Genomic DNA, 115,343 nt, shown 5'->3' with positions numbered 1-115,343 from the left:
GCCTTGATTGCAGACTTGGCCGATATCTTGGCGAAACCTGGACGTGTTATTGCCATTATCAAAGAAGAATTGGATGAGAGCAAGCGAAAATTCGGAGATGCTCGTCGTACCGAACTTATGGTCGGTGAAGTTGTCTCACTTGAAGATGAAGACCTCATCGAAGAAGAAGATGTGGTTATTACGCTTTCAAACAAAGGCTATATTAAACGTTTGGCTCAAGATGAGTTCCGCTCACAAAAACGTGGTGGACGTGGGGTCCAAGGTACTGGTGTTAATGACGATGACTTTGTTCGTGATATTGTTTCAACTAGCACTCATGATCACCTTTACTTTATGACTAACAAAGGGCGTGTATACCGTCTTAAGGGCTATGAAATTCCTGAATATGGTCGTACAGCCAAGGGATTACCAATTGTCAACCTCTTGAAGTTAGACGAGGGTGAGACCATTCAAACGGTGATTAATGCTAAGAGTGATGAAGCTTCTGAAAATAATCACCTAGTCTTTGTGACTCGTCAAGGTTTGGTTAAGCGCACTAAAGAAGCCGAGTTCAAAAACATTCGCCAAAATGGTTTGATTGCCTTAAAACTTAGAGAAGGTGATGAACTCATCAATGTCTTCTTGACTACAGGAAATGAAGAAATTATCATTGGTACTAAGTTTGGATACAGTGTACGCTTCAAGGAAAATACGATTCGAAGCATGGGTCGTATGGCTGCTGGTGTTAAAGGAGTGACTCTTCGTGATGGCGACCAAGTCGTTGGTGCTGCCGCCATTATGGACGACCAAGAAGTATTGATTATCTCTGAAAAAGGTTATGGTAAGCGTACTTCAGCCACTGAATACCCAACTAAGGGGCGTGGCGGTAAAGGTATCAAGACGGCTAATATCACTGATAAGAACGGTCATTTAGCTGGTATTGCTACCGTTTCTGGTAACGAGGACATCATGGTCATGACTGATACAGGTGTTATCATTCGTACAGCAGTTGCCAATATTTCCCAAACTGGACGTGCCACTCAAGGGGTTAAGGTCATGCGTTTGGATAATTCTGCTCGAATTGTAACTTTTGCTTTGGTTGAACCAGAAGAAGTTGTGAAAGCTCCCGAGGCCGTCCAAGAAAGTGGTGATAACTGATGAGCAGAGATAAGAAAAATAAGACAACTAAAAAGCGTCATAAATGTCTTGAAATCCTTCGTTGGGTCTTGATTGTTGTTCTTTTGGTTGTTGGTCTAGCGCTATTTTTCAATAAGTCCATCCGCAACACTGTGATTGCCTGGAACACCAATAAATATCAAGTTAGTAATGTTTCTAAAAAGACAATTGAGAAAAACAAAGAAGCTAAGACTAGCTTTGACTTTGAAAATGTTCAATCAATCAGTACTGGATCCGTTTTGCAAGCGCAAATGGATGCTCAAAAGCTTCCGGTTATTGGTGGTATTGCCATTCCTGAGGTCGGTATCAACCTCCCTATTTTCAAAGGCCTTGGAAATACAGAGTTGACTTACGGTGCAGGAACCATGAAGGAAACTCAAGTCATGGGTGGGGAAAACAATTATGCTCTGGCTAGTCACCATGTTTTTGGTATTGCAGGAGCTTCTGACATGCTTTTTTCACCTCTTGATAGGGCTAAGAAAGGCATGAAGATTTATCTTACGGATAAAAATAAAGTCTACACTTATGTCATTAGTGAGGTTACAGTTGTTCAACCAACTGAAGTAGCGGTGGTTGATGATTCACCTGGTAAGTCAGAAGTTACTCTTGTGACTTGTACAGATGCTGAAGCAACTCAGCGTACAATTGTCAAAGGAGTTTTGAAAACTCAAGTAGAATATGATAAGGCTAATTCAGATATTATTGATGCCTTTAACAAATCATATAACCAATTTCAAAGTTGAGAAAAGGCCGTAAGGCCTTTTTCTAAGGAGGAAAAAATGTTTTTAAATACGGTACATCATGTTGCCATCATAGTTTCTGATTATGAGCGCTCTCGAGATTTTTATGTTAATAAACTTGGTTTTGAAATCATTAGGGAAAATCATCGTTCCGAGCGTCATGATTATAAGTTAGACTTACGTTGTGGAGCCATAGAGCTTGAAATCTTTGGTAATAAAACGAATGATCCGGCCTATGTGGAGCCACCTCAACGTCCATCCTATCCTGAAGCTTGTGGCTTACGTCATTTAGCATTCAAGGTTTCTCATATAGAGGAAGTTGTAAAAGACTTAGAAGAAAAAGGTATCTCTTGCCAACCTATTCGAAAGGATACATTTACTGGCGAAAAGATGACTTTTTTTGATGATCCTGATGGTCTTCCTTTGGAGTTGCATGAGTAGTTTTTTTGACCTTATTTTTTCAAGTCATGGTATAATTAATTCACGTCTGGCCCTTTTGTCAGTCGTCCTTTAGGAGATTATGGATACTAATCTATTTTCGAAAGGAAAAACACATGAAATTGAAAAAACTTTTTATTACTGGGGCTGCTCTGTTAGCTTCAGTGACCACCTTTGCTTCAGCTGCTCAAGCAGCCACATCGTCAGACGTTCAAAAGGTTATTGATGAATCTTATGTTCAGCCTGACTATGTCATGGGGTATTCTTTGTCAGAAGACCAACGCAACCAGACCTTGAATTTGTTGGGTTATGATAGCAATAAAGATACCAATGTTAAGACGCTAACGACATCAGCATATGCAAAAATCATGAATGTTGCAGACGATTCTAGTTTACAGTTATATTCTTCGGTTAAAATAGCAAAGCTAGGTGCTAAAGAAACCTTGACTGTTGATATTGTAACGCCACAAAATATCACGAAAATCACTCCAGATATGTACCGTAATGCTGCCACGACACTTGGTATTGAACATGCTAAGATTACAGTAGCAGCACCGATTGCCGTTACTGGTGAAAGTGCCTTGGCTGGTATTTATTATTCCCTTGAGCAAAATGGAGCCAAAGTTTCAGATGAAAGCAAGGAGCTTGCCCAAGAGGAACTTAAAACCCTTTCTCAAATCAATGAGGAAAATTCAGGTAAGAGTAACTATGATGCTGATAAGCTTAATGTAGCCATGACTGATATCAAATCTGCAGTTGCAGATAAAGGCGACAAGTTGACTGAAGATCAAGCTAAAACAATTGTTCAGCAAACCATCAATAACTACAACTTGAATCTTTCTGATAATCAAATCAATCTTTTGGTTAATTTTGCTTTGAATTTATCTAAGTCCTCAATCATCGATAGTGCTAGTTTTAAGTCAAGCTTGAGTTCACTGAAAGATTCTATCGTTTCTAAAGCTGGAAATACCTTCTCTGGCATCAACTTAAAATTTGATGCTAACAAGACACTTGAAAATAGTAAAAATATTTTTGCGCAAATCTGGCAAGCTATCGTAGATTTCTTTACTGGACTTTTTAAATAGTGAAAGAGCTATCCGTTTGGATGGCTTTTTTCGATTTTTCAGAAAATATTTGAAATGCTATTGAAATTTTTTACACAATTGTGTAAAATAGTAACCATCAATTCAGATTATTCTGAAAATTGTTTTAGGAGGCTTTTTATGTCACAATCGAGTGTTACGAGTCAGTCAACCTGGCGTAGTAAAATAAAAGCAATGGGACCTGGTATCCTAATGGCTTCAGCAGCTGTAGGTGGTTCTCATATCGTTTCTTCAACACAAGCCGGAGGTAAGTATGGCTGGGCCTTGTTAGGTTTGGTTATTCTAGCTAATCTCTTTAAATATCCATTTTTCCGTTTTGGTGCGGAATACACAGCAGATACTGGGAAAACTCTAGTTGAAGGGTATGCTGAAAAAGGGAAGTTCTACCTTTGGGTATTCTTCATCCTCAATGTTTTCTCAGCTTTGGTTAATACAGCAGGTGTTGCAATCCTCTGTGCAGCTATCATTGCAAGTGCCTTTCCGATGCTAGGTTTGACAATTACTGTTTGGTCGTTTATCTTGGTTGCTATTATTTGGGGAATGTTGCTCTTTGGAGGGTACAAACTTCTTGATGGTATGGCCAAATGGATCATGTCAGCCTTGACTATCGCAACAGTAGCAGCAGTTATTATTGCGGCAATCAAACACCCAGAGTACAGTGCTGACTTCGTTGAAAAAACACCATGGCAGTTAGCAGCCCTTCCATTTATCGTGTCGCTTCTTGGTTGGATGCCAGCTCCAATCGAAATTTCAGCCATCAACTCACTTTGGTCAGCTGAGAAAAAGAAAACTGTTGATTTTAACACTGATGATGCCCTCTTTGACTTTAACGTTGGTTACATCGGAACAGCTATTCTTGCAGTATTCTTTGTAGCACTCGGTGCTCTTATCCAGTATCCAACTGGTAAACCTGTAGTAGCAGCCTCAGCGGCCTATATCGCACAATTCGTCGGTATGTATGAATCAGTGCTTGGTACTTGGTCTCGCTACTTGATTACTTTCATTGCTTTCTTGTGTATCTTTGGTACCGTTATCACAGTTATTGATGGTTATTCACGTGTAAATGAGATATCTCTACGACTTTTGTTTAACAAGAAAGAATCCAGTGCAACACCTTTGAACGTATGGATGACTTTGACTTCAATTATTGGTCTTATCATCATTATCTTCTTCCAAGGTCAAGTTGGTACCATGCTTCGTTTCGCCATGATTGGTTCATTCTTGACGACACCTTTCTTTGCGCTATTGAACTATGTGCTTGTCACTAAGGCTAAGAAAGATTTTCCAATGTGGTTGAAAGTGCTTGCCATTGCAGGTTTGATTTTCTTGTTCGGATTTGCACTCTTCTTTATCTGGGCTTTGGCTATTGGTAAAGCAGGTTAATAGGATTAAACGGTTTCCATACGGAAGCTGTTTTTTATTTTAAAGGAGGGGGTTAGGAGAGATTATAGCCAAGAGAATACAAAAAAACCATTCCAATTGGAATGGCTTAACAACAAGATGTTGCTTATTTGAGACCGTATTTTTTGTTGAAACGATCCACGCGTCCGTCTGCTTGTGTGAATTTTTGACGGCCTGTGTAGAATGGGTGAGAATCTGATGAAATTTCTACACGGATAAGTGGGTAAGTTTCACCTTCGAATTCAACTGTTTCGTTTGAGTACTTAGTTGAACCGCTAAGGAATTGGTAACCAGTAGTTGTGTCCATGAATACTACTGGACGGTAATCTGGATGGATATCTTTTTTCATGTTAAAATGTTTCCTTTCTGCCATGGTACTTTTCGTACCATAGTTTTTTTTAACTATTCTAGTTTATCAAAACCTTAACTTCTTGACAAGTCTTTTTCCCTATTTTTTAGGAAAGTCGTATCTTGTATACACCGCTTGTTTGAAAGCAGTGGTTGTCTTTATCAATAATAATGGCTTCAAGGTCTTCATGGGCACTAACTTCTTGGAAAATATGCTCAAGACTTGACCCAAATAAACGAGTCGTCCAAATTTCACCATCAACTGAAAGTGGAGAAATGATAGTAAGGCTTGCAAGATTGCTAGTAACAGGATAGCCAGTTTGACTATCAAAAATATGATGATAGGTCTTACCGTCTATTTCAAAAGTCCGTTCATAGATTCCAGAAGTGACGACAGATTGGTCTCTGATAGCAAGCACCATGAGATTGGTGTTCCTCGTTTCCTTAGGATTTTGAATACCGATTCGCCATTTATGGTCAGGATTATGGAGAGCTGGTCCGAAGGTTAGAACATTGCCTCCTAGATTTATCAAGGCACTGGTTACTTTTTCAGCTTTGAGAAAGTCTGCAATCCGATCTGCGATATAACCCTTAGCTAAGGCACCCAGATCAATTTTCATTCCCTTCTCTTTGAGGAAGACACTTTGATTTACCTCGGATAGGACGATGGCATTGGGATTAATAATATCTAGGAGTGGAGCGATTTCTTCAGAAAGTGGAAGTCTGGCATCAGAAAAGCCAATCCGCCAGGTCTGAATGAGAGGACCAATGGCAATATTAAGGTGGCTTCCAACTTGGCAACTATGCCATTTTCCAAGAGAAATCAGTTCGAACAGTTCTGGGTGAATCTTTACAGGGTGTATACCGGCAGCCTTATTAATTTGCATGAGTTCAGAACTGTCGTCATTAGCAGAGAATCGCTTATTATAAAGATGAAGCAGTGTCTCAACCTGGTCTAGTACGGGTTCTGGTTGATTATGATAGATGGAAACATCAATAACAGTTCCCATAAGATGTACACGACGATTAGTGAGTTGCATGGGCAACAGTATCCTTGATTTCTTGATAGATTTGGTCATTTTCCTCTAAGCTGTAGGAATTGGCACCACTGGCAAGTGGGTGTCCACCACCGTCATGACGCTTAGCAATCTCGTTGATGACAATAGACTTACTACGAAGTCGCACACGGTAATGCCCTTCAGGCTGCTCTACGAAAATAGCCCATGATTGAACGGTGTCAATACGGCCAGGAGTGCCAACAATGGCTGAACTTTCAGCATCAGAGACATTAAAGTCATCAAGTACTTTTCGTGTTAGGACGACTCGAGCTGCTCCATTTTCATCAACATCAAGATTATCGAAAATATAGCCTTGCAATTTAGCGATTTTGAAGGGAAAACTGTCCATACGACGTGCCATAGCAGAAAAATCGAAGTCGTATTCACGTAGTTTTGCTGCAATGTGAAGTGTTTTTGCAGTTGTCGATGGGAAGAGGAAGCGTCCCGTATCGCCAACTATGCCATTATAGAGAACACGTGCAGCCGCATCTGAAAGTGCTAAACCGACAGTGAGAGCCCAGTCTGTCACAATTTCGCTGGCACTTGAAGCAGTAGTATCAACTAAAAGCAGGTCTCCGTAAGCATCATCGTTAGGATGGTGGTCAATTTTGATAAGAAAGTCGCCCTTACTATATCGGTCATCATCAATACGAGGAGTATTGGCGGTATCAGTAACGATAACAAGAGCTCCTTCATAATCCTGATCAGCTACTTCATCCATCTCAGCAATCCAAGATAGAGTTGGTTCATTGATACCCGTTGCAAGGACCTTTTTATCTGGAAAGTTTGTTTTCAAAATTTCCTTCAAACCTACCTGACTACCGATGGCATCAGGGTCTGGTCGTTGGTGGCGATGAATAATAATAGTGTCATAAGCTTTGATTTTTTCTAAAATAGCTTGAAATACAGTCATAAAAATCTCCTTGTGATTTTTTTCTATTATATCATGAATAGAAGCAAAAACGATTAGCCTAAACTAACCGTTGCAAAGATTAAATCTCTTTATAATCAACATCAAGGCCACGCTGAACAGCTGGACGGTTGCTGATCTTATCAGCCCAAGCTTGAAGATGCTTGTATTCTTTAACGTTAAGGAAGATACCAGCCTTGTCCCAAATCTTATCCTGAGCAAGTCGGCCATACCAAGACCAGATTGCGATATCAGCGATAGTATACTCATCCCCAGCGATATAAGGTTTGGTTGCAAGTTCTTTATCAAGCAAGTCAAGTTGGCGTTTGGCTTCCATAGCAAAACGGTTGATGGCGTATTCGATTTTTTCAGGAGCGTAATGGAAGAAGTGACCAAAACCACCGCCTAGGAAAGGTGCAGCGCCTGTTTGCCAAAAGAGCCAGTTGAGAACTTCAGTACGTTTAGCATGATCAGTTGGAATAAGTTTTCCAAACTTTTCAGCCAAGTAAAGGAGGATGTTAGCTGATTCAAAGACACGAACAGGTTGGTCTTCGGAATAGTCCATCATGGCAGGAATCTTTGAATTTGGATTGATAGTAACAAAGTCTGATCCAAACTGGTCACCATCACCAATCTTAATACGATAAGCATCATAACCTGCTTGAGTCACGCCGAGTTCTTTAAGTTCTTCTAACATGATAGTTGCCTTGATACCGTTTGGCGTCGGAAGAGTATAGAGTTGGAAAGGTTGATCGCCTTTTGGTAAGGTTTGTTCAAAACGGGCGCCAGCAGTCGGTTGGTTAATACCACCCCAGGCTCCTCCCATAGCAGCTGGATTTTCCCAAACTTCGGGTAAAATATAGTCAGACATGATAATTCTCCTTGTATTCTTGATAGTTACATCCTAACAAAATGCTAGTGGCATTTCAAGAATCTGCTACGTCTCATTAGCTCTAGCATCTTGACTTTTTTCTATGGAATGATAATATAGTAAAAATTAATTTTATTTGATTAACAAAAACAAAGATTGGGAGAGTAAAAAATTTGACAGCTATCGATTTTCATCACTTGGCTAAAACAGAATTGCACTGCCATTTGGATGGTTCTTTGTCAATAGAGACCATTCGTCATCTTGCTAAATTAGCACAGATTGAACTGCCAGAAGATGACGAAGAGCTCAAACACCATGTGACAGCTCCACATACCTGTGAGAGTCTTCTGGATTATTTGGAGGCTTTCGATTACATTCGCCCACTGTTACAGACTAAGGAAGCTTTAACCCTTGCTGCCTATGATGTGGCTAAGCAGGCTGCTCTTGAGAATGTCATCTATATTGAAGTGCGTTTTGCACCTGAATTGTCTATGGATAAGGGTCTTACTGTCGTTGAAACTATCCAAGCTGTATGTCAAGGGTTACGTCAAGCTCAGGATGAATTCGGTATTGTTGCTAAGGCCTTGGTTTGTGGAATGCGTCAATCGGACCAAGATTTGACTTCTCGTATCCTTGATGAAGCCAATAAGGTTGAAGAGACTGATTTTGTTGGCTTTGATTTTGCTGGTGATGAACATCATTATGGACCAAAGGCTATTGAATCTTTGATTGAACAAGTTCAGACTTACGATCGTCCTATGACTTTCCACGCAGGTGAGTGTGGCTGCCCAGCCTTTCTAGCTCAGTCTATTGCAATGGGAATCAAGCGTAATGGACATGCGACTATCCTTGCTCAAGAGCCTGAACTTTTGGAAGAATTTGTAAAAAATGGTGTCACAGGTGAATTGTGTCTGACAAGTAATCTCCAGACCAAGGCTGCTGTGACTGTTGCTGATTTCCCTTACCTAAAAATGAACGCAGCGGGGGCAAACATTACGATTAATACGGACAATCGTACCGTTTCTGATACAAACCTAACCAAAGAATACGAACTCTATCACAAGCATTTTAACACTTCTGTTCAAGATTTCTTTGTTCACAATAAGACAGCTATAGAGGCTTCCTTTGCTAGTGATGAAGAGAAAAAAGAACTTCTTGAAAAATTGACTCAGGCTTATTCATAAGAAATAAGGTTAAGATAAAGTAGATGTAAGAGCTAAACGAGTGTAGCTCAAACAGAATGACTAAGTGCTCTGTTAAAAAGGTTGGTACTGATTTTCTTATTTGAGTCAAGAATAAGAAGACAATGTGAATTTTTTCAAAAATTGTTCAGTATCAGGCCCTTTTGCGTCTCGAATTATGATAAAATAAGTACAAAATATATTTTAGAGGAGTCTGGTTTGGCACAGCTTTATTTTCGCTACGGCACCATGAATTCAGGAAAATCTATTGAAATTCTCAAGGTGGCCCATAATTATGAAGAACAGGGAAAACCAGTTGTGCTTATGACCAGTCGTCTGGATAATCGAGATGGTGTAGGTTATATTTCTAGCCGAATAGGTATGAAACGTAAGGCTTATCCAATTGGTAATGACACGGATATTTTTGGATACATTGCTGCTATGAATCCTAGTCCTTATTGTGTTTTGATTGATGAGGCTCAATTTCTGACTCGGGCAAATGTCTACGATTTGGCACGTATTGTTGACGAATTGGATATTCCCGTAATGGCATTTGGCTTAAAAAATGATTTTCAAAACAACCTGTTTGAGGGATCAAAGTATCTCTTGCTTTTATCTGACAAGATTGATGAAATAAAAACCATCTGTCATTACTGCTCTAGGAAGGCAACTATGGTTCTACGCATGGAAAATGGAGAGCCAGTTTATGAAGGGGCACAGGTTCAAATTGGAGGTCATGAGAGTTATATTTCCGTTTGTCGAAAGCACTGGTTTAACCCACCTCGCAAGAAAATAGTTCCTTTGAAAGAGAATTAAAAACGATTATCAGTTATACAAGGAGTAACAGTAACAAATGAACATTTATGATCAGTTGCAGGCGGTTGAAGACCGTTACGAGGAATTAGGAGAGCTACTTAGTGACCCTGAGGTTGTTTCGGATACTAAGCGTTTTATGGAATTGTCTCGTGAGGAGGCTAATACCCGTGAAACTGTAACAGTTTACCGTGAATACAAGCAAGTTATCCAAAACATCACAGATGCTGAGGAGATGATTAAGGAAGCAAGCGGTGATCCTGACTTGGAAGAAATGGCTAAGGAAGAACTCAAAGAATCCAAAGCCGCTAAAGAGGAGTACGAAGAACGTTTGAAAATTCTTCTCTTGCCAAAAGACCCTAATGATGACAAGAATATCATCCTTGAAATCCGTGGGGCTGCAGGTGGTGATGAAGCAGCTTTGTTTGCGGGAGACCTCTTAAATATGTACCAAAAATACGCTGAAACACAAGGTTGGCGCTTTGAGGTCATGGAAGCATCATATAATGGTGTCGGAGGTATCAAAGAAGTGGTTGCCATGGTTTCAGGACAATCAGTCTACTCTAAACTCAAATATGAATCGGGAGCGCACCGTGTACAACGTGTCCCTGTGACTGAGAGCCAAGGACGTGTCCATACTTCAACGGCAACTGTCTTGGTCATGCCAGAAGTTGAAGAAGTGGATTATGAAATTGATCCTAAAGACCTTCGTGTTGATATCTATCACGCTTCTGGTGCTGGTGGTCAGAACGTCAATAAGGTTGCGACTGCCGTTCGTATGGTCCATATTCCAACTGGTATTAAGGTTGAAATGCAAGAAGAACGTACGCAACAGAAAAACCGTGATAAAGCCATGAAGATTATTCGTGCCCGTGTGGCTGACCACTTCGCACAGATTGCTCAAGATGAACAAGATGCTGAACGTAAATCGACTGTTGGTACAGGGGACCGTTCAGAGCGTATCCGTACGTACAACTTCCCACAAAATCGTGTGACGGATCACCGTATTGGTTTGACCCTTCAAAAACTAGATACGATTTTAGCTGGTAAACTAGATGAAGTTGTTGATGCTTTGGTTCTTTACGATCAAACACAAAAATTGGAAGAACTTAACAAATGATTCTGGCAGATGCCTTAGCAGGCTATGAGAAGGAACTTGGGGCTGTTGGAGAAGAGCCAGAGGCTCTGTCCTTTGTCTATCGTGGTTTGAAACATTGGGATTTGACGCAATTTGTTCTTCATCTACGACAAGAAGTTTCAGAGGAAGACGAAAAGCTTCTTTCTAGTATCTTTAATCAACTAAAAGCGCATAAACCTGCTCAGTATATCCTAGGTTTTGAAGATTTTCATGGCTTACGTTTTCAAGTTGATGAGCGTGTTTTGATTCCTCGTCCTGAAACTGAGGAATTAGTGGAGCTAATTTTGGCGGAAAACCCAAAGACAGAGCTTAAGGTTCTTGATATTGGAACTGGGAGTGGTGCTATTGCAGTGTCTCTGAAAGAGAGTTGTCCTCTTTGGCAAGTGACGGCCAGTGACTTGTCTGTGGATGCTTTAGAACTTGCTAGAGAAAATGCCAAGCTCAACCAAGTAGACATCAGTTTTATTCAATCGGATGTTTTTGAAAATATTTCTGGTAGTTTTGATATCATTGTGTCAAATCCTCCCTATATTTCTGAAAATGATAAGAACGAAGTTGGTTTAAATGTCTTGGCTAGTGAGCCCAAGATGGCTTTGTTTGCTGATGAAGATGGCCTTGCCATTTATAGACAGATTATTGAGAGGGCTGCTAAGCATCTAAGTCCTCAAGGAAAACTCTATTTTGAGATTGGCTATAAGCAGGGCAGTGATTTGAAGAAACTCTTGTCTCTACATTTTCCAGATAAGTGTGTGCGTGTCCTTAAGGACCAATTTGGGCAGGATAGAATGGTTGTGATGGATGATGGAAACTAACACGGATTTAAAAGCAATCTTGGCAAATGGAGGGGCGGTCGTCCTTCCCACAGAGACGGTTTATGGTCTTTTTGCTAGAGCTTTGGACGAGAATGCGGTCAATCATGTCTATGAGCTAAAGAATCGTCCTAGGGATAAGGCTATGAATTTGAATGTCGCTTCTTATGAAGATATCTTGACCTATTCAAAAGAGCAACCTGACTATCTCAAAAAACTTTACGATGCTTTTTTGCCTGGACCTTTGACCATCATTTTAAAAGCTAATGGCCAAGTACCTAAGTGGATTAATTCGGGTTTGGCGACGGTTGGCTTTCGCTTGCCAAACCATCCTGTGACTAGAGAATTGATTCAAGCTGAAGGACCTCTGATTGGTCCATCAGCTAACAAGTCGGGAATGGCAAGTGGCCGTTATTTTGACCATATCAGAGCGCAGTTTGATTTTCAGGTGACAGGCTATCAAGATGATGATGCCCTGTTGGGCCTAGATTCGACGATTTTGGACCTGTCTGATACTCCAGCTAGAATACTTAGACAGGGAAAGATTACAAAAGATGACCTATTGGCAGCTCTACCAGAGTTGACCATAGAATAAATGACTAACAGTGACCCGGGAAAGTGTGAGAAAACTTTCAGTTGTGTATGGGTGAGTTAAGAAAAACCCATTAGACCAATAAATAGGAGATCTCAATGATTTTTGACAAAGAAGATTACAAAGCATTTGACCCTGAACTTTGGGAAGCCGTTGCCAAAGAAGAAGAACGCCAGCAGAACAATATTGAATTGATTGCTTCTGAAAATGTCGTTTCTAAGGCTGTTATGGCGGCTCAAGGAACACTTTTGACTAACAAATACGCTGAAGGCTATCCTGGTAAGCGTTACTACGGTGGTACAGACGTTATTGATGTGGTTGAAACCCTTGCTATTGAACGTGCTAAGAAACTTTTTGGAGCAAAATTTGCCAATGTACAACCTCACTCAGGTAGTCAGGCCAATGCTGCTGTTTACATGTCTTTGATTCAACCAGGTGACACTGTGATGGGGATGGATTTGTCAGCAGGTGGTCACCTGACACATGGTGCGCCAGTTAGCTTCTCTGGTAAGACTTATCACTTCGTTGCTTACAATGTTGATAAGGAAACTGAACTTCTTGATTATGATGCTATCCTTGCTCAAGCAAAAGAAGTAAAACCAAAACTCATCGTTGCGGGGGCTTCAGCTTACTCACGTATCATTGATTTTGCTAAATTCCGTGAAATCGCTGATGCAGTAGGTGCTTATCTCATGGTAGATATGGCTCATATTGCTGGTCTTGTGGCATCAGGCCATCATCCAAGTCCAGTACCTTACGCACATGTGACAACCACAACAACTCACAAGACTCTCCGTGGTCCTCGTGGTGGATTGATCTTGACTAATGATGAAGACATTGCTAAGAAAATCAATTCTGCCGTCTTTCCTGGTTTGCAAGGTGGTCCTTTGGAACACGTTATTGCAGCTAAGGCTGTTGCCCTTAAAGAAGCACTTGATCCTGCCTTTAAGGAATACGGTGAAAATGTCATCAAGAACGCCGCAGCTATGGCAGATGTTTTCAATCAACATCCAGACTTCCGTGTCATTTCAGGCGGAACAAATAATCATCTCTTCTTGGTCGATGTGACTAAGGTTGTTGAAAATGGTAAGGTTGCTCAAAATGTTCTTGAAGAAGTGAATATTACCTTGAACAAAAATGGTATTCCTTATGAACAATTGTCACCATTCAAAACATCTGGTATTCGTGTAGGTAGCCCAGCTATTACAAGTCGTGGTATGGGTGAAGCTGAGAGCCGTAAGATTGCTGAGTTGATGATCCAAGCTTTGGAAAATCACGACAAACCAGAAGTTTTGGAACGCATTCGTGGTGAAGTCAAAACACTTACAGATGCCTTTCCACTTTATTAAGGGATTATGTTAGATTTATATATTAAACGCATTATCATTCATCAGTTTTCGCCAAATGATACGGAGCTGGTATTGGCAGAAGCGCCTCTTGAAATAACACCACGTTTGGATGAGTATTTCCGGAAGAAACTGTCAAAAGTTTTCTCGGATGAGGCTAAACGTGGGTATTTCGAAGCAGAAAATGTTTTCATCAGTCATCTAGGGGATGATTTGATGGAAAGTTCTGTCAAAATTGCCCAACTTTGGAAGGAAGAATTTGTCATTTCTGAAGATCAAAAGACCAATGATTTGGTCTTTATTCAGTTTGACAAAGAAGGACAAGAGTATTTTGCATTCTTGCGCATTGCCCTAAAGGACAGTTTGATTCATTCTTTGGGAGATAGCCAGCATCCAATTCAATTGTCACAAAATAATCTGCCTTCTGCGGCTCAGACACCAGATGAAGCTTTGATAATTAACCGTAGCAGTAAGCAGTATTATCTGATTGAAAAGCGTATCAAACACAACGGTAGTTTTGCCAATTATTTCTCTGAAAATCTCTTGCAGGTCCAACCTGAACAGTCTGTCAAGAAGTCAATTAAGATGGTTGAAGACACGGCTCAAAAAATTGCTGAGAATTTTAATCAAGATGACTTTAACTTCCAAGGAAAAATGAAATCGGCTATTTTCAATAATTTGGAAGTAGACCAGGAATTGTCTCCTGAAAAATTGGCAGACCAGCTTTTTGATAATAATTTGACAGCTCGTTTGACCTTCGTTGATGAGCTTAAAGAGGCTATTCCTGAGCCTATTTCGGTCTCAGATATTGACCATTCTCGTCAAATTAAGAAATTAGAGAATCAAAAGCTATCGTTATCAAACGGAATTGAGTTAATTGTGCCTAATAACGTCTATCAGGATGCTAATAGTGTTGAGTTTATTCAAAATCCTGATGGCACCTATTCAATTCTCATCAAAAATATCGAGGATATCATCAATAAATAATATGTTTAAATGGATAAGACGTCTGGTGGTTCTTGTGCTAGTCTTCTTTCTAGGAATTCAAGCCTATCGTCTGCATGCCAATATACAACATGTCTTAGCTTATGAATCTATGGTTAAGGAAGTGTTGGCAGAGGATGATGTTGATAATACAACCAATGTAGATTTGGTCCTAGCAATGATTTACACAGAAACCAAGGGGAAGACAGATGACGTGATGCAGTCCAGTGAAAGTTCTTCAGGGGTTACTAACTCCATCAAAAATCGAAAAGAAAGTATTCGTCAGGGGGTGACAGTACTTTCAGAGAACCTGGAAGAGGCTGCCCACCATAAGGTGGATCCTTGGACAGCAGTGCAAGCCTATAATTTTGGTAAAGCCTATATTGATTATGTAGCTGATAATGGTGGAGTAAACACTGTTGAACTAGCAAAGGCCTATTCTAAAAATGTCGTTGCTCCAAGTCTTGGAAATACCAGTGGAAAGACCTACACCTATTACCAACCAGTTGCCATGTACTATGGTGGTGGAAAGCTTTATACAAATGGCGGAAATATTTATTACGCTAAGGAAGTACAGTTTAATCTCTTTTTGATGCGTATGTTCTCACGTCTCTAAGAGTGGCTACTTCATTTTTAAGGAAAGACCAATGAAAGCATTATTAGTTTATTTTAGGGGATATGTCAAAGACAGTATCCTGGGACCCGTGTTTAAATTAATCGAAGCCTGTTTTGAACTCCTCGTTCCTCTAGTGATTGCTGGAATTGTCGACACAACTATTCCGAATAAAGACCAAAATCATCTGTTTATGATGATTTTTCTCTTGTTTGGACTTGCCTTTGTTGGCGTTGTTGTTGCTGTTTCAGCTCAGTATTTTTCATCTCGAGCAGCAGTTGGCTATGCGCAAGGTTTGACTAATAATCTTTATGCCAAAATCATGCGATTATCAAAGGAAAAGCGTGATGAGATAGGAACTTCGAGTTTGGTGACACGCCTAACTGGTGACACTTTTCAGATTCAAACGGGGATTAATCAATTTTTACGACTCTTTTTGAGAGCTCCCATTATTGTGACAGGTGCTATTATTATGGCATTTCGGATTAGCCCACGCTTGACCCTCTGGTTCCTTGGTATGGTTCTAGTGTTGACGCTTATTATTGTGGTGGCAAGCCGTATCGTCAATCCCCTATATGCTAAAATTCGGGTGATTAATGAGTCAATTGTTACTAGTACTCGTCAGCAACTTGAAGGAATGAGGGTTATCCGAGCCTTCGGACAGAGTGAGTGTGAGTTAGATAACTTTACAACTGTAAATAAAGACTTGAAGACCTGGCAACTCAAAACTGGGGTTATAGCAAGTCTCATTAGTCCTTTGACTTTTTTGGTTGTTAATATGACCTTAATTGCCATTCTTTGGCAAGGAAATCTCCAGATTCAAGGTGGACTCTTGACGCAAGGAATGCTGATTGCCTTGGTTAATTACCTCTTGCAAATTTTGACGGAGCTCCTTAAATTAGCCATGATGTTAACTAATCTCAATCAAAGTTTTATATCAGCTAAACGTGTAGAAACTATTTTCAATCTTGAGGATGAGGACATTAAGGCACCTTTAACAATTAAGAAGGCTGATCAAGAAGCGTTGGTGCTTGCTATAGACCAGATTTCCTTTACCTATCCGACAGCTAGTCAGCCATCTCTTCAGGGGATTAACCTTAGACTGACCGAAGGAGAGTCTCTAGGCATTATTGGAGGTACAGGTTCGGGTAAATCGACCTTGGTCAACTTAATCATGAACTTATATCAACCTCAGCTTGGCAGCTTAACCATCTTTAATAATCAAGCATCACCAAAAAATCTAAAGGAATGGCGTTCTTGGGTGGCCTATGTCCCTCAAAAAGCTGAGTTATTTAGAGGAACCATTCGTTCTAATCTGACCCTGGGACTTAAGCATGAACCTAGCGACCAGGAACTATGGCATGCGCTTGACATGGCTCAAGCTGCTGACTTTGTTCGAGATAAGGAACTTGGTTTAGATGAGCCAGTCGAGTCATTTGGCCGTAATTTTTCTGGTGGTCAACGTCAGCGTCTGACTATTGCGCGTGCTTTGATGAGACCAGCACCTTTTTTGATTTTGGATGATTCAACCTCAGCATTGGATTATTTGACTGAAAGTCGACTATTAGCAGCCATAAGAGAAAATCTTACATCAACCAGCTTGATCATTATTTCGCAAAGAACCAATAGTTTAAAAGCTGTAGATCAGATTTTGGTTCTTGATAAGGGCCATCAACTTGGTCTGGGTAATCATGAAGAATTGCTTGCCACTAACAAACTTTATCAAGATATTCATTATTCTCAGCATCAAAAGGAGGCTGCTGATGAAAGCTAGAAATAATAAGTCAACGCTTAGACGTCTCAGTCGAGACATCTTAAGTCAGCGCTCTCTCTTAGTCATAGCGACTGTTGGTACTATTATTCAGGTTGCTTTAACGGTTTATTTACCTATTTTGATTGGTGATGCAGTGGATGCTGTTCTTAAAAAGAATGCTGTCCTTCTAATATCAAGTTTAATATGGCAAATGCTTGCGGTTATCGTAGCTAATAGTGCTATCCAGTGGCTAAATCCTTTGATTTATAACCGTTTGATATATTCTTACAGCGAGAGTTTGCGTGAGAGGGTTATGATGAAAATTCATGCCCTGCCTCTCAGTTACCTTGATCGTCAAGGAACTGGAGATATGGTTAGTCGTGTGACGACTGATAGTGACCAACTGAACAATGGACTTCTCATGGTTTTTAACCAATTTTTCGTTGGTCTCTTAACCATTTTTGTCATTATCATTACCATGGCTCGCTTAGACTGGTTCATGATGCTTCTGGTTCTGGTGATGACCCCTTTGTCTGTCCTTGTCGCTCGCTTCATTGCCAGAAAAAGTTATCAACTTTATCGACATCAGACCAAGTGGCGAGGGATGCAGACCCAGCTGATTGAGGAAAGTCTTACCCAAGAAGCTCTGGTCCAAAGTCTAAATGCCCAAAGTCAGATGGTCCGAAACTTTAGAGAAGTCAATGGTAAGTATGCTGCTTATTCAAGGGGGGCAATCTTTTATTCATCAGCGGTCAATCCGGCCACTCGCTTTGTCAATAGCCTTATTTATGCGCTGATTGCAGGTGTCGGAGCTTACCGTATCATGTCAGGTGGTGCTTTTACAGTCGGCCAATTAACAACCTTTCTCAACTATGTCACGCAATACACAAAACCTTTCAATGATATTTCATCAGTTCTTTCAGAGCTTCAAAGTGCTCTTGCCTGTGCTGATCGTCTCTATATGATTTTGGATGAAAATGAAATCCCAGAAACGGGTCATTTGGTTTTGAAAGAGGAAGACGTGCAGGGACAATTTCAATTTGACCATATTCAATTTGGTTACTTATCAAACAAACCTCTTATCAAGGATTTGAGCATTGATATTCCTGCTGCAAGTACTGTTGCAATCGTTGGTCCGACAGGAGCAGGTAAATCAACCCTTATCAATCTTTTGATGCGCTTTTATGATTTAGACAAGGGCCAATTGCGACTGGATGGCAGATCGATTACAGATTACACTCGAGAAAGTCTTCGTAAACAGATTGGTATGGTGTTACAAGAGACCTGGCTTGAAGTTGGGACTATCCATGATAATATCGCCTACGGCAACCCCAAAGCTAGCCGAGAGGAAGTTATAGCTGCAGCTAAAGCCGCAAATGCTGACTTCTTTATTAATCAGTTACCTCAAGGCTATGACACTTATCTAAGTGATGCGGGTCAATCTCTTTCTCAAGGGCAACGTCAGCTACTGACTATCGCTCGTATATTTGTTAATTTGCCTAAGATTCTTATCTTAGATGAAGCAACCTCAAGTATTGATACCCGTACGGAGCTTCTCATTCAGGAGGCGTTCGCTAAACTAATGAAGGGCCGAACGAGTTTCATCATTGCCCATAGACTCTCAACCATTGAAAATGCCGATCTTATTTTAGTCATGAATAATGGGGATATTGTTGAGTACGGAACTCATCATCAACTAATGAAAGCTAAGGGTATGTATTATCAAATGCAGACAGCCCAAAAGACACAAAATAGTTAAAACTAACAGAGCTTTTTTAGCTCTGTTTTTAAGATATTTAGGGTATTAGTTTGTGCAAAAATAACTAGTGATGAAATTGAATAATTTTTGCTTTTTTATTGGAAATAATAAGAATAAGATGGTAAACTAGAGTGGATATTATATAAAAAGAAGGTATCGAAAATTAGAATGTTAAAAAACAAAAATGTCCTTGTTTTTTGGGGACAAACCTTGCTTTATTTCATCATTTTTATGGCCCTAATATATCTCTACAATTACCTGGGACAAGGTCAAGGTAATTTTATCTATAACGAATTCTAGGAAGAATAATGACGAACACAAAAATTAAAGATATGCTTGAAACGATTGAGCAATTTGCTCAATCTCAACCAGACTTTCCTGTTTACAATATTCTTGGGGAAGTCCATACTTACGGTGACCTAAAGGCTGATTCAGATAGCCTAGCTGCTAAGATTGATAGTCTTGATATTCCAGAAAAATCACCAGTTGTGGTTTATGGTGGTCAAGAGTATGAGATGTTGGCAACCTTCGTTGCTCTAACTAAATCTGGTCATGCCTATATTCCAATTGATAGTCACTCAGCTCTTGAGCGTGTGACAGCTATTGTTGAAGTGGCCGAGCCGAGTCTGATTATTGCTATTAACGATTTTCCACTAGAGGATGTTAAAGCGCCAATTGTGACTCTAGATCAAGTGAAGGCAAGCTTCGCTAACAAGTCTAGTTATGAAGTGACCCATCCTGTTAAGGGTGATGATACTTATTACATCATCTTTACATCTGGAACGACGGGTAAACCTAAAGGCGTACAGATTTCGCACGATAATCTCCTTAGTTTCACCAACTGGATGATTACGGACAAGGAGTTTGCGACTCCAAAACGCCCACAAATGCTGGCCCAACCACCTTACTCATTTGACTTATCAGTGATGTATTGGGCGCCGACTTTGGCACTTGGAGGTACACTCTATGCGCTTCCTTCAGCTATTACTCAGGACTTCAAAAAGCTCTTTGAAACGATTTTCTCACTTCCAATTGCTATTTGGACCTCAACACCATCCTTTGCTGATATGGCCATGTTGTCTGAAGATTTCAATGCAGAGAAGATGCCAGAGATTACGCATTTCTATTTCGATGGAGAAGAGTTAACCGTTAAAACAGCTCAAAAACTTCGCCAACGTTTCCCAGAAGCACGTATTATCAATGCTTATGGTCCAACAGAAGCAACCGTAGCCTTGTCGGCTGTAGCAGTAACTGATGAAATGTTAGCTAATCTTAAACGCCTGCCAATTGGTTATACCAAGGAAGATTCACCGACTTATATTATCGATGAGGATGGAAATATCCTTCCAAATGGTCAACAGGGTGAAATCATCGTATCAGGTCCAGCAGTTTCAAAAGGTTACATGAACAATCCTGAAAAGACTGCGGAAGCTTTCTTTGAGTTTAATGGACTTCCTGCCTACCATACTGGTGATGTGGGTACTATGACTGATGAGGGTCTCCTTCTTTACGGAGGACGTATGGACTTCCAGATTAAGTTCAATGGTTTCCGTATTGAGTTAGAGGATGTTTCACAAAACCTTAACAAGTCTAAGTACATCGATTCAGCAGTAGCTGTACCACGTTACAATAAGGACCATAAGGTTCAGAATCTCTTGGCTTATGTCATTCTTAAGGATGGCGTTCGTGAGCAGTTTGAGCGTGATATTGATATTACCAAGGCGATCAAGGCTGACTTGGAAAACATCATGATGTCTTACATGATGCCAACTAAGTTCCTCTATCGTGAGAGCCTGCCTTTGACACCAAATGGGAAGATTGATATCAAGGGGCTTATCAGTGAGGTCAACAACCGATGATAGACTTCTTGAAACAGCTTCCTCATTTAGAGGCCTATGGTAATCCTTTCTATTTCATCTATCTTGGACTAGCTTTATTACCGATTTTTGTAGGACTCTTCTTTAAAAAGCGTTTTGCGATTTACGAATGTTTGGTTAGTTTAGCTTTCATTGTTTTAGCCTTGACGGGTACCCATGCGAGTCAACTATTAGCCTTGCTTTTCTATATCGTATGGCAAATTATTTGGGTATACTCCTACAAACGTTACCGTAGTCAAAAGGATAATAAATGGGTCTTTTACCTGCACTCCTTTCTTGTGGTTCTACCTTTAGTTTTTGTTAAGGTTGAGCCAGCTATTAATGGTAACCAGTCGCTTTTTAACTTCCTTGGTATTTCTTACCTCACTTTCCGTGCAGTAGGTATGATTATCGAGATGCGTGATGGGGTGCTTAAAGAGTTCACACTAGGAGAATTTCTCCGATTCATGCTCTTTATGCCGACCTTCACAAGTGGTCCCATTGATCGCTTCAAACGCTTTAATGATGACTATCAAGCTATTCCTGAGCGTGATGAGCTGTTGAATATGTTAGAGCAAGCTGTAAAGTATATTATGCTTGGTTTTCTCTATAAGTTTGTTTTGGCTCAGATTTTTGGAAGTATGCTTTTACCACCATTAAAAGCACAAGCCTTGAGCCAGGGCGGTATCTTTAATCTACCAACGCTTGGTGTCATGTATGTTTATGGGTTTGATCTCTTCTTTGATTTTGCTGGCTACTCTATGTTTGCCCTCGCAGCATCTAATCTCATGGGGATTAAGAGCCCAATCAACTTTGACAAGCCTTTTATTTCACGTGATTTGAAAGAATTTTGGAACCGTTGGCATATGAGTTTGTCTTTCTGGTTCCGTGACTTTGTCTTTATGCGTATGGTTATGGTTTTGATGAGGAATAAGGTTTTTAAAAATCGTAATACCACATCAAACGTGGCCTATGTTCTCAATATGTTGGTAATGGGATTCTGGCATGGGGTTACCTGGTACTATATTGCCTACGGTATTTTCCATGGTATCGGTCTAGGTATTAACGATGCTTGGTTCCGTAAAAAGAAAACTATTAATAAAGAACGTAAAAAAGCAGGCCTTGAGCCTCTTCCTGATAACAAATGGACAAAGGCTTTAGGAATCTTTATCACATTTAACACTGTTATGTTGTCATTCTTGATTTTCTCAGGATTCTTGAATGAACTTTGGTTCACTAAAAAATAAGTAAAGGAAATATAAAAATGGATGTAAAATCTCAAGTTATTGAAATTATTGATGAGCTTTTCATGGAAGATGTTTCTGACATGATGGATGAAGATCTCTTCGACGCTGGTGTCCTTGATTCAATGGGGACTGTTGAACTTATTGTTGAATTGGAATCACGTTTCGATATTCGTGTGCCAGTTTCAGAATTTGGTCGTGATGATTGGAACACTGCCAATAAGATTGTTGAAGGGGTAACGGAGCTTCGCAATGCTTAAGCGTTTATGGCGGATTTTTGGTCCAGTAATTTGTGCTCTTGTCTTAGTAGTAGTGGTTATTTATTGCTATCCACAAGGCAGAAAACATAATTATCAGACTGATAAACGTAATGCAGTGACACTGACGACAGCTAACTTTAAGAGTCGTATTAATAAGACTAATGCCCTTTCCAATAAAGAACATCGTTTTGTACCTTTCTTTGGTTCTAGTGAGTGGTTACGTTTTGATGCCCTTCATCCAGCAGTTTTAGCTGAAAAATACAATCGTAACTATCGTCCATATTTTATTGGACAACGTGGCGCTGCCTCTTTAAACCAGTATCTTGGGATGCAACAAATGCTTCCTGAACTCAAAAATGGTACAGCTGTTTACGTCTTGTCTCCTCAATGGTTCACTAAGAAGGGTTACAATTCAGCAGCCTTTCAACAGTTCTTCAGTAATGATCAGCTCAGTAGTTTCTTGAATCAAAATGAAACTGATGAGAATTCAGAGTATGCTGCAAAGCGTATCTTAGAGATGAAGCCTGAGATTGCGATGAAGTCTCAACTTACTAAGGTCGCAAAAGGTCAAGAACTAAACGCTTTTGATAAGACTTATGTACAATTCTTGGCTGAGCTTAATAAACGTGAAGACGCCTTATTTAGTCCATTTGCAGCACCAAATAATGCCAATTACGATAAAAAAGTTCTTCCCTATTTAAAAGAATTGCCTGATGAATTTTCTTATGAAGCCCTTGATCAAGTTGCAGTAAGAGATGCGGAAGAACATACGAAATCAAATAGCTTTGGTATTGATGATCGTTTCTATAAGAAACGCTTGTCTAAAAAAATTGGCAAGCTTAAAGGCTTCCAAGAACACCTTTCTTATGAAGTTTCACAAGAATACGGTGACCTACAATTGGTTCTCAATCAATTTGCTAAATTAAAAACTAATGTTATCTTTGTCATTCCACCAGTCAATAGTAAGTGGATGGCCTATACAGGACTTAACCAGGAAATGTATGATGCAACAGTTTTGAAGATTCGTTATCAATTGGAAAGTCAAGGTTTTACCAATATTGCTGACTTCTCAAAAGATGGAGATCAAGCTTACTTTATGCAAGATACCATTCATATGGGCTGGAAAGGTTGGGTAGCCTTTGATAAGGCTGTTGATCCTTTTGTAAGTAATCCAACACCTGCCCCAAGCTATAACTTGAATGATCGTTTTTATAGCAAGGATTGGGCAAACTACACAGCCAACCCAAATGAATTCAAGTAATATTGTTTAACAAAAAAAGGCCTAGATAAGGCCTTTTTGTTATGGGTAAAAATCATTATGACTTCAATTTACAGTCTGTTAACTCATTGTACGATCATATAAGTAATAAAAAGTGACAGATTTAAAATGATTTTACTGGTGCAATACATTCATATTTGGATTTCATACGAAGGCTTCAAAACATCCTATTTTTAAGCTATAGCAAGTTTGTAAGGATATATTGATTTTATTCTAGATTGATACTAAGCTATTATCTAATGAATCAATTGATACTATGCGATGGACAGAACAGTGAACAAATAAAAAGGATTGGAGGTAATTAGAAACGTCCAATCCTTTTTGAGTTTTAGCTAAATAGTTTATGTTAATTCTTTTTTGTAAGGGCCTTTCGAATGAAATCTGCTGGTATAATCAATACAGCAATAAGAAGAGCAACGATATAGTGATGAATATCCATTGGAACAGTACTAAATACTTTTCCACCGAATTGGATAATCAAGGTTTGAACAACAGCGATAGAAATCATTACAATTGAGAATTTCTTGTTTTCACTGATATGTTCAAACACATTGAATCCATTACTACGTGTATTAAGCGAGTTGAAAATGACAGCATAGATAAATACAGTAAATGTAAATGTTGTTACCATTTCAAAGTTTCCAGTTCCATTTGTGATAAAGTCTTGAATACCACCAACATTTTTGAGAATTGCCAAACATACGACAGTAATGAAGACACTAGCTACACCGATAGCAGACTTCATATAGCCAGTAAGAATATTTGCTTTCTTAGCGACTGGTTTTTCGTTCATGTAACGATCTAGCGTAGGCTCTTCACCAAAGGCGAGGGCAGCGAGTGTATCCATGATAAGGTTAATCCAGAGAATTTGGATAATTGTAAATGGCTCTTTGAGACCTAAAAGTGGTGAGAGAAGTGACATGGCAATAGTCGTCACGTTAACGGTTAACTGGAAGATAATAAATTTACTTACTGACTTACTCATGGTGCGTCCATAGAGGACAGCTTTTTCAATCGAAGTCAATGAATTATTCAAGATAACGATATCTGAGGCTTCTCGTGCGACTTCAGTACCGTCACCCATTGAGAAGCCGACATCAGCTGATTTGAGGGCAGGTGAGTCGTTAACTCCATCTCCTGTCATACCAGCGACCATATCAAGGTCCTGAGCAGCTTCAATAAGGCGTTTTTTATCCATTGGAAGGGCACGGCTAACAACCTTCAAGAAAGGTAATTTTTGCTTAAGTTCTTGATTTGAAAGGGCAGTGAGTTCATCATGAGTTAGAACAAGGTCGTTTTCTCCAGTAACAATACCAGCCTCCTTAGCAATGGCAACGGCAGTTTCCTTACGGTCACCAGTTACCATAACGACTTGTACACCTGCACGGTTCATGGTTTCAACGGTTTGTTTAATTGACGAACGAACATTATCACGGATACATACGATACCAATCAAGACTTTATCATTACCATTTGTATTAAGGATAGCAAGCAAACGCATTGAACGGTTTGCTTGTTCCAAAGATAATTCTTGGAAATGAGTTTTGATATCATCTGTAAAGTTTTGCTTATGTCCATATTTATCAAGATAGTAGTAGCAGTCATTTAGGATAAATTCTGGAGCGCCCTTGATGTAGGTTTTTCCGTCATTAGTCGTCACACTTGCAAATTTTGTTGCTGAGTTGAATTGTTGCTTCTCAGTAATAGAGTTGGTATCAAAATTAAGGCTATCACGTCCAATAAGGAAGTCAAGAAGTGCACGGTCTGTAGCATTACTACCAACAGCATTGCCATCTGCTATCATAGCATCGTTATTAAGACCGATACCATTAATCATTTCTGCTTTAAGGCTATCTGATATTGTGTCAAAATCTGGAGCATCAGTTTCACCAGTTGCTGCATAGAGTGTTCCATCAGCAAGGAAAAAGTCAACTACAGATAGTTTACCTTCAGTGATAGTACCAGTCTTATCACTGAAGAGGATATTCATGTATCCAGCTGTTTCAATGGTATCAGGATGGCGAACCAGAATATTTTGAGCCAAAAGTCGACCTGAGTTCATAGAAGAAACAAGGGCCAACATCATTGGAAGTCCTTCTGGAACAGCCATGATGATGATAGTAACCGCAAAGAGAATTGTTTCAATGATAAGAAGGAAAATTGAACCACCATTGAGGTTATTAGCCTTATTGAGGGCAATAAAGCCTAATACAAGGTTGATAACGGAATAGGCACCACCGGCACTATAACCAAGGACACCGATGTTTCCAGCAAGTTGATTAAGCTTTTCTTTAGAAGGAGAATCTTTACTGTCTTCTTGAAGAGAGGTATTAATACTTCCTAAGACTGTATTGTCACCAATTTGTATAGCCTCCATAACAGCTTCACCAGAAGTCACAACAGTTCCACGGAAGACTTTGAGCTCTGTAAAGAGGTCTGAAGAATCTGGTTCTTCTTGATCACCAAGAGGAAGTTTTTTAGCATCCTCGCTCTCACCATTAAGGACAGCTTGGTTTACTTTTAACTCACCTTCCAGGATGATACCGTCCACTGGAACCTTGTCACCTGATTGAAGGAGGATTTGATCTCCTTTTACAATATTATCCACGAGAACCTCTTTAAGTTTACCATCACGATAAACCTTAGCATTAGTTTTTGAAGCCTCTTCCTGAAGGGTATTGAATTTTTGCTCGTTACGGTATTGTGAAATGGCTGAAAATCCTGTAGACATCAAAATGGCGAAAATTAGTGAGATAGCCTCATACCAATTAGCTTCACCAATAGCAGGGAAAATCATTCCAACAAAGTTGAAGATAATTTTTAATCCTAAGGCAGCCAAGAGGATAAGAATCCATTGATCTTGGAAGGCTTCGATAAAGATTGAGAGAAGCGAGTTAGCTTCTTTGCTAGAGAGTCTATTATCGCCATGGGTGTTTTTACTAGCTTGAACTTCAGCAGAAGTCAAGCCTTTAAAATTTTTCATTTAAGGTTTTTGTCCTTTCTAAAACTGTTCCTGAGCTTTAAGTTTCAGGATTGCATTATTTGTCATTAAAGGAATCATAGCTTTAATGACTGCTATCTAGTATTATACTGCATTTAAACTGAAATGGTTAATTATTCAATAGAAGAAATAGTAATAAAACTTAATCGCTAGCAGTGACGGAATGGTAGAAAACACAAAGTGATCCTTTAAAGCTCAGGTTAACCTCTAATACTTAATTCATACAATCCTCTCACAGCATTACAAGCATAGATAGCTTGAGCTTGTTTTAGGTCAACTAAAGTTAATACCTTTTCTTTAACTTCTTTTTGAGCTATCAGGTGCTGTCTGTAAATCCCATTTAGGATACCAAGTTGCACAGGAGGTGTGTACAGTTGGTTATTAATTTTGACAACGAGGTTACCGATAGAGGTTTCTAGGAGTTGCCCCTCATGGTTATAGTAGATTTGCTCATGAGGTCCGATACTAAGGTGAGGTCGGTAACTTGTTTTAAAGAAGGTATAGGGGCTATCCAAAGGATGCAATTGCTCCACTAATCTTGCTTGGAAAAAACTATCGGACAAGTCTATTAGTGGAGAATGGTCAAACTTTAGTTCACCGTCTTTTGAAAGAGAGAATTTAAGACGATAGTCTGTGTCAACATCAAAAGACTGACACAGGGATTCTACTTGATAGTGAGCTTCTTCCTTCTTAAAAGGAAAATCAAAGTAGCGGCTGGCCTCTTGTAAGCGATTAAGGTGCTCCTCTATAAAGAGTAATCTTCCTTGATGGACCAGACCAGTTGAAATGAGATCAAATTTAGGATTCTGACGATATAAAACAGCTGCTTTTTGCTTGGTTTCTTCATATTCATCTGCCCAATTGCTATCCCAGGTAATGCCTCCCCCGACACCATAGATAGCTTTTGTTCCCTGCATTTGAAGGGTTCGGATTGCAACATTGAAAATTGTCGGTCCCTGAGGTGGTAAAATACCGATAGTCCCACAATAAACACCACGCGCCTGTTTTTCTACCGCTGAGATAATAGACATAGTAGCTATTTTGGGTGCTCCAGTGATTGATCCACAAGGGAAAAGTGCTTGAAAGACATCACTTAGATTCTTATTTTCTAAGAGCTGTGTTTCAATAGTAGAAGTCATTTGCCAAACTGTAGAGTATTGTTCAACGTGACAAAGGCTTTTGACCTTTTCACTACCTATTTTTGAGATACGGTTCATATCATTGCGTAGGAGATCAACAATCATCATATTTTCTGAACGATTTTTTTGATCATGCGCAAGCCACTGAGCCTGTTTGAGGTCAGTAGCAGTTGTTAAACCGCGATTGGTCGTGCCTTTCATAGGACGTGTGGTTAGTGTATCGCCCTCTTTCTTAAAGAAAAGCTCTGGACTTATAGAAATAATAGAAAGGTCATCATGTTGAATAAAGGCGTTGTAGTGAGCATTCTGCTCGACAACAAGCCGGTTATAGATGGCAAAAGGGTCTGCAGTTAGGTCTTGTTGCAATTGAACAGTATAGTTGACCTGGTAGGTATCTCCTTGTCGGATATGATGATGTATTTTCTGGATAGCCTCCTTATATTCAGAAGCTGAAGTTAGCTCCTTCCATGAATCCGGTAGAGAAACTGGCTCATACGATAATGGAAGGGGTTCCGTTTGAACGGTTTCATGAATGGTGAAATAGAGGAGATATTCAGACATTAAGGGGCCATTCAAAACCTCAAACTTAGGTTCAAAGGCCGCAGACGCTTCGTAGGAAAGGTAGCCCACTGCATAATAGCCTTCTTTTTGATAGGCCTCTACTTGGGCTAGAAGTGGTTTAACTTCATTAATATCTTTGGTTTTTAATTCTTTGAGAGGATTTTTAAAGACTTGTCTCAGCCCAAAATCTTTAAAATCAATAACAGTTTTCTTATGCATAGTTAGAGTATAACATAAGAAGTTTGTCTCTGGTTATTTTTCATGTTTTAAATCTTATTCTCAAAATTTTAACCAAAGATGAACTTTTCAGATAGTTTTACATATGTTATAATGAAAGGAGTAAAAGAAGATTTTAGAGGGAATTATGACTGAAAAAAATAAATTTGAGAAAGGTAGCAGCAACCTTTCAAATAAAAAAACAAAAAAAGGCAATTCTTGGAAACACCAGATGTATGAACTTGAAATTGCCATTGCCAAAGAGTCTAATAACAAAAAGAGAGATGAACTGATTAAAATTCATAATGGCTATATGAATGAATATGACAGTTTAAAGAAACAAATCATTTGGTTAGCCGTTTTGGGAATTTGTTTCCTACTTGTACTAGCAGTTTTTGGTTATTTTATTTGGAATAGTTATAATAGTGAAAATATGTCTTATACATCATCTTGGATTCAAGAGAGAGTGATAGAATCTATTAGGAGTTAGTCATTATAGGTCTGGCTTTCTCTATTAATACAGCAATAATGATAAAGGTAAGGCTTAAGCTATCAGGTACAGCAACAAGAATCTCTAGACAAATGTCTAGGGATTTTTTGCTACCATACCTATAGTTATTAGCTATAATAATATCTAAGCAAAAGGAGATAACAGACAGGACAAATCCCTTAGTTTATGGGTTATAGCTAAAAACTATATATAGAGAAAACTAATACCAATTATACAGAAAGCTATTTCTTTGGTAAGATTAATGCAACAACAAAGAGGAGGACACAAGATGTCAACTACTATCATTGGTTTCCCACGTTTGGGTGAATTCCGCGAATTAAAATTTACAACAGAAAAATACTTTAGAAAAGAAATCACAGCAGATGAGCTTTTGGCAGCAGCTAAAGACTTGCGTGCTAAGCATTGGAATATTGTCAAAGAAAAAGGTATTACTGAGATTCCTTCAAATGACTTTTCTCACTATGATAATTTCCTTGATGCGGCTTTCTTATTCAACGTTGTGCCTGCATCTGTTCAAAACTTGGATTTGACAGAATTGGAACAATATTTTGCTTTGGCGCGTGGTTACCAAGGTGAAAAAGGGGATGTACGTGCCCTTCCGATGAAAAAATGGTTCAATACTAACTACCATTACATCGTTCCAAAATTTGAAAAAACAACAGAAGTTAAACTTGCTGGTCACAAGATTTTTGATGAGTACCAAGAAGCAAAAGAATTGGGTATCAACACTCGTCCAGTTGTTGTTGGACCATTCACTTTCCTTCAATTATCTGACTTTGAAGATGGTGTAAAAGCCGAAGACTTCGTTGATAGTTTTGTAGCTGCCTACCAAGAAGTTTTTGCTAAATTGACTGAACTTGGTGCGACTCGTATCCAACTTGATGAACCAGCACTTGTTAAAGATTTGACAGCTGATGAAAAAGCACTCTTCTTGAATCTTTACAATAAACTCTTGGCTGACAAGAAAGGCCTTGAAGTCTTGATTCAAACATACTTTGGTGATGTTCGTGATGTCTATAATGATCTCGTGAACTTGCCAGTTGACGGTATTGGTCTTGACTTTGTCGAAGGTAAGAAGACACTTGAACTTGTTAAAGGTGGTTTCCCAGCTGACAAGACTCTCTATGCTGGTATTGTTAATGGTAAAAATATCTGGCGTAATAACTATGAAAAGAGCTTGGAAATCTTGGATCAAGTTCCAGCTGAAAATGTTGTCTTGACGACTTCATGTTCTCTTCTTCATGTACCATTTACAACTGCTAATGAAGACTTTGAACCAGCCATTTTGAATCACTTTGCTTTTGCCGTTGAAAAATTGGAAGAACTTCGTGATTTGGATGCTATCCGCAATGGTCAAGGTGCTGAAGCACTTGCTGCTAACAAAGATCTCTTTGCTACTGAACGTGTTGGTGAAAACGCTGAACTTCGTGCTCGTATTGCAGGCTTGACAGAAGCAGATTACACACGTTTGCCAGCTTTTGCAGAACGTGAAGCTATTCAAAAAGATGCTTTCAAACTTCCATTGCTTCCAACAACAACTATTGGTTCATTCCCTCAAACTAAGGAAGTGCGTTCTAAACGTTTGGCCTTCCGTAAGCATGAATTGTCACAAGAAGATTACGATGCTTTCCTTGCACAAGAAATCGATGAATGGATTAAGTGGCAAGAAGAAGTTGGATTTGATGTTCTTGTCCATGGTGAATTTGAACGTAACGACATGGTTGAGTACTTCGGTCAAAACTTGTCTGGTTACCTCTTCTCTAAAAATGGTTGGGTGCAATCATATGGTATGCGTGGGGTTAAACCACCAATCATCTGGGGTGATGTCACTCGTCTTAACCCAATCACTGTGAAATGGTCTAGCTATGCACAAAGCCGTACAGACAAGCCTGTTAAGGGTATGTTGACTGGACCTGTTACTATCCTTAACTGGTCATTCCCACGTGAAGACATCTCTATCAAGGATTCTACTCTTCAAATCGCCCTTGCTATTAAGGATGAAGTTCTAGACCTTGAAGCAGCAGGCGTTAAAATCATCCAAATTGACGAAGCTGCACTTCGTGAAAAATTGCCACTCCGTCGCAGTGACTGGTACGAAGACTACCTTGACTGGGCGATTCCAGCCTTCCGTTTGGTACACTCAACAGTAGCACCAGACACACAAATCCACACTCACATGTGTTATTCAGAATTTACAGATATCATCCCAGCTATCGATAACTTAGATGCAGATGTTATCTCATTTGAAGCTAGCCGTTCAAACCTTGAAATCTTGGACGAGCTTAAAGCGAAAAACTTCCAAACAGAAGTTGGACCTGGGGTTTACGATATCCACTCACCACGTGTCCCTAAAGACGGTGAAATTGATCACACAATTGAAGCAATCTTGGCTAAAGTTCCAAGTAGCAAAGTATGGATCAATCCAGACTGTGGTTTGAAAACTCGTGGTATCAAAGAAACTAAAGAAAGTTTGATTAAGCTCGTAGCAGCCGCAAAAGCAGCTCGTGAAAACTTGTAATTAACATTATAATACTTTGAAGACCTTCTTACTGAGTGTAGAGGGTCTTCAATAGGTAATGATTCCTAAAGATTTTTGCAAGTAGGCTAGCTAAAATTGTTTCTATGTGGTTCTGAGATGACTAAACACTAAAATTTGCTTTTGTCTCAACAAAAATCTAAAAAGAAGAAGGTAAAATATATGACAAGCCAAACACCATCACTCTCTTTTGAAGTCTTTCCGCCTAATCCAGCTGTAGGTAATGAAAAAATTTTGCTTGCCCTTGAGGATATGAAAGGACTGTCACCCCATTTTATTAGTGTCACAGCTAGTAATAACAAATATAATATCAAAGAGACAACGGTTCCTTTGGCAAACCATATTCAAAATGATCTAGCTATCCCGACAATTGCCCATCTTCCAGCTATTTATTTGACAAAAGAAAAGGTTGCGGACACACTTCGTGAATTAGATGCTGTCGGTGTGCATCGTATTTTGGCCCTTCGTGGTGATATTATCCCAGGGGTTGAACCTCTTAAAGATTTCACATATGCTACTGATTTGATTGAGTTTATCAAGGAAAAGGCTCCTCAATTTGATATTGTCGGTGCTTGTTATCCTGAAGGTCACCCTGATTCACCAAATCAAATCTCCGATATTCAAAATCTTAAGAAAAAAGTTGATTCTGGTTGCTCTAGTCTTGTGACTCAACTCTTCTTTGATAATGAACGCTTCTACGATTTCCAAGATAAATGTACTCTTGCTGGTATTGATGTGCCTATCCATGCTGGTATTATGCCTATTTTGAATCGTAATCAAGCCTTACGCCTACTTAAGACCTGTGAAAATATCCACTTGCCACGTAAATTCCGTGCTATTTTGGATAAGTATGAGCATGATCCTGAATCTCTTAGAGCTGCCGGTTTAGCATATGCTGTTGACCAAATCGTGGATTTGGTTACACAAGACGTTGCAGGAGTTCACCTGTATACGATGAATAATGCAGCGACAGCTAGACATATTTACAATGCAACACATGCTTTATTTAAGAGTCATTCAAATTCTGAGAAGTAATAAAACGATTTTAAAACCACTTATAGATCATCTATAAGTGGTCTTTTTGTCTCTTAAAAGGTAGTGGCTTAAAGATGTTCTGATTTCCCTCAAACTTAAAGAACTTAAAACAGACATAAAGGAAATCAGAAAAAGGTTAGACAGAATTAATGTTCCATCTAACCCCTGTAAGCTTGTATAGTCTGAGAGACTATTCAATAAAATCTTGTGTTATTTGATGTCTAAACAGTTAAATCTTATTACCCTACGAAAGCGTTAATTTCTGCTTCAATATTGGCAATCTTTTGTTTAGCATCTGCTTCAGATTCTCCAACTGTTGCAATGTAGAATTTGATTTTTGGTTCTGTACCTGAAGGACGAACGGCAAACCATGAATCATCAGCCAAGAAGTATTTCAATACATTACTTGGAGGAGTTGTCAATTTTTCTACGCCGGCAGCAGTAGTAGCTGTTTGTTCCAAGAAGTCTTCTGTCTTAGCAATGTCTGTGTTGTTGAATTGTTTAGGAGCATTGCCACGGAATTTATCCATGATTTTCTTGATTTCAGCAGCTCCGTCAACACCTGAAAGGGTAACAGAGATAGTTTTTTCTGCGAAGTAGCCGTATTGTTTGTAGATTTCTTCGATACCATCTGCCAAAGTCATACCACGTGAGCGGTAGTAAGCTGCGATTTCAGCAACGATAAGAACGGCTTGGATAGCATCTTTGTCACGTACGAATGGTTTGATGAGGTAACCGAAGCTTTCTTCGAAACCAAGCATGTAAGTGTGGTTGTGTTGTGTTTCAAATTCATGAATTTTTTCACCGATAAATTTGAAACCAGTCAAGACGTTAAACATAGTTGCGCCGTAGCTTTCAGCAATCTTAGTTACCAACTCAGTTGATACGATTGATTTACAAAGAGCTGCATTAGCTGGAAGGGTACCAGCTGTTTTGTGAGCTTCGAGGATATATTTGGCGATGATAGCACCAATTTGGTTACCTGAAAGGTTGAGGTAAGAACCATCTGGTTGGCGAATTTCAACACCAAGACGGTCTGCATCAGGGTCAGTTGCAACCAATACGTCGGCATCTACTTTACGACCGAGTTCTTCAGCAAGAGCAAAGGCTTCTTGGTTTTCTGGGTTTGGTGATTTGACAGTAGAGAAGTCAGCATCTGGAACAGCTTGAGCTTCAACGACTTGAACAGCATCAAATCCAGCTTGAGCAAGTGCACGACGTGCCAACATTTCACCTGTACCGTGAAGTGGTGTGTAGACAATCTTCATGTCACGACCGTATTCATTGATTAAGTCTTGGTTGATGTTAACGCCTTTAACTTCTTTCAAATATTCAGCGTCGACGTTTTCACCGATAACTTCAATCAAGCCGCTAGCTTTGCTTTCTTCAAGGTCAGCCAATTGCACAGTGAAAGGATTTTCGATAGCGCGGATGTAATCTGTCAAAGCATCGGCATCTGCAGGTGGCATTTGTCCACCGTCTTCACCATAAACCTTGTATCCATTAAATGGTGCAGGGTTGTGGCTAGCTGTTACCATGATACCAGCAAATGTGTGAAGATGACGTACTGCAAATGACAACTCAGGTGTTGGACGAAGGCTTTCAAATACATAAGATTTGATACCGTGCGCTGCCAAAACTTGTGCAGATTCAAATGCAAATTCTGGAGAGAAGTGACGGCTATCATAGGCAATAGCAACCCCACGTTTTTTAGCTTCCTCACCTTTTGAGTCGATTAATTGCGCCAAACCTTCAGTCGCTTGACGGACCACATAAATGTTGATACGGTTTGTACCAGCACCAATCAAACCACGCATACCAGCTGTACCGAATTCAAGGTTGGTATAGAAGGCATCTTCTTTGGTTTTTTCATCCATTGAGACCAACTCGTCACGAAGGTAAGTTGGTAATTCAGCAAAATCGAGCCATTTTTTATAATTTTCAGTGTAAGACATAGCATTCTCCTTTATATTCTTAATCGCTTACATTATAACAAATTTTTTCAGAAAATTCTAGCGATAATTGTAAATCTTTTTAAAAAGAAAATGGTATCTGAAATGTAAATGAAAATAAAAGAGCCAAGACATATCAGTCTCGACCTAACTAATTATTTTAATCTTTCAAGCGTTGGAACGGCTGCAGTTGTGACAAGAACTGTAGCAATGACTTCAATAAGAGAGTTTGTTGTCAAAATCAAAGCAAGAAAATGTTGAAAGCTGCCACCATAGATGTTGCCGAAGAAGATGTAAATTCCTAATAGAACAAAAATGGTATTGGTCATAGATCCGACAATAGCAGCTGTTACCAAACCAGTACGATTGTGTAGCCAGCAATAGACGAAGTAAGGAGTCACTCCAATTAAAATACGTGGAACCAGTGCAATAATGAGGGAATAGAGGTTTCCATGTGAGACAAAGGGACTAAAGAGGAAACTTGCTGGTGTCAAGACCAATGTATTCATGGTCACACTAAAGAGTCCCATTAGGAGTCCCAAAATGGCTCCAATCCTAGGTCCATAAATGACGGAAGCGATAACAACAGGAATATGAACCAAGGTCGGTTGAATCCCAGACGGAACAAATTCGAGAATGAAAGACGTCACAAAATGAATGGTGAGCATCACTGCAAAAAAGATGGCAATTCGTGCAATAGCGGTTGATTTTTTCATAAAAATTTTCCTTACGAGTTTGTAGAATAGTATCTGATTTTCAGCACTATCCATAGATTAAATAATTTACTTTTTCAATCGTAGAAGCATAGGAGTGATACTTACTGTCAAAAGTCCAGCAATAACCATTTCGGCAATCGAGTTGGTTGTAAAAATGGTTGCCATTAAGGTTTTGCCACCCTGTGAGTAGAAATTAGGAATTAAAAAGTAGATACCCAAGAGTACGAAAAAGGTATTTGTAAAGGCTCCAATGACTCCAGAAAGTGTCAAGCCTAAGCGGTTTTGAAGTATCTTGTAAACAAAATACGGTAAGATACCGATTAATACACGAGGAACAATAGCAATAACAGCAGATGCCCAAGTTCCACCTTCAACAAAGGGACTAAAAAGGTAGCTGCTCACTGTGTAGATCACTGTGTTACGGACGATACTCATAAGTCCCATGAAACCACCTAAATAGGCTCCAATTTTGGGGCCATAGACGATACTAGCAATAATCACTGGAATATGTGTTAGGGTTGGTTTGATGGGGAGTACAAAAGCAGCGAAAATAGTTTGACTGAGCACTTCAATGACCACCATTGTAGCTATCAAGAGTGCCAACTGCGCCGTTTGGTTTGCCTTACTTTTCTTATTCATCTTCATCTCCTATTGTTTGTAGAAAGTTAATTTATTAGCTTAGAGTCAATTGCTTCAAGAATGACATCAATATCAGCCAAAGCACCACGTCCCGTATCTCCACAGGCGAGTACACCAGACTTAGGAAGAATTTCTTGGTAGCCAAGGTCATGCAAAGTATCTAAATTTTTCCTAGTCAATGGATTGTCATACATTTTAGTATTCATTGCTGGTGAAATTAGTTTTGGGGTGGTGCTGGGTAGTGCTAAAGCAGTAGCAGTCAGCATGTTATCAGCCATCCCGTTAGCTAACTTAGCAATAGTATTGGCTGAAGCTGGAGCAACAATAAAGAGGTCAGCTTCCTTACCTAGGTCAATATGATTGATACGGTCAGCTAATTTTTCCTCCATGACATCAGTGTGAACAGGGTTCTTCGAGAGAACTTGAAGTGTCAGAGGGGTGATAAAGGCTTGAGCAGCTTCAGTCATAATGACGTTAACGTCATAGCTTTTTTTCTTTAATCTGCTTGTTAAATCAGCTGCTTTATAGGCAGAAATTGATCCTGACACAGCCAGAATGATACGTTTAGTCATGACATATCCTTTCATATAAGGCTTGAGCAATCTCAGATTTTGTTGACACTTTCTCTTGACTTTGTTCATCAACCAGATAAGCGATATGTTGATTAGCTGAAATGTCACTTAAATCATTTGCTACAATCAGGTCAGCCTGATTACGTTTAAGACTGGTACGAGCAACCTCAAAAAGTTCCTCCTTGCTGACATTTACGAGAAGTTTGAAACCAACTAATAGAATATTGGGATTCCATTGTTTGATAAGACTAATAATCTTTGGTGTCTTCTTGAGAAAAAGAACCTGATAATCTGAAGCGGATGAAATTTTACTTTCAGAGTTAGACTTGTTTAGAAACTCTGTAAAGTCCTCACTATTTTCCAACTCATTAAAATTAGTCATATAAACAGGGGTGTAGTCTGAGACTGCCATGCTATGGATGAGAACGTCGTGTTCTTTAACGAGAGGTTCCATGGTTTCAAGAAGACTCTCTACGTTGGTAATTTCAGTAATCTTTAGATTTTCTTTTGGTTCTGGTTTAACCGCAGCTTTGGTTGTTACTAAGGTTACTTGGTGACCTTTAGCTAAAAATAATTCAGCGATTTTTTTACCAAGGTGTCCTGTTGAATGGTTTGTGATTCCTCGTACGGAATCAATTTTTTCAGTAGTACCACCCGATGTAATCAATATTTTCATAGTAGTATTGTACTAAAAATCGGTGTTTTTGTAAATAAAAGTAAGTATTCTTGGATGTTTACCATATAAAATAAAGTTATAACAATCCATAATTTTTTAAAAACCGAACAATAAAAACTATTCACTTAAAAATAATGCGTTTTTTCTATCTATTTGTTATAATAGAAGCTAAGAAAAATATAGAGGAGTGTCTCATGAAATCAGATATCGAAATTGCTCAAAGTGTAGAATTAAAACCAATCACAGAAGTAGTTGAAAAAGTTGGAATCGGCTTTGACGATTTGGAACTCTACGGAAAATACAAGGCAAAATTGTCTTTTGATAAAATCAATGCAGTCAAAGATAATAAACCAGGAAAATTGATTTTGGTTACAGCTATTAACCCAACACCAGCAGGTGAGGGTAAATCAACCATGTCAATCGGTCTTGCAGATGCTCTTAATAAAATCGGTAAGAAAACCATGATTGCCCTTCGTGAACCATCTCTTGGTCCAGTTATGGGTATCAAAGGTGGTGCTGCTGGTGGTGGTTACGCTCAAGTGCTTCCTATGGAAGATATTAACCTCCACTTCACAGGTGATATGCATGCTATCACTACAGCCAATAACGCCTTATCAGCACTTCTTGACAATCATATTCACCAAGGAAATGCACTTGGCATTGACCAACGCCGTATTATTTGGAAACGTGTCGTTGATCTTAATGACCGTGCTCTTCGTCATGTAACAGTTGGTCTTGGTGGACCGCTTAATGGTATTCCACGTGAAGATGGTTTTGATATTACTGTTGCTTCTGAAATCATGGCGATTCTTTGCTTGGCTACGGATATTAAAGATCTTAAAGAACGCTTGGCAAACATTGTAGTTGCTTACCGTTATGACCGTACGCCTGTTTATGTACGTGACCTTGAAATTGAAGGGGCATTGACTCTTATTCTTAAAGATGCCATCAAACCTAACTTAGTTCAAACGATTTATGGTACACCTGCCTTTGTTCACGGTGGTCCATTTGCCAATATTGCTCATGGATGTAACTCAGTTCTTGCAACATCTACAGCGCTTCGCTTGGCCGACTATACAATTACTGAAGCTGGTTTTGGTGCGGATCTTGGTGCTGAAAAATTCCTTGATATTAAAACGCCAAACCTTCCAACGACACCTGATGCCGTTGTTATCGTTGCTACCCTTCGTGCCCTTAAGATGCATGGTGGTGTCGCTAAAACTGACCTTTCTGAAGAAAACGTTCAAGCCGTTCGTGATGGTTTTGCTAACTTGAAACGCCACGTTGAAAATGTTCGTAAATTCGGAATTCCAGCTGTTGTTGCTATTAACGAGTTTGTTGCTGACACAGAAGCTGAGATTGCAGCCCTCAAAGAACTTTGTGCAGAAATCAATGTTCCTGTTGAATTGGCTAGTATTTGGGCTAATGGAGCTGATGGTGGTATTGACCTTGCTAATGCAGTAGTAGATGCTGTTGAAAATGGCAATGCTGATTACAAACGTCTCTATTCGGATGATGACAGCTTGGAAGAAAAGATTACTAAGATTGTTACTGAAATCTATGGTGGTAAATCAGTTGTATTTGAGAAAAAAGCTAAAACCCAACTCAAACAATTTGCAGAATTTGGTTGGGACAAATTGCCAGTATGTATGGCTAAAACACAATACAGCTTCTCTGATAATCAATTCTTACTTGGGGCTCCAGAAGGCTTCGATATCACGATTCGTGAGTTCATTCCTAAGACTGGTGCCGGCTTTATCGTAGCTCTTACAGGTAATGTCATGACCATGCCTGGTTTGCCAAAAGCCCCAGCAGCCCTCAAGATGGATGTTGCTGAAGACGGAACAGCGATTGGTTTGTTCTAATAACAAATATTTCTTGGAAACAGTGCCAGTTGGTGCTGTTTTTTTGCTCTATTTATGAAAAACTTAAGGAAGATAAGATAAACTGAGTCTTAACGAAAGAAAATAAAGCACTAGAAGATTAAGTGTATTTTCGATATAATGGGAAGACTTAGAGAGATATATGACTAGGTTTTGCACCTAGTAAGGGAGATAACTATGATTAAAATATTACTAGTTGAAGATGATTTGAGTTTGTCAAACTCAGTTTTTGATTTTTTAGATGACTTCGCTGATGTTATGCAAGTTTTTGATGGCGATGAAGGCCTTTATGAGGCTGAAAGTGGGGTTTATGATTTAATTCTTTTAGACCTTATGTTACCTGAAAAAGACGGTTTTACGGTCTTGAAAGAGTTACGTGAAAAAGGAGTCACAACACCTGTTCTCATTATGACTGCTAAGGAAAGTCTTGATGATAAGGGGCACGGTTTTGAGCTTGGCGCTGATGATTACCTTACCAAACCTTTCTATTTGGAAGAGCTAAAAATGCGTATTCAAGCACTTTTGAAACGCTCTGGTAAATTTGACCAAAACACCCTCTCTTTTGGGGATGTCCGTGTTAATCTTTCTACGAATTCAACTTTCGTGGGAGACAAAGAAGTGGAACTTCTAGGTAAAGAGTTTGATTTGCTGGTTTACTTCCTACAAAATCAAAATGTCATCCTACCTAAGTCACAAATTTTTGACCGTCTCTGGGGATTTGATAGTGATACTACCGTCTCTGTTGTTGAGGTTTATGTTTCAAAAATTCGTAAGAAATTGAAGGGGACTGACTTTGCGACTAACCTTCAAACTTTGAGAAGCGTGGGGTATATTTTGAAGAATGCTGACTAAGTTTTTCAATTATCTCTTAAGGAGAATCAAGTCAGACGGTTTTAAGACTTTTATCCATTTCTTTGCGACTTTTTCTGGTATTTTCCTCATCATGACTGTCATGATATTGCAAATTTTGAGTTATGGTGTTTACTCTAATGTCGATTCTAGTTTAAAAATTGCAGCAACCAAATCAAATTCTTATTTGGAAATGGAAATGTTGAAACGAGAACTCTTTGTGGCTTCTGAGGTAGATCAAAACAATACGACGACTATATATCAGGCATATGATACCAAAGGGTCGTCAGAGCCACCTAAATCTAGTGATAGCAACCAAGAATCTAAACCAAAAAAATCCAAGATGGAAGATGCTCCTCATGATTTATCTGTTGCAGCTAATACAAGCGTTCTTGTTCTTGATAAGAATGGCAAGGTCTTAAACGCTTTTGATAAATTTTCTAGCTTAACCAACCTCTCAATAGATAGAAGTAACCTTGATATTATTAGTCAAGGCAGTGCTCAGAACTACTTTAATCAAACGGAAAAGTATCGTTTGATTACTGAAAAGGTAGATAATAGACTATATCCTAATGCTAAGTATGTTGTTATTGCAATTAACACGACTCAGTTGGAGGAAGCGACTGAACGTTACGTTAAGCTAATCATCATTATGATGAGTTTCTTCTGGCTGTTGTCTGTAGCAGCAAGTATGTATCTGGCCAAATGGTCAAGACGTCCTATCCAAGAAAGTTTGGAAAAGCAGAAGGCCTTTGTTGAAAATGCTAGTCACGAGTTAAGAACGCCTCTTGCAGTCATTCAAAACCGTCTTGAAGTTCTTTTCCGTAAGCCAGAGAGTACAATTTTAGACAATTCGGAGAATATTGCATCAAGTCTAGATGAAGTACGTAATATGCGTCTTTTGACAACAAATCTTTTGAATTTGGCCCGTCGTGATGATGGAATTAAGCCAGAGATTGAAACGATAGATCCAGCTTTCTTTGATACTGTTTTTGCTAATTATGCGATGATTGCTGAAGAAAGTGAGAAGGGCTTTACTGCTCGAAATCAAGTTATTCGTCCTATTCAGACTGATAAAACCTTGTTGAAACAGTTGATGACGATTTTATTTGACAATGCTGTTAAATATACGGAAGATGATGGACAGGTGACCTTTACCGTTCGCACAAATGATCGTCATCTTTATATCTCTGTTGCGGATAATGGTCCTGGTATCTCAGATGCAGATAAGAAAAAAATCTTCGATCGATTTTATCGGGTGGACAAGGCCAGAACCAGACAAAAAGGTGGCTTTGGACTAGGCTTATCCTTAGCACAACAAATTGTAGTTGCACTTAAGGGAACGATTACTGTGAAGGATAATCAACCTAAAGGGACTATTTTTGAAGTTAAAATTACTGGAGTATAATTGCATGAAGAAAACCCCTGCTAGCATAAAAGCTAGCAGGGGTTGTTGTTTTTTATGATTTCTAGGCACTAAAAAAACTCCTTATGGAGCTTTAGATTAGTTAGCCAATTTAGCTGCAAGACGTGATTTATCGCGGCTTGCTTTGTTTTTATGAATCAAACCTTTTGAAGCGGCTTTATCGATGCTTGCTGATGCAGCGCGGAAAGCTTCTTCAGTTGGGTTAGCGTTGAATGCTTTAATAGCAGTACGCAAAGCTGATTTTTGAGCTGAGTTTTTTTCGTTTTGTTTAACGTTAAGTTCAGCGCGTTTGATAGCTGATTTAATATTTGCCAATGTTTTCACCTCCAAATTTATCTAACTATCTTATTATACGTTATTTTAGGTCCCTTGGCAAGCTTTTTCTATTTTTTTAAATGAATGAGGTCAATTTTGTGATTGTCACCTTTATGAAGAATGAGTTCAGCACGGTTACGTGTAGGTTCGATATAATTTTCCAAATTAACCAAGTTTATATCTCGCCAGGTCTTTTGTGCTAGAGCTAAAGCGTCTTCTTTTCTGATTTTGGTGAAACGATGGTAATAGTTTTTTTCATCATTCTTTGCGAGATCCAAAAGGGTTTGGAAGCGCTCAAGGTACCAAGTTTCAATATTATCGACACCAGCATCAATATAAAGGGAAAAGTCAAAGTAGTCTGTCATATAGAGACGTTGGTTGAGAGGGTTTTGGAAAACATTGATTCCTTCGACGATTAAAAAATTAGGTTGCTTAATCTCTTGTGTTAGCCCTGGTACAATATCGTAGATCTCATGAGAATAGACAGGAATTTCGACATCCCCACCATTTTTTATAATGTCTAAAAAATTGAGCAGTAATGGCATATCATAAGATTCGGGGAAACCTTTACGATCAAGGATTCCCTTGTCAATTAAAACTTGGTTAGGATAGAGAAAGCCATCAGTTGTGACGAGTTCGACCTTAGATTGCGGAAAAGTCCTTTGCAACAAGAGTTGGAGCAAACGACTGGTGGTTGATTTGCCGACAGCAACCGAACCCGAAACACCAATAATAAATGGACGGTTAGTCTGAGTTTTTTGCAAAAAAATACTTTTCGAGAAGGTTAAATCGTTGGCAGTTTTTTGGTAAATGCGAATGAGATTGATAAGGGGGAGATAAATATCACTGACTTCCTGAACATCGATCTTATCGTTTAGGCTTCGAATGGAATCAAGTTCTTCAGCAGTCAAGGGAGCGTTAGCCTCTTGGTGGAGACGTTGCCATTCTTTGCGAGAAATCGTCTCAAAATTGATAAATTCATTTAGCATAAGTCTCATTATAGCAGAAAAAGCAAGAAAATGTAAGCCCTATCATATAACTAGCGTTAGGATTCTATTTCTGATAAAATAGAAAAAAACTACAATTAGAAGGACACATTATGTCAAAAATGTACTATGCTGAGACGCCAGATGCGGCTCACGATATTCATGATTTAAAGGTAAATTTGCTAGGGGAAAGTTTCCAGTTTTATACGGATGCTGGGGTTTTTTCAAAAAAGATGATTGATTTCGGAAGTCAAGTGCTCTTAAATTCACTGGATTTAGAGGATGGAAAAACACTTCTGGATGTGGGATGTGGTTATGGACCACTTGGGATTAGTCTAGCCAAAGTTCAAGGTGTCAAAGTCACTATGATTGACATCAATAGTAGGGCGATTGATTTGGCTAAACAAAACGCCGAACGAAACAAGGTTGACGCAGATATTTTCCAATCTAATATCTATGAAAGTGTTACTGGAAAATTCGATTATGTTATTTCGAATCCACCTATTCGTGCCGGTAAGAAGGTTGTTCATCAAGTGATTGAAGAAGCTTATAATCATCTTAATCAAGGTGGTACTTTGACTATTGTCATTCAGAAAAAACAAGGAGCTCCTTCAGCAAAGGCTAAGATGGAAGATGTTTTTGGTAATGCTGAAGTGGTAAAAAAAGATAAGGGATATTATATCCTGAGAAGTGAGAAAATATGAGAACAGTTGATTTAATCGAGAAGAAAAGAGATGGTGGAGAATTAAGCACTGAGGAGATTACCTATCTCATCAATGGCTACGTCTCTGGTGCTATTCCAGACTATCAAATAGCCGCCTTAGCGATGGCTATTTACTATCAGGGTATGTCTATTCGTGAAATCCATGATTTAACCACGGAAATGGTGGTTTCTGGTGAGCAGTATGATTTGTCAGAGATTCCAGGAATTAAGGTTGATAAGCATTCGACCGGTGGTGTTGGTGACAAGGTCACTATTATTCTCATGCCACTTGTAGCGAGTTTTGGTGTACCGGTTGCTAAGATGAGTGGTCGTGGTCTGGGTCATACGGGAGGTACCATTGATAAGTTAGAGTCTATCAAGGGTTATCAGGTTGAGCGTACCAAGGAAGAATTTATTGAGCAGGTTAAAGCAATTGGTATTTCACTGATTGGTCAGTCAGAACACCTCGTTAAGGCTGATAAGTTGCTTTATGCTCTTCGTGATGTGACTGCTACGGTTGATTCCATTCCTCTTATCGCAAGTTCTGTCATGTCTAAAAAAATTGCAGCAGGTGCGGATAAGATTTTACTGGATGTTACCGTTGGTCAAGGTGCTTTCATGAAAAATATGTCCGATGCCGAAAAGTTGTCTGAGACCATGGTGGCATTAGGTCGTGAAGTCAATCGTGAAACAATTGCTGTTATTACTGATATGAGTCAGCCTCTAGGCAAGGCCATAGGTAACCGTTTGGAAATAACCGAAGCCCTTGAAATTATGCAAGGTAAGGGGCGTGAAGATATTACTGATTTTATCTGTGAATTGGCTGAGATATTATTGACATTAGCCCAAGTTGACGTTAGCCAAGAAGATATTCGTCACCATTTAGTCGGAGGACAAGCCCTTGCTAAGTTTGAAGAGCTTATCCAAGCTCAAGGGGGAGATTTGCAAGATCTTTATCGCCAAAGTAGTGCCCCAGTTGTGACTGAGATTTTTGCAGATGAAGCTGGCTATATTGAAGAACTACCAGCGATGGCTTTCGGGAAATTTGCTATGCAATTAGGTGCCGGTCGTGCTACAAAAACGGATAGTCTTAATTACGAAACTGGAATTGTTTTTGAAAAGAAAGTCGGTGATTCTGTGGTTCAAGGAGACCTTGTTGCTAAGGTTTATAGTCAAGAAAATTTAAATAAAAAATTGCTGACTGAATTCAAAAAAAATGTTATTATTGATAAAGTGTGTAAAAAACCGACAGAAATATTAAAAATCATTTCCTAGGTCTTCATCTAAACTTAATTAAGGAGCTTATTTATGCCTGTTAATAGCTATATTGACCATACTTTATTAAAAGCAGATGCTAATGAAGAACAGATTCATGCCTTAATTGATGAGGCTAAGGGATATCAATTTGCAAGTGTTTGCGTCAATCCAACATGGGTGAAGACTGCTGCCAACTTTCTTAAAGATAGTTCAGTTAAGGTTTGTACGGTAATAGGATTTCCGCTTGGAGCATCAACATCTACGGTCAAGGCCTTTGAGGCTAAAGATGCTATTGCTAACGGGGCTGATGAGATTGATATGGTTATCAATATCGGTGCTCTTAAGTCTGGCAATTTTAAATTAGTTGAAGATGACATTAAAGCTGTGGTAGAGTCTAGCGGTACAAAGCTTGTTAAGGTTATTATTGAAACTTGTCTTTTAACAGATGACGAAAAGGTTAAGGCATGTCAATTAGCTAAGAGTGCTGGTGCTGACTTTGTTAAGACCTCTACAGGGTTTTCTACCGGTGGTGCTACTATTGAAGACATTGCGCTCATGCGTAAGACTGTTGGTCCTGACATGGGTGTTAAGGCATCAGGTGGGGCTCGTACACTTGAAGCAGCACAAGCCTTTATCAAAGCTGGTGCTACCCGTATTGGAACGTCATCAGGTGTTGCTATTATGAAAGGGCAAGAAAGTCATGAATGCTACTAAAATAGCTCAGGTGATAGAAGCAGCTCTTTTAGCAGCAGAAAACGCCTATGTTCCCTACTCTCAGTTTAGAGTTGGAGCAGCATTGCTAACCAAAGAGGGAAAAGTTTTTCAAGGGTGTAATATTGAAAATGCATCATTTGGTTTAACCAACTGTGCAGAAAGAACAGCTATTTTTAAGGCCGTTTCTGAAGGACATCGGGATTTTACGTGTCTAGCGGTATATGGAGATACAAAAGATCCTATCTCACCCTGTGGAGCTTGTCGTCAAGTGATGGTGGAATTTTTTAAATCAGATTCTAAAGTGATTCTTATCGCTGAAGATAAATCGACAGTCGAGATGACAGTCGGAGAGTTGTTACCATACTCTTTTACAGACTTACAATAGTCTGAATTATTTTATTCTTTATTAAGCAAGTTATCTTGCAAGTTATAGGAGGAGTGTTCAAGATGAAATTGAACAAGAAAATTATCGGACTTGGCCTTGTTGCTGTAGCGGCACTTGGTCTTGCAGCTTGTGCTCGTGGTGGACGAGGTGGCTCAGCAGCTGATTCGAAAGTTAAAGCTGCAATTGTTACAGATACTGGTGGTGTTGATGATAAATCATTTAACCAATCAGCATGGGAAGGTCTTCAAGCTTGGGGGAAAGCTAACAAACTTGAAAAAGATTCAGGTTTCACTTATTTCCAATCAAACTCAGAGTCTGATTTTGCAACAAACATGTCATCAGCTGTAGACCAAAACTACAATCTTATCTTTGGTGTTGGTTTTGCACTTCACGATGCTGTTTCAGAATCAGCTAAAGATAACAAGAAAATTAATTACGTTATCATCGATGACGTGGTTAAAGACCAAAAGAACGTTGAAAGCGTATTGTTTGCCGATAACGAAGGAGCTTACCTTGCAGGTATTGCCGCAGCAATGCAATCAAAAACAAACAAAGTTGGTTTTATCGGTGGTCAAACATCTGACACAATTACACGTTTCGAAGCTGGTTTCACTGCAGGAGCTAAATCTGTAAAACCTGATATTGACGTTCAAGTTCAATACGCTGAGTCATTTTCTGATGCGGCTAAAGGTTCAACTATTGCTTCAACAATGTACGCTTCTGGCGTAGACGTTATCTATCAAGCAGCTGGTGGAACTGGTACAGGTGTCTTCACAGCAGCTAAGGATGTTAACGAAAAACTTAGCGCTGATAGCGATAAGAAAGTTTGGGTAATCGGTGTTGACCGTGACCAATCAGCAGAAGGTAACTATACATCTTCAGACAAGAAGAAATCTAACTTCGTCTTGACTTCAACAATCAAACAAGTTGGTACAGTCGTTAAAGACATTGCCAACGCTCAAGTTAAAGGCAAAAAATTTGAAGGTGGTACTACTAAGACTTATGGTATCAAAGATGGTGGTGTCGACATCGTAACATCTAATCTCCCTTCAGATATCAAAGATGCAGTCGTAAAAGCTAAAGATCAAATCAAGAATGGTGAATTGAAACCAACTGATGGTCTTAGCAAATAATAAGTTAAGTACACTTACTTAGACTTTAAACTGGGACAATTTTTGTCTCAGCAAAGGGAAGCAGTCTATGATTTCCTTTGCTGATATAATAATTATTCTTGAGAGGAGATTGTATGACAAAGCCAAATGTCATTGAGATGCACGATATTACCAAAAAATTTGGTGAATTTGTCGCAAATGATCACATCAATCTTGATGTGAGACCAGGAGAAATCCATGCCCTCCTCGGTGAAAATGGTGCGGGTAAGTCAACCTTGATGAATATGCTTGCAGGCCTTCTACAACCTACAAGTGGAACAATCAAAGTAAATGGACAAGCCGTGACGATTGATTCACCGTCTAAAGCAACGAAATTGGGGATTGGGATGGTTCACCAGCACTTTATGTTGGTTGAAGCTTTTACAGTTGCTGAAAACATCATTTTAGGTAGTGAAGTGACCAAAGCCGGTGGTGTTCTTGATATGAAGAAGGCTGTAAAGGAAATTACGGAATTGTCTCAACGATATGGTTTGGCGGTTGATCCTTCCGCTAAGATTGCAGACATCTCTGTTGGTGCCCAACAACGTGTTGAAATCCTCAAAACCTTGTACCGTGGAGCTGATATTTTGATTTTCGATGAGCCCACAGCTGTTTTGACACCTTCTGAAATAACGGAACTTCTAAACATCATGAAAACCCTGGTTAAGGAAGGTAAGTCTATTATCCTTATCACCCATAAGTTGGATGAGATTCGTGCTGTTTCTGATCGTGTTACGGTTATTAGACGTGGTAAGTCAATTGATACAGTAACTATCGAAGGTTCTACAAACGCTGATTTGGCTGAAATGATGGTTGGTCGTCATGTTTCCTTCAAGACAGAAAAAATTCCTTCAAATCCTAAAGAAGTGGTTCTTTCTATTAAGAATTTGGTGGTTAATGAAAATCGAGGCATTCCAGCTGTAAAAAACTTATCTTTAGATGTGCGTGCTGGTGAGATAATTGGTATCGCTGGTATTGATGGCAATGGTCAGACAGAACTTGTCCAAGCGATTACGGGACTTCGTAAAGTTAAATCTGGTGACATCACTATTAAGGGTGAATCTATCATTCATAAGACCACACGTCAGATTACAGAGCTAAGTGTCGGTCATATTCCTGAAGATCGTCATCGTGATGGTATGATTCTTGAGATGACAGTTGCTGAAAATATTGCTCTCCAAACTTATTACAAGGAGCCTAATTCTAAGAACGGTATTTTGAATTATAATGTCATAAACGCAAAAGCTCGTGAATTGATGAAAGAATTTGATGTTCGTGGTGCTGGAGAATTAATTGCTGGTGGTGATTTGTCAGGTGGTAACCAACAAAAAGCAGTTATCGCTCGTGAAATTGACCGTAATCCGGATCTCCTTATTGTCAGTCAACCAACTCGTGGTCTTGATGTTGGTGCCATTGAGTACATCCGTAAACGTATTATTGCAGAACGTGATAAAGGGAAGGCTGTCATTGTTGTCAGCTTTGAATTGGATGAAATTCTTGATATGTCAGACCAAATTGCCGTTATCTATGATGGTGCAATTCAAGGTATCTTAGACCCTGCTGAAACCAATAAGCAAGATCTTGGTATTCTTATGGCTGGTGGACAATTGAATAAGGAGGAAGCAAATGTCTAAAAAAACACAAAATTGGGCAGTTCCACTAATTGCTGTCCTCTTGGGAATGTTAGTTGGTGCCATTTTGATGTTAATCTTTGGTTACGATCCATTCTGGGCTTACTACGATCTTTTCTCAACGGCCTTTGGCTCTTTAAAAAATATTGGTGAAATTCTGCGTGCCATGAGTCCATTGATTCTGATTGCACTTGGTTTCTCTGTGGCATCTAAGGCGGGATTTTTCAACGTTGGTTTGCCAGGACAGGCTTTAGCTGGTTGGACTTCTGCCGTATGGTTTGCACTATCCTTCCCTGAGTTACCTAAGGTTGTTTCTATTGTTTGTACTGTTATCATTGGTCTAGTTGCCGGTGGTATTGCTGGTGCCATTCCAGGTATTCTACGTGCCTACCTAGGAACTAGTGAAGTTATCGTCACCATCATGATGAACTACATCATTTTGTATGTTGCTAACAACATTGTTCGTTTTGGTTTTACAGCTGATATGTTGCGTTCATCTGAAGCTTCTAACAAGGTGGTAGCTTCCGCAAGTTACCAAACAGATTTCCTATCTTCACTAACGGATGGGTCACGTTTCAATATTGGCTTCTTTCTTGCTATCGCAGCTGTATTCCTAGTTTGGTTCATGCTCAAAAAAACAACGACAGGGTTTGAAATTACAGCAGTTGGTCTTAACCCACATGCGTCTGAGTATGCCGGAATGTCATCAAAACGTGTTATTATCATGTCTATGATTATTTCAGGTGCACTCTGTGGCCTTGGAGGAACAGTTGAAGGACTTGGAACTTTCCAAAATGCCTTTGTCCAAAATTCTTCATTGGCTATCGGTTGGAATGGTATGGCCGTTGCCCTCTTAGCAACAAATTCACCTATTGGTATTCCATTTGCGGCTCTTCTTTATGGTGTCTTGTCTGTTGGAAAGACTGGTATGATTGGTGTACCATCAGAAATTATTGATGTTGTGTCAGCCTTGATTATCTTCTTCGTTGGTGCCAACTATATTATTAAATATTGGATTCGCCCTCGTCATAAAACAGTGAAAGCTAAAGGAGGACAAAACTAATATGGACTTTATTACAATCTTAGCCTTAATCGTTGCCTCTATGCTGAAGTATTCAGCGCCACTGATTTTCACAAGTATCGGTGGTACTTTCTCTGAACGAGGTGGTATCGTAAACGTCGGCCTTGAAGGAATCATGGTAATCGGTGCCTTTGCAGGTGTTCTCTTTAACTTAAATTTTGCGGATAGTTTTGGCAATGCAACACCTTGGATTGCGGCCTTGGTAGCAGGACTTATTGGGCTTCTTTATTCCTTGCTTCACGCTGTTGCGACAATTAACTTCCGTGCGGACCATGTTGTCTCTGGTACAGTGTTGAACCTTATTGCACCTTCTTTGGCAGTCTTTTTAACACGTGTTCTCTTTGGTGCAGGTCAAACACCAGCTATCAGTCATAACTTTAAAACTGTATCTTTCCCAATCTTGAGTCACATTCCTCTTTTGGGTAAGATTTTCTTCACGAATGTTTCCTTGATTGCTTATGCAGCCATCTTGGTTTCGGTAGCATCATGGTGGCTTATCTTTAAGACTCGCTTTGGTTTGCGTCTTCGTTCAGTCGGAGAACACCCACAGGCAGCAGATACACTTGGGATTAACGTCTACCGTATGCGTTACTATGGCGTTATGATTTCAGGTTTCCTTGGTGGTGTTGGTGGTGCGGTTTATGCACAATCAATCTCTAACAACTTTGCCATTACAACGATTGCAGGTCCTGGTTTCATCGCCTTGGCTGCCATGATTTTCGGTCGTTGGAGCCCAATTGGTGCTATGCTCTCAAGTTTGTTCTTTGGATTGTCACAATCATTGGCAATCATTGGAAAACAGTTGCCTTTTATTTCACATGTACCAAACGTCTATTTGCAAATTGCACCATATATCTTGACAATTATTGTTTTGGCTGCATTCTTCGGTAAAGCCGTTGCACCTAAAGCAGATGGTGTTAACTATATTAAATCTAAATAAGCTCGCTAAAGAGTCTCAGATGAGAAGGCCTAAGGGTCTTCTTTTTCTATACTCAAAAAGCCCAACATTGCCAAAGTGAGAACGGCAGTGATGAGCCTATCTTTTTATGAAAAATGTGGGTTAAAGACTTTTTCGTGACCGATAGTGGTGTCCCATCCATGACCTGGGAAAACGCGATAGTGATTAGGAAGAGTGAAGAGTTGCTTTTGAATGCTAGAGAGTAACTGGTCGTGGTTACCTGTTGGAAGGTCCCATCGCCCAACTGTTTCTTTAAAGAGGGCGTCACCAGAAAAAATAGTCTCTTCCTTGTCAAAGATAAAGGAAACACCGCCAATAGAATGTCCAGGAGTTGGAACAACTTTAAAATAAAAGTCGCTAATGTTATAGTCCTTGGTGAAATCAAAGTAGTAGTCAGCAGGATTGACAATCACATCCTCCATATCATCATGACGTGGAAGACCAGATAAATTATCAACAGGATTCATCAACCAGTCTTTTTCAGCCTCAGCGACATAAACAGGAGGATGCTTATGCGCTTGACGGATAGCTTCAACACTCATAATGTGATCGTAATGCGTGTGGGTCAAAAGGATAGCTGCGATGGGTTTGGAAATAACTTCAAGCTCTGTCAAGATTTTAGAAGTATCACTTCCTGGATCAATGACTAAACAAGCTGTATCGTTTTCTAAAATATAGGTATTCTCCTGAGCAACAGGGTTTAAAATTCGTTTTATTTTCATAGGACTAGTGTAACACGATTTTTAGGCTTTTTCCATTGTTGGAATAAAGACTTTGTCTTTTTTTGGTGTTTTGGATATGCTATAATAAGGTCACTATGAGTGAAAAAAACACCAATAAATATGCCATTGTTGATTTGGAAGCAACATCTGCCTCGTCAATGGCTAGTATTATACAGGTGGGAATTGTCATCATGCAAAATGGTCAGGTGATTGACGAATTTGCAAGTGATGTGAACCCGCACCAAAAACTCGATGATCATATTATTCATTTGACGGGTATTACAGATCAGCAGTTAGCTCAGGCACCAGATTTCTCAGAAATCGCTCGCACGATTTTTGACTTAATTGAAGATTGTATTTTTGTTGCCCATAATGTCAAATTTGATGCCAACCTACTCTCAGAAGCTCTTTTCATGGAGGGCTATGAATTAAGGACACCCCGTGTTGATACAGTTGAGTTGGCTCAGGTTTTTTATCCGACATTGGAACACTATAAACTCTCTCATTTATCTAAGGTCTTAAATCTTGACTTAGCTCAAGCCCATACTGCTATTGAGGATGCAAGGGCTACAGGTCAACTTCTTTTTCATTTAATGGATAAAATAGCTAGTTTACCTAGACAAACCATTGATTTACTCTTGACCTTTTCTGATAATTTGCTTTTTGAGTCTGAGTTAGTCATTCGTGATGCCATAAGAGGACAAAAGCATGAACTTGCGAAAGAGTATATCATGCTTGAGGAGTCTGGTATTGTCCTTCGAAAGCCATTGACTTATAAGAACGAACGCAAATTATCTCAAGATTTTGAAACCAATATTGCACTCCTAGGTTTGGAAACAAGACATAAGCAAGAAAAATTTGCTGAGGCGGTCAGAAAAGAACTGGATAATACTGACATTTCCATGATTCAAGCTCAGACAGGAATTGGGAAAACATATGGCTATCTTCTTCCCATTTTGGCACAAGCAAATGTAGATAAAGTCGTTGTAGCTGTTCCGACCAAGCTTCTTCAGAATCAAATTATGAGTCAAGAAGCTAAAAGTTTAGCTGAAATCTTTAATATTAATTTTCACAGCCTTAAGGGACCGCAGAATTATATTAAGTTGGATGCCTTTTATCAAACCTTACTACGTCAGGATAGTAATCGTTTGGTCAATCGCTATAAGATGCAACTTTTGGTTTGGTTGACAGAGACGGAGACTGGTGATCTTGACGAGATAAGACAGAAGCAACGCTACATGGCTTATTTTGATGAGATTAAACATGATGGTAAGTTAAAGGCAGATAGTCTTTTTAGGGATTACGATTTTTGGCAACAGTCCTATCAAAAGGCTCAAGAGGCTAAAGTTGTTGTCACTAATCATGCCTATCTCTTAACCCGTATGGAGGATGACCATGATTTTGTCAGAGGGAAAACGCTTGTCATTGATGAGGGGCAAAAGATGGTTCTGGCTTTAGAACAATTTTCTCGTTACCAAGTGAATTTAACAAGTCTTTTGCAACAGATCCATCGTATTCTTGATCATGGTAACCCATCCTTACTGCAACAGCGTTTACTTGAAAATTTGCAGTTTGAAATTAGTCATTTGATTCAGGAACACCAACAATTCCCACAAAAACAGTATAATCGTCAGCAATTAGATTGTTTGCTTCAGACCATAACTGAACTTGAAGGGGAAAGCGGTTTGGTGGAAATGTTATCTCCATTGCAAACACCCCTTTACAGCCATTTTTGGCTTGAAACTGACTACTATCAGGAACATCGGGTGTCTTATCTAAAGGCTTCACGTCAGGAACTTTTGAAACTGTCTGCCTATCTTCCGAGTGCTCAGAAGGTGTTGATTGTCTCAGCAACCATTGATATTGGTCCTGAAGTTGATGTGGCAGATTTATTAGGGCTAAATCAGGTGCATAAGGTTAGTCTTCCAATGGACAACCTTCTCAGTCAGGCAATTTGGATTGATCAAAGCATGCCTATGATTGGTGTTGTATCTGAAGAAGACTATGATAAAGCTGTCGCAAAACGTCTTCAGAAGTTGACTAAAACGGAATATCCTATATTAGTCTTATTCACATCTCGAAAAAGCATGTTAGCTGTCTCAGATTTGCTGGATTTACAGGAAGTACATCACCTCACTCAAGAAAAGAACGGTACGGCTTTTAACGTCAAAAAACGTTTTGATAGAGGTGAGACTAATATGCTTCTTGGAATGGGTTCTTTCTGGGAAGGTGTTGATTTTGCTCAACAAGATAGGGTTATTGAGGTCATCGCACGTCTTCCATTTGACAATCCTAAAGATCCATTCTATCAAAAATTGGAGTCGTGGTTTTCTAAACAAGGAAAGCATACTTTTAATAGCTACAGTCTTCCTATGACAATTTTGCGTTTTAAACAGGCTATTGGGCGTTCGCAAAGACGTCCGGATCAGCGTTCAGCTATACTTCTTTTAGACAACCGCCCCCTAGTCAAGAGCTATGGGAAGCTATTTTTGAAAGAAGTATCTCAAGAGATTTCGCTTGAACGAACTAAATTTAAGATATTCAATGAAGATATCCAGACATTTCTGCAAAAGGAAAGTTAGCTATATAATATCAATCAAATTTTAAGATGAAAGAGTTTCTCAGACCTAAAAAGATGACGTTAAATATCCATTACTAGCGACATAGCTATGTAAAGATTTATCATTTTCTGATATAATAATTTCAGAAACTTTTTTAGGAGAAATTATGCGTAAACAACGATCAGCTTTGGCGAAAAAGCAACAGATTATTTTGGGAATAATTACAATCGTTGCGACCTTAATTGCCTCTATGACAGCTTTACTGATTGTAGCGACAAAGCCCTATATTGATGCTGAAAAGCAAGTGATTGCCATAGCTGAGAGTAAGGCGGATATTAGGACTGTTTCTGAATTTGATATCTACCATGGTCTGGAGACTTATTATGGTCTTCTTGGTAAAACGAGTAAAGGTGAAAAGCTTGCCCTCATTGTCAGTAAAGATTCAGGTGTGGTTGATATTTACAAGCAGTCTGATGGTATTAGTAAGTCGGTAGCAGAGAAAGCTGCCAAGGCGTATGGTGCTAAGAAGATATCTTATGTGCATTTAGGAAAGTATAAGAAAACTCCTATTTGGGAAGTGAAGTCAGGAACCAAGTATTTTCTGGTCGATTTTATCTCGGGTCAGGTTATTAAAGTGGAAGGACTATAAAAATGACAAAATTATCAAATCGTGTATTAGAAATGGGTGAAAGTGTTACTTTAGCAGCCAGTGCGCGTGCTAAAGCCCTAAAAGCTCAAGGACGTGATATCTTGAGTTTGACACTTGGAGAGCCAGATTTCGTTACTCCAAAGAATATTCAGAAAGCTGCTATTGCCTCTATCGAAAGTGGTAAAGCAAGTTTTTATACCGTAGCCTCTGGTCTCCCAGAACTCAAAGAAGCTATCGGTAGCTATATGGACAAATTCTATGGTTATTCTGTAAAACCAAATGAAGTTGTAGTCGGAACGGGTGCTAAGTTTATTTTGTACGCTTTCTTTGCTACTGTTATCAATCCTGGTGACGAAGTAATCATTCCAACGCCTTGTTGGGTTTCTTATGTAGATCAAGTGAAAATGGTTGAAGGTGTTCCGGTCACTTTCCAAACGACTGAAGCAAATCACTTTAAAGCTACAGTAGAACAGCTTGAGGCAGCTCGCACTGAAAAAACGAAAGTGGTCTTGCTTAATTCGCCATCAAATCCAACCGGAATGATTTATAGCAAGGAAGAATTACAAGCAATTGGCGATTGGGCAGTTGAGCATGATATTTTGATTTTAGCTGATGATATCTATGGTCGCTTGGTATACAATGGCAATAGTTTCACACCGATTTCAAGTCTTTCTGATGCCATTCGTAATCAAACTATTGTCATCAATGGTGTTTCAAAGACTTATGCCATGACAGGTTGGCGTGTTGGTTTTGCTGTTGGTGATCCAGAGATTATTGCAGGTATGGCTAAGGTCATCAGTCAAACAACCTCTAATCTTACAGCCGTTTCTCAATACGCTGCTATTGAGGCTTTGACAGGAGATCAAACTTCTATCGAAGAAATGCGTCAAGCTTTTGAAGAACGTTTGAATACCATCTACCCACTCTTAGCTGAAGTGCCTGGATTTGAAGTTATCAAACCTCAAGGTGCCTTCTACCTCTTCCCTAATGTTAAAAAGGCTATGGAAATCAAAGGATATACAGATGTCAATGATTTTACCAATGCTATCCTTGAAGAGGCTGAAGTCGCATTGGTAACTGGAGCAGGATTTGGTGCTCCTGAAAATATTCGTCTCAGCTATGCTACAGACCTAGATACTTTGAAAGAGGCTGTTGGCCGAATCAAAGCATTTATGGAAAAATAAATTTTAATATAGATCAACAGAAAAGAGAAGTAATTTACATGTCTAAACAATTAGTTTCAATTATTGATGTGCCTAAACATGTTGGTGAAGAAATCACTATTGGTGCCTGGGTAGCTAACAAATCTGGAAAAGGGAAATTGGCCTTTCTTCAGTTGCGTGATGGGACTGCTTTCTTCCAAGCTGTCGTTTTCAAACCTAACTTTATCGAAAAATACGGTGAAGAAGAAGGTACTGAAAAATTTAATGTTGTCAAACACCTTAGTCAAGAAACATCTGTCTATGTGACAGGTGTGGTCAAAGAAGATGAGCGCTCTAAATTTGGTTATGAGCTTGATGTAACAGCAGTGGAAGTTATTGGTAAATCTGAAGATTATCCAATCACACCCAAAGAACACGGTACAGACTTCTTGATGGATAATCGTCACCTTTGGTTGCGTTCACGTAAGCAAATGGCTATCCAACAAATTCGTAATGCCATTATCTATGCAACTTATGATTTCTTTGATAAAAATGGCTTCATCAAATTTGATAGTCCAATCTTGTCTGGTAACGCTGCCGAAGATTCAACAGAATTGTTTGAGACAGACTACTTTGGAACACCTGCTTTCTTGAGCCAATCTGGTCAGCTTTATCTTGAAGCTGGTGCTATGGCTCTTGGTCGTGTCTTTGACTTTGGTCCTGTTTTCCGTGCTGAAAAATCAAAAACACGTCGTCATTTGACTGAGTTTTGGATGATGGATGCTGAGTATTCATTCTTATCACATGATGAGTCGCTTGATTTGCAAGAAGCATATGTCAAAGCTCTTATTCAAGGCGTTATTGACCGTGCACCACAAGCTCTTGAAATTCTTGAACGTGATGTCGATCTTCTTAAGAAATACATTGCTGAGCCTTTCAAGCGTGTGTCTTATGATGAAGCAATCGACCTTCTTCAAGCACATGAAAATGACGAAGATACAGACTACGAGCATCTTGAACATGGGGATGACTTTGGTTCACCACATGAAACTTGGATTTCTAACTATTTTGGTGTTCCAACATTCGTTGTTAACTATCCAGCAAGTTTCAAGGCATTCTACATGAAACCAGTTCCTGGTAATCCTGAGCGTGTTCTTTGTGCCGATCTTTTGGCACCTGAAGGTTACGGAGAAATCATCGGTGGTTCAATGCGTGAGGATGACTACGATGCGCTTGTTGCTAAGATGGATGAACTCGGTATGGATCGCACAGAATACGAATTCTACCTTGACCTTCGTAAATACGGTTCAGTACCTCACGGTGGTTTTGGTATTGGTATTGAACGTATGGTTACCTTTGTAGCTGGTACGAAACACATTCGTGAAGCTATTCCATTCCCACGTATGTTGCACCGTATCAAACCATAAGTCAATTTTCTAGGAGTGCAGGTGTATGAAAAGATGGTTACTTGGCTTGTCAGCCTTACTTTGTTTGGTTTTAATGGTTGCTTGTAGCAAATCTGCTCCCTCTTTACAAGGTGAGTGGAAAGCTCAGGACGCTCTGAAAAAAGATTATAAGATCATTTTTAAGAAAGATAAAGTAACGATTGGTAAGCAGGACTATGACTATACTTTGAATGGTCCTAAAGCTAAAGATGGTTTTACTTATTATTCTCTTAAGTTGAAAGACCAGGGAAATGAAACCAGTTATACTGTATTTTTCCCCACAAAATCAAAAGAGACAGCCCTCTTTTTGCAACCCAATGATGACAAAGAGCCCGTGAAAGGCCAAATGCTCTTTGCGCTCAATAAAAAAGAAAAGCCAGATTACTATGACTATGTCAAAAAGTATCTGAAATAATAAGAGAAGGATTAGTCTTGAGCTAATTCTTTTCTTTTTGAAAATATCTGTTTCAATTTTCAGAATATTTTGCTATAATAACAGCATATTAGACAAAGGAGAAAAATTATCATGGCAAAAACTATTCATACTGATAAAGCACCCGCAGCAATCGGTCCTTATGTTCAAGGTAAAATCGTAGGAAATCTTTTGTTTGCTTCTGGTCAAGTACCATTGTCACCAGAAACAGGTGAAATCATTGGTGAAACCATTCAAGAACAAACAGAACAAGTGCTAAAAAATGTTGGTGCCATTTTGGTGGAAGCTGGAACAGATTTTGATCATGTTGTCAAAACAACATGCTTCCTAAGTGACATTAACGATTTCGTTCCATTTAACGAAGTTTATGCAACTGCATTTAAAGCTGACTTCCCTGCTCGTTCAGCAGTTGAAGTGGCACGCTTGCCAAAAGACGTTAAAATTGAAATCGAAGTTATTGCTGAGATTGATTAATGAAGAGAGCCTTGGCTCTTTTCTTTTTGGCTCAACTGTGATAAACTATAGCTGAAATAAATATTCGATGTTTGGGAGACACCATCGCTAAAAAAAACCAGTAATGGCGTTTTTTGGCTCCCTCTAGGGAGCTTTTTATGTGTCTCAAACATCAGAGATAAAGAGGAATATTATGAATCGTCAATCTGCTTTGGTCGTCTTTAGTGGCGGTCAAGACTCTACAACCTGCCTATTTTGGGCTTTAAAACATTATGAAACTGTTGAACTAGTTACTTTTGCTTACGGGCAACGTCATAGCTTGGAAATTGAAGTAGCTAAAGAGATTGCAAAAGAACAAGGTCTTAAACACCATGTTTTGGATATGTCCTTGCTTGGACAAATTACTGAAAATGCCTTAACATCTGATATCGAGATTGAGTCTGAAGAAGGTGAAGTGCCTAATACCTTTGTGGACGGGCGTAATCATCTTTTCCTTTCTTTCGCTGCTGTGTTGGCTAAGCAACGTGGGATTACTGATATTGTGACAGGTGTTTGTGAGACTGACTTTTCTGGTTATCCGGACTGTCGTGATGTCTTTGTCAAATCACTTAATGTCACACTTAACCTTGCAATGGCCTATGATTTTGTCATCCAAACGCCACTCATGTGGTTGGATAAGGCTGAGACTTGGGCGTTGGCTGACCAACTGGGAGCTTTTGACTATGTTCGTGAAAAAACGCTGACTTGCTATAACGGTATCATAGGTACAGGATGTGGGGAATGTCCTGCCTGTCATTTGCGTCAAAGAGGTCTTGAAAAATATCTTGCAGAAAGAGGAGAGGCTTAATGTTTTTTGCACCTAAAGAAATCAAGACTGAAACAGGTGAGTCTTTGGTTTATAATCCTCACCGTACATTGGTTTCTAAAGAGTTTACTTTTGATGCTGCCCATCATCTCTTTCATTATGAAGGAAAATGCAAGTCCCTTCATGGTCATACTTATCATCTCCAGATTGCAGTCAGTGGGTATTTGGATGAGTGTGGCATGACCTATGATTTTGGTGACCTTAAGAGCATTTACAAGGATCATTTGGAACCTCATCTGGATCACCGTTATCTCAATGAGACTTTGCCTTATATGAACACGACTGCGGAAAATATGGTTTTCTGGATTTTTCAGACGACGAGTCAACATCTGTCTGGTAAAAGAGGACTTCGTTTGGAATATGTCCGCCTTTATGAGACGCCAACAGCTTTTGCAGAGTTTAGACGGGAGTGGTTGGATGACTAGGGAACGCATACTTAAACTACCAGTACTTGAAATTTTTGGACCGACCTTTCAAGGGGAAGGTCGAGCCATCGGGCAAAAGACCATGTTTGTGAGAACAGCAGGGTGTGATTACCACTGTGATTGGTGTGATTCAGCCTTCACTTGGGATGGCTCAGAGAAGCCAACTCGTATGACAGCTGATGAAGTGATTGCAGCTTTGGATGCGCTCGGTACCTATGACTATGTTACTCTATCTGGAGGAAATCCAGCGCTTTTAGCAGCCAATATGGCGGAACTCGTTTCAAAACTCAAGGCGAGAGGCGTAACTTTGGCTGTTGAAACCCAAGGATCTCGTTGGCAGGAGTGGCTAAGAGATATTGATCAGGTCACTCTAAGCCCTAAACCACCATCATCAAAGATGGAAGTCAATTTGGAAACACTTGATTTTATTGTCTCTCAGCTTGATCCTGATAAAGTGACCTTCAAGGTTCCCGTTTTTGACGATGCTGACTTGGATTTTGCTAAAATGATTCAGGAACGGTATCAGCCAGATGTGATGTTTCTCTCAGCTGGTAATCCTGAACCCAAAGCAGAAGGAAATATTGTCCAGCACCAACTAGAACGCCTCAAAGAACTCTGGGAGACAGTAGCTGCAGATGATTCGTGGGGGAACGTCCGTGTCCTCCCTCAACTGCATACCCTACTTTACGACAATGAGCGTGGTGTCTAGGAAGGATGAAAGGACATCCTATAACCATCAAAATTATACAAGAAAAGGAAGAAAAATGTCACAACAAGAAGAAATGAAAAACCTCACTCTCCTAGGTAATAAGGAGACACCTTATATTTTTGAATATTCTCCACAAGTCTTGGAGTCTTTTGATAATCGTCATACTGATAATGATTACTTTATCAAATTCAACTGTCCAGAATTTACCTCACTTTGTCCGATTACTGGGCAACCTGACTTTGCCAGCATCTATATTTCTTATATTCCAGACCAGCTCTGTGTTGAGTCTAAATCATTGAAGCTTTACCTCTTTAGTTACCGTAATCACGGAGATTTCCACGAAAATTGTATCAATACCATTGGTAAGGATTTGGTGGAGCTTTTGAATCCTCGCTACCTTGAGGTGTGGGGTAAATTTACACCTCGTGGTGGTATTTCAATTGATCCTTATTATAATTACGGTCGTCCAGAAACTAAGTATGAAAAAATGGCAGAGCAACGCCTTTTTAATCACGACCTCTACCCAGAAAATATTGATAATCGTTAATATTGTCCGAAGCCTTCTATAACTGTGAAGGCTTTTTCTGTTAGCGATTTTTGCATTTCGAAAGAGTATGAAATTTTTACAAAACTTACACACAATTTCCATTAAGATATTAGGGGGTGTAATCCTTTTATTAAAAACTTCTATTCATAAAATAATTTGACATTCAAATAAATATTACTTAACATAATATTGTAAACGATTATAAATGTATTGGTATTGTCTACCGTCGAGAATCAGATAGTTCAGTTGTCGCTAATAAATGGTTGAATAGTGGTGTTCGTGAATTGCTTATGAATCCTAATACGACTCAAGCTGCAGTAGTTTACGTCATTGCTGGAGATGGTACTTATTACTGGACTTTGAATTACCAATAATATGATTTTCAATCAAATATCCTAAAAGAGGAAAGAGTCTGAGACTAATCTTGGACTCTTTTTCCCTTATCCATTGAACGATTAAGGATTCATTGTGGTATAATAGAGCCTAGAAAGAAGGCGACAATATGCAGGTAAAGAGAGTTCAGGATTATATCTCTAAAGAGTGGTTTGATGAAACAGATGGCTCTTACTTTGAACGACTTAACAGTCGGATACAGGTGCTTGTAAAAAAAGATTATCCTCTTGTACAAGGACATGATTTTATTAGCAATATCAGTCTTTTGGATTATAGATTGGTTTTTCTTGATGAAATCATTGCTAGTGCCAATGAAAAGAACGAGCATGTACGTGAGACGGTACATGATGTGACCAAAAATTTGTTGTATGAGTATCAGGACGTCCAGGAACAATTGGATAGTCGGATTACTTTTGGTCAAAAAGTTGCGGATGAAGTGGCACGATTTGGTGGATCTTGGACTTTTATCTTGTCGTTTATAGCTTTTATGGGGATTTGGATGGCACTAAATGTCATTCAACCATTTGGAATTTCTTTTGACAAGTATCCATTTATCTTGCTTAACTTGGCCTTATCAACCTTGGCGGCGGTTCAAGCACCATTGATTATGATGAGCCAGAATCGTGCTTCGGATTATGACCGTTTGCAAGCCCGAAATGACTATCATGTGAATAAACAGTCTAAGGAAGAGATTCGTTTTTTGCATGAAAAGATTGATCACTTGGTGCAACAAGACCAGTCTGATTTGCTTACCATTCAAAAATTGCAGACAGAAATGATAATGGCGGTTAGTCAACAAGTGGAGAAGATGTCAGATGATATTCGAATGATGAAGGAAAAAGGATTAGAAAGGGAGATTCATGGAGACGAATCAAATTGATTTAGTTATCGTAACAGGAATGAGTGGTGCAGGTAAGACTGTGGCGATTCAATCCTTTGAGGATTTAGGTTACTTTACCATCGATAATATGCCACCTTCATTGGTGCCTAAGGTTATTGAGTTGGTAAAACATAGTGAACAGACCTCTAAGATTGCCTTAGTTGTTGACATGCGTAGTCGATTGTTTTTCGACGAGGTAAATGTCATTTTAGACAATTTGGAAAGTAATCAGGAACTTAATTTCAAGATTCTTTTCTTGGATGCCACAGATGGTGAATTAGTTTCTCGTTATAAAGAGACACGTCGTAGCCACCCCTTGGCTGCAGATGGTCGTGTGTTGGATGGGATTAAGCTTGAACGTGAGCTCTTATCACCACTTAAGAGCTTGAGCCAAAACGTTGTAGATACAACTGAAATGACCCCACGTCAGCTTCGTAAGACCATTTCTGAACAGTTTTCATCTACAGAGGATCAGACTTCTTTCCGTATTGAGGTCTTGAGTTTTGGTTTCAAATATGGCTTGCCTTTAGACGCAGATTTGGTATTTGATGTGCGTTTCTTGCCAAACCCTTATTATGATCCTGCTCTTCGTAACCAGACTGGTCTGGATCAAGAAGTTTATGATTATGTTATGGAACACAAGGAATCAGAGGTGTTTTACAGTCATTTGACTCAACTTATTAAACCAATCTTACCGGGTTACCAAAAAGAAGGTAAATCTGTTCTCACTATTGCTGTTGGTTGCACAGGTGGCCAACACCGCAGTGTAGCTTTTGCACATCGATTGGCTCAAGAGTTGAAAAATGATTGGACGGTCAACGAAACACATCGTGATAAAGATCGACGTAAGGAGACGGTGAATCGTTCATGAACAAACCAAAAATTACAGTAATAGGTGGAGGAACTGGTATTCCAGTCATTCTTCGTAGTTTGCGCCATAAAGATGTTGATATTACTGCTGTTGTAACCGTGGCTGATGATGGCGGTTCTTCAGGAAATTTACGTGATATCATGCAACTGACACCTCCAGGGGATTTGCGTAATGTTTTGGTAGCTATGAGTGATATGCCTAAACTTTATGAACGTGTTTTCCAATATCGTTTTGACAAAACTGATGGTGCATTGGCTGGTCATCCTCTTGGGAATCTTGTTATCGCAGGAATTTCAGAAATGCAGGGATCTACATACAACGCTATGCAGCTTTTAACCAAGTTCTTTCATGTGACAGGCAAGATTTACCCTGCCAGTGAAACAGCCTTGACACTGCATGCGGTATTTCGTGATGGACATGAGGTCGCTGGTGAGAGTAGTATTGCCAAGTATGATGGCATGATTGAACGTGTTTATGTAACCAATGCTTATAATGAGGATGAACCAAAAGCAAGTCGTAAGGTTGTTGATGCTATTTTAAATAGTGACATGATAGTCCTTGGCCCTGGTTCTCTCTATACATCTATTTTACCTAACTTAGTTATCCCTGAGATTCGTCAAGCGCTTATTGAGACTAAGGCTGATGTTACTTATATTTGTAATATCATGACTCAATATGGTGAAACAGAACAATTTTCGGATGCGGACCATGTGGCTGTGCTTAATCGACATCTTGGCTCTGATGTGATTGATAATGTTCTGGTAAATATCGAAAAAGTTCCATTGGAATATATGACGAATAACAAGTTTGACGAATACCTTGTTCAAGTTGACCATGATTTCAACAGTTTACGTCGTGAAGCAAAAACAGTTGTCTCATCTAATTTTCTTCGCCTAGAAAATGGGGGTGCCTTCCACGATGGTGATTTAGTCGTTGAAGAACTCATGCATTTAGTGAGGAAGAAGTCATGAGTTTCACAATCAAGGTTAAAGAAGAGATCATTGCTGAATCAACCAAAGATAAGGCTGAATTGTCAGCTTTGATTAAGATGTCTGGTTCTGTAGGTTTGACCAATCAAGGGCTGACACTTTCTATCTCGACAGAGAATGCAAAGATTGCTCGTCACATTTATCAATTAATGGAGAGTCGCTATCATATTGCCCCTGAATTAAGACACCATAATAAGACTAATCTCAAGAAAAATCGTGTCTATACGGTTTTTGTAGCGGACCAAGCCAATGATATTTTGTCTGATTTACAATTGGCGGATTCTTTCTTTGGCTTTGAGACAGGGATTGAGACGTCAATAATGGAAGACGATGAGACCGGAAGGTCTTATTTACGAGGGGCTTTTCTGGCAACAGGAACGGTACGTGACCCTGAAAAAGGACGTTATCAATTAGAAATATTCTCTGTTTATCAGGACCACGCAGAGGATTTAGCCTCTCTCATGAAAAAATTTATGCTTGATGCCAAGGTTTTGCAACATAAAAATGGCTTTGTGACCTATCTTCAAAAAGCAGAAGATATTATGGATTTTCTTCTTGTCATTGGAGCCATGACTTCAAAGGAAATTTTCGAAGAAGTTAAGATTATGCGAGAGACGAGAAATGACCTCAATCGAGCTAATAACGCTGAAACGGCTAATATCGCTAGGACTATCAGTGCTAGCATGAAAACAATCAATAACATTATCAAGATTATGGATACGGTTGGCTTGGAAATTTTGCCGGCTGAACTGCGTCAAATTGCCCAACTCCGTATTGCCAATCCAGATTACTCAATCCAGCAAATCGCTGATAGTATTGAACCGCCTTTGACCAAAAGTGGTGTCAACCATCGTCTCAGAAAAATCAATAAAATTGCGGACGATTTGTAAGTAGAAAGGAAGCTTTTATGGCTTGTACAACGATTTTAGTAGGTAAGAAAGCCTCATATGATGGCTCTACCATGATTGCCCGTACTGAAGACTCTCAATCAGGTGTTTTCACACCTAAAGAGTTTCTTGTAGTAACACCCGAGGACCAACCACGTCATTACCAATCTGTGCTTAGCGATTTTTCGATTGATTTGCCAGATAATCCATTAGGTTATACTTCCGTACCAGATGCCCTTGGTAAAGATGGTATATGGGGAGAAGCCGGTATTAACTCAGCGAATGTTGCTATGAGTGCAACGGAAACAATCACAACCAATGCGCGTGTTCTTGGTGCGGATCCTCTTGTTAAAGATGGATTTGGCGAAGAAGATATGCTGACTCTGGTTTTACCTTATATTAAGACTGCTCGTGAAGGTGTTCTTCGCTTGGGACAACTCCTTGAAACTTATGGAACTTATGAGTCAAATGGTATTGCTTTTTCTGACACTGAAGAAATTTGGTGGCTAGAAACAATTGGTGGTCACCATTGGATTGCTAGACGTGTTCCGGATGATGCTTATGTTACCAATCCAAATCAACTAGGTATTGATCATTATGAATTTGAAAATCCAGATGACTATCTCGCTTCACCAGATATTCGTGACTTTATTAATAAGCATCATTTGGATTTGACTTATTCTAACGAACACTTCAATCCACGATATGCCTTTGGTAGCCAGCGAGATAAGGACCGTCATTACAATACACCACGTGCTTGGGCTATGCAAAAGTTTTTGAATCCAGAAAAGGAGTATGATCCAAAATCATTCTTCATTCCATGGGGTCAAAAACCTTACCGCAAAATTACAGTTGAAGACGTTAAATATGTTTTGAGCCTTCATTATCAAGACACCCCTTATGATCCTTATGGCCCTCAAGGTGATGCTGTTAGTCAACGTCAATTCCGTCCAATTGGTATTAATCGTACGAGTCATACAGCTCTCTTGCAAATGCGTCCTCATAAACCTTCTGAAACGACTGGTATCCAATGGTTAGCCTATGGATCAATGCCTTTTGGAACCATGGTACCATTTTGGACTCAAGTTGGTACAACGCCTGCTTACTTCCGTCAAACAACTGATAAGGTTGACACAGGCAATTTCTACTGGAGTAATCGCTTGATTGCTGCCATCTGTGATTCTCATTTTCAACATCACGAAGCTGATTTGGATGACTATGTCGAAACAACTATGGCTCTTGGCCATGCCATGATTAATCGTGTCGATACGGCTTTGGCAAATGGTGAGAGTATTGATTTTGAAGCTGAAAATCAAAAAATTAGTGACCAGATTCAGTCAGAAACAGATAAACTATTGGCAAAAGTCTTAGATGATGCTAGCAATTTAATGACCAACCGATTCTCAATGAGTGATTAGACTTATCAAAAAAACCTTTCCATAAAAAATGGAAAGGTTTTTTAGTGCTTTAACTATGGCTATTTTCTTCATCAAGCCTAGATAGCAGTTGATAAAGCATAATGAAGAAGAAAAGATTAATTGAAATAAGAAGGCCTGAAGCCCAGGGAAAATCACTTTCTAAATTTCGAAGAGGTGAGTTCCAAGCAAAATGAGCGGCAAAAGCACCACAGGCATAAAGGAAGCCAGTAAGGCAGTATTTTTGATCAATAATCTTTCGACATGAACGCCATATTAAGATTAAGCCCATAGCAAAGAAGGACGTATAAAGCCAGTGAGATGATACGACACCAATACTGCGGCCAAGGATTCCCGAAATCGTATAAGAAAAACCATCAGGTAAATCTGAAAGGATATAGGAGAAATCTTCACTAATCTGAAAACCTAGACCAGCTGTTATAGCAACAAGTAAGAGCCCTTTGTAACTTTTTGTTGGTACCATATAGATAGCAAAGAGAAAAGCTGCTAGTTTGAGAGGTTCCTCAACAAGAGGAGCCATAATAGCATCTTCAAAACGATAGAAAAAATGTTTCGAAGATAGGTGGGCCGTTACCCATTCATGAGAGAAGGTATTGGCATAACCTGCTATCCATCCCGTGATAAAGAGACCACCAATTAGGGCAAAAGCTAGCACAAGTGGTCTAACCTGCCATTTTTCACCTAAATGATAAATAAGAAATAAAGCTGGAACGATATAACATAGTGCAATGAGTGTTGATAGCCCAATGATACCGTAAGCTGAACCAGACAGAGCACCTGAAGTGTATGATTGGGTATCATAAGTCAGGCCAATGGCTGAAAGTAACAAAAAAATATACAGGGTTAATTTTCGAAACATGTATAACCTACTTTCCAAATGATACTTCCAGTATAACAAATAATTCATTTACACCGAAATATTTCAATTTTTTTATTTTAGGACTTGCAAAATAAAAATAGTGTGATATACTTAACCAGTAAACTATTAACTGGTTAAGTATTTTTTGAAAGGATTATTATGAAAAAGAAACGTATTTTTGGCCTAGCAGGCCTAGCAGCGATTGTTCTAGCAGCAGGTGCAGGTATTTATTATACGACTAGCCAACATAGTTCAAAAGACAATGGTGATATGAAAGTCGTTACAAGTTTTTATCCCGTTTATGAATTCACCAAGCAGGTTGTTGGTGATGAGGGAGAGGTGTCTTATCTTATTCCTGCAGGAAGTGAAGCCCATGATTTTCAGCCTTCTACGAAGAATGTCGCTGATATTGAAAAGGCTGACACTTTTGTCTATCTAAATGAAAATATGGAAACATGGGTTCCAAAGGTTGAAAAAACCATTAACACCAAACATACTAAAGTCATTAAGGCAAGTAAGGGTATGGTTCTTCTTCCTGGTATTGAGGAAGAAGAGCATGAGCACGGGGAAGAAGGTCATCACCATGAGTATGATCCCCATCTCTGGCTGTCACCAAAACGTGCTCAAAAGTTGGTAGAAACCATTAGAGATGGTTTGATTGCGCAACACCCTGACAAGAAAGCGGTGTTTACAACAAATGCAGAGAAATACCTTAAAAAATTACAAACCTTAGATAAAGAGTATACCGAAGCACTCAGTCAAGCCAAACAGAAGAGTTTCGTAACACAACACTCAGCTTTTGCTTATCTAGCCTTAGATTACGGTTTGACACAAGTGCCAATTTCAGGTGTTTCTGCTGAGTCTGACCCATCGGCTAAACGTATTGCTAGTCTTTCTAAGTATGTCTCAGAATATAACATTAATTATATCTACTTTGAAGAGAATGCTTCAAGTAGTGTTGCTAAGACCTTAGCCAATGAAGTAGGTGTTAAGACAGCAGTTTTAAATCCGATTGAATCTTTAACCAAGGATCAGTTGAAAAAAGGTGAAAATTATGTCAGCATCATGAACGAAAATTTAAAAAATCTTCGTTTGACTACTGATGTTGAAGGTAAAGCCATTCAACCAGAATCTGGAAGTGATGATAAGAAAACAGTCCAAAATGGCTATTTTGATGACAAAGATGTTAAAGATAGAAAACTAACTGATTGGTCAGGTGATTGGCAATCTGTTTATCCTTACCTTCAAGATGGTACTTTAGACCAAGTATTTGAATACAAATCTCTAATGAACAAGGATAAAACAGCACAAGAGTATAAGGATTACTATACTAAAGGGTATCAAACAGACGTTTCTAAAATTTCGATTGATGGTAAGAAAATGACTATGACTTTCACTAAGACTGATGGAAGTAGTGTGACACATACTTATCGTTATGACGGCTATAAGGTTTTGACCTATGCTTCTGGTAAGAAAGGTGTTCGCTATCTTTTCACAGCTACTGACAGTCAAGCGGCGGATAATCCTTACCAATATGTCCAATTCTCAGACCATCAAATAGATTCAACAACTTCAGCACATTTCCATATTTTCTTTGGAAATAGCAGTCAAGATGAGATTCTAAAAGAGATGGATAATTGGCCAACTTACTATCCAGCAAAACTCAGTGGCTTTGATATCGCACAAGAAATGATCAGTCACTGATACTATTAAATCACTCATATTTTGAGTGATTTTTCTTCTTTAAAAAATCTTTCATTTTTAAACTCTTAGAAAAATAGCTTGTGCAATAATTTTAAAATAGAAGATTTAAACAAAAAAATTTTTCTAAAAAATCATGAAAAAATTAAATTATTACTACTTTTTTTCATTCTTTAGTGGTACAATAATATTACGATTTTCAGATGACCAGGAGAGACCCATGAACCAGTATTTAGTAGCGATACACTATATTCAACTGCTGCAAGCAGAACTCGATATTCTTAATCATGATGCACGATTACTTTTTGATTTAAAGATTGACCCTAATCTTGCCAAAAGAGAGCTTGCTGACCTAAAAGTATCCCTGTCTAAATTATCTGATAAAAATCTTTATATTGAAGGAACTATCTGGTACCAGCCAAGTTTATTCACGATTATCGATCAAAATTTAGGAGTTATTGATGATTGGCTAAAGGACATAGATGACTTCTTTGCATTTACCTATGCAACAACAGTTTATACAGTTTTGAAAGAAAATGAAAATCGTAGTTATGACCTATTGCTTGGTCTCTATAGACGCCTAGAATATATTGTTTCAGAAATAAAAAGTTGCCGCTAGCTTGCTAACGGCTTTTAGTTTACCCTGATAGAATCATATTAATCTATTAAGTAGATATAACATACATTTAAAATACCAAATAATTTGACAAAATCTTCAAATATGTGTAAAATAAAATTTGAAAATACTCTAATAAAAAGAACTAAAGATTAAAGGAAGATAATAACGAAGTGAGTAATCAGGGGTTGAAATGGGGTTCTTTTTGTAAATATTATTTGGTGAGTCTTGCTTCACTAAGCCTTTTATGTTTTGCGTTCTATGGTCTTTATTCTCTAAATGAACTCTTCCCATTGTCTTTAGACAAGACTTCAGGCTTGGAAATTAAGCATTATTCTGGTCAGTCATCTTCTACAGATAAAAAAGATGGCATTTATAAAGTCCAAGACTTTAGTGGCCAAACTAAGAGTTATGATGTTGATTTGCATGTATCAAATGAAGGGGATAAGGTTGTTCAAACCTACATCTTCGAGTATAAGAAATGACATCTCGTGAAAAAAACTCACAAACGAATAGTTTGTGAGTTTTTTTGTATTATATTTTACCAGAGTCCTAATACTTTTTGCATGAGCAGGGATGCAAGACTAATCAATACCCAACAGAGCCCCCCAACTAGTAGAGCGGATCCGCCTTTGGTAATGAGTTTCTTAAGATTTGTTTGGTAACCGATAGCTGTCATTGCCATGATAATCATAAACTTTGAAAGGTTCTTTAAAGGAGCAAAAACAGTAGCGGATGCGCCAAGAGACGTTGTAACAGTTGTAATGAGAGAAGCCACTAGGAACCAGATAATAAAATTAGGAACAGCTTTGATTAGAGAAAATGACTCTTTTCTATCTTCCTTTTTTGATTGCCAAATAGATAGGCCAAGTGTAATAGGAATGATTGCAAGAGTACGAGTTAACTTAACAATTGTTGCTTGCTCTAAAATCGATGTTCCGTGCAAGCTATCCCAAGAACTGGCAGTGGCAGTTACAGACGAAGTATCGTTAACGGCTGTTCCAGCAAATATGGCGAATCCTTCATTACTAAGGCCTAGCCAAGATCCCAAGTGAGGGAAGAACAGAGCCGCTAAGATATTAAAAAAGAATATTACCGAGATTGCTGTGGCTATGGATTCATCTTTCGCTTTGATGACAGGTGCTGTTGCAGCAATAGCAGAACCTCCACAGATTGAAGAACCAACTCCTACTAAAGTAGTAATTTCGCTATCTAACTTAAATAACCGGTGAATGATATAAGCTGTACTGAGTGCCGTAGCAATGGTGACTAAAATGATAGGAAGTGAGGTTAAGCCAACTTGGAAAACTTGAGAAAGGTTTAGCCCAAACCCTAGAAGAATAACAGCGTATTGTAATACTTTTTTGGATGTGAACTGTATCCCAGTTTTAAGTTTTTCAGAGTCTGTAATTAAACTGCCAAACAAGAGTCCAATGAAAAGGCCAATGACAGGCCCTCCGATAATAGGAAATAATATTCCAAGATACCAGGCTACAAGCGAAATAAGTATTGCAATACTTATACCAGGTAAGAATGATTTGATTTTCATTTTTTCATCTCCTTAAAAATTGCCTTCATTATATCTTATTATTTAGGCTATGTAAAGGTGTTATTAGGGCTTGTTTTTGGGGGAAAACCATCTCTATAACTTGCTAAGGGTCTTTTTTTCTGATAGAATAGTATTAAAATATTATAATGGGAAATCTTAAGAAGGAAGGCTATATGTATCGTCATTTAAAGAAGTATTTGATTTTTATTGTGGGAGCTTTTATTTGTTCATTATTTTTAGTCTTAGCTTTTACAACCGATAGAAAAAATGATAACAGTGTCAACGCTAAAGCTGAAGCTGCTTATAACCAAACGACTACTGCTTTTATTGGTAATATCGGTGAAACTGCGAGACAAATTGGTCAAGACTATAATATCTATGCTTCTGTTCTAATTGCTCAAGCTATTCTTGAATCGAATTCTGGGCAGTCAGGTCTTAGTCAAGCACCTTATTACAACTTTTTTGGAATTAAAGGAACTTACAATGGAAACTCGGTAACAATGCGTACTTGGGAAGATGATGGTACAGGGAAGACTTATGAGGTTGATCAGCCGTTCCGTTCTTATGGTAGCTTGAGCGACTCTTTGGCGGATTATGCTGCTTTGATGACGTCATCTACTTATGCAGGTACTTGGAAATCAAATACAAGTAGTTATGCAGATGCCACTCAGGCACTGACAGGGACTTATGCTACAGATAGTCTTTACGCTTCTAAATTAAATAGCATTATTGCATACTATGGTTTGACTGCCTATGATCAAGCTCCAGTTACCCAAGCAACTGGTTCAACAAGTGGCCTTGTTTGGAACAGCTATAGAGGCTCATACACAGATGCTGATACCTTATCTATAGATGAAGCTTGGGCAAGCTATAAAAATTATAAATAATGATGAGAGTCGAAAGGCTCTTTTTTGTGCTTTCAATTGGATAGTTTTGGCGATAAAAAGTCCCCAACATTATGTGCTGGGGACTAACATCTATTAGTTGTCAAAAGTGACTTCTTTAACGAGGTTATCAAGGAATTTTTCTCCCATTTTAGAGAGGGTTGCCTTTTCATGCTTCAAGTAAACAATATCAATTTCATCATCAATATCAAGCGGGATAGAGACAATGTTATCACCATTCAGATTACTATTTAAAATACCTGTAGCAATGGTGTAACCATCCAAACCAATTAATAGGTTGAAGAGTGTCGCGCGGTCTGAAACCACGATAGACTTTTTATGGGGAATCTGCGAGAGAATCTCTTCGGAATAGTAGAAGGAATTATGAATCCCTTGATCGTAACTAAGGTATGGGAAGTCTTCTAAATCTTCTAAAGAGACAATTTCATGCTTGGCTAATGGATTTGATTTGCTGACAAAGATATGAGGCCTAGCTTTAAAGAGACTGGTATATGTGAGACGGTTGTCATCAAACATCTTAGTCAAGACGTCACGATTATAGCTATTAAGAAAGAGGACGCCGATTTCTGATCGAAAGTTCTTAACGTCTTCAATGATTTCATAAGTGCGAGTTTCACGTAAGAAGAGCTCATAACGTGTCATATCAGCTCTCTTGAGAAGTGAGACGAAGGCATTAACCACAAAGGCATAGTGTTGTGAAGAAACACTGAACAATTCACGTGTTTCGGTATGACTTTTGTAACGTTCTTCCAAAAGGTTAGTTTGTTCCACTACCTGACGGGCATAGGAAAGGAACTCGACCCCATCCTTGGTTAAGGTGATTCCCTTAGGGTTACGGATGAAAATATCAATCCCCATTTCTCTTTCCAAGTCACGAACAGCATTTGAAAGACTTGGTTGTGTGATGAAAAGTTGTTTTGCAGCTTCATTCATTGAGCCGGTTTCGACGATTTTGATAATATAATGTAATTGTTGAATTCGCATAGCCTTATTATAGCATATTTTAAGGATTATTCCTTAGGATAAGAGGCGAGTAAAAAGTCTTTTTAGGACTATACCAATTTTTATGCTTGACAATGTCAAATATATGGAATATACTGTCCTCGTTAAGCTTTTTAAAGAGCTTATTGACTATACCAATTTTAAATGAAGGAGACATGACCTCTTTGATCTGAGGTTATTATTAAAAATATGTGTGGAATTGTTGGTGTTGTAGGTAACACAAATGCAACTGATATCTTGATTCAAGGACTTGAAAAGCTAGAATACCGTGGTTATGATTCAGCTGGTATCTTTGTAGCGGGCGATGCATCTAGTCAATTGGTTAAGGCTGTTGGCCGTATTGCGGAACTTGCTGCTAAAACTGAAGGAGTAGAAGGCACATCTGGTATTGGACATACTCGTTGGGCAACTCACGGTAAACCAACAGAGGACAATGCTCACCCACACCGCTCAGAAACAGAACGTTTCGTTTTGGTTCACAATGGTGTTATTGAAAACTATCTTGAAATTAAGGAAGAATACCTTGCTGGTCACCATTTCAAAGGTCAAACCGATACTGAAATTGCAGTTCACTTGATTGGAAAATTTGTTGAAGAAGATGGTTTGTCAACTCTCGAAGCATTCAAGAAAGCTCTTCACATTATCCGTGGATCATATGCCTTTGCCCTCATGGATTCTGAAGATGCCTCAACAATTTACGTGGCAAAAAACAAATCACCACTTTTGATTGGTCTTGGTGATGGCTATAATATGGTCTGCTCAGATGCCATGGCTATGATTCGTGAAACAAATCAATATATGGAAATTCACGATCAAGAGTTGGTTATCGTGAAGGCGGATAGTGTTGAAGTTCAAGACTATGATGGAAATGTCAAAGAACGTGATAGTTATACAGCTGAGCTTGACCTTTCTGATATTGGTAAAGGAACATACCCATACTATATGCTCAAAGAAATTGATGAGCAACCAACAGTGATGCGTAAGCTTATTCAAGCCTATACAGATGATAAGGGTCAAGTGATTGTGGATGCTGATATTATTAAGGCTGTTCAAGACGCTGACCGTATCTATATTCTTGCAGCAGGAACTTCTTATCATGCTGGTTTTGCTTCTAAGAAGATGCTTGAAGAATTGACTGATACACCAGTTGAGCTTGGTATTTCTTCTGAGTGGGGTTATGGTATGCCACTCCTTAGCAAGAAACCTCTCTTTGTCTTTATTAGTCAATCAGGTGAAACAGCAGATAGTCGTCAGGTTCTTGTTAAAGCTAACGAAATGGGTATTCCAAGTTTGACAGTAACAAATGTTCCAGGTTCAACGCTTTCTCGTGAAGCTGACCATACAATGCTTCTTCACGCTGGACCAGAAATTGCTGTCGCTTCTACTAAAGCTTATACTGCTCAAATTGCAACTTTGGCTTTCTTGGCAAAAGCAGTGGGCGAAGTTAATGGTAATGAAAAAGCTAAGGCCTTTGACTTGGTTCACGAATTGTCTCTCGTGGCTCAATCTATCGAATCAACACTTTCTGAAAAAGAAGTTATTGATGGGAAAGTTGCCAACCTTCTTGCAGAAACACGTAATGCATTCTATATCGGACGTGGACAAGATTATTATGTGGCTATGGAAGCTAGTCTTAAATTGAAAGAAATCTCATATATCCAATGTGAAGGTTTTGCAGCAGGTGAGTTGAAACATGGTACAATTGCTCTTATCGAAGATGGTACGCCTGTTATCGCTCTCTTGTCTGATCCAGTCCTTGCTAGCCATACTCGTGGTAACATTCAAGAAGTAGCAGCACGTGGTGCTAAAGTCTTGACTATTGCGGAAGAAAATGTCGCTAAAGAAGATGATGACATCGTTCTTAACAACGTTCATCCATATTTGTCACCAATTTCAATGGTTGTACCAACTCAATTAATTGCTTATTTTGCAACGCTTCATCGTGGACTTGACGTTGATAAGCCACGTAACTTGGCTAAGTCAGTTACTGTTGAATAAAAATGCCAACACCTCTGATTTTTCTAGGAGGTGTTGTTTGTTTTTACTCTTGCGTAATTACTCATTCTAAAGTAGAATAATAGCTATATCAGAATTTTTAGGAGAGAAATATGTCACTACCAAATTGTCCCAAATGTAACTCAGAGTATGTTTATGAAGATGGTATCTTGTTAGTCTGTCCAGAATGTGCCTATGAGTGGGATCCAAACGAGGTTGCAGAAGAAGGGCTTGTGGTTCTTGATAGCAACGGAACACGTCTTACTGATGGTGATACTGTCACAGTTATTAAAGACCTTAAGGTTAAGGGTGCTCCCAAAGACATCAAGCAAGGAACACGTGTTAAAAATATTCGCTTAGTTGAAGGTGACCACAACATTGACTGTAAGATTGATGGTTTTGGTGCTATGAAACTTAAATCTGAATTTGTCAAGAAAGTCTAAAATTAGTGCATAGGTAGGTAAGCCTAAATATTTACAATTGCTAATATTAGCTAAGTCTTTGAGGAGTGAGGCTGGGGACTCAAGTTCATTACAATGAGTTCGGCCTCTCTCCTTTTAGTATTTTCAAAATTTTATACCCTTTTTTCGTTTTTTTTGGTATAATATTCAAAAATACTAAATAATTATAGGAGTTTATATGTCATACGTTTTGGAAGTATTACCAGCCCTTTTGAATGGTGCGGTAGTTACACTTCAAGTATTTTTCATTGTTATCGTACTGTCGATTCCATTAGGGATTGTGCTTGCTTTCTTAATGCAGATTAAGTTCAAACCTTTAAATTGGTTGTTGACCCTCTATGTTTGGATTATGCGTGGGACACCGCTCCTTTTGCAACTGATATTTGTGTATTATGTTCTTCCGAGTGTTGGGATTGTCTTTGACCGTCTACCAGCTGCCATTATTGCTTTTACCCTTAACTATGCAGCTTATTTTGCAGAGATTTTTCGTGGAGGAATCTTGGCTATTCCGAAAGGTCAATATGAAGCTGCCAAGATGCTTAAATTGAGTCCTTTCCAAACGATTCGCTACGTTATCCTTCCTCAAGTGGTCAAGATTGTTTTGCCAAGTATCTTCAACGAAATTATTAACTTGGTTAAAGATTCATCATTGGTTTATGTTCTTGGAGTCGGAGACCTCCTTTTGGAAAGTCGTACCGCTGCCAATCGTGATGCGACCTTAGCACCTATGTTTGTGGCTGGAGCTATCTATCTTATCCTTGTTGGTGTGGTAACTGTAGCTTCTAAACGTATCGAAAAGAAATTCAACTACTACAAATAGGAGACCTTATGTTAGAATTAAAAAATATTTCCAAGCAATTTGGTCAACACAAAATTTTTGATAAATACAACTTAACTGTTGAAGAGGGGAAAATCCTAGCTATCGTTGGACCATCTGGTGGTGGTAAGACCACTCTTTTGCGTATGTTAGCGGGACTTGAAACCATTGATTCTGGGCAAATTATCTATGAAAATGAAGAGATTTCTTTGGATCAGATGGAAAGTCGTAATTTGCTGGGCTTTGTTTTCCAAGATTTTCAACTGTTTCCGCACTTGACTGTCTTAGATAACCTGATGCTTTCGCCAATTAAGACGATGGGAATGTCTAAAGAAGATGCCCAGAAAAAAGCCCAAGGTTTGCTTGACCGTTTAGGACTTGGAGCTCACGGAAATGCTTATCCTTACTCTCTTTCTGGGGGACAAAAACAACGGGTTGCTTTTGCGCGTGCCATGATGATTGATCCCAAAATCGTCGGCTATGATGAACCAACCTCAGCGCTGGACCCTGAATTGCGTCAAGAAGTGGAGAAATTGATTTTGCAGAATCGTGATACAGGGATTACGCAAATTGTTATCACTCACGATATGCAGTTCGCACAGAACATCGCTGATGAGATTGTCACTATCAATCCAAAATAGTGAGGATTTTGCATGAAAAAAATAGTAAAAACAGTTTTGCTAGGCTGTCTTGTTCTCTTGCCTTTGTTTGCGCTATCAGCTTGTAGCTCGCGCTCACATTTTGCAACTCAGAAAGACCAGTGGCAAACCTACACCAAAGAAAAGAAAATCAAAATTGGTTTTGATGCAACCTTTGTTCCTATGGGATATGAGGAGAAAAATGGTAGCTATGTCGGTTTTGATATTGATCTTGCTACCGCAGTTTTTAAATTGTACGGTATTGATGTTGAATGGCAAGCCATTGACTGGGATATGAAGGAAACAGAATTAAAAAATGGGACAATTGATCTCATTTGGAATGGCTACTCAGTTACTGATGAACGTAAGCAGTCAGCAGACTTTACGGAACCTTATATGATCAATGAACAAGTACTGGTAACCAAAAAATCTTCAGGAATTGATTCTGTTGCAGGAATGTCCGGTAAGACCTTAGGTGCTCAGGCAGGTTCCTCTGGTTATGATGCTTTCAATGCTTCTCCGAAAATTTTGAAGAATATTGTTGCTAACCAAAAAGCAGTTCAATATTCAACCTTTACACAAGCCTTGATTGACCTGGAGAGTGGACGTATTGATGGCTTGTTGATTGACCGTGTGTACGCTAATTACTACCTAGAGAAATCAGGGGTTCTGGATCAGTATAACGTTATGCCTGCTGGGTATGAGGGTGAAAGCTTTGCCGTAGGTGCCCGTAAATCAGATAAGACTCTAATCACAAAAATTAATCAAGGATTTGAAACCCTTTATAAAAATGGAGAATTCCAAAAGATTTCTAACAAATGGTTTGGCGAAGATGTTGCCACAGACCAAGTTAAAGGGGAAAAATAAGATGATAACAACATTCTAGAAGGGATGTTGTTATTTTTTACGAAAAATACTTGAAATAAAACAAGTTATATTTTATACTATTGTTAGTTTATAAACTAACGAAGGAGCAAGCATGGGATATTTTGATTATTCAAGAGAGCCACAAAGTGATATTGCTTTTGTAGATATGAAATCTTTCTATGCGAGTGTGGAGTGTGTTGAACGTGGTCTGCATCCTCTTAAAACTTCTCTATGTGTGATGAGTAGGGCTGAAAATGCGAATGGTTTGATACTAGCTTCTTCACCCATATTTAAAAAAGTTTTTGGCAAGTCAAATGTTAGTCGTTCTTATGACTTACCTTTTGACATTCATTCTCGTAAGTTTCATTATTATAATGCCAAAAAACAAGGACTGCCAACGGATAGGGATTTTGTAGATTATATCGAATCTTGGGCCAAGGTTACCTTTATCGTCCCTCCTAGAATGGACCTTTATATCAAGAAGAATATTCAGATTCAACATATTTTCCAGAATTATGCTAGTGTTGAAGATATTCTTCCCTACTCGATTGATGAGGGTTTCATTGATCTCACATCGTCACTGAATTACTTTATTCCCGATAGGACTGTTACTAGAAAAGATAAGTTAGATATGATTTCAGGGCGTATTCAAAGAGATATTTGGAGGGAGACAGGTATTTACTCAACAGTTGGGATGTCTAACAGCAACCCCTTATTGGCCAAGTTAGCTCTTGATAATGAAGCCAAACATACGGCTACTATGAGAGCCAACTGGTCCTATGAAGATGTCGAGACTAAGGTTTGGAATATTCCCCATATGACCGATTTCTGGGGGATTGGTAAGCGGATGGAGAAGCGGCTAAACAAGTTGGGAATTTTCTCTATTCGAGAACTTGCGAATAGCAATCCTGATATCCTTAAAAAGGAATTAGGTGTTGCTGGACTGGACCTCTTTTTTCATGCTAACGGTATTGATGAGAGTAATGTTCATAAACCTTATAAACCAAAGTCACATGGCTTAGGAAATTCTCAAATCTTACCACGAGACTATGAGCGTCAAGCTGATATAGAATTGATTCTAAGAGAGATGGCAGAACAGGTAGCCATTAGATTAAGACGAGCCCATAAGAAAGCTTGTCAAGTTTCCATTAGCATTGGATTTTCAAAGCTAGAGGGCAAGCGTTCGCTACAAGCACAGATGAAGATTGAACCTGCTAATAACACAAGGATATTAATAGGACATGTCATTTCACTCTTTAGGAAGAAATATCAAGGAGGGGCTGTTCGAAGTGTGAGTGTCTCTTATGCAAATTTTGTAGATGAAGGGCTTCAAATTCTTTCTTTATTTGATAATCCAGATGACATTGATAAAGAAGAAAGGCTTCAAGCAGCTATAGATAGTATTCGCCAGGAATTTGGCTTTACTACTCTTCAAAAGGCTAATGCTTTACAAGAGGCCTCTAGGAGCCTTGCTCGTAGTAAGCTTATTGGTGGACACTCTGCTGGAGGATTGGATGGCTTAAAATGATAGACCGTAGTTATCTCCCCTTTCAATCAGCTAGGGAGCACCAGGATAGGGGAATGATGAAGTGGATGGGCTTTTTCTTGTCGGAACACACAAGTTCCCTACATGAAGATAAGACTAAAGAAGATTTTACGAGTCATTTGGAGGATTTGGAGAAATTTACCCTATTAAACCAGCTTTATACGGGACAATTATTGGGAAGTTTTCAGATGAAGGATAAAAATAGATGCTGTAGACATAGTGGCTATGTGGTTGAATTGAATCTTAATCAAGTTACGGTAAAATCTGACAAGCAGCATATACGGATTTACATTAAGGATATACTAGAAATTAGCTTGGGAGTTGAAGCCATAAATGAAGAAGAGAAAAATTTATGACGATAAGCTTCAGATTGACTATTTTTCTGATAGCTATTTAAAATTTGAAGAAGATTTTTATCGCTATTCTGCTATGGATATACCTCTGACCTTCTTGACGGATGACATTTTAAGAGAAATGGCAATCAGTCAGAAGAACTATTTTTTATTGAATAAAGAGAATGCTAGGGATGGACGCAACCATTATTTCCATTTTGAGGTCAGCCTTCTGGATTCTAGAACACTTGTAAGAAAATACAAGTATCTTGGAAATGATTGATTGGTACAAAGGGCTTTCACGAAAATTTCTAGATGGTAGAGAAAAAATATTATAAGCGTTGACATTTGTTGTGCAAGTGCTACAATGAAAGTGTTAAAGTTCTTATATGGAGGTAACTAAAATGAGAGCAGTTGTTGTTAATAATGAAGGTACAGGAGTAGAAGTTGTTAATCATGACAAACCAGCGGTAGTAGGACATGGTCAAGCTTTGGTTAAAGTGGAATATTGTGGTGTCTGTCATACGGACCTTCACGTAGCTCATGGAGATTTTGGTAAGGTTCCAGGTCGTATCTTGGGACATGAAGGAATTGGTATTGTCGAAGAAGTGGGTGAAGGCGTTGAAACACTTAAAAAAGGCGACCGTGTGTCAATTGCTTGGTTCTTTGAGGGATGTGGCCATTGTGAATATTGTACAACTGGTCGTGAAACTCTCTGTCGTTCTGTAAAAAATGCAGGTTATAATGTGGATGGTGGTATGAGTGACTATGCCTTGGTTACAGCTGACTATGCTGTGAAAGTTCCGGAAGGACTTAACCCAGCTCAAGCTTCATCTATTACTTGTGCAGGAGTCACAACCTATAAAGCGATTAAAGAGGCTAAAGTTGAACCTGGTCAATGGGTTGCAATCTACGGTGCTGGAGGACTAGGTAACTTGGCTATTCAATACGCTAAGAAAGTGTTTAATGCACGAGTAGTAGCTGTTGATATCAACCAAGATAAACTTGATTTGGCTAAAGAATCTGGTGCTGATTTAGTTGTAAATGGTAAGGAAGTTAAAGATGTGGCAGGCTATATCCAAGAAAAAACTGGTGGTACTCACAGTGCAGTTGTAACAGCTGTTTCTAAAGTTGCTTTCAACCAGGCTGTTGATAGTGTACGTGCCGGTGGGACAGTCGTTGCGGTTGGTCTACCATCTGAATATATGGAGCTCTCAATTGTCAAAACAGTTCTAGATGGTATCCGTGTTGTTGGATCTCTTGTAGGTACACGTAAAGACTTGGAAGAAGCCTTTGACTTCGGTGCACAAGGTTTGGTAGTACCGGTTGTTGAAACCGTTCCTGTTGATACAGCGGTAGAAGTCTTTGATCAAATGGAAAAAGGTGAAATTCAAGGACGTAAAGTATTGGATTTCACTAAGTAAGCAAACATCTTTATATGCTATCCTGACTATGTGAAGAGTCGAGTGGTGTAAACTTGAACTGATACTAGAAAGTTAGACAAATAATTTAAGTGAAGGATTTAGTTCTCTACTATATAGGACTAGGTCCTTTTAGTTTTACCTTAATTCGTTTGTTGTTGTAATATGTACTGTTCTCAAAAAGATAGACAAAATTTTATTCATTTGAAAAGTAGTAAAAAAGTTATATAATGATTTCGTAAATAAAGAGTTAAAGAATATTATCATTTATAACAAGGAGTATGAAATGGATTCTACCAACTTGGACTCGGAACTATTCATAGAGTTTAAATCACGTGGGAAACGATGCCAACTTTTATATATATCCGATAGCCATAGTGAAGGGTTATATGAGATTGTTTCTACTGAACGAGAACGTCTTGCTATGTGGCTTCCTTGGGTGGATGAAATGAAAAGTATTGAAAATGAAGAAGCGTTTATAAAGTATGCACGAGAAAAAATGGAGCGCAATGAGTTATTTATGTTAACAATTTGCGTCAATCAGAAACCAGTAGGGATGATAGATATACATAATATTGATTCACAAAAATATCAAGCCGAAATTGGATATTGGATATCAGAAAAATATGAAAATCAAGGTTTTGTAAAGCAGGGATTAAAAGAATTAATAAAAATCATTCCATCCAAATTTAAAATTGATAAGCTTTTGATTTATATAGATGTAGATAATGTTAAAAGTAAGTTTATACCGATCAGTTTAGGTTTTAAAAAGGAAAGCGAAATTTCCCAATTCGAGTTCTATAATGGATCCTATCATGATTTTGAAATTTATGGGCTAAATGTCAATGAAAGAAATATAGCAAATGGTTAAAGTGAAATTTTTACAAAGAAAGAACTATCTGAGTGTTTTGATTTTCCCCATTGTCTAAGTATGTTGTAAGAGTTAGTACTGAACATCAGAAAAGGAAAAAATTTTTCTGACTCCATAACATTGCTTATTGGTTTATTTTTGTAATTAAGATATAAAAAATCCCCACCAGAAAGAAATTCTGGTGGGGTATTTGGTGGGGAACCAAATATAATTAATTAGATTTTAGCGTTTTAAAACAATTCAAAATGCTGTTAAATCAATCAAGTCACTTTAAATTAGGTTTATATTTTACTCCCACTCTACGGTTGCAGGTGGTTTACTTGTAATATCGTAGACGATACGGTTAACGTGGTCAACTTCGTTAACGATTCGAACAGAAATCTTTTGAAGAACTTCCCATGGAAGTTTCGCAAAGTCAGCTGTCATACCGTCGATTGAAGTGATAGCACGGATAGCGATAGTGTAGTCGTAAGTACGGCCATCACCCATAACACCGACAGATCGAACGCCTGTGTTAACAGTGAAGTATTGCCATACATCACGCTCAAGACCAGCTTTGGCAATTTCTTCGCGAAGAATAGCATCAGACTCACGAACAGTTTCAAGTTTCTCTTCAGTGATCTCACCCATAACACGGATGGCAAGTCCTGGTCCTGGGAAAGGTTGACGCCAAACAACTTCGTCAGGCATTCCCATTTCAGTACCAAGGGCACGTACTTCATCTTTAAAGAGGGTATTAAGTGGTTCAATCAATTCAAACTGCATGTCTTCTGGAAGACCACCAACATTGTGGTGAGATTTGATTGTTTGAGCTGTCTCAGTACCTGATTCAATAATATCAGTGTAGAGTGTTCCTTGAGCTAGGAAGTCTACACCTTTAAGTTTGCTTGCTTCGTCATCAAAGACGTAAACAAACTCGTTACCGATGATTTTACGTTTTTTCTCAGGATCATCAACACCAGCCAAGAGGTCCAGGAAGCGTTTAGAAGCATCAACACGGATAATGTTAAGTCCAAATTTACCTCCAAGCATCTCCATAACTTGGTCACCTTCACCTTTACGGAGAAGACCGTGGTCAACGAAGATACATGTCAATTGATCTCCAATAGCTTTTTGCAAAAGGACACCAACAACAGATGAATCAACTCCACCTGAGAGTCCAAGAAGGACTTTACGGTCACCAACTGTTTCACGGATTTGTGCAATTTGCATATCTACGAAGTTAGCCATTGACCAGTCACCTTTGGCACCACAGATACCGAAAGCAAAGTTTTTCAAGATATCGTTACCATATACAGAGTGACGAACTTCTGGGTGGAATTGGATACCGTAGAAGTTTTTCTCAGTATTTTCCATTGCGGCGAATGGGCAATCTACTGAGTCACCAACAAGATGGAAACCTTCTGGAATTTCTGTAACAGCATCACCGTGGCTCATAAGAACGACTTGTTCTTCAGGAGTTCCTGCAAAGAGTTCAGATTGGGCACGAAGGCGAAGTGTTGATTGGCCATACTCACGGTTACCAGCTTCACCAGCAGGAACAACTTTACCACCGAGTTTGTGGGTCAACAGTTGCATTCCGTAACAGATTCCAAGAATTGGAATACCAAGTTCAAAAATTTCTTCGTCAATACCAAAGGCATCTTCGGCATAAACAGAGTTAGGACCACCTGAAAGTACGATACCGATAGGATCGATGGCACGGACTTCATCAGCGGTAATTTTATGGCTTTTCAACTCAGAGAAAACGCCGAATTCACGAATACGACGTGCAATAAGCTGATTGTATTGGCTACCATAGTCTAGAACAATGATTTTCTGCACATCATTCAATGTAGAAATGTCAGTCATTATTACCCTTTCTTTTTACGTCACATAAGGACTCTTATGCTTTCATTGTATCACAAATTTAAGGACTTAGCACCTAGATTTATACGAGAAGCTACAAGTCATTTAATCACCTTTACAATTCTGACTCTTTTTTTGTAAAATAGGGATAACAAGGGGGGTATTAGATGTTACCAGCGTATATTCGCATACATGATAAAATAAAAAAAGATATTGATGAAGGTACTTGGAAAATTGGGCAACGTCTTCCTAGTGAGCGAGATCTTTGCGAAACTTTTGATGTCAGTCGCATGACTGTACGGCAGGCCATAACACTGTTAGTTGACGAGGGAATTTTGGAGCGTAAACCAGGTAGTGGGACCTTCGTTGCCAGTAGTCGTGTTAAGGAGAAGATGCGTGGAACCACGAGTTTTACGGAAATCGTCAAAGCGCAAGGCAAGAAGCCGTCTAGTCAGCTTATTTCTTATAAACGTCTACATCCCAATGAGTTTGAAATCAAGAATTTAGGTGTCTTACCACAGTCTTATGTGATTAGGATGGAGCGTGTTCGCTTTGCCGATGACATCCCAGTTGCATATGAGATTGCTAGTATCCCTGAAAAGATTATCCGTGGCTTTGAAGAATCTGAAATTACAGAACATTTCTTCAAGACCTTAACCGATAATGGTTATGAAATAGGGAAGAGCCAACAAACCATTTCGGCTAGTTTGGCCAATAGTAGTCTAGCCAAGCACCTCAAGGTTAAGACTGGTGATGCCCTCTTAAGTCTGACGCAAATTTCCTTTCTTCAAGATGGACAGGCTTTCGAATATGTACGTAGCTACTATGTCGGTGATCGTTTTGAGTTTTATTTGGAGAACAATTAGAAGTCACTGCTTTTTTCTGCACAAGAATCGTGCTAACACCATGATTTTATGGTAAAATGGAGCTTATGGAAATTGAAAAAACCAATCGCATGAATGCTCTTTTTGAGTTCTATGCTGCCTTGTTAACAGATAAGCAGATGAACTATATTGAGCTTTATTATGCGGATGATTATAGTTTGGCAGAAATTGCTGAAGAATTTGGCGTCAGTCGTCAGGCGGTGTATGATAACATCAAACGTACTGAGAAGATTTTGGAAGCTTACGAGATGAAATTACATATGTATTCAGATTACATCGTCCGTAGCCAAATTTTTGATGATATCATCGAAAAATACCCAGATGATAGCTATCTTCAGGAACAAATTGAAATTCTAAGTAGCATTGATAATAGAGATTAGATTCAAGCAGAAAGTAAGAGAGGAAATAATATATGGCTTTTGAAAGCTTAACGGAACGCTTGCAAGGCGTTTTCAAAAATCTAAGACGTAAAGGAAAACTTTCAGAGAAAGAAGTTCAAGAAGTCACTAAAGAGATTCGTTTGGCACTCCTTGAAGCAGACGTTGCCCTACCGGTTGTTAAGACATTTATCAAACGTGTTCGTGAACGTGCCGTAGGTCACGAAATCATTGATACTCTTGATGCTTCACAACAAATCATCAAGATTGTTAATGAAGAATTAACAGAGATTCTTGGGTCTGAAACATCTGAAATTGAGAAATCTCCAAAGATTCCAACTATCATAATGATGGTTGGTCTCCAAGGGGCTGGTAAAACAACCTTTGCTGGTAAATTAGCTAATAAGCTGATTAAAGAACAAGAAGCTCGCCCAATGATGATTGCGGCGGATATCTATCGTCCAGCAGCCATTGACCAGTTGAAGACCTTGGGCCAACAAATTAATGTTCCTGTTTTTGATATGGGAACAGAGACACCAGCGGTTGAGATTGTCAAAAATGGTTTGGAACAAGCGCGTGCCAATAAAAATGACTATGTCTTGATTGATACGGCGGGTCGTTTGCAGATTGACGAAACCCTCATGCAAGAGTTGCGTGATATCAAGGATTTCGCCCATCCAAACGAAATTCTCTTGGTTGTTGATAGCATGATTGGTCAGGAAGCTGCTAATGTTGCCAAGGAGTTCAATGAACAACTGGATATCACAGGTGTCGTTCTTACTAAAATTGACGGTGACACACGTGGTGGTGCGGCTCTTTCTATTCGTGAGATTACTGGTAAGCCAATTAAATTCACAGGTACTGGTGAGAAAATTACGGATATTGAGACTTTCCACCCAGACCGCATGTCAAGCCGTATCTTGGGAATGGGAGACCTTCTTACCCTTATTGAAAAAGCTTCTCAAGAGTACGACGAGAAAAAATCTCTTGAGTTGGCTGAGAAGATGCGTGAAAACACCTTTGACTTCAATGACTTCATCGACCAATTAGACCAAGTGCAAAATATGGGTCCTATGGAGGATTTGCTTAAGATGTTGCCAGGTATGGCTAACAATCCAGCCTTGGCTAATGTTAAAGTAGACGAGAAACAGATTGCACGCAAGCGTGCCATTGTATCATCAATGACACCAGAAGAGCGTGAAAATCCTGATCTCTTGACACCGAGTCGTCGTCGCCGTATTGCCAATGGTTCGGGAAATACCTTCATCGAAGTAAACAAGTTTATTAAAGACTTCAACCAAGCCAAACAAATGATGCAAGGTGTTATGTCTGGTGATATGGAGCAAATGATGCGTCAAATGGGTCTTAACCCAAATAATATGCCAAAAAACATGCCAAATATGCCTGATATGGGTAATATGGATATGTCTGCCCTTGAAGGCATGATGGGTGGCGCAGGTATGCCGGATCTTGGGAACATGGACCTTAGCCAAATGCTTGGTGGTGGTCTTAAAGGTAAGGTCGGTTCATTTGCTATGAAACATGCTATGAAACGTCAAGCTAACAAGATGAAGAAGGCTAAGAAAAAACGTAAATAAGAAAGGACTAGGGCTTATGGCTCTAGTTTTTTTATGGCATATTGACTTCTAGGGATATACATTGTAATATACTAGTGTATATACAATAAAAAGGAGTAGATTATGAAACCGAAAAAGAGAATTCAAGAAATGACCTTTGCAGCTTTGTTAACTGCGATTGCTATCCTTATCCCGAGTATTATGCCAATTAAATTAATCATTCCACCGGCTTCTTATACCTTGGGGAGTCACGTTCCAATATTTCTAGCTATGTTTATATCGCCCTGGGTAGCAGCTTTTGTTATCTTAGCGTCTAGTTTAGGATTCCTTATGGCCGGCTATCCGATTGTCATTGTTTTTAGGGCATTCTCGCATATCGTCTTTGGTTTGTTAGGAGCTTTTTATTTGAAAAAATTCCCTCAAACAATAGAAAACCATAAATCATCACTAATTTTTAACTTTGTTTTAGGTGTTATTCATGCTGTAGCTGAAGTAATTGCTTGTGTGATTTTTTATTCAGTAACGGGAGAGGACTTCCAAAAACTATTTTATGTTCTGTTTGTTTTAGTTGGATTTGGTACTATTGTCCATAGTATGATAGACTATGTTATAGCATTAACGATTTTCAAAAGTATTCGAAAAATTCGATAGTTGTAAGAGGAGTTGTTTAGTCTATGACTTTAAATCGCAAGCAAGAATTATTGGCACTGTTAAAGCAGTCTAAAGAAGCGATAAATGGGCAGAGTTTGGCGGAACATTTTGGTGTTACCCGTCAAATCATTGTCCAAGATATTGCACTTTTGCGAGCAGATGGTGCTCAAATTATTTCAACTAACAGGGGTTATATTTATAAAAACAGTGATGATAATTCTTATGAGCATCGACTCTTTAAAGTGAATCATACGGTGAATGACATGGAAGAAGAGCTTCTAGCCATTGTCGATAATGGGGGGCGTATTCAAAATATCATGATTGATCATCCAGTCTATGGTGAAATTCAAACCTTGTTGAAGTTGACTTGTCGTCGAGATGTTAGACATTTTTTAGAACAAGCAGCGTCAAGCGATTTTCGTCCACTATCTGAATTAACCAATGGTGTTCACTATCACCTTGTTGAAGCTGATAGTCAACAAGATTTAGATTACATTGAAGAGGCACTTGACAATATAGGATTTTTGGTCAAAGAATAATACAAAAGAGAAATGTAAAAGTAGTTGATTTCACTTGAAATCAACTACTTTTTTTGGTAAACTTATGTTAGTTTATTAACTTACGGAGGTGGCTATGTTTTCAGGACAAAAACTAAAGGAAATTCGAGAAGCGCAAGGAATGAGTCAAGCATCAGTGGCTAAGCATCTGGGAATTTCACGCTCCTCTTATTTTAATTGGGAAAATGGTAAGACAAAGCCAAATCAAAAGAATCTTACAGTATTGGCCCAACTTTTTGGCGTGGCTGAGACCTATTTTCTGTCTGAACATGAGATAGTGGAAGTTTACTTGGAACTTAATGACGAAAATCGTAAAGAAGCTTTGAGACTCACTAAGGCTCTTTTAGAAGAACAAGAAGCAGAAAGGCAGAAAGCACCTGTTATTCCGTTATACTCTTACAAAGTTTTCGAGCGTTTATCAGCCGGAACAGGATATACTTATTTTGGTGATGGCAATTATGATGAAGTTTTCTATGATGAAGAATTAGACCATGATTTTGCTTCTTGGGTTTTTGGAGATTCTATGGAACCCACTTACTTAAATGGAGAAGTAGTGTTGATCAAACAAACTGGTTTTGATTATGATGGTGCTGTTTATGCTGTGGATTGGGATGGTCAAACCTATATCAAAAAGGTTTATCGTGAGGAAGAGGGCCTGCGTTTAGTTTCTCTTAATAAACGCTACGGTGACAAATTTGCTCCTTATGATGAAGACCCTCGAATTATCGGTAAAATTGTCGGTAACTTCATGCCTATTGAGGCCTAACCAAGTGATAACAATTGGGCATCTCAACCTAAATCTGTTATAATATAAGTGAAGTAAAGCCAAGATTTTGGCTTTTTTTAAAAGAGTTTATATGATATTTTACTAAGGCTATTAAAGAGGAGAAAAACAAATGGCAACTATTCAATGGTTCCCTGGGCACATGTCCAAGGCTCGCCGACAGGTCCAGGAAAATATAAAGCATGTTGATTTTGTCACTATTTTAGTGGATGCACGTTTACCATTTTCAAGTCAAAACCCTATGTTGACTAAGATTGTTGGCGACAAGCCTAAGCTTTTAATTCTCAATAAATCGGATCTTGCTGACAGCAATCGGACCAAAGAGTGGCGTACTTACTTTGAGAAACAAGGCATTAAAACTCTGGCTATTAATTCCAAGGAGCAGTCTACGGTTAAATTGGTGACAGATGCTGCTAAGATTCTTATGTCTGAGAAAATTCAACGCTTGCGTGAACGTGGGATTCAGAAAGAGAACTTGAGAACCATGATTATTGGTATTCCAAATGCAGGGAAATCAACCTTGATGAACCGCCTCGCTGGTAAAAAAATTGCTGTTGTGGGAAATAAACCTGGTGTTACAAAAGGCCAACAATGGTTGAAGTCAAATAAGGACTTGGAAATTCTTGATACTCCGGGTATCTTGTGGCCTAAGTTTGAGGATGAATTGGTTGGCTTGAAACTTGCTTTGACGGGTGCTATCAAAGACCAGCTGTTACCAATGGATGAAGTTACTATTTTTGGACTCAACTACTTTAAAACCTACTATCCAGAACGTCTCGAGGAACGTTTTAAAGGGATTGACCTTGAAGAAGAGGCTCCAGAAATCATTATGGAAATGACCCAAAAACTAGGCTTTCGTGAAGATTATGACCGTTTTTACAGTCTTTTTGTCAAAGATGTTCGTGATGGAAAACTAGGCCGTTACACACTTGATATTGTTGGGGTTGATACTGATGGCGACAATTAAAGAAGTCAAGGAACAATTAGCAACTTTGACAGACCTAGACGACCATCGTTGGGCGACATTTGAGGAAGATAGCCGTACTGGGGTACAGACCGCTATTAAGCAACGCCGTAAGGCCATCCTGGCGGAGATTGCGGAGGATGAGCGTTTGGAAACGATGCTTAATTACGAAAAATTGCTCTATGCCCAGGGAGTTGAACTCATTGCAGGTGTTGATGAAGTTGGACGAGGCCCCCTGGCTGGACCAGTGGTTGCCGCAGCTGTTATCTTGCCAAAGCTTTGCAAAATCAAAGGCCTCAATGACAGTAAAAAAATCCCAAAATCAAAACATAAAGCCATCTATAAGCAGGTAATGAAACAAGCAGTGGCTGTCGGTATTGGTGTTAAGGACAATCATGTCATTGACGATGTCAATATTTATGAGGCAACTAAACTTGCTATGATTGAAGCTATTGAAAACCTCAGTCCTCAACCAGAACAGTTGTTAATTGATGCTATGACTTTAGATTTACCTATAGGACAAACATCAATTATTAAGGGGGATGCTAATTCCTTATCTATTGCTGCAGCATCAATCGTAGCAAAGGTAACCCGTGATGAGATGATGGCTGATTATGATCAAGAGTATCCTGGCTATGCATTTACCAAAAATGCAGGCTATGGAACTAAAGAGCATTTATCTGGTTTGGATAAACTTGGTATCACGCCAATTCATAGAAGAAGCTTTGAACCCATAAAGTCAATGCTTAAAAAGTAGGTGAGCAGAGTGATTGTAGCTATTGATATCGGAGGAACCTTTGTCAAGTTTGGTTTAGTTGACGATAATTTCAATATTACCAATCAATCTAAAGTTCCAACTCCAGCAAGCATAGATGATTTCTGGGGAACTTTAGAAAATATTGTTTCATCATATGAAGATGAAATTTCGGGGATTGCTATTGCGTGTCCGGGAGAAATTAATAGTAAACGTGGCTTTGTTTTCAAGGGTGGCCTTATCCCTTATTTAACAGCTATTCCTCTTGGAACAGGTCTATCTAAAACTTTTCAATTACCTGTAAAGGTTATTAATGATGCTGATGCGGCTGCTCTGGCTGAAGCTAGATATGGTAGTCTACAAGAAGTTGATTGTGGTGCTGCTTTGGTTTTAGGTACGGGTGTTGGCTTAGGACTCGTCTCTCAGGGAGCCCTGTTAACACCTCTCTTGGTTTCCAAATTTCTGATAGGACCAAGTTCTCAAAGTAAGAGTCAAACGGCTCTCCCTTTCAAGTGGGCCTTGTTTAAGCAGGCACTGATTAGCCTTGTTGATAATAAAGGTTCTGCGGTTGGTTTTGTCCATGAGGCCAGTCAATTACTTGGCTTAGATCAGGATGATGGTCCAGCTGTCTTCTCAGCTATAGAAGAAGGTCAATTTGAAAAACTCAATTCGCTATTTAAGGACTATTGTCATGAAATTGCGGTGCTTATTCTGAATTTACAGACTTTCATGAACTTAGAAAGAGTCGTTATCGGCGGTGGCATCAGCAGGCAAAATTCTTTGATAGAAGGTATTGTTAATGCTTATGAAGAGTTATTTAATGAAAAGTCTGATATAGGTTTTGAGCCAATTTCGATTCAAGCTTGTCATTTCCATAACGACAGTAACCTCCTAGGCGCAGCGTCTTATTTTATGTCTGAAAATGATTTATAATCAAGGAAAGTTCCATAAAGGGAACTTTTTTCTTTATCTCTTGCGAATAAAGAAATGGAGGTATTTATATGAATAACTTTGAACTTTTTAAACTAAAAGCCGCTGGATTGACGAATTTAAACATCCTTAATATTTTAGACTATCAGAAGACTCAAGATAGAAAATTAAGTTTACGAGATATGGCAGTGGTTTCAAAGTCTAAAAATGCCGTTCTTTTTATGGAAAAATACAAGACTTTAGATATTAAGCAACTTAAAGAGCAGTATCAGCGTTATCCGACAGTATCTATTTTTGACCAGGAGTATCCGATTGAGTTAAAGCACACCTACAATCCACCAGTTCTCCTCTTTTATCAAGGAAATATTGAGTTGTTGAGTAAACCTAAGTTAGCAATTGTTGGGGCAAGGAAGTGCTCTGAAACAGGAAAACAGTCGGTTCGTAAGGTTGTTAATGAACTCGGTAATCATTTTACTATCGTTAGTGGCTTGGCGCGTGGCATTGATACCTGTGCCCATATGGAAGCTTTGAAAAATAAAGGTAACACCATTGCAGTTATTGGGACTGGACTAGACGTCTATTATCCTAAAGAAAATAAAGCTTTGCAGGATTATATGAGTAAAAATCATCTCGTGCTTTCAGAATATGCACCGAGTGAACAACCTCTCAAGTATCATTTTCCAGAACGAAATCGTATTATTTCAGGCTTGTGTCAGGGGGTTTTAGTTGTAGAGGCTAAGCTTCGATCGGGAAGTTTGATTACTTGTGAGCGTGCCATGGAGGAAGGAAGAGATGTTTTTGCTATTCCAGGAAATATTTTAGACGGAAAATCGGATGGCTGTCATCACCTCATTCAAGAGGGCGCAAAGTGTATTACGACGGGATTTGATATCCTTTCTGAGTTTTCTTAAAAATCAAACTTCTCCTATAGAGAAAAAATTTTTTTATTGACAGTTTAAGGAAAGGACGGTATTATGTTAGTTGCTCGGTCCAAGGTGTTGCACTTTTTAATGTCTTGTGACTAAAATATAGACAGATTAATGGCGCAGCCAGTTTATAACAAAATAAGGAAATAATCTATGGCGACAGCAACGACAACAAAAACGAAAACTAAAACAACAAAGAAATCAACGGCAAAAAAGACGACTAAAAAAAGAGCGACACCAAAGAAAAATTTGGTTATTGTGGAGTCTCCTGCCAAAGCAAAAACCATTGAAAAGTACCTTGGGCGCAATTATAAAGTTGTAGCCTCTGTTGGGCATATCCGTGATTTGAAAAAATCAAGTATGTCCATTGACTTTGAAAACAATTACGAACCACAATATATCAATATTCGTGGTAAGGGACCACTTATCAATGAATTAAAGAAAGAAGCTAAGAAAGCTAAGCAAGTCTTTCTCGCAAGTGACCCGGACCGTGAAGGAGAAGCTATTTCATGGCATTTGTCACATATCCTTGGACTGGATGATCACGATAAGAATCGAGTTGTGTTCAATGAAATCACAAAGGATGCAGTGAAAAATGCCTTTGTGGAGCCACGCGCCATTGACATGGACTTGGTAGATGCGCAGCAAGCTCGTCGTGTCTTGGACCGTATTGTGGGTTATTCAATCTCTCCACTTCTTTGGAAGAAGGTTAAGAAAGGTCTTTCTGCAGGGCGTGTCCAATCAGTAGCTCTTAAGCTTATTATTGACCGTGAGAATGAAATTAAGGCCTTTAAACCAGAAGAATACTGGACTATTGATGGTGCCTTTAAGAAGGGGGCTAAGAAGTTTCAGGCTAGCTTCTATGGCTTGGATGGTAAAAAGCTTAAGCTCAACAATAATGACGATGTTCAAGCTGTTCTTTCTCGTATCACGAGTGATGACTTTAATGTTGATAAGGTAGAGAAAAAAGAACGCCGTCGTAATGCACCATTGCCATATACAACGTCATCACTACAACAGGATGCTGCCAATAAGATTAACTTCCGTACACGTAAGACCATGATGGTTGCTCAGCAGTTGTACGAGGGGATTAATCTGGGTTCAGGGGCTCAGGGGTTGATTACATATATGCGTACGGACTCAACACGTATCAGTCCGGTTGCTCAAAACCAAGCTGCTGAATTTATTACAGAACGCTTTGGTTCTAAGTATTCTAAGCATGGTAGCAAGGTGAAAAATAGCTCAGCAGCTCAAGATGCCCATGAGGCTATTCGTCCTTCAAATGTTTTTCAAACGCCAGAAAGCATTGCCAAGTATTTGGATAAGGATCAACTCAAGCTCTATACCCTTATTTGGAATCGTTTTGTAGCCAGTCAAATGACAGCTGCAGTATTTGATACGATGAAGGTGACCTTGTCTCAAAATGGTGTCATTTTCACAGCAAATGGAAGCCAAATCAAGTTTGACGGTTATATGGCCGTTTACAACGACTCTGATAAGAACAAAATGCTTCCTGATATGGCTGAGGGTGATACGGTTAAGAAGGTTGTGACAACGCCTGAACAACACTTCACCCAACCTCCTGCACGCTATTCTGAAGCGACATTGATTAAGACGCTAGAAGAAAACGGCGTTGGTCGTCCGTCTACTTATGCGCCAACGCTTGATGTTATCCAACGTCGCTACTATGTCAAATTGGTGGCTAAACGATTTGAACCAACTGAACTTGGTGAAATCGTCAATAGCTTAATCGTCGAATTCTTCCCAGACATCGTGGATGTTAAATTCACCGCCGAGATGGAAGGGAAACTCGATAAAGTCGAAATCGGTAAGGAACAATGGCAGAAGGTCATTGATGAATTCTTCAAACCTTTCCAAAAAGAATTGGAAAAAGCTGAAGAAGGTATTGAAAAAATCCAAATCAAGGATGAGCCTGCTGGTTTTGATTGTGATCTCTGTGGTCACCCAATGGTCATCAAACTTGGTCGCTACGGTAAGTTCTACGCATGTAGTAATTTCCCAGACTGTCATAACACCAAGGCCATTACTAAAGAAATTGGCGTTACTTGTCCAACCTGTGGTCAAGGTCAGGTCATCGAACGTAAGACAAAACGTAATCGTGTCTTCTACGGTTGTGACCGCTATCCTGACTGTGAATTTACGTCATGGGATATTCCTGTTGGACGTAACTGTCCTAAATCAGGCGATTACCTCGTCGAGAAGAAAGTACGTGGTGGTGGCAAACAAGTCATCTGTAGTAACGAAGAGTGTGATTACAAAGAATCTGTTGTTAAATAAAGACATAGCTATCTCAAGTTAAGACTTGGGATAGTTTTTTGTATTTTATCCAAAAAACTGATACTTTCCTTAAATTTGTTTTTTATACTAATGATGAAAGAAAGGAGAGTTACTATGAAATGTTTAAGTCTATCAGGTTTCCAACTCAAATATATAGCCCTCATTACTATGGTATTCGACCATATTCACTATTTTTTTGAGTATACAGGAAAAATACCCATTTGGTTTACTATGATTGGGAGATTAGCGGCCCCCTTGTTCCTTTTTACTGTGATTGAAGGTTTCGTTCATACACGCAATCGAAAAAAATACTTCCTAAAGATTTATGCTTTAGCAATTTTGATGGGATTGATTCAGTTTGGATTTTATAATTTTCTACATCCTCTTGTAAGGGCAGATGGTTTCTTTCCACAAAATATGATGTTGTCATCGTTCGCTATTTTGCTCGTTGCTCTTCAAGGTATTGCTTGGATTCAAGAAAAGAAATATCTAAAAGGAATCCCAACCTTACTTTTCCCCTTATTGCTTCCATGGTTAATGGCACCTTTTTATCTGCTAAGCGCAAACAAACCTATGTTAGGTTTTCTACTAAATTTACTCAATTTTACAGTGCTACCAGTTCATACATTTATCAGCGATGGAGGGACGTGGTTGCTTTTGACTGGTATCGCTATGTATCTTTGTCATAAGAATCTTAAGAAAGAAGTGCTTGCTTTTGTGAGTGTTAGTCTTGTTTGGGTACTAATGGCGATTGTATTGGGTAGACTTTCTATTCACGACTTAATGTTTAAATATATTGAATGGATGGAACTATTTGCAGCTCCTTTGATGCTTTGTTATAACGGTCAAAGAGGGAACGGGTCAAAATATTTATTCTATGTCTTTTACCCAACACATATTTATCTACTCTACGCCTTGTCAGTTGTCTTCTATAGATGATATGATAAGGGTAAATTTGTATGAAAGGAGAGGTCATGGCTCAGATACTTGTTATTGATGATCAGGAAGATATTGTAAAATTGGTTGTAAAGGCCTTAGAGCTTCAAAACCATAAGGTGACAGGACTTACGAGTGTTTTGGACTTGGATAAGAACTCGTTGCCACGGTTTGACTTGATATTGCTGGATATCATGATGCCTGATGTTGACGGTCTCCAGTTCTGTCATGAGATTCGGGAACAGGTGGATTGCCCCATCCTCTTTATTACAGCCAGAACGCAAGAAGGGGATATCGTTCAGGGATTGAGCTATGGGGCGGATGATTATATTTGCAAACCATTTGGGGTTAAAGAACTCCAGGCGCGTGTGGCTGCTCACTTGAGACGGGAACATCGTGAACGTCACCATAAGCTTTCACTTGGAGATTTTCAGTTTGATTTGTCGGCTCAGGAGCTTTATGTTGAGAATCAGTTGTTAGATTTGACTAAGTCGGAGTATGGTATTTGTCAATTTTTGGCTGAAAATAAGGGCCAAGTCTTTTCAAAAGAACAAATCTACACGCATTTGTATGGCTATGAGGATAAAGGAAGTCCAACAGCAGTGGCTGAACATATTAAAAATATCCGTGCAAAGCTCAAAGATGTTGGGCAAAATCCTATTGAAACAGTTTGGGGGATTGGTTACAAGTGGCACTAATTAAAAAACGAGAACACTCTCTAAGAACACTATTGTTATCTTATGTTGCCAGCTTGACGGTCCTATCGGCAATCAGTAGCCTACTTATTTTGTCTGTATTCAGCTTGTCTTATCGTTTTGGAGTTGTGATTCCAGCAAATCAAGTTGAGAGTGATTTGTCTGCTGTGAGAAGTGATATTGAAACTTCTAAGGTCTTTAATCCTGATGTTTTACCGGATGGTACTAGTTATGTTTTTTTAACTAGGGAATTTAAGCTTAAGAAGTCTAACATGCCAGTTAACTTGCAAGAAGAATCCTTACTAAATTACCAATTCAAGAATGCTCACGGTGGGATATACGGCTATTTTCAGTCTTTTGAACGGTCAGATGGCATAGTCATTGTCAACTATCAACTATCACCTCGGTATCGTAACGCTTGGATGAACCAGTATTTTCCCAATGCTGATCTTATGATGATTGGTTCAATGATGGTGTCCATTTTACTCATCTTTGTTGTTTTAACATTCTTCTATGCCAATAAATTACGTCAACAGCTTAGACCAATACTGAGAGCAACTGAGAAAATAGCAGAGCAAGACTTGGATTTTCAAACCTCCCGGTCTACCATTAAGGAGTTTAATCAAGTTTTAAGTGGTTTGGACCACATGCGTGCTGCACTTCGTGACTCTTTGATGGAAAATTGGAAGGCAGAGCAGGATAAGCAAAATCAGATTTCTGCCTTAACTCATGACCTAAAGACCCCACTGACAGTTGCTCGTGGCAATGCTGAACTCTTAGCTATGACTCCCTTGGATGCGGAACAGATGGACTTATTAGAGCATTTTCAAAAGGGGATTACACAGGTTGATGCTTATGTTAAAGAGTTGTCCGAACTCAACAAAACGAGTTTGACGAAAACCTTGACACTTGAAGACATTTCGGTTAGGGAATTTGTTGAAGACATTTACTCTCAAACCTTGTCACTAGCTCAAACCAAACAAATCAATGTTGCATTTGACAAGAAGGATATTAAGAAAGAAATCATAGGACATTGGGACAGGTCCTTGTTGAATCGAGCTTTTATGAATATTGTTGCTAATGCGGTAGAGCATACGCCAAGTGGTAGTCAGTTGCTCTTAACTGCTAGGGTAGAAGAAGATGAATTTACGTTTATCTGCCTTGACTCTGGCCCTGGATTTTCCCTTGAATCTCTTGAAAAGGCTACTCAGCTCTTTTATCAAGAGGATAAGAGCAGACAAAGTCGCAATCACAGTGGTCTTGGTCTAACTATTGCCAATGATATTGTTCGCTTACATCATGGTAGTCTTTCGCTTTCAAATTGTGATAATACAGGTGGTGCTAAAGTGACTATCATTTTACCCCTATAAATACAGATGACTCCTAGTCGCCAGACGAGGAGTTTTTTGCTATACTACTAAGAGTAAAAATGAAGAAAGATTTGTGGGGGCAGGATTTCATCTTGTTCCCGAAGAGGTATTAGTGTCATGTCTCAATCAAAAGCAGATTATATTAACGTGATTGGAGCTGGTTTGGCCGGCTCCGAGGCGGCTTATCAGATTGCCAAACGTGGTATTCCGGTAAAACTTTATGAAATGCGTGGGGTCAAAGCAACACCTCAGCATAAGACAACAAATTTTGCAGAATTAGTTTGTTCTAACTCTTTCCGTGGAGATAGCTTGACAAATGCTGTAGGGCTTCTTAAAGAAGAAATGCGTCGCTTGGACTCTATCATTATGCGTAATGGAGAAGCTCACCGTGTGCCAGCTGGTGGTGCCATGGCTGTGGACCGTGAAGGTTATGCAGAAGCAGTGACAGCTGAAATTAAGAACAATCCATTAATTGAAGTTATCCGTGAAGAAATCACAGAAATTCCTGATGATGCCATTACAGTTATTGCTTCAGGTCCTTTGACTTCTGATGCTTTAGCTAAAAAAATTCATGAGCTCAATGGTGGAGATGGGTTCTATTTCTATGATGCCGCTGCACCGATTGTTGATAAAGCGACTATCGACATGAACAAGGTTTACCTTAAGTCACGCTACGACAAGGGTGAAGCTGCTTATCTAAACTGTCCAATGACCAAGGAAGAATTTATGGCCTTCCATGAAGCCTTGACAACAGCTGAAGAAGCCCCCTTAAATTCTTTCGAAAAAGAAAAATATTTCGAAGGGTGTATGCCTATCGAAGTCATGGCCAAACGTGGTATTAAGACAATGCTCTATGGCCCTATGAAGCCAGTTGGTTTGGAGTATCCTGAGGATTACAAGGGGCCACGTGATGGGGATTTCAAGACACCTTATGCGGTTGTTCAGCTTCGTCAGGACAATGCGGCTGGTAGCCTCTATAATATCGTTGGTTTCCAAACCCACCTCAAATGGGGAGAGCAAAAGCGTGTTTTCCAAATGATTCCAGGTCTTGAAAATGCTGAATTTGTGCGATATGGGGTTATGCACCGCAATTCCTACATGGATTCGCCAAACTTGCTTAAACAGACCTTCCAATCAAAATCAAACCCTAACTTGTTCTTTGCTGGACAAATGACTGGTGTTGAAGGTTATGTTGAATCAGCTGCCTCAGGATTGGTTGCTGGAATCAATGCTGCCTGTCTCTTTAAGGGTGAAGATGAAGTTATCTTCCCTCAGACAACAGCTATCGGTAGTCTTCCCTATTATGTGACACATGCTGAAAGCAAACATTTCCAACCAATGAATGTTAACTTCGGTATTATCAAAGAGTTAGAAGGCCCACGTATTCGTGACAAGAAAGAGCGTTATGAAAAAATTGCTGAGCGAGCTCTTAAAGATTTACAAGCTTTTATTCAAGCATAGAAAACAACAAAATCCCTTACTGTATTGGTAAGGGATTTTGTAATTAGCAGCATAATCACGCTAATGAAAAATAGTTAATTTGTTACCTGTCATATAGTTAGAGACTATAAAAGGCCCAAGTCTGCAAAAACTGGCATCCTGTGGTAAAATGAAAAGAAAATAATGAAAGTTGAAATCATGCAAAAAACATTATTTATCATTAAACCAGATGCTGTTAAACGTCACCTCGTTGGACAAGTCATTGACCGTATTGAGCGTCGTGGCTTTACTATTGAACGTATGGAAATGCTAACGCTTGACCTAGAGCGCCTTAAAAAGCATTATGCTCAGTTGGTAGATAAGCCATTCTTCTCTAGTATTACAAACTATATGATGAGTGGGCCAGCAATTATTGGAATTCTTTCGGGGCCAGGTGTTATCAAATCATGGCGTGATATGATGGGAGCGACAAATCCTGGTGAAGCTGCTCCTGGCACAATTCGAGGTGACTTTGCGACCGCACCCGATGAACATGGTATACAAAATATTGTTCATGGATCTGATTCAGAAGAATCTGCGGCTCGAGAAATCGATCTTTGGTTTGGTGAATAACATGGATTTAAAGCAGATTCAAAATGATATAGCTCAAGGTGGATTGCTCATTGATGTTCGTAGTCCGGAAGAGTATGCAGAAGGACATGTTAAGGATGCTTTATTAATACCTCACACGCAGTTTTTCACAGCTGACATTCCAGCTAAAAAAGACGATTCAATTTACCTTTATTGTAAAATGGGACCTCGGGCTGACTTTGCTGCAGCAGTGCTTCATGAGAGAGGTTATAGCAATGTTACCAACCTTGGTGGCTTGGATGACATGGAAGCACTAGGCTTTGAGTTCGTTTTATAATAGGACAAAATAACAGACATCCCTTATCTATTTTCAGAAAAGTATGACATTTGCTTGACAACGTTTTCATAAAAGCGTAGAATCTTATTTAAGTTAAGACAAAGCCTATGAAAATGACTTTGCCAGAACTTGACTAACTTTGCGTATTCCGATTGAGATAAGCTTTGTTGGATCAATGAAGTAGGGCTTCAATTGGTAGAGGAGGATTTTATATGTCTAAAGTTGCTATTGTTACAGGTGCAGGTCAAGGTATTGGTTTTGCGATTGCAAAACGTTTAGTTGAAGATGGATTTAAAGTTGGAATTTTAGATTACAATGCTGAAACTGCTGATAAAGCGGTAGCTGAATTGTCTGCAGATAAGGCTTTTGCTGTCGTAGCAGATGTCTCTAAACAAGCTGAGGTAGCAGCAGCCTTCCAAAAAGTTGTCGATCACTTTGGCGATTTGAACGTTGTTGTCAATAATGCTGGTGTCGCACCTACAACTCCACTTGATACAATCACTGAAGAACAATTCCATCGTACATTCAATATCAATGTAGGTGGTGTGATCTGGGGTGCCCAAGCTGCCCAAGCACAATTTAAAGCTCTTGGACATGGTGGTAAAATCATCAATGCGACTTCACAAGCTGGTGTCGTTGGTAACCCTAACTTGACTATCTATGGTGGTACTAAATTTGCAGTTCGTGGTATTACACAAACTTTGGCGCGTGATTTGGCTGACTCAGGCATTACTGTCAATGCCTACGCACCAGGTATCGTTAAGACTCCAATGATGTTTGATATTGCCCACGAAGTTGGTAAAAATGCTGGTAAAGATGACGAATGGGGTATGCAAACATTCGCAAAAGATATCACTTTGAAACGTCTTTCTGAGCCTGAAGATGTGGCAGCTGCAGTAAGCTTCCTTGCTGGACCTGACTCAAACTACATTACAGGACAAACAATCATCGTTGATGGTGGTATGCAATTCCATTAAGATTAAGAGGGAGAGCGGAAGCTCTCTTTTTTTCTTGAAGAATCATAATATTTCTGATAATATAAGGTTAAATAATTACGCTTAAAGGAGTCTTCCTATGTCAGACATTTTACACTATATTGCTGAGCACCCATTTTTCAGCCTCATTCTATTGGGAATTGTCGTGTTAGCTTTTGGTTTAGCACCATTTTCAAGCAGTTCAACAGAGAACAAACGTTCGGCTATTATTAATAAGCACTATAACGATACTTTTAAGAAGTAGGATGACTTAACCGTAATCAGAAAGCAGATATTAGAGATAGGCAAATGCCTGTCTTTTTTGTATAATAGAAGGTAACGATTAGTTTATCTATAATCACAAGTAAGAACTAGGAAAGATAAGAATGCCAAATATTGAAGAATTAAAACAACGACAGGTGAAGATTCGTAACTTCTCGATTATTGCCCATATTGACCATGGTAAATCAACGCTTGCTGACCGTATCTTGGAAAAGACTGAGACAGTGTCTAGTCGTGAGATGCAGGCGCAACTCCTTGATAGTATGGACCTTGAGCGCGAACGAGGAATCACTATCAAACTTAATGCCATTGAGCTCAACTATACAGCTAAGGATGGAGAAACCTATATTTTCCACCTTATTGACACACCAGGACACGTGGACTTTACTTATGAGGTGTCTCGTTCTCTTGCTGCCTGTGAAGGTGCTATCCTTGTAGTAGATGCTGCTCAAGGGATTGAAGCACAGACACTCGCCAATGTTTACTTGGCACTTGATAATGACTTGGAAATTTTGCCGGTTATTAATAAGATTGACCTTCCAGCCGCAGATCCTGAACGTGTCCGTACAGAAATTGAAGATGTTATTGGTCTAGATGCCTCTGAAGCAGTGCTTGCATCAGCTAAAGCTGGTATCGGTATTGAGGAGATTCTTGAGCAAATCGTAGAAAAGGTTCCTGCGCCTCAAGGCGATGTAGATGCGCCTCTTCAAGCCCTTATCTTTGACTCTGTTTACGATGCTTACCGTGGGGTTATCCTCCAAGTGCGTGTGGTTAACGGAATGGTGAAACCTGGCGATAAGATTCAAATGATGTCTAATGGTAAGACCTTTGATGTTACTGAGGTGGGTATCTTCACACCTAAAGCTGTTGGCCGTGACTACCTTGCGACTGGTGATGTTGGTTATGTGGCAGCCTCAATCAAGACTGTTGCGGATACCCGTGTCGGTGATACAGTAACACTTGCGGACAATCCAGCGGCAGAGCCACTCCATGGCTATAAGCAAATGAATCCAATGGTCTTCGCCGGTCTTTATCCAATTGAGTCTAATAAATACAATGACTTGCGTGAAGCTCTTGAAAAGCTCCAGTTGAACGATGCCAGTCTTCAGTTTGAGCCTGAAACGTCTCAAGCCCTTGGTTTTGGTTTCCGTTGTGGTTTCTTGGGTCTTCTTCACATGGATGTTATCCAAGAGCGTTTGGAACGTGAGTTTAACATCGATCTCATTATGACAGCACCATCGGTAGTTTACCATGTTAATACTACTGACGGTGAGATGCTTGAAGTGTCTAACCCTTCTGAGTTCCCAGATCCTACACGCATTGATGCCATTGAAGAACCTTATGTTAAAGCCCAAATCATGGTTCCTCAAGAATATGTTGGTGCTGTTATGGAATTGGCGCAACGTAAACGTGGTGATTTTGAAACCATGGAATATATCGATGATAATCGTGTGAACGTTATCTATCAGATTCCACTTGCTGAAATCGTCTTTGATTTCTTTGATAAATTGAAATCATCAACACGTGGTTATGCAAGCTTTGATTATGAATTGTCAGAATACCGTCGCTCACAATTGGTGAAAATGGATATTCTCCTTAATGGTGACAAGGTCGATGCCCTTAGCTTCATCGTGCATAAGGAATTTGCCTACGAGCGTGGAAAACTTATCGTTGATAAACTTAAGAAAATCATTCCACGTCAACAATTCGAAGTGCCTATTCAAGCGGCTATCGGTCAAAAAATTGTTGCTCGTACTGATATTAAGGCCCTTCGTAAAAACGTTTTGGCGAAATGTTACGGTGGTGACGTTTCACGTAAACGTAAACTCCTCGAAAAACAAAAAGCCGGTAAGAAACGTATGAAAGCCATCGGTTCGGTGGAAGTCCCACAAGAAGCCTTCTTGTCTGTGCTTTCTATGGACGAAGAAGAGAAATAAGAGTAATAGTCAGAATGTGATGTTCTGGCTATTTTTGTAAAAAAGTTATGATTAAGAAGATTCTAAAATTTCCCTTCTCAAAGTGTGGAAGGATTTATACTGTGGCTATACTCATGCTTTTCTTTTTAGGAAATGCATATACAAAGCATAAATTTCATGAAAAAGCTGTAGAAGAGTTGCAGACGGCCCTAAAAGCAGATAAGGTAACTTCCAATGAGATTTTTGGTAGTCGTCAACAATATGTTGCCATTAGTCATGAAGAACCCACTTATTATAATTCTGAAGATAATGTAGCTACTGAGTTGATTGGTAGAAATCATTTTGTTCGCTATTACGATACCATGAGTAGTCTGCATCAAGCTCATTTGGTAGTTTATGATATTAACAAAAATTTTGAAAAGAAAATTATTAATTTGACCCCAGATTTGAAGAAAATCAAAAATTTTGAAGATATTGAGGAGTTAAGTGTGTCTTTAAGAGAGATTGATGGTAATGATTATGTTTTCTTGACTACTTCTCAAAGCGATAAGCAATTTGCTTATAATCTAGATACCAATCAATTTTTAACCAGAGACCTACCAGATTATTCTTACAGTAAAGATGAACTGCTTTATTTCGGTGATAGGAGTTCTGCTCGTAATCAGGTGAATGACAGTAATATGTGGGGCTATTTAAAAAGAGAGGGAAACCTAGATGAGCTTTTAAAGAAATTGCCAGCTCAAAAAGACAGCTATTTATCAGCACACCTAAATGTTATCCAAGAGATCGATAATGTAGATACTTCAAAACAAGAGAATCAGATTAATCTATTTAATGAAAATCCTGAAGTTAAGCATATTTACGAAGAGGCTGTTAATCAAACAACAAATAGTGATACGTTAAAGAAATTTAAACTATTGACCCGTCAAGGTAAGGATGGGGATTTTCCAGCCGGTCCAACTGAGCCAGTGAAGAGTTTCCTACCTAATAAACCAAGAGAGCCAAAGAAACTTCCAGAATTTAATGCACTCCTAGATTCTATTTTTCCTTTTAAAACCTTAAGTTTTAGTGACATTCTTAATAAGAAGGCTCAACAAGACTACCAGAAAAAATATCGTTCTTATGAAAGAGCTAGTCAAAAAGCTAAGGAAGATTATAATAGAAAATATAAGGCCTATAAAAAGAAGTTAGCTAAATATGAGTCTTTTAGAGATAGGGAATACGACAAACAATCACAAATCTATTTCTCCCCTGAAGAGCAAACCAATGATATCCTACATTGGTTGGGAATGAATGGTGATCAAGGAATTGTAATTTCTGTAAAAGACGGTGCCGGCATTAAGAAAGATATTCATTCTTTTACTGATATAAAGGATTGGGTAGATGAACATGATGACGATAACAATATAAAATCTGACTTTAGAGACTATAAAGAAGTTAAATAATACTCTCATGGGTCTTGTAGTCTTAATAGGAAACCCATTACAAGATTTTTTCCCATCTTTAGGCTATAATAGACAAAAAGAAGCGTTGGGAGGTTGCTATGGAGATTACAAACTTTATTCCCAGTCAGCGACAGGCTATTTTGGAGCGTTTTCAGCAGGTGGAGGACTTGGGTTTTGGAGCTATTCGCATTGAGATGAAGGTTTCTAACCCTATCGGTATTATCTATGAGTGTTACCTCATAGCTGGTGACAATTATTTTTCGGATCAGCCTGTGGTCTCTTTCCGTATTTTGTATGAAAAAGATGTCGAGCGTATTTCTTTGGATGTGAATGATATTCCAGGACGCTCCAGTCTATCCAATTATTTACAACTTTTGAATATTTTTGAGGCTTTGCAAAATTATCTGAATCGTGAATTTTCTAAAGTCAAAAACACATAAACATCTGATAGCATTCAGGTGTTTATTTTGATTTAGAAGTGCAAAAATTCACAATCTTTTTTTCACAAGAATGCTTAAAAACTGTGCTATAATGATAACAGAATTGTGAAGTGATTAAAGTTTGTGAAAAATCGATCAGGCTTTGACCCTTTATGACTTATATTTGAAAGGAAAGTAGGCTCTGTAGTTGATGAGCCAAAAGGACTTGGTTAATGTCAGAAGGAAAGCAATTGTATGGTGCTGATTTAGTGGTTGATAGCTTGATTAACCACGATGTTAAGTATGTTTTTGGGATACCTGGAGCGAAAATTGATAGGGTTTTTGATACGCTTGAAGATAAGGGGCCGGAATTGATTGTTGCTCGTCATGAGCAAAATGCAGCTTTTATGGCTCAAGGAGTTGGTCGAATTACCGGAAAACCCGGTGTTGTCTTGGTGACATCTGGTCCCGGTGTTTCTAACTTGGCGACTGGTTTGGTTACGGCAACTGATGAAGGGGACCCTGTTCTTGCTATTGGTGGTCAAGTTAAGCGTGCAGACCTCTTGAAGCGTGCCCACCAATCAATGAATAACGTTGCTATGTTAGAGCCAATCACGAAGTATGCAGCTGAAGTCCATGATGCCAATACCCTTTCTGAGATTGTAGCCAATGCTTATCGTCATGCCAAAGCAGGTAAGCCTGGTGCAAGTTTCATTTCTATTCCTCAAGACGTTACAGACGCTCCAGTCAGTGTCAAGGCTATTAAACCATTGACTGATCCAAAACTGGGGTCAGCTTCTGTCTCTGATATTAATTATTTGGCACAAGCCATTAAAAATGCGGTTTTGCCAGTTTTCCTTTTGGGCAATGGTGCTTCATCAGAGGCGGTAACTCAGTCTATCCGTCAAATTTTGGAGTATGTTAAATTGCCAGTGGTAGAAACTTTCCAAGGAGCAGGTATTGTTTCTAGAGACCTCGAAGAGGACACTTTCTTTGGCCGTGTTGGGCTTTTCCGTAATCAACCTGGTGATATGTTGCTTAAAAAAGCAGACTTGATTATAGCAATCGGTTATGACCCAATCGAGTATGAAGCACGAAACTGGAATGCTGAGATTTCAGCTCGTATCATTGTTATCGATGTAGAACCTGCTGACGTTGATACTTATTTCCAACCAGAACGTGAGTTGATTGGTAATGTTGAAGCAACTTTGGATTTGCTTTTGCCAGCAATCCAAGGATATCAATTACCTGAAGGCTCAGTTGAATATCTTAAAGGTTTGAAAGATACTGTCGTTGATGATGTCAAATTTGACCGTCAGCCTGAAGAAGGTACGGTCCATCCACTTGATTTGATTGAAGTCTTGCAAGATCAAACTGAGGATGATATGACGGTTACAGTTGACGTTGGTAGTCACTATATCTGGATGGCGCGTTATTTCAAATCTTACGAACCTCGTCATTTGCTATTCTCAAACGGTATGCAAACCTTGGGTGTTGCTCTTCCTTGGGCGATTTCTGCAGCCTTGGTTCGTCCAAAGGAAAAGGTTATCTCAATTTCTGGTGATGGTGGTTTCCTCTTCTCTGGACAAGAGTTGGAAACAGCGGTTCGTTTGAAACTGCCAATTGTTCATATCATCTGGAATGATGGGCATTATAATATGGTGGAATTTCAGGAAGAAATGAAGTATGGTCGCTCGTCAGGGGTTGACTTTGGTCCTGTCGATTTTGTAAAATATGCTGAGAGCTTTGGTGCCAAGGGCTATCGTGCGACAAGCAAAGAAGCCTTTGCGCAATTACTTCAACAAGCACTTCAAGATTCTGATAATGGACCTGTTCTTATAGATGTGCCAATAGACTACAAAGACAATATTAAACTCGGCGAAACTATCTTGCCTGATGAATTTTATTAAGAAGAAGGTGTACACATGTCTGAAGCCATAAAATTATTTCAATATAATACCTTGGGAGCCTTAATGGCTGGGCTTTACGGGGGTACGTTAACAGTTGGTGAACTTTTAGAACATGGGGACTTGGGGCTTGGAACCCTTGATTCCATTGATGGGGAGCTAATTGTCCTTGATGGTAAAGCTTATCAGGCCAAGGGGTCAGAAGGTAAGGTTGAAGTTGTTGAGGTTGCTGCTAATGAAAAAGTACCTTATGCAGCTGTAGTTCCACACCAAGCCGAAGTTATCTTCCGACAACGCTTTGAAATGACTGATAAGGAACTTGAAGAACGTATTGAATCTTACTATGATGGGGTTAATCTCTTCCGTTCCATCAAAATTAAGGGTCACTTTAAGCACATGCATGTTCGTATGATTCCTAAATCTGCCCCGGATACTAAATTTGCAGAGGTGGCAACACATCAACCAGAGTATGAGGCTGATAATATTTCAGGTACCATTGTTGGTATTTGGACTCCTGAGATGTTCCATGGGGTTAGTGTAGCCGGCTATCATTTGCATTTTATTTCGGATGATTTGTCTTTTGGTGGGCACGTTATGGACTTCATTATTGATAATGGTATTGTTGAAGTCGGTCCAGTTGACCAACTCGATCAACGTTTCCCAGTTCAAGATCGTCAGTATCTCTTCGCTAAATTCAATGTCGATGAAATGCGTGAAGATATTACCAAGGCTGAATAAGCTCATTTAAAGATAACAATAGATTATAGCGAGAACTTTCCTAGATAATTAGGAAAGTTTTTTGTTTTTATAATTATTTCCATATCGAAATAGTTGACAGATGTAATGAGTAGATTTACAATAGATTTAGAAAGTTCGATATAGAAGAAAAAGGAGACAAAATGGACAAGATGTTAGGGGGCTACCAAGCTTTACAGATTCGTTTGTTGAACGGGCGTATCTTTCAAAAACTCTTGAGCAAGGAATCGGATGCCCAATACCGAAGTGAACAGGGAAAAATTTTAACCGTCTTATGGAAACAGGAGTTGGGGTGCGCTACTGCGACCGATATTGCTCTTGCGACAGGTCTAGCCAATAATACCTTGACTAGCATGGTTAAGAAGTTGGCAGAACAAGGCTTGGTTACGATTCAACCTTGCACGCAGGATAAAAGAAAAAAATATATTTCTTTGACAGACCTAGGTTGGGAGCAAAAAGAAATTGGAGACCGTGTTAGTAAAGGGTTGGGTGAGATTTTCTACCAAGGTTTTTCTGATCAAGAAATCCGGGAATTTGAGGCCTATCAAGAGCGTATTATCTCAAATCTAAAAGCTAAAGAAATTGAACTGTAGAAAAAGAGGAGTACCTTATGAAAGCAGTTGTTGTGAGCAGTCCAGGTGGACCAGAGGTATTGGAAGTTGCCGAACGACCAAAACCAGTCCTGAAGGCAGGTTGGAGTCTGGTGAAAATCCAAGGTTTTGGCATTAATCATAGTGAAATTTTTACCCGCAAGGGACAATCACCATCTGTGAAATTTCCTCGTGTGTTAGGGATTGAGTGTGTTGGTCTTGTGGAAGAAACGACACGACCGGATTTTAAGATTGGTCAGCAAATCATTTCCATTATGGGGGAGATGGGACGTGCCTTTGATGGAGGCTATGCAGAGTATACTCTTCTCCCCAATGAACAAATTTATCCTATCAAGACAGAACTTGATTTGGAAAGCTTGATTGCCCTTCCTGAGACCTATTACACGGCTTTTGGCTCTTTTCTTAACCTCAAGATTGAGGAGAAAGACAGCGTGTTAGTTCGCGGAGCAACCAGTGGTGTAGGAATTGCCTTTGCTAGACTGCTAAAAGGCAAATTTCCTAAGGTTCATCTGGCGGGAACTAGCCGAAATTTAGCTAAGGAAGACCAATTGAAGGCGGTCGAATTTGATCAGGTGATTCTGGAGAAGGATGGTGTCTTGCAAACGCAAGATCAGTTCGATAAGGTTTTGGATCTTGTCGGTCCCAGTGCTATTCTCGATACTTTTGCGAGGACAGCAGAAGGCGGGATGATCTGTTCTTGTGGCCTTCTGGGTGGTCAGTGGACTGTTCCAGACTTTGATCCGATTGAGATGCTCTCTCGCAATCTCTACTTGACGACTTTTGCTTCTGCCAATGTGTCTCCAGACAAGCTTCAGGCTTTGGTAGATTTTGTCGAGCAGTATCATGTGGATGTACGGCCTGAAAAGGTTTATCGGATTGAGCAAATTCAGGAAGCGCATGCTTATCTGGAAGGAAGCCATTCTTTCGGCAAAGTGATCGTGAAAAATGAGGAAGAACAATGATTGAATACAAACATGTAGCCTTGCGCTACACAGAAAAAAACATTTTAAAAGATGTGAATCTCCGTATTGAAGATGGAGAATTTATGGTCCTAGTAGGCCCGTCAGGATCTGGGAAAACCACCATGATCAAGATGATTAATCGGCTTCTTGAGCCGACCGATGGCAATATCTACATGGATGGGAAACGCATCAAGGACTATGATGAACGGGAGCTACGTTTGTCTACCGGCTATGTACTTCAAGCCATTGCCCTATTTCCTAACTTGACAGTTGCGGAAAATATTGCCCTCATTCCTGAGATGAAGGGCTGGACCAAGGAGCAAATTGCCTCTAAAACCGATGAACTCTTGGACAAGGTTGGTCTGCCTGCTGCAGAGTATGCAAAGCGCAAGCCAAGTGAGTTGTCTGGTGGGGAGCAACAACGGATTGGGATTGTGCGTGCCATCATTGGGAAACCAAAGATTCTATTGATGGACGAACCGTTTTCAGCCTTGGATGCTATTTCACGCAAGCAGTTGCAGGCTCTAACCAAAAACTTACACAAGGAGTTCGGTATGACCACTATCTTTGTTACACACGATACCGACGAAGCCTTGAAGTTAGCCGACCGGATTGCAGTTTTGCAAGATGGAGAAATTCGTCAGGTCGCAGAACCTGAAACAATTTTACAAGCACCTGCGACAGACTTTGTAGCAAACTTGTTTGGAGGTAGCCCTCATGTCTAATTTAATTTCAACATTTCAAGAGCGTTTTGGGGACTGGCTCACAGCCCTTGGACAACACTTGCAATTGTCTCTTTTGACCTTAATTATTGCTATTTTCATCTCAATTCCCTTGGCTATTTATCTTAGCACGCGCGATCGTGCGAGTAACTGGGTCTTGCAGATTGCTGGGATCTTTCAAACCATCCCTTCTATGGCCCTTTTGGGACTCTTTATCCCTATTATGGGGATTGGAACGTTGCCTGCTTTAACCGCTCTTGTCATCTACGCTCTATTCCCGATTTTACAAAATACCATTACCGGTTTACAGGGAATTGATCCTAGCCTTGAAGAAGCAGGGATTGCCTTTGGGATGACCAAATGGGAGCGCCTCAAGAAGTTTGAAATACCTCTTGCCATGCCTGTGGTGATGTCAGGTGTAAGAACTGCTGCAGTAATGATTATCGGGACAGCAACCTTGGCAGCACTTATCGGGGCTGGAGGACTTGGTTCCTTTATCCTTTTAGGGATTGACCGCAATAATGCCAGTTTGATTTTAATTGGTGCCCTATCTTCGGCACTCTTAGCCATCACCTTTAACCTTCTGCTCAAATGGATGGAAAAGGCCAACTTACGGACCATCTTTACGGCCTTTGCAGTCATGATCCTCGTATTGGGAGCGTCCTGTGTTCCGAGTCTTCTCTCCAAACCAGAAAAAGAAAACCTGGTCATTGCTGGGAAGTTAGGGCCTGAACCTGAAATTCTAGCTAATATGTATAAGATCTTGATCGAAGAAAACACGGACATGACAGTGACTGTTAAACCAAATTTTGGCAAGACCACTTTCCTCTATGAAGCTCTGAAAAAAGGGGATATTGATATCTATCCAGAATTTACAGGCACCGTGACGGAAAGTCTCCTCAAGCCGGCGCCACAAGTCAATCATGATCCAGAAGCAGTCTATCAAGCTGCCCGAGATGGTATTAAAAAACAAGACGATCTGGCCTTGCTCAAACCTATGGCATATGAAAATACCTATGCTGTTGCAGTGCCTAAGAAAATTGCTCAAGAGTATGGACTCAAGACCATTTCTGACTTGAAAAAGGTGGAAGGGCAGCTTAAGGCAGGCTTCACCCTAGAGTTTAATGACCGACAGGATGGGAACAAGGGCTTGCAGAAAGTCTATGGTCTTGATCTACAAGTCTCCACCATGGAGCCAGCCCTTCGTTATCAGGCTATCCAGTCCGGTGAGATCCAGATAACAGATGCTTACTCAACGGATGCGGAGCTTGCTCGCTATGACCTTGTGGTTCTAGAGGATGACAAACAACTCTTCCCACCTTATCAAGGGGCGTCCCTTATGAAAGAAGCTCTTCTTAAGAAACATCCAGAATTGGAAGGCATTCTAAACAAGTTAGCTGGTAAAATCACAGAGAAGCAGATGAGTCAGATGAACTACCAAGTCGGAGTAGAAGGCAAGTCAGCTAATCAAGTGGCGCGTGACTTTTTGGTAAAAGAAGGGTTTATCAAGAAATAAAGAAAACTTTGTACAAAAAGTAACTTTTTCAAGTTACTTTTTTAGTTATTATTTGTCTGTTTTCTATCCTATTTTCAGATATAATAAAGATAACAATTTAAGGAGTCGTCCATGACAATTAGTCAATATACCCTCCCACAATTTATCGTTGATGCTTTTACAGATACCGTTTTTAAAGGCAACCCTGCTGCTGTTTGTCTTTTGGATGAATGGTTATCGGATAATACCTTGCAGAATATCGCCAGAGAAAATAATCTCTCTGAGACAGCTTTTACGGTTAAAAATGATGATTACTATGAATTACGTTGGTTTACTCCGGGTGGAGAAATCGATTTGTGTGGTCATGCTACTTTGGCAACGGCCTTTGTTCTCTTTCAATTTAAAGAAAAAGAAGCTGAAAATCTTACCTTTGAAACACAAAGTGGCGAACTTGTGGTTACTAGGAAAGCTGAGTATTATGAGCTTAATTTCCCAGTATATTCTATGCAGCAAGTTCCAGTCACAAGTGAGATGGAAGAAGCAATCGGAGTGCGTCCGCTTGAAGCGTGGCTTGGAAGGGACCTAGTTTGTATCCTCCCTCATGAAAATGATGTCATTGCTGCGACTCCAGATTTCGATAAAGTTAAAGCTTTAGATGGACTCCTTTTAAATATCACTGCTAGAGGGGAAAAATACGATACTGTTACACGAAGTTTTGCTCCAAAATTATCCATTGAGGAGGATCCAGTTTGTGGGTCAGGTCATTGTCATGTCATTCCTTTATGGGCTAATAAGTTAGGACAAGTAGAATTTAGAGCTTATCAAGCCTCTGAGCGAAGTGGAGTTCTTATTTGTTGCTTGGAGGGAAATCGGATTTACCTTTCAGGAAAAGCTGCCCTCTATAGTCGTGGCGAGATTTATGTAACAGACTAGATGTTGTCTTGTTAAAAAAAGAAGTATAAGCAATAACGATTAAAGTCATTATAAAAACAAAAGATGTCTAGCAGAAGCTAGGCATTTTCAATTACCGAACTTTTTCGCAGAATTTTCAGAAAAGACTTGACAATTTCGAGAATAAGCGTATGATATGAGTAAGAACTCGAAAATAGTATTTTTACTATATTAATTTATGTCGACTACGGTTAGTAAAGTGATAAGACCTAAGAGTTCAGTTGACTATACTATAGAGCGTTACGTCCGAAAGTCATTCCCGACACGGCTCTTTAAAAACAAAAGGAGAAGATTATGAAAACAGAACCGATTCATCGTACCAGTATGTGGAAATTTAAGTTAAGTGCTGCCACCATGACTTTGATTCCCGCTGCCGTGGGGATTAACTATGTTGCCAAAGCCTTGGCGGAGGGGTTAAAGTTGCCCGTTTGGCTGGGGTCTTTGGGAACCTTTCTTGCCAGCATGTTGGCTGGGCCAGTTGCCGGTGCCATCAGTGGTTTCATCAACAACGTGATCTATGGGCTGACCTTATCGCCAATTTCAACCGTGTATGCGATAACCAGCATCGGAATTGGTATTGCTGTCGGAGTTTTGCACGCCAAGGGGTGGTTCTCGTCAGCGCGACGAGTATTTGTTTCTGCAATTATTATTGCCATCGTTTCAGCTGCCATTTCAACGCCACTCAACGTCATCTTTTGGGGTGGTCAGACCGGTATCGCTTGGGGTGACTCATTGTTTGCGGTAATGGTCGCCAATCATGCACCAGTGTGGTTGGCCTCATTTATCGATGAGTTTGTCTTGGATGTTTTGGATAAAGTCTGCGTGGCCTACCTGGCATTCTTCATCTATCGTCAGCTACCGAAGCGGATGGTGCACTTCTTTAGCGGTGATAAATGATGACTGATCAAACATTGATTTCTGGAGCGCCACGGGTCAAGCTCAAGTGGTACCAGGTGATCGATCCGATTACTAAGCTCTTGTTCATCTTGGACATGACGTTGTTGAGCTTTGCCAGTATGAATTTATTGCTTCAGGTCGGATTAATTCTTGTCGCAACACTGCTATTGTTATTTTCCAAATTGAGTTCTACCATCTTTAAGGCGCTGGGATTCAGCCTGTTTCTGATTTGCACCATGCTGATCATCCAAGGGTTATTTTACAGTCGTAATCAAACTGTGCTGTTTTCTGTGCTTGGGGTGTCGTTCTACAAAGAAGGCCTGATTTACGCCACCACTCTGGGTTGTCGAGTTTTGGTGATTATTTTGACCAGTGGCTTTTTTATGGTGACCACGAGTATTTCAGAAAACGCGACCTATTTGGAACTGTCCGGATTGTCTTATAAAACCGTCTACGTTCTGATGTCGGTGTGTTATATTTTGCCGGAAATGATGCGCAATATGCGGAAAATCCAGCAGGCACAAAAAGTTCGCGGAACCAATCCGCAAAAAACGTTGATTCAGAAATTAAAGTCAGTATTGCCGGTTCTAATTCCATTGGTGATTAAGACCTTGGATCAATCGATGGCGCGGTCGATTTCTCTCCAACTGAGAGGTTTTGATAATCCCAACCGGACTGTCAGAACCTCCCAGCGCGTGTATCGCCTGTCGCGGACGCTGCACATTGGTCTGACTGGATTGGCAATTTTATTGATTGGGTGGAAGATATGGAAGAAGATAAACGGTTTGTAATTGAAAATTTGACCACCCGTTATCCGGGTACTGAGCAACCACAACTGCGTCAGATTAACGCGGAGGTTCATACCGGCCAGGTGGTTGGGATTATCGGGAATAGCCACTCCGGCAAATCGACTTTGTGCCGTGTGCTGGCAGGGGTCATTCCCAAAATTGTGTCTGCTGAGATTGAGGGCGACTGGCACATGTTTGGCCAGCGAGTGTCCGACAATTGGCCTGTTTATAATGCCATGAATGGAGTTGTACTGCAAAATCCAGCTGGCCAACTAAGCGGGTTGGCAGACACGGTTGCCGATGAAATCGCCTTCGACTTGATTAATCAGGGAATGGTTGAAGGACTGATTCAAAAACGGGTTGAAGAAGTTGCCACGCAAATGGGGCTGATTGAACAGCTGAATTTGCGTCCCGAGAGCCTTTCCGGTGGTCAGATCCAGCGGTTGGCAATTGCCACGGCGATTGTGGCTAATCCGGCTGTTTTGATTATGGATGATCCGACCAGTCAGATGGATCCCCTTGGCCGCCGGCAATTTTTCCAATGGCTGGCCCAAGTCAAAGAGACGACTGTCTTCATTGTCACCAGTGAAATTGACGATTTGTGCGAAGTTGCCGACGTTGTGTGGGTGCTGCACGAGGGTCAAATGGTAGCCCAGGGCAGGCCGGGTGAGGTGTTTAATCATTTGGCAGCTGACTGGCAGATTCCAGCCCCGACAATCCAGCAACTTGCTCAAAAAATGGATTGGCACTTGGCTGATGGCCGGTATCCGGTGAATGGCGCTGATCTGAAGGAGGTTCGTTATGTCCACAATTGAACTGAGCAACCTGACGTTCACTTATCCGGAACGGTCCTTTAGCTTGGATGTTGAAGACAAACACTTCGCCGAACCGATGGTGGCGATTGTCGGCCAAAATGGTGCCGGTAAATCAACGCTCTTCAAATTGTTGACGGGCTTGCTGACACCACAAACCGGTGTGATTAAGATCGATGGAGAAAATTTTAATGATCTTAAACCAGTCGAAAAGTTACTGAAGGTTGGGATTACTTTTCAGAATCCTGACGATCAGCTTTTCAACCCGACCGTTCAACGAGAGGTAGAGTGGAGTGTTGCACAGGTCATGGATGACCACGACACGATTACTAGGCGGGCTTTAGCGGCTCTAAAAAGAGTTGGCTTGGATGATAAAGCAGCTGAAAGTCCATATGACCTGTCATTGTCGGAACGCAAGCTGTTGAGCGTTGCCACAGTTTTGGCAGTGGATCCGGCGATTTATTTATTTGATGAGCCGATGATGTCGCTTGATTGGGAAAGCCGGCGCAAGTTGACCGCAATTTTCCATCAGTTGGCTGATTCGGGCCACCAAGTTGTGACCATCACCCATGACATGGATTGGGTCGCCGCCGAGTTTGAGTCGGTGTATGTTATGGAACACGGGAAGTTTGGCTTCGCCGGCAGTCCACGGGAATTGTTCAGCGATCACGAACTTGTCCAGCGAGTGGGATTACTACCACCGCGGATTATGGACATAGCGGAGTCGCTGGGTGATTCACAGACATATTTATCGGTTAATGATTATTGCCAGAAAAATCGAGATGTATAGAAAAAGTCACCTCTGCGGGTTTTCCAGGTTGAAGGATTAACTTCAGCTTCTGGCAAGAACGGCTCTTTGTCAACTGTAGTGGGTGACGAAAAGCTAACATCTAGAGAGAACCTGATAGGTTTTCTCTTTTTTTATGTTCAGAGTGATGAAAACACGCTTCCTAAAGTTAATAAAGTTTCTAAAACCG

The 115,343-nt window shown here is 39.4% G+C and carries 114 protein-coding genes and 1 pseudogene (1 of these 115 running past the window's edge); 96 read left to right on the top strand and 19 right to left on the bottom strand.

Going from position 1 to position 115,343, the window contains the following annotated elements; all coding sequences use genetic code 11:
• The 5 genes from gyrA to PCY14_RS05185 form a co-directional block, all read left to right on the top strand.
• Positions 1-1,137, top strand: partial view of a DNA gyrase subunit A gene (gyrA, locus tag PCY14_RS05205; protein ID WP_021145183.1) — the 3' portion only. 1,335 nt of this gene lie to the left of the window's left edge; the window shows 1,137 of its 2,472 coding nt (coding positions 1,336-2,472); its start codon lies off the left edge, out of view; its stop codon occupies positions 1,135-1,137.
• Positions 1,137-1,898, top strand: a complete 762-nt coding sequence (locus PCY14_RS05200; RefSeq protein ID WP_008534865.1) for a class A sortase — start codon at positions 1,137-1,139, stop codon at positions 1,896-1,898. Before gyrA ends, PCY14_RS05200 begins: the two co-directional genes overlap by 1 nt.
• 36 nt (positions 1,899-1,934) lie before the next feature.
• Positions 1,935-2,336: a VOC family protein gene (locus PCY14_RS05195; protein WP_060933742.1), complete on the top strand. Its 402-nt coding sequence runs from the start codon at positions 1,935-1,937 to the stop codon at positions 2,334-2,336.
• A gap of 113 nt (positions 2,337-2,449) precedes the next feature.
• Positions 2,450-3,418, top strand: a complete 969-nt coding sequence (locus PCY14_RS05190) for a DUF1002 domain-containing protein (RefSeq protein ID WP_293923050.1) — start codon at positions 2,450-2,452, stop codon at positions 3,416-3,418.
• A gap of 138 nt (positions 3,419-3,556) precedes the next feature.
• Positions 3,557-4,819, top strand: a complete 1,263-nt coding sequence (locus tag PCY14_RS05185; protein WP_021151756.1) for an NRAMP family divalent metal transporter — start codon at positions 3,557-3,559, stop codon at positions 4,817-4,819.
• Positions 4,820-4,943: 124 nt separating this feature from the next.
• On the opposite strand, the gene PCY14_RS05180 is transcribed toward PCY14_RS05185, so the two are convergent.
• The 4 genes from PCY14_RS05180 to yghU all read right to left on the bottom strand — a co-directional run bounded on the left by PCY14_RS05180 (position 4,944) and on the right by yghU (position 8,024).
• Positions 4,944-5,186, bottom strand: a complete 243-nt coding sequence (locus PCY14_RS05180) for a type B 50S ribosomal protein L31 (RefSeq protein WP_008534857.1) — start codon at positions 5,184-5,186, stop codon at positions 4,944-4,946.
• Positions 5,187-5,292: 106 nt separating this feature from the next.
• Entirely contained in the window at positions 5,293-6,225 is a 933-nt protein-coding gene (locus PCY14_RS05175; RefSeq protein WP_301363227.1) for an FAD:protein FMN transferase, read from the bottom strand.
• Complete coding sequence (locus PCY14_RS05170; protein ID WP_021151759.1) at positions 6,212-7,156, bottom strand: bifunctional oligoribonuclease/PAP phosphatase NrnA; 945 nt, start codon at positions 7,154-7,156, stop codon at positions 6,212-6,214. The genes PCY14_RS05175 and PCY14_RS05170 overlap by 14 nt, the downstream gene beginning before the upstream one ends.
• A 79-nt stretch (positions 7,157-7,235) precedes the next feature.
• Positions 7,236-8,024, bottom strand: a complete 789-nt coding sequence (gene yghU, locus PCY14_RS05165) for a glutathione-dependent disulfide-bond oxidoreductase (RefSeq protein ID WP_301363226.1) — start codon at positions 8,022-8,024, stop codon at positions 7,236-7,238.
• A 173-nt stretch (positions 8,025-8,197) separates the two neighbouring features.
• Between yghU and add the strand changes: the two genes are divergently transcribed.
• From add to dltD, 15 genes are all read left to right on the top strand, one after another.
• Complete coding sequence (add, locus tag PCY14_RS05160; RefSeq protein ID WP_301363225.1) at positions 8,198-9,208, top strand: adenosine deaminase; 1,011 nt, start codon at positions 8,198-8,200, stop codon at positions 9,206-9,208.
• A gap of 216 nt (positions 9,209-9,424) precedes the next feature.
• Positions 9,425-10,021, top strand: coding sequence for a thymidine kinase (locus tag PCY14_RS05155; RefSeq protein ID WP_301363224.1), 597 nt, complete (start codon positions 9,425-9,427; stop codon positions 10,019-10,021).
• A gap of 37 nt (positions 10,022-10,058) precedes the next feature.
• A complete protein-coding gene (gene prfA, locus PCY14_RS05150; RefSeq protein WP_002887844.1) occupies positions 10,059-11,138 on the top strand; it encodes a peptide chain release factor 1 in 1,080 nt (359 codons plus the stop codon).
• Complete coding sequence (gene prmC / locus PCY14_RS05145) at positions 11,135-11,968, top strand: peptide chain release factor N(5)-glutamine methyltransferase (RefSeq protein ID WP_060933748.1); 834 nt, start codon at positions 11,135-11,137, stop codon at positions 11,966-11,968. The genes prfA and prmC overlap by 4 nt, the downstream gene beginning before the upstream one ends.
• Entirely contained in the window at positions 11,958-12,560 is a 603-nt protein-coding gene (locus PCY14_RS05140) for an L-threonylcarbamoyladenylate synthase (RefSeq protein ID WP_196757029.1), read from the top strand. The genes prmC and PCY14_RS05140 overlap by 11 nt, the downstream gene beginning before the upstream one ends.
• 95 nt (positions 12,561-12,655) lie before the next feature.
• Positions 12,656-13,906, top strand: coding sequence for a serine hydroxymethyltransferase (glyA, locus tag PCY14_RS05135; protein ID WP_021145192.1), 1,251 nt, complete (start codon positions 12,656-12,658; stop codon positions 13,904-13,906).
• A gap of 6 nt (positions 13,907-13,912) precedes the next feature.
• Positions 13,913-14,890: a nucleoid-associated protein gene (locus PCY14_RS05130; protein WP_060933750.1), complete on the top strand. Its 978-nt coding sequence runs from the start codon at positions 13,913-13,915 to the stop codon at positions 14,888-14,890.
• A gap of 1 nt (position 14,891) precedes the next feature.
• Positions 14,892-15,503 (top strand): lysozyme family protein, encoded by a 612-nt coding sequence (locus tag PCY14_RS05125; protein WP_042766916.1) that lies wholly within the window; start codon positions 14,892-14,894, stop codon positions 15,501-15,503.
• A gap of 31 nt (positions 15,504-15,534) precedes the next feature.
• Positions 15,535-17,274, top strand: a complete 1,740-nt coding sequence (locus PCY14_RS05120; protein ID WP_301363223.1) for an ABC transporter ATP-binding protein — start codon at positions 15,535-15,537, stop codon at positions 17,272-17,274.
• Complete coding sequence (locus PCY14_RS05115) at positions 17,264-19,012, top strand: ABC transporter ATP-binding protein (RefSeq protein ID WP_021145196.1); 1,749 nt, start codon at positions 17,264-17,266, stop codon at positions 19,010-19,012. Before PCY14_RS05120 ends, PCY14_RS05115 begins: the two co-directional genes overlap by 11 nt.
• A 168-nt stretch (positions 19,013-19,180) precedes the next feature.
• A complete protein-coding gene (locus tag PCY14_RS05110; protein ID WP_021145197.1) occupies positions 19,181-19,312 on the top strand; it encodes a teichoic acid D-Ala incorporation-associated protein DltX in 132 nt (43 codons plus the stop codon).
• A gap of 8 nt (positions 19,313-19,320) precedes the next feature.
• Complete coding sequence (dltA, locus tag PCY14_RS05105; protein ID WP_021145198.1) at positions 19,321-20,871, top strand: D-alanine--poly(phosphoribitol) ligase subunit DltA; 1,551 nt, start codon at positions 19,321-19,323, stop codon at positions 20,869-20,871.
• On the top strand, positions 20,868-22,115 hold the full coding sequence (dltB, locus tag PCY14_RS05100) for a D-alanyl-lipoteichoic acid biosynthesis protein DltB (RefSeq protein WP_021151765.1): 1,248 nt from the start codon (positions 20,868-20,870) through the stop codon (positions 22,113-22,115). The genes dltA and dltB overlap by 4 nt, the downstream gene beginning before the upstream one ends.
• A gap of 17 nt (positions 22,116-22,132) precedes the next feature.
• Positions 22,133-22,372 carry a D-alanine--poly(phosphoribitol) ligase subunit DltC gene (gene dltC, locus PCY14_RS05095; protein ID WP_002887828.1) on the top strand — a complete coding sequence of 80 codons (240 nt, stop codon included), beginning with the start codon at positions 22,133-22,135 and terminating at the stop codon, positions 22,370-22,372.
• On the top strand, positions 22,365-23,633 hold the full coding sequence (gene dltD, locus PCY14_RS05090) for a D-alanyl-lipoteichoic acid biosynthesis protein DltD (RefSeq protein ID WP_021145200.1): 1,269 nt from the start codon (positions 22,365-22,367) through the stop codon (positions 23,631-23,633). Before dltC ends, dltD begins: the two co-directional genes overlap by 8 nt.
• Positions 23,634-23,997: 364 nt before the next feature.
• Here dltD and PCY14_RS05085 read toward each other — a convergent pair whose 3' ends face one another.
• The gene (locus PCY14_RS05085) at positions 23,998-26,634 is read right to left on the bottom strand and encodes a calcium-translocating P-type ATPase, PMCA-type (protein WP_301363222.1); all 2,637 of its coding nucleotides are present in this window, start codon (positions 26,632-26,634) and stop codon (positions 23,998-24,000) included.
• Positions 26,635-26,852: 218 nt separating this feature from the next.
• Complete coding sequence (gene pabB / locus PCY14_RS05080) at positions 26,853-28,571, bottom strand: aminodeoxychorismate synthase component I (protein ID WP_301363221.1); 1,719 nt, start codon at positions 28,569-28,571, stop codon at positions 26,853-26,855.
• Between the two features lie 145 nt (positions 28,572-28,716).
• Here pabB and PCY14_RS05075 point away from each other — a divergent pair, with 145 nt between their 5' ends.
• The 3 genes from PCY14_RS05075 to metF all read left to right on the top strand — a co-directional run bounded on the left by PCY14_RS05075 (position 28,717) and on the right by metF (position 32,650).
• The gene (locus tag PCY14_RS05075) at positions 28,717-29,058 is read left to right on the top strand and encodes a hypothetical protein (protein ID WP_008534833.1); all 342 of its coding nucleotides are present in this window, start codon (positions 28,717-28,719) and stop codon (positions 29,056-29,058) included.
• 289 nt (positions 29,059-29,347) lie between these two features.
• On the top strand, positions 29,348-31,597 hold the full coding sequence (gene metE / locus PCY14_RS05070; protein ID WP_021151767.1) for a 5-methyltetrahydropteroyltriglutamate--homocysteine S-methyltransferase: 2,250 nt from the start codon (positions 29,348-29,350) through the stop codon (positions 31,595-31,597).
• A gap of 180 nt (positions 31,598-31,777) precedes the next feature.
• Complete coding sequence (gene metF, locus PCY14_RS05065; RefSeq protein WP_021145206.1) at positions 31,778-32,650, top strand: methylenetetrahydrofolate reductase [NAD(P)H]; 873 nt, start codon at positions 31,778-31,780, stop codon at positions 32,648-32,650.
• A 239-nt stretch (positions 32,651-32,889) separates the two neighbouring features.
• Here metF and PCY14_RS05060 read toward each other — a convergent pair whose 3' ends face one another.
• The 5 genes from PCY14_RS05060 to PCY14_RS05040 form a co-directional block, all read right to left on the bottom strand.
• Positions 32,890-34,605, bottom strand: a complete 1,716-nt coding sequence (locus PCY14_RS05060; protein WP_301363220.1) for a phospho-sugar mutase — start codon at positions 34,603-34,605, stop codon at positions 32,890-32,892.
• Between the two features lie 152 nt (positions 34,606-34,757).
• The gene (locus PCY14_RS05055) at positions 34,758-35,318 is read right to left on the bottom strand and encodes an ECF transporter S component (protein WP_164376454.1); all 561 of its coding nucleotides are present in this window, start codon (positions 35,316-35,318) and stop codon (positions 34,758-34,760) included.
• 66 nt (positions 35,319-35,384) lie between these two features.
• Positions 35,385-35,957, bottom strand: a complete 573-nt coding sequence (locus tag PCY14_RS05050; RefSeq protein WP_021145209.1) for an ECF transporter S component — start codon at positions 35,955-35,957, stop codon at positions 35,385-35,387.
• A 26-nt stretch (positions 35,958-35,983) separates the two neighbouring features.
• Positions 35,984-36,529, bottom strand: coding sequence for a phosphopantothenoylcysteine decarboxylase (gene coaC / locus PCY14_RS05045; protein WP_021151769.1), 546 nt, complete (start codon positions 36,527-36,529; stop codon positions 35,984-35,986).
• Positions 36,522-37,205 carry a phosphopantothenate--cysteine ligase gene (locus PCY14_RS05040; protein ID WP_293931345.1) on the bottom strand — a complete coding sequence of 228 codons (684 nt, stop codon included), beginning with the start codon at positions 37,203-37,205 and terminating at the stop codon, positions 36,522-36,524. The genes coaC and PCY14_RS05040 overlap by 8 nt, the downstream gene beginning before the upstream one ends.
• Positions 37,206-37,399: 194 nt before the next feature.
• Between PCY14_RS05040 and PCY14_RS05035 the strand changes: the two genes are divergently transcribed.
• The 3 genes from PCY14_RS05035 (at position 37,400) to PCY14_RS05025 (ending at position 41,345) form a co-directional block, all read left to right on the top strand.
• Positions 37,400-39,070 carry a formate--tetrahydrofolate ligase gene (locus PCY14_RS05035; protein WP_293930941.1) on the top strand — a complete coding sequence of 557 codons (1,671 nt, stop codon included), beginning with the start codon at positions 37,400-37,402 and terminating at the stop codon, positions 39,068-39,070.
• Between the two features lie 195 nt (positions 39,071-39,265).
• Complete coding sequence (locus PCY14_RS05030) at positions 39,266-39,940, top strand: response regulator transcription factor (protein ID WP_164376450.1); 675 nt, start codon at positions 39,266-39,268, stop codon at positions 39,938-39,940.
• The gene (locus tag PCY14_RS05025) at positions 39,930-41,345 is read left to right on the top strand and encodes a HAMP domain-containing sensor histidine kinase (RefSeq protein ID WP_164376449.1); all 1,416 of its coding nucleotides are present in this window, start codon (positions 39,930-39,932) and stop codon (positions 41,343-41,345) included. Before PCY14_RS05030 ends, PCY14_RS05025 begins: the two co-directional genes overlap by 11 nt.
• Positions 41,346-41,441: 96 nt before the next feature.
• On the opposite strand, the gene rpsT is transcribed toward PCY14_RS05025, so the two are convergent.
• Together rpsT and coaA are read right to left on the bottom strand one after the other, a co-directional pair.
• Positions 41,442-41,678, bottom strand: a complete 237-nt coding sequence (gene rpsT / locus PCY14_RS05020; RefSeq protein ID WP_003093369.1) for a 30S ribosomal protein S20 — start codon at positions 41,676-41,678, stop codon at positions 41,442-41,444.
• Between the two features lie 68 nt (positions 41,679-41,746).
• Positions 41,747-42,667 carry a type I pantothenate kinase gene (gene coaA, locus PCY14_RS05015; RefSeq protein ID WP_060933758.1) on the bottom strand — a complete coding sequence of 307 codons (921 nt, stop codon included), beginning with the start codon at positions 42,665-42,667 and terminating at the stop codon, positions 41,747-41,749.
• A 110-nt stretch (positions 42,668-42,777) separates the two neighbouring features.
• On the opposite strand from coaA, the gene PCY14_RS05010 reads away from it, so the two are divergent.
• The 8 genes from PCY14_RS05010 to PCY14_RS04975 all read left to right on the top strand — a co-directional run bounded on the left by PCY14_RS05010 (position 42,778) and on the right by PCY14_RS04975 (position 50,526).
• Positions 42,778-43,368: a class I SAM-dependent methyltransferase gene (locus tag PCY14_RS05010; protein WP_164376447.1), complete on the top strand. Its 591-nt coding sequence runs from the start codon at positions 42,778-42,780 to the stop codon at positions 43,366-43,368.
• Complete coding sequence (locus PCY14_RS05005) at positions 43,365-44,642, top strand: pyrimidine-nucleoside phosphorylase (RefSeq protein ID WP_060933760.1); 1,278 nt, start codon at positions 43,365-43,367, stop codon at positions 44,640-44,642. Before PCY14_RS05010 ends, PCY14_RS05005 begins: the two co-directional genes overlap by 4 nt.
• Before the next feature lie 33 nt (positions 44,643-44,675).
• Complete coding sequence (gene deoC, locus PCY14_RS05000; protein ID WP_164376446.1) at positions 44,676-45,338, top strand: deoxyribose-phosphate aldolase; 663 nt, start codon at positions 44,676-44,678, stop codon at positions 45,336-45,338.
• The gene (locus PCY14_RS04995) at positions 45,325-45,723 is read left to right on the top strand and encodes a cytidine deaminase (protein WP_164376445.1); all 399 of its coding nucleotides are present in this window, start codon (positions 45,325-45,327) and stop codon (positions 45,721-45,723) included. Before deoC ends, PCY14_RS04995 begins: the two co-directional genes overlap by 14 nt.
• Before the next feature lie 68 nt (positions 45,724-45,791).
• Positions 45,792-46,856 carry a BMP family protein gene (locus PCY14_RS04990; RefSeq protein ID WP_204322919.1) on the top strand — a complete coding sequence of 355 codons (1,065 nt, stop codon included), beginning with the start codon at positions 45,792-45,794 and terminating at the stop codon, positions 46,854-46,856.
• 113 nt (positions 46,857-46,969) lie between these two features.
• Complete coding sequence (locus PCY14_RS04985; protein ID WP_293922213.1) at positions 46,970-48,508, top strand: ABC transporter ATP-binding protein; 1,539 nt, start codon at positions 46,970-46,972, stop codon at positions 48,506-48,508.
• The gene (locus tag PCY14_RS04980) at positions 48,501-49,568 is read left to right on the top strand and encodes an ABC transporter permease (protein ID WP_293922215.1); all 1,068 of its coding nucleotides are present in this window, start codon (positions 48,501-48,503) and stop codon (positions 49,566-49,568) included. The genes PCY14_RS04985 and PCY14_RS04980 overlap by 8 nt, the downstream gene beginning before the upstream one ends.
• A gap of 1 nt (position 49,569) precedes the next feature.
• Complete coding sequence (locus PCY14_RS04975; protein ID WP_021145231.1) at positions 49,570-50,526, top strand: ABC transporter permease; 957 nt, start codon at positions 49,570-49,572, stop codon at positions 50,524-50,526.
• A 104-nt stretch (positions 50,527-50,630) separates the two neighbouring features.
• Here the strand turns inward: PCY14_RS04975 and PCY14_RS04970 are convergent, their stop codons facing one another.
• Positions 50,631-51,266, bottom strand: a complete 636-nt coding sequence (locus PCY14_RS04970; protein WP_021145232.1) for an MBL fold metallo-hydrolase — start codon at positions 51,264-51,266, stop codon at positions 50,631-50,633.
• A 95-nt stretch (positions 51,267-51,361) separates the two neighbouring features.
• Here PCY14_RS04970 and PCY14_RS04965 point away from each other — a divergent pair, with 95 nt between their 5' ends.
• From PCY14_RS04965 to PCY14_RS04895, 15 genes are all read left to right on the top strand, one after another.
• Positions 51,362-53,848 carry a bifunctional DnaQ family exonuclease/ATP-dependent helicase gene (locus tag PCY14_RS04965; protein WP_301363219.1) on the top strand — a complete coding sequence of 829 codons (2,487 nt, stop codon included), beginning with the start codon at positions 51,362-51,364 and terminating at the stop codon, positions 53,846-53,848.
• A gap of 145 nt (positions 53,849-53,993) precedes the next feature.
• Positions 53,994-54,476 carry a DUF5590 domain-containing protein gene (locus PCY14_RS04960; RefSeq protein WP_021151783.1) on the top strand — a complete coding sequence of 161 codons (483 nt, stop codon included), beginning with the start codon at positions 53,994-53,996 and terminating at the stop codon, positions 54,474-54,476.
• A 2-nt stretch (positions 54,477-54,478) separates the two neighbouring features.
• Positions 54,479-55,660, top strand: coding sequence for a pyridoxal phosphate-dependent aminotransferase (locus PCY14_RS04955; RefSeq protein ID WP_293919538.1), 1,182 nt, complete (start codon positions 54,479-54,481; stop codon positions 55,658-55,660).
• 38 nt (positions 55,661-55,698) lie between these two features.
• Positions 55,699-57,045 carry an asparagine--tRNA ligase gene (asnS, locus tag PCY14_RS04950; RefSeq protein WP_021151786.1) on the top strand — a complete coding sequence of 449 codons (1,347 nt, stop codon included), beginning with the start codon at positions 55,699-55,701 and terminating at the stop codon, positions 57,043-57,045.
• Positions 57,046-57,070: 25 nt separating this feature from the next.
• Positions 57,071-57,478, top strand: a complete 408-nt coding sequence (locus PCY14_RS04945; protein ID WP_060933766.1) for a hypothetical protein — start codon at positions 57,071-57,073, stop codon at positions 57,476-57,478.
• Between the two features lie 111 nt (positions 57,479-57,589).
• The gene (locus PCY14_RS04940) at positions 57,590-57,970 is read left to right on the top strand and encodes a RidA family protein (RefSeq protein WP_060933767.1); all 381 of its coding nucleotides are present in this window, start codon (positions 57,590-57,592) and stop codon (positions 57,968-57,970) included.
• A gap of 172 nt (positions 57,971-58,142) precedes the next feature.
• On the top strand, positions 58,143-58,796 hold the full coding sequence (gene queC / locus PCY14_RS04935) for a 7-cyano-7-deazaguanine synthase QueC (protein WP_008534792.1): 654 nt from the start codon (positions 58,143-58,145) through the stop codon (positions 58,794-58,796).
• Complete coding sequence (gene queD, locus PCY14_RS04930) at positions 58,796-59,239, top strand: 6-carboxytetrahydropterin synthase QueD (RefSeq protein ID WP_021151789.1); 444 nt, start codon at positions 58,796-58,798, stop codon at positions 59,237-59,239. The genes queC and queD overlap by 1 nt, the downstream gene beginning before the upstream one ends.
• A complete protein-coding gene (gene queE / locus PCY14_RS04925) occupies positions 59,232-59,948 on the top strand; it encodes a 7-carboxy-7-deazaguanine synthase QueE (RefSeq protein WP_021151790.1) in 717 nt (238 codons plus the stop codon). Before queD ends, queE begins: the two co-directional genes overlap by 8 nt.
• Before the next feature lie 55 nt (positions 59,949-60,003).
• Positions 60,004-60,495 carry a preQ(1) synthase gene (gene queF / locus PCY14_RS04920; protein WP_003097375.1) on the top strand — a complete coding sequence of 164 codons (492 nt, stop codon included), beginning with the start codon at positions 60,004-60,006 and terminating at the stop codon, positions 60,493-60,495.
• 502 nt (positions 60,496-60,997) lie between these two features.
• Positions 60,998-61,768, top strand: a complete 771-nt coding sequence (locus PCY14_RS04915; protein WP_008534784.1) for a DUF1003 domain-containing protein — start codon at positions 60,998-61,000, stop codon at positions 61,766-61,768.
• Positions 61,749-62,639: an RNase adapter RapZ gene (gene rapZ / locus PCY14_RS04910; protein WP_008534782.1), complete on the top strand. Its 891-nt coding sequence runs from the start codon at positions 61,749-61,751 to the stop codon at positions 62,637-62,639. Before PCY14_RS04915 ends, rapZ begins: the two co-directional genes overlap by 20 nt.
• Positions 62,636-63,610, top strand: a complete 975-nt coding sequence (locus tag PCY14_RS04905) for a YvcK family protein (RefSeq protein WP_060933769.1) — start codon at positions 62,636-62,638, stop codon at positions 63,608-63,610. The genes rapZ and PCY14_RS04905 overlap by 4 nt, the downstream gene beginning before the upstream one ends.
• Complete coding sequence (whiA, locus tag PCY14_RS04900; RefSeq protein WP_021145244.1) at positions 63,607-64,518, top strand: DNA-binding protein WhiA; 912 nt, start codon at positions 63,607-63,609, stop codon at positions 64,516-64,518. The genes PCY14_RS04905 and whiA overlap by 4 nt, the downstream gene beginning before the upstream one ends.
• 17 nt (positions 64,519-64,535) lie before the next feature.
• A complete protein-coding gene (locus PCY14_RS04895; protein ID WP_021151793.1) occupies positions 64,536-65,933 on the top strand; it encodes a C69 family dipeptidase in 1,398 nt (465 codons plus the stop codon).
• Positions 65,934-65,982: 49 nt separating this feature from the next.
• Here the strand turns inward: PCY14_RS04895 and PCY14_RS04890 are convergent, their stop codons facing one another.
• The gene (locus tag PCY14_RS04890; RefSeq protein WP_021145246.1) at positions 65,983-66,810 is read right to left on the bottom strand and encodes a PrsW family glutamic-type intramembrane protease; all 828 of its coding nucleotides are present in this window, start codon (positions 66,808-66,810) and stop codon (positions 65,983-65,985) included.
• A 159-nt stretch (positions 66,811-66,969) separates the two neighbouring features.
• Here PCY14_RS04890 and PCY14_RS04885 point away from each other — a divergent pair, with 159 nt between their 5' ends.
• From PCY14_RS04885 to PCY14_RS04875, 3 genes are all read left to right on the top strand, one after another.
• A complete protein-coding gene (locus tag PCY14_RS04885; protein ID WP_021151795.1) occupies positions 66,970-68,514 on the top strand; it encodes a zinc ABC transporter substrate-binding protein AdcA in 1,545 nt (514 codons plus the stop codon).
• A 217-nt stretch (positions 68,515-68,731) separates the two neighbouring features.
• Entirely contained in the window at positions 68,732-69,130 is a 399-nt protein-coding gene (locus PCY14_RS04880; RefSeq protein ID WP_008534771.1) for a hypothetical protein, read from the top strand.
• A gap of 170 nt (positions 69,131-69,300) precedes the next feature.
• Positions 69,301-69,612 (top strand): hypothetical protein, encoded by a 312-nt coding sequence (locus PCY14_RS04875; RefSeq protein WP_042771815.1) that lies wholly within the window; start codon positions 69,301-69,303, stop codon positions 69,610-69,612.
• Positions 69,613-69,668: 56 nt separating this feature from the next.
• Here the strand turns inward: PCY14_RS04875 and PCY14_RS04870 are convergent, their stop codons facing one another.
• The gene (locus tag PCY14_RS04870) at positions 69,669-70,676 is read right to left on the bottom strand and encodes a YeiH family protein (protein WP_164376184.1); all 1,008 of its coding nucleotides are present in this window, start codon (positions 70,674-70,676) and stop codon (positions 69,669-69,671) included.
• Positions 70,677-70,849: 173 nt separating this feature from the next.
• On the opposite strand from PCY14_RS04870, the gene PCY14_RS04865 reads away from it, so the two are divergent.
• Positions 70,850-71,563: a glucosaminidase domain-containing protein gene (locus tag PCY14_RS04865; protein WP_301363218.1), complete on the top strand. Its 714-nt coding sequence runs from the start codon at positions 70,850-70,852 to the stop codon at positions 71,561-71,563.
• Between the two features lie 93 nt (positions 71,564-71,656).
• On the opposite strand, the gene PCY14_RS04860 is transcribed toward PCY14_RS04865, so the two are convergent.
• Complete coding sequence (locus PCY14_RS04860) at positions 71,657-72,565, bottom strand: LysR family transcriptional regulator (RefSeq protein ID WP_301363217.1); 909 nt, start codon at positions 72,563-72,565, stop codon at positions 71,657-71,659.
• A 207-nt stretch (positions 72,566-72,772) separates the two neighbouring features.
• On the opposite strand from PCY14_RS04860, the gene glmS reads away from it, so the two are divergent.
• From glmS to adhP, 9 genes are all read left to right on the top strand, one after another.
• Entirely contained in the window at positions 72,773-74,581 is a 1,809-nt protein-coding gene (gene glmS, locus PCY14_RS04855; RefSeq protein ID WP_301363216.1) for a glutamine--fructose-6-phosphate transaminase (isomerizing), read from the top strand.
• Between the two features lie 110 nt (positions 74,582-74,691).
• The gene (locus PCY14_RS04850) at positions 74,692-75,021 is read left to right on the top strand and encodes a zinc ribbon domain-containing protein YjdM (protein ID WP_021145256.1); all 330 of its coding nucleotides are present in this window, start codon (positions 74,692-74,694) and stop codon (positions 75,019-75,021) included.
• 196 nt (positions 75,022-75,217) lie between these two features.
• A complete protein-coding gene (locus PCY14_RS04845) occupies positions 75,218-75,859 on the top strand; it encodes an amino acid ABC transporter permease (RefSeq protein ID WP_002888525.1) in 642 nt (213 codons plus the stop codon).
• Positions 75,860-75,867: 8 nt separating this feature from the next.
• Positions 75,868-76,497: an amino acid ABC transporter ATP-binding protein gene (locus tag PCY14_RS04840; RefSeq protein WP_293922251.1), complete on the top strand. Its 630-nt coding sequence runs from the start codon at positions 75,868-75,870 to the stop codon at positions 76,495-76,497.
• A gap of 12 nt (positions 76,498-76,509) precedes the next feature.
• Positions 76,510-77,361 carry an amino acid ABC transporter substrate-binding protein gene (locus PCY14_RS04835; protein WP_301363215.1) on the top strand — a complete coding sequence of 284 codons (852 nt, stop codon included), beginning with the start codon at positions 76,510-76,512 and terminating at the stop codon, positions 77,359-77,361.
• A gap of 112 nt (positions 77,362-77,473) precedes the next feature.
• Entirely contained in the window at positions 77,474-78,889 is a 1,416-nt protein-coding gene (locus PCY14_RS04830) for a Y-family DNA polymerase (protein ID WP_301363214.1), read from the top strand.
• The gene (locus PCY14_RS04825) at positions 78,886-79,263 is read left to right on the top strand and encodes a hypothetical protein (RefSeq protein WP_301363213.1); all 378 of its coding nucleotides are present in this window, start codon (positions 78,886-78,888) and stop codon (positions 79,261-79,263) included. The genes PCY14_RS04830 and PCY14_RS04825 overlap by 4 nt, the downstream gene beginning before the upstream one ends.
• Positions 79,241-79,522 (top strand): DUF5960 family protein, encoded by a 282-nt coding sequence (locus PCY14_RS04820; protein ID WP_037612973.1) that lies wholly within the window; start codon positions 79,241-79,243, stop codon positions 79,520-79,522. Before PCY14_RS04825 ends, PCY14_RS04820 begins: the two co-directional genes overlap by 23 nt.
• Positions 79,523-79,643: 121 nt before the next feature.
• Positions 79,644-80,663, top strand: a complete 1,020-nt coding sequence (adhP, locus tag PCY14_RS04815) for an alcohol dehydrogenase AdhP (protein ID WP_301363232.1) — start codon at positions 79,644-79,646, stop codon at positions 80,661-80,663.
• A gap of 109 nt (positions 80,664-80,772) precedes the next feature.
• Here adhP and PCY14_RS09875 read toward each other — a convergent pair.
• Positions 80,773-80,829, bottom strand: a pseudogene (locus PCY14_RS09875) (IS3 family transposase); the annotation flags it as partial.
• A 117-nt stretch (positions 80,830-80,946) separates the two neighbouring features.
• On the opposite strand from PCY14_RS09875, the gene PCY14_RS04810 reads away from it, so the two are divergent.
• A complete protein-coding gene (locus tag PCY14_RS04810; protein WP_301363212.1) occupies positions 80,947-81,531 on the top strand; it encodes a GNAT family protein in 585 nt (194 codons plus the stop codon).
• A gap of 288 nt (positions 81,532-81,819) precedes the next feature.
• On the opposite strand, the gene guaA is transcribed toward PCY14_RS04810, so the two are convergent.
• The gene (gene guaA / locus PCY14_RS04805) at positions 81,820-83,382 is read right to left on the bottom strand and encodes a glutamine-hydrolyzing GMP synthase (RefSeq protein ID WP_014634570.1); all 1,563 of its coding nucleotides are present in this window, start codon (positions 83,380-83,382) and stop codon (positions 81,820-81,822) included.
• Between the two features lie 164 nt (positions 83,383-83,546).
• Between guaA and PCY14_RS04800 the strand changes: the two genes are divergently transcribed.
• The 33 genes from PCY14_RS04800 to PCY14_RS04640 all read left to right on the top strand — a co-directional run bounded on the left by PCY14_RS04800 (position 83,547) and on the right by PCY14_RS04640 (position 115,156).
• Positions 83,547-84,245, top strand: coding sequence for a GntR family transcriptional regulator (locus PCY14_RS04800; RefSeq protein WP_002888505.1), 699 nt, complete (start codon positions 83,547-83,549; stop codon positions 84,243-84,245).
• A 65-nt stretch (positions 84,246-84,310) separates the two neighbouring features.
• Positions 84,311-84,643, top strand: coding sequence for a putative DNA-binding protein (locus PCY14_RS04795; protein WP_002888504.1), 333 nt, complete (start codon positions 84,311-84,313; stop codon positions 84,641-84,643).
• 32 nt (positions 84,644-84,675) lie between these two features.
• On the top strand, positions 84,676-86,238 hold the full coding sequence (gene ffh, locus PCY14_RS04790; protein ID WP_143567212.1) for a signal recognition particle protein: 1,563 nt from the start codon (positions 84,676-84,678) through the stop codon (positions 86,236-86,238).
• Between the two features lie 102 nt (positions 86,239-86,340).
• Positions 86,341-86,868, top strand: coding sequence for an ECF transporter S component (locus PCY14_RS04785; protein WP_021151806.1), 528 nt, complete (start codon positions 86,341-86,343; stop codon positions 86,866-86,868).
• Between the two features lie 23 nt (positions 86,869-86,891).
• The gene (locus PCY14_RS04780; RefSeq protein ID WP_002888502.1) at positions 86,892-87,407 is read left to right on the top strand and encodes a transcription repressor NadR; all 516 of its coding nucleotides are present in this window, start codon (positions 86,892-86,894) and stop codon (positions 87,405-87,407) included.
• Positions 87,408-87,501: 94 nt separating this feature from the next.
• Positions 87,502-88,191, top strand: coding sequence for a helix-turn-helix transcriptional regulator (locus PCY14_RS04775; protein ID WP_164376189.1), 690 nt, complete (start codon positions 87,502-87,504; stop codon positions 88,189-88,191).
• Positions 88,192-88,321: 130 nt separating this feature from the next.
• Complete coding sequence (ylqF, locus tag PCY14_RS04770; protein WP_301363211.1) at positions 88,322-89,176, top strand: ribosome biogenesis GTPase YlqF; 855 nt, start codon at positions 88,322-88,324, stop codon at positions 89,174-89,176.
• On the top strand, positions 89,163-89,930 hold the full coding sequence (locus tag PCY14_RS04765; protein ID WP_021151810.1) for a ribonuclease HII: 768 nt from the start codon (positions 89,163-89,165) through the stop codon (positions 89,928-89,930). The genes ylqF and PCY14_RS04765 overlap by 14 nt, the downstream gene beginning before the upstream one ends.
• Positions 89,931-89,939: 9 nt before the next feature.
• Positions 89,940-90,860 carry an ROK family protein gene (locus PCY14_RS04760; protein ID WP_164376191.1) on the top strand — a complete coding sequence of 307 codons (921 nt, stop codon included), beginning with the start codon at positions 89,940-89,942 and terminating at the stop codon, positions 90,858-90,860.
• A gap of 68 nt (positions 90,861-90,928) precedes the next feature.
• Positions 90,929-91,768, top strand: coding sequence for a DNA-processing protein DprA (gene dprA / locus PCY14_RS04755; RefSeq protein WP_021151811.1), 840 nt, complete (start codon positions 90,929-90,931; stop codon positions 91,766-91,768).
• Positions 91,769-91,936: 168 nt separating this feature from the next.
• Entirely contained in the window at positions 91,937-94,081 is a 2,145-nt protein-coding gene (topA, locus tag PCY14_RS04750) for a type I DNA topoisomerase (protein ID WP_293922279.1), read from the top strand.
• Between the two features lie 114 nt (positions 94,082-94,195).
• Positions 94,196-95,020, top strand: a complete 825-nt coding sequence (locus PCY14_RS04745) for a TraX family protein (protein ID WP_021151813.1) — start codon at positions 94,196-94,198, stop codon at positions 95,018-95,020.
• Positions 95,021-95,055: 35 nt separating this feature from the next.
• Positions 95,056-95,715 (top strand): response regulator transcription factor, encoded by a 660-nt coding sequence (locus tag PCY14_RS04740; protein ID WP_060933784.1) that lies wholly within the window; start codon positions 95,056-95,058, stop codon positions 95,713-95,715.
• Positions 95,706-97,082: a HAMP domain-containing sensor histidine kinase gene (locus PCY14_RS04735; RefSeq protein WP_081102577.1), complete on the top strand. Its 1,377-nt coding sequence runs from the start codon at positions 95,706-95,708 to the stop codon at positions 97,080-97,082. Before PCY14_RS04740 ends, PCY14_RS04735 begins: the two co-directional genes overlap by 10 nt.
• A gap of 117 nt (positions 97,083-97,199) precedes the next feature.
• Positions 97,200-98,543 carry a methylenetetrahydrofolate--tRNA-(uracil(54)-C(5))-methyltransferase (FADH(2)-oxidizing) TrmFO gene (gene trmFO, locus PCY14_RS04730; RefSeq protein WP_021151816.1) on the top strand — a complete coding sequence of 448 codons (1,344 nt, stop codon included), beginning with the start codon at positions 97,200-97,202 and terminating at the stop codon, positions 98,541-98,543.
• 177 nt (positions 98,544-98,720) lie between these two features.
• The gene (ndk, locus tag PCY14_RS04725) at positions 98,721-99,134 is read left to right on the top strand and encodes a nucleoside-diphosphate kinase (protein WP_167546244.1); all 414 of its coding nucleotides are present in this window, start codon (positions 98,721-98,723) and stop codon (positions 99,132-99,134) included.
• A gap of 1 nt (position 99,135) precedes the next feature.
• Positions 99,136-99,429 carry a rhodanese-like domain-containing protein gene (locus tag PCY14_RS04720; RefSeq protein WP_008534736.1) on the top strand — a complete coding sequence of 98 codons (294 nt, stop codon included), beginning with the start codon at positions 99,136-99,138 and terminating at the stop codon, positions 99,427-99,429.
• 212 nt (positions 99,430-99,641) lie between these two features.
• Entirely contained in the window at positions 99,642-100,406 is a 765-nt protein-coding gene (locus PCY14_RS04715; protein ID WP_008534735.1) for a (S)-acetoin forming diacetyl reductase, read from the top strand.
• Between the two features lie 97 nt (positions 100,407-100,503).
• On the top strand, positions 100,504-100,668 hold the full coding sequence (locus PCY14_RS04710) for a hypothetical protein (RefSeq protein WP_008534734.1): 165 nt from the start codon (positions 100,504-100,506) through the stop codon (positions 100,666-100,668).
• A 121-nt stretch (positions 100,669-100,789) separates the two neighbouring features.
• Positions 100,790-102,622, top strand: coding sequence for a translation elongation factor 4 (gene lepA, locus PCY14_RS04705; RefSeq protein WP_060933785.1), 1,833 nt, complete (start codon positions 100,790-100,792; stop codon positions 102,620-102,622).
• Positions 102,623-102,669: 47 nt separating this feature from the next.
• A complete protein-coding gene (locus tag PCY14_RS04700) occupies positions 102,670-104,046 on the top strand; it encodes a hypothetical protein (protein ID WP_060933786.1) in 1,377 nt (458 codons plus the stop codon).
• A 98-nt stretch (positions 104,047-104,144) separates the two neighbouring features.
• On the top strand, positions 104,145-104,486 hold the full coding sequence (locus PCY14_RS04695; protein ID WP_002888463.1) for a hypothetical protein: 342 nt from the start codon (positions 104,145-104,147) through the stop codon (positions 104,484-104,486).
• 212 nt (positions 104,487-104,698) lie between these two features.
• The gene (gene alsS, locus PCY14_RS04690) at positions 104,699-106,375 is read left to right on the top strand and encodes an acetolactate synthase AlsS (RefSeq protein WP_008534731.1); all 1,677 of its coding nucleotides are present in this window, start codon (positions 104,699-104,701) and stop codon (positions 106,373-106,375) included.
• Between the two features lie 15 nt (positions 106,376-106,390).
• Entirely contained in the window at positions 106,391-107,110 is a 720-nt protein-coding gene (gene budA, locus PCY14_RS04685) for an acetolactate decarboxylase (protein WP_008534730.1), read from the top strand.
• Positions 107,111-107,271: 161 nt separating this feature from the next.
• Positions 107,272-107,721: a MarR family winged helix-turn-helix transcriptional regulator gene (locus PCY14_RS04680; protein ID WP_060933787.1), complete on the top strand. Its 450-nt coding sequence runs from the start codon at positions 107,272-107,274 to the stop codon at positions 107,719-107,721.
• A gap of 17 nt (positions 107,722-107,738) precedes the next feature.
• Positions 107,739-108,701 carry a zinc-binding dehydrogenase gene (locus tag PCY14_RS04675; RefSeq protein WP_301363210.1) on the top strand — a complete coding sequence of 321 codons (963 nt, stop codon included), beginning with the start codon at positions 107,739-107,741 and terminating at the stop codon, positions 108,699-108,701.
• On the top strand, positions 108,698-109,426 hold the full coding sequence (locus PCY14_RS04670) for an ABC transporter ATP-binding protein (RefSeq protein ID WP_060933789.1): 729 nt from the start codon (positions 108,698-108,700) through the stop codon (positions 109,424-109,426). The genes PCY14_RS04675 and PCY14_RS04670 overlap by 4 nt, the downstream gene beginning before the upstream one ends.
• Positions 109,419-110,939, top strand: a complete 1,521-nt coding sequence (locus tag PCY14_RS04665) for an ABC transporter permease/substrate-binding protein (RefSeq protein ID WP_301363209.1) — start codon at positions 109,419-109,421, stop codon at positions 110,937-110,939. The genes PCY14_RS04670 and PCY14_RS04665 overlap by 8 nt, the downstream gene beginning before the upstream one ends.
• A 111-nt stretch (positions 110,940-111,050) precedes the next feature.
• Positions 111,051-111,851 carry a PhzF family phenazine biosynthesis protein gene (locus tag PCY14_RS04660; RefSeq protein ID WP_021151826.1) on the top strand — a complete coding sequence of 267 codons (801 nt, stop codon included), beginning with the start codon at positions 111,051-111,053 and terminating at the stop codon, positions 111,849-111,851.
• Between the two features lie 312 nt (positions 111,852-112,163).
• On the top strand, positions 112,164-112,766 hold the full coding sequence (locus tag PCY14_RS04655; protein WP_021145300.1) for a hypothetical protein: 603 nt from the start codon (positions 112,164-112,166) through the stop codon (positions 112,764-112,766).
• Positions 112,766-113,557: an energy-coupling factor transporter transmembrane component T gene (locus tag PCY14_RS04650; protein WP_021151829.1), complete on the top strand. Its 792-nt coding sequence runs from the start codon at positions 112,766-112,768 to the stop codon at positions 113,555-113,557. The genes PCY14_RS04655 and PCY14_RS04650 overlap by 1 nt, the downstream gene beginning before the upstream one ends.
• The gene (locus PCY14_RS04645) at positions 113,533-114,369 is read left to right on the top strand and encodes an ABC transporter ATP-binding protein (RefSeq protein ID WP_042767183.1); all 837 of its coding nucleotides are present in this window, start codon (positions 113,533-113,535) and stop codon (positions 114,367-114,369) included. The genes PCY14_RS04650 and PCY14_RS04645 overlap by 25 nt, the downstream gene beginning before the upstream one ends.
• The gene (locus tag PCY14_RS04640) at positions 114,356-115,156 is read left to right on the top strand and encodes an energy-coupling factor ABC transporter ATP-binding protein (RefSeq protein WP_301363208.1); all 801 of its coding nucleotides are present in this window, start codon (positions 114,356-114,358) and stop codon (positions 115,154-115,156) included. Before PCY14_RS04645 ends, PCY14_RS04640 begins: the two co-directional genes overlap by 14 nt.
• The last annotated feature ends 187 nt before the right edge of the window (positions 115,157-115,343 follow it).

It is taken from the genome of Streptococcus sp. SV2, assembly GCF_030440175.1.
GTDB lineage: Bacteria > Bacillota > Bacilli > Lactobacillales > Streptococcaceae > Streptococcus > Streptococcus raffinosi.
Note: the sequence above shows the minus strand (reverse complement) of the source record. Positions and strands in the feature narration are given on the sequence as shown.

What these genes read in the sequence shown, in the direction of transcription:
- PCY14_RS04975 (WP_021145231.1), top strand. Translation starts at nt 49,570, where the DNA reads ATGGACTTTATTACAATCTTAGCCTTAATCGTTGCCTCTATGCTGAAG.
- prfA (WP_002887844.1), top strand. Translation starts at nt 10,059, where the DNA reads ATGAACATTTATGATCAGTTGCAGGCGGTTGAAGACCGTTACGAGGAA.
- PCY14_RS05055 (WP_164376454.1), bottom strand. Translation starts at nt 35,318, where the DNA reads ATGAAAAAATCAACCGCTATTGCACGAATTGCCATCTTTTTTGCAGTG.
- PCY14_RS04830 (WP_301363214.1), top strand. Translation starts at nt 77,474, where the DNA reads ATGGGATATTTTGATTATTCAAGAGAGCCACAAAGTGATATTGCTTTT.
- PCY14_RS04835 (WP_301363215.1), top strand. Translation starts at nt 76,510, where the DNA reads ATGAAAAAAATAGTAAAAACAGTTTTGCTAGGCTGTCTTGTTCTCTTG.
- PCY14_RS04885 (WP_021151795.1), top strand. Translation starts at nt 66,970, where the DNA reads ATGAAAAAGAAACGTATTTTTGGCCTAGCAGGCCTAGCAGCGATTGTT.
- PCY14_RS04955 (WP_293919538.1), top strand. Translation starts at nt 54,479, where the DNA reads ATGACAAAATTATCAAATCGTGTATTAGAAATGGGTGAAAGTGTTACT.
- topA (WP_293922279.1), top strand. Translation starts at nt 91,937, where the DNA reads ATGGCGACAGCAACGACAACAAAAACGAAAACTAAAACAACAAAGAAA.
- pabB (WP_301363221.1), bottom strand. Translation starts at nt 28,571, where the DNA reads ATGCATAAGAAAACTGTTATTGATTTTAAAGATTTTGGGCTGAGACAA.
- PCY14_RS04655 (WP_021145300.1), top strand. Translation starts at nt 112,164, where the DNA reads ATGAAAACAGAACCGATTCATCGTACCAGTATGTGGAAATTTAAGTTA.
- PCY14_RS05195 (WP_060933742.1), top strand. Translation starts at nt 1,935, where the DNA reads ATGTTTTTAAATACGGTACATCATGTTGCCATCATAGTTTCTGATTAT.
- PCY14_RS04970 (WP_021145232.1), bottom strand. Translation starts at nt 51,266, where the DNA reads ATGAAAATAAAACGAATTTTAAACCCTGTTGCTCAGGAGAATACCTAT.
- PCY14_RS04675 (WP_301363210.1), top strand. Translation starts at nt 107,739, where the DNA reads ATGAAAGCAGTTGTTGTGAGCAGTCCAGGTGGACCAGAGGTATTGGAA.
- PCY14_RS04860 (WP_301363217.1), bottom strand. Translation starts at nt 72,565, where the DNA reads ATGCGAATTCAACAATTACATTATATTATCAAAATCGTCGAAACCGGC.
- PCY14_RS04890 (WP_021145246.1), bottom strand. Translation starts at nt 66,810, where the DNA reads ATGTTTCGAAAATTAACCCTGTATATTTTTTTGTTACTTTCAGCCATT.
- asnS (WP_021151786.1), top strand. Translation starts at nt 55,699, where the DNA reads ATGTCTAAACAATTAGTTTCAATTATTGATGTGCCTAAACATGTTGGT.
- trmFO (WP_021151816.1), top strand. Translation starts at nt 97,200, where the DNA reads ATGTCTCAATCAAAAGCAGATTATATTAACGTGATTGGAGCTGGTTTG.
- coaC (WP_021151769.1), bottom strand. Translation starts at nt 36,529, where the DNA reads ATGACTAAACGTATCATTCTGGCTGTGTCAGGATCAATTTCTGCCTAT.
- PCY14_RS05060 (WP_301363220.1), bottom strand. Translation starts at nt 34,605, where the DNA reads ATGTCTTACACTGAAAATTATAAAAAATGGCTCGATTTTGCTGAATTA.
- queC (WP_008534792.1), top strand. Translation starts at nt 58,143, where the DNA reads ATGAATCGTCAATCTGCTTTGGTCGTCTTTAGTGGCGGTCAAGACTCT.
- PCY14_RS04845 (WP_002888525.1), top strand. Translation starts at nt 75,218, where the DNA reads ATGTCATACGTTTTGGAAGTATTACCAGCCCTTTTGAATGGTGCGGTA.
- PCY14_RS05025 (WP_164376449.1), top strand. Translation starts at nt 39,930, where the DNA reads ATGCTGACTAAGTTTTTCAATTATCTCTTAAGGAGAATCAAGTCAGAC.
- PCY14_RS04780 (WP_002888502.1), top strand. Translation starts at nt 86,892, where the DNA reads ATGACTTTAAATCGCAAGCAAGAATTATTGGCACTGTTAAAGCAGTCT.
- PCY14_RS04905 (WP_060933769.1), top strand. Translation starts at nt 62,636, where the DNA reads ATGAACAAACCAAAAATTACAGTAATAGGTGGAGGAACTGGTATTCCA.
- PCY14_RS04945 (WP_060933766.1), top strand. Translation starts at nt 57,071, where the DNA reads ATGAAAAGATGGTTACTTGGCTTGTCAGCCTTACTTTGTTTGGTTTTA.
- PCY14_RS04825 (WP_301363213.1), top strand. Translation starts at nt 78,886, where the DNA reads ATGATAGACCGTAGTTATCTCCCCTTTCAATCAGCTAGGGAGCACCAG.
- glmS (WP_301363216.1), top strand. Translation starts at nt 72,773, where the DNA reads ATGTGTGGAATTGTTGGTGTTGTAGGTAACACAAATGCAACTGATATC.
- dltC (WP_002887828.1), top strand. Translation starts at nt 22,133, where the DNA reads ATGGATGTAAAATCTCAAGTTATTGAAATTATTGATGAGCTTTTCATG.
- metF (WP_021145206.1), top strand. Translation starts at nt 31,778, where the DNA reads ATGACAAGCCAAACACCATCACTCTCTTTTGAAGTCTTTCCGCCTAAT.
- PCY14_RS05030 (WP_164376450.1), top strand. Translation starts at nt 39,266, where the DNA reads ATGATTAAAATATTACTAGTTGAAGATGATTTGAGTTTGTCAAACTCA.
- deoC (WP_164376446.1), top strand. Translation starts at nt 44,676, where the DNA reads ATGCCTGTTAATAGCTATATTGACCATACTTTATTAAAAGCAGATGCT.
- PCY14_RS05040 (WP_293931345.1), bottom strand. Translation starts at nt 37,205, where the DNA reads ATGAAAATATTGATTACATCGGGTGGTACTACTGAAAAAATTGATTCC.
- PCY14_RS05115 (WP_021145196.1), top strand. Translation starts at nt 17,264, where the DNA reads ATGAAAGCTAGAAATAATAAGTCAACGCTTAGACGTCTCAGTCGAGAC.
- queD (WP_021151789.1), top strand. Translation starts at nt 58,796, where the DNA reads ATGTTTTTTGCACCTAAAGAAATCAAGACTGAAACAGGTGAGTCTTTG.
- PCY14_RS05085 (WP_301363222.1), bottom strand. Translation starts at nt 26,634, where the DNA reads ATGAAAAATTTTAAAGGCTTGACTTCTGCTGAAGTTCAAGCTAGTAAA.
- PCY14_RS04820 (WP_037612973.1), top strand. Translation starts at nt 79,241, where the DNA reads ATGAAGAAGAGAAAAATTTATGACGATAAGCTTCAGATTGACTATTTT.
- alsS (WP_008534731.1), top strand. Translation starts at nt 104,699, where the DNA reads ATGTCAGAAGGAAAGCAATTGTATGGTGCTGATTTAGTGGTTGATAGC.
- PCY14_RS04940 (WP_060933767.1), top strand. Translation starts at nt 57,590, where the DNA reads ATGGCAAAAACTATTCATACTGATAAAGCACCCGCAGCAATCGGTCCT.
- PCY14_RS04840 (WP_293922251.1), top strand. Translation starts at nt 75,868, where the DNA reads ATGTTAGAATTAAAAAATATTTCCAAGCAATTTGGTCAACACAAAATT.
- ylqF (WP_301363211.1), top strand. Translation starts at nt 88,322, where the DNA reads ATGGCAACTATTCAATGGTTCCCTGGGCACATGTCCAAGGCTCGCCGA.
- PCY14_RS04700 (WP_060933786.1), top strand. Translation starts at nt 102,670, where the DNA reads ATGATTAAGAAGATTCTAAAATTTCCCTTCTCAAAGTGTGGAAGGATT.
- PCY14_RS04980 (WP_293922215.1), top strand. Translation starts at nt 48,501, where the DNA reads ATGTCTAAAAAAACACAAAATTGGGCAGTTCCACTAATTGCTGTCCTC.
- PCY14_RS05050 (WP_021145209.1), bottom strand. Translation starts at nt 35,957, where the DNA reads ATGAATAAGAAAAGTAAGGCAAACCAAACGGCGCAGTTGGCACTCTTG.
- PCY14_RS04880 (WP_008534771.1), top strand. Translation starts at nt 68,732, where the DNA reads ATGAACCAGTATTTAGTAGCGATACACTATATTCAACTGCTGCAAGCA.
- PCY14_RS04710 (WP_008534734.1), top strand. Translation starts at nt 100,504, where the DNA reads ATGTCAGACATTTTACACTATATTGCTGAGCACCCATTTTTCAGCCTC.
- metE (WP_021151767.1), top strand. Translation starts at nt 29,348, where the DNA reads ATGTCAACTACTATCATTGGTTTCCCACGTTTGGGTGAATTCCGCGAA.
- PCY14_RS04740 (WP_060933784.1), top strand. Translation starts at nt 95,056, where the DNA reads ATGGCTCAGATACTTGTTATTGATGATCAGGAAGATATTGTAAAATTG.
- PCY14_RS04650 (WP_021151829.1), top strand. Translation starts at nt 112,766, where the DNA reads ATGACTGATCAAACATTGATTTCTGGAGCGCCACGGGTCAAGCTCAAG.
- PCY14_RS05170 (WP_021151759.1), bottom strand. Translation starts at nt 7,156, where the DNA reads ATGACTGTATTTCAAGCTATTTTAGAAAAAATCAAAGCTTATGACACT.
- PCY14_RS04960 (WP_021151783.1), top strand. Translation starts at nt 53,994, where the DNA reads ATGCGTAAACAACGATCAGCTTTGGCGAAAAAGCAACAGATTATTTTG.
- ffh (WP_143567212.1), top strand. Translation starts at nt 84,676, where the DNA reads ATGGCTTTTGAAAGCTTAACGGAACGCTTGCAAGGCGTTTTCAAAAAT.
- PCY14_RS05005 (WP_060933760.1), top strand. Translation starts at nt 43,365, where the DNA reads ATGAGAACAGTTGATTTAATCGAGAAGAAAAGAGATGGTGGAGAATTA.
- PCY14_RS05075 (WP_008534833.1), top strand. Translation starts at nt 28,717, where the DNA reads ATGACTGAAAAAAATAAATTTGAGAAAGGTAGCAGCAACCTTTCAAAT.
- PCY14_RS04640 (WP_301363208.1), top strand. Translation starts at nt 114,356, where the DNA reads ATGTCCACAATTGAACTGAGCAACCTGACGTTCACTTATCCGGAACGG.
- PCY14_RS04795 (WP_002888504.1), top strand. Translation starts at nt 84,311, where the DNA reads ATGGAAATTGAAAAAACCAATCGCATGAATGCTCTTTTTGAGTTCTAT.
- PCY14_RS04865 (WP_301363218.1), top strand. Translation starts at nt 70,850, where the DNA reads ATGTATCGTCATTTAAAGAAGTATTTGATTTTTATTGTGGGAGCTTTT.
- PCY14_RS05180 (WP_008534857.1), bottom strand. Translation starts at nt 5,186, where the DNA reads ATGAAAAAAGATATCCATCCAGATTACCGTCCAGTAGTATTCATGGAC.
- PCY14_RS04745 (WP_021151813.1), top strand. Translation starts at nt 94,196, where the DNA reads ATGAAATGTTTAAGTCTATCAGGTTTCCAACTCAAATATATAGCCCTC.
- guaA (WP_014634570.1), bottom strand. Translation starts at nt 83,382, where the DNA reads ATGACTGACATTTCTACATTGAATGATGTGCAGAAAATCATTGTTCTA.
- whiA (WP_021145244.1), top strand. Translation starts at nt 63,607, where the DNA reads ATGAGTTTCACAATCAAGGTTAAAGAAGAGATCATTGCTGAATCAACC.
- PCY14_RS04800 (WP_002888505.1), top strand. Translation starts at nt 83,547, where the DNA reads ATGTTACCAGCGTATATTCGCATACATGATAAAATAAAAAAAGATATT.
- PCY14_RS05130 (WP_060933750.1), top strand. Translation starts at nt 13,913, where the DNA reads ATGTTAGATTTATATATTAAACGCATTATCATTCATCAGTTTTCGCCA.
- PCY14_RS04720 (WP_008534736.1), top strand. Translation starts at nt 99,136, where the DNA reads ATGGATTTAAAGCAGATTCAAAATGATATAGCTCAAGGTGGATTGCTC.
- yghU (WP_301363226.1), bottom strand. Translation starts at nt 8,024, where the DNA reads ATGTCTGACTATATTTTACCCGAAGTTTGGGAAAATCCAGCTGCTATG.
- PCY14_RS05190 (WP_293923050.1), top strand. Translation starts at nt 2,450, where the DNA reads ATGAAATTGAAAAAACTTTTTATTACTGGGGCTGCTCTGTTAGCTTCA.
- PCY14_RS04670 (WP_060933789.1), top strand. Translation starts at nt 108,698, where the DNA reads ATGATTGAATACAAACATGTAGCCTTGCGCTACACAGAAAAAAACATT.
- PCY14_RS05110 (WP_021145197.1), top strand. Translation starts at nt 19,181, where the DNA reads ATGTTAAAAAACAAAAATGTCCTTGTTTTTTGGGGACAAACCTTGCTT.
- queE (WP_021151790.1), top strand. Translation starts at nt 59,232, where the DNA reads ATGACTAGGGAACGCATACTTAAACTACCAGTACTTGAAATTTTTGGA.
- PCY14_RS04680 (WP_060933787.1), top strand. Translation starts at nt 107,272, where the DNA reads ATGGACAAGATGTTAGGGGGCTACCAAGCTTTACAGATTCGTTTGTTG.
- PCY14_RS04870 (WP_164376184.1), bottom strand. Translation starts at nt 70,676, where the DNA reads ATGAAAATCAAATCATTCTTACCTGGTATAAGTATTGCAATACTTATT.
- glyA (WP_021145192.1), top strand. Translation starts at nt 12,656, where the DNA reads ATGATTTTTGACAAAGAAGATTACAAAGCATTTGACCCTGAACTTTGG.
- budA (WP_008534730.1), top strand. Translation starts at nt 106,391, where the DNA reads ATGTCTGAAGCCATAAAATTATTTCAATATAATACCTTGGGAGCCTTA.
- queF (WP_003097375.1), top strand. Translation starts at nt 60,004, where the DNA reads ATGTCACAACAAGAAGAAATGAAAAACCTCACTCTCCTAGGTAATAAG.
- lepA (WP_060933785.1), top strand. Translation starts at nt 100,790, where the DNA reads ATGCCAAATATTGAAGAATTAAAACAACGACAGGTGAAGATTCGTAAC.
- PCY14_RS04810 (WP_301363212.1), top strand. Translation starts at nt 80,947, where the DNA reads ATGGATTCTACCAACTTGGACTCGGAACTATTCATAGAGTTTAAATCA.
- PCY14_RS05125 (WP_042766916.1), top strand. Translation starts at nt 14,892, where the DNA reads ATGTTTAAATGGATAAGACGTCTGGTGGTTCTTGTGCTAGTCTTCTTT.
- PCY14_RS04645 (WP_042767183.1), top strand. Translation starts at nt 113,533, where the DNA reads ATGGAAGAAGATAAACGGTTTGTAATTGAAAATTTGACCACCCGTTAT.
- PCY14_RS04775 (WP_164376189.1), top strand. Translation starts at nt 87,502, where the DNA reads ATGTTTTCAGGACAAAAACTAAAGGAAATTCGAGAAGCGCAAGGAATG.
- PCY14_RS05010 (WP_164376447.1), top strand. Translation starts at nt 42,778, where the DNA reads ATGTCAAAAATGTACTATGCTGAGACGCCAGATGCGGCTCACGATATT.
- PCY14_RS05185 (WP_021151756.1), top strand. Translation starts at nt 3,557, where the DNA reads ATGTCACAATCGAGTGTTACGAGTCAGTCAACCTGGCGTAGTAAAATA.
- PCY14_RS04915 (WP_008534784.1), top strand. Translation starts at nt 60,998, where the DNA reads ATGCAGGTAAAGAGAGTTCAGGATTATATCTCTAAAGAGTGGTTTGAT.
- PCY14_RS05120 (WP_301363223.1), top strand. Translation starts at nt 15,535, where the DNA reads ATGAAAGCATTATTAGTTTATTTTAGGGGATATGTCAAAGACAGTATC.
- coaA (WP_060933758.1), bottom strand. Translation starts at nt 42,667, where the DNA reads ATGCTAAATGAATTTATCAATTTTGAGACGATTTCTCGCAAAGAATGG.
- PCY14_RS04665 (WP_301363209.1), top strand. Translation starts at nt 109,419, where the DNA reads ATGTCTAATTTAATTTCAACATTTCAAGAGCGTTTTGGGGACTGGCTC.
- PCY14_RS05175 (WP_301363227.1), bottom strand. Translation starts at nt 6,225, where the DNA reads ATGCAACTCACTAATCGTCGTGTACATCTTATGGGAACTGTTATTGAT.
- dltA (WP_021145198.1), top strand. Translation starts at nt 19,321, where the DNA reads ATGACGAACACAAAAATTAAAGATATGCTTGAAACGATTGAGCAATTT.
- PCY14_RS05200 (WP_008534865.1), top strand. Translation starts at nt 1,137, where the DNA reads ATGAGCAGAGATAAGAAAAATAAGACAACTAAAAAGCGTCATAAATGT.
- adhP (WP_301363232.1), top strand. Translation starts at nt 79,644, where the DNA reads ATGAGAGCAGTTGTTGTTAATAATGAAGGTACAGGAGTAGAAGTTGTT.
- PCY14_RS04660 (WP_021151826.1), top strand. Translation starts at nt 111,051, where the DNA reads ATGACAATTAGTCAATATACCCTCCCACAATTTATCGTTGATGCTTTT.
- ndk (WP_167546244.1), top strand. Translation starts at nt 98,721, where the DNA reads ATGCAAAAAACATTATTTATCATTAAACCAGATGCTGTTAAACGTCAC.
- PCY14_RS04985 (WP_293922213.1), top strand. Translation starts at nt 46,970, where the DNA reads ATGACAAAGCCAAATGTCATTGAGATGCACGATATTACCAAAAAATTT.
- PCY14_RS05140 (WP_196757029.1), top strand. Translation starts at nt 11,958, where the DNA reads ATGGAAACTAACACGGATTTAAAAGCAATCTTGGCAAATGGAGGGGCG.
- prmC (WP_060933748.1), top strand. Translation starts at nt 11,135, where the DNA reads ATGATTCTGGCAGATGCCTTAGCAGGCTATGAGAAGGAACTTGGGGCT.
- PCY14_RS04715 (WP_008534735.1), top strand. Translation starts at nt 99,642, where the DNA reads ATGTCTAAAGTTGCTATTGTTACAGGTGCAGGTCAAGGTATTGGTTTT.
- dltB (WP_021151765.1), top strand. Translation starts at nt 20,868, where the DNA reads ATGATAGACTTCTTGAAACAGCTTCCTCATTTAGAGGCCTATGGTAAT.
- PCY14_RS04765 (WP_021151810.1), top strand. Translation starts at nt 89,163, where the DNA reads ATGGCGACAATTAAAGAAGTCAAGGAACAATTAGCAACTTTGACAGAC.
- dltD (WP_021145200.1), top strand. Translation starts at nt 22,365, where the DNA reads ATGCTTAAGCGTTTATGGCGGATTTTTGGTCCAGTAATTTGTGCTCTT.
- PCY14_RS04850 (WP_021145256.1), top strand. Translation starts at nt 74,692, where the DNA reads ATGTCACTACCAAATTGTCCCAAATGTAACTCAGAGTATGTTTATGAA.
- PCY14_RS04995 (WP_164376445.1), top strand. Translation starts at nt 45,325, where the DNA reads ATGAATGCTACTAAAATAGCTCAGGTGATAGAAGCAGCTCTTTTAGCA.
- PCY14_RS04695 (WP_002888463.1), top strand. Translation starts at nt 104,145, where the DNA reads ATGGAGATTACAAACTTTATTCCCAGTCAGCGACAGGCTATTTTGGAG.
- PCY14_RS04785 (WP_021151806.1), top strand. Translation starts at nt 86,341, where the DNA reads ATGAAACCGAAAAAGAGAATTCAAGAAATGACCTTTGCAGCTTTGTTA.
- rapZ (WP_008534782.1), top strand. Translation starts at nt 61,749, where the DNA reads ATGGAGACGAATCAAATTGATTTAGTTATCGTAACAGGAATGAGTGGT.
- PCY14_RS04895 (WP_021151793.1), top strand. Translation starts at nt 64,536, where the DNA reads ATGGCTTGTACAACGATTTTAGTAGGTAAGAAAGCCTCATATGATGGC.
- PCY14_RS05035 (WP_293930941.1), top strand. Translation starts at nt 37,400, where the DNA reads ATGAAATCAGATATCGAAATTGCTCAAAGTGTAGAATTAAAACCAATC.
- PCY14_RS04965 (WP_301363219.1), top strand. Translation starts at nt 51,362, where the DNA reads ATGAGTGAAAAAAACACCAATAAATATGCCATTGTTGATTTGGAAGCA.
- dprA (WP_021151811.1), top strand. Translation starts at nt 90,929, where the DNA reads ATGAATAACTTTGAACTTTTTAAACTAAAAGCCGCTGGATTGACGAAT.